The 115343-nt window shown below is 70.7% G+C and carries 104 protein-coding genes (1 of these 104 running past the window's edge); 53 read left to right on the top strand and 51 right to left on the bottom strand.

All coding sequences use genetic code 11. The annotated features are described in order from the left end of the window. Positions 1-172: 172 nt before the first annotated feature. The 5 genes from ABZT06_RS13345 (at position 173) to ABZT06_RS13365 (ending at position 5761) form a co-directional block, all read left to right on the top strand. Positions 173-1024 (top strand): maleylpyruvate isomerase family mycothiol-dependent enzyme, encoded by an 852-nt coding sequence (locus tag ABZT06_RS13345; protein WP_355739359.1) that lies wholly within the window; start codon positions 173-175, stop codon positions 1022-1024. Positions 1025-1673: 649 nt separating this feature from the next. Then, positions 1674-2165 carry a TetR family transcriptional regulator gene (locus ABZT06_RS13350; RefSeq protein WP_355739362.1) on the top strand — a complete coding sequence of 164 codons (492 nt, stop codon included), beginning with the start codon at positions 1674-1676 and terminating at the stop codon, positions 2163-2165. A gap of 41 nt (positions 2166-2206) precedes the next feature. Continuing rightward, positions 2207-3469, top strand: coding sequence for an MFS transporter (locus ABZT06_RS13355; RefSeq protein ID WP_355739365.1), 1263 nt, complete (start codon positions 2207-2209; stop codon positions 3467-3469). Beyond that, positions 3435-4586: an epoxide hydrolase family protein gene (locus ABZT06_RS13360; RefSeq protein WP_355739368.1), complete on the top strand. Its 1152-nt coding sequence runs from the start codon at positions 3435-3437 to the stop codon at positions 4584-4586. The genes ABZT06_RS13355 and ABZT06_RS13360 overlap by 35 nt, the downstream gene beginning before the upstream one ends. Positions 4587-5071: 485 nt before the next feature. Further along, on the top strand, positions 5072-5761 hold the full coding sequence (locus ABZT06_RS13365) for a haloacid dehalogenase type II (protein WP_355739371.1): 690 nt from the start codon (positions 5072-5074) through the stop codon (positions 5759-5761). Between the two features lie 66 nt (positions 5762-5827). Here ABZT06_RS13365 and ABZT06_RS13370 read toward each other — a convergent pair whose 3' ends face one another. Then, on the bottom strand, positions 5828-6430 hold the full coding sequence (locus ABZT06_RS13370) for a hypothetical protein (RefSeq protein ID WP_355739374.1): 603 nt from the start codon (positions 6428-6430) through the stop codon (positions 5828-5830). A gap of 156 nt (positions 6431-6586) precedes the next feature. Between ABZT06_RS13370 and ABZT06_RS13375 the strand changes: the two genes are divergently transcribed. The 4 genes from ABZT06_RS13375 (at position 6587) to ABZT06_RS13390 (ending at position 8400) form a co-directional block, all read left to right on the top strand. Then, positions 6587-7048 carry an SRPBCC domain-containing protein gene (locus ABZT06_RS13375; RefSeq protein ID WP_355739377.1) on the top strand — a complete coding sequence of 154 codons (462 nt, stop codon included), beginning with the start codon at positions 6587-6589 and terminating at the stop codon, positions 7046-7048. After that, the gene (locus ABZT06_RS13380) at positions 7045-7407 is read left to right on the top strand and encodes a winged helix-turn-helix domain-containing protein (protein WP_355739380.1); all 363 of its coding nucleotides are present in this window, start codon (positions 7045-7047) and stop codon (positions 7405-7407) included. The genes ABZT06_RS13375 and ABZT06_RS13380 overlap by 4 nt, the downstream gene beginning before the upstream one ends. Positions 7408-7420: 13 nt before the next feature. Then, the gene (locus ABZT06_RS13385) at positions 7421-7864 is read left to right on the top strand and encodes an SRPBCC domain-containing protein (protein WP_355739383.1); all 444 of its coding nucleotides are present in this window, start codon (positions 7421-7423) and stop codon (positions 7862-7864) included. Between the two features lie 329 nt (positions 7865-8193). Continuing rightward, the gene (locus ABZT06_RS13390; protein ID WP_355739386.1) at positions 8194-8400 is read left to right on the top strand and encodes a hypothetical protein; all 207 of its coding nucleotides are present in this window, start codon (positions 8194-8196) and stop codon (positions 8398-8400) included. Positions 8401-8405: 5 nt separating this feature from the next. Here ABZT06_RS13390 and ABZT06_RS13395 read toward each other — a convergent pair whose 3' ends face one another. Continuing rightward, positions 8406-8819: a VOC family protein gene (locus ABZT06_RS13395; RefSeq protein ID WP_355739388.1), complete on the bottom strand. Its 414-nt coding sequence runs from the start codon at positions 8817-8819 to the stop codon at positions 8406-8408. Further along, positions 8816-9403 carry a dihydrofolate reductase family protein gene (locus tag ABZT06_RS13400; protein ID WP_355739391.1) on the bottom strand — a complete coding sequence of 196 codons (588 nt, stop codon included), beginning with the start codon at positions 9401-9403 and terminating at the stop codon, positions 8816-8818. The genes ABZT06_RS13395 and ABZT06_RS13400 overlap by 4 nt, the downstream gene beginning before the upstream one ends. Positions 9404-10231: 828 nt before the next feature. Between ABZT06_RS13400 and rpmG the strand changes: the two genes are divergently transcribed. Genes rpmG through ykgO form a run of 3 tightly spaced genes read left to right on the top strand, consistent with a single transcriptional unit; the run spans position 10232 to position 10816 of the window. Continuing rightward, positions 10232-10396 carry a 50S ribosomal protein L33 gene (rpmG, locus tag ABZT06_RS13405; RefSeq protein ID WP_355739394.1) on the top strand — a complete coding sequence of 55 codons (165 nt, stop codon included), beginning with the start codon at positions 10232-10234 and terminating at the stop codon, positions 10394-10396. 49 nt (positions 10397-10445) lie between these two features. Further along, on the top strand, positions 10446-10697 hold the full coding sequence (locus ABZT06_RS13410) for a type B 50S ribosomal protein L31 (protein ID WP_355739397.1): 252 nt from the start codon (positions 10446-10448) through the stop codon (positions 10695-10697). Beyond that, positions 10694-10816 (top strand): type B 50S ribosomal protein L36, encoded by a 123-nt coding sequence (ykgO, locus tag ABZT06_RS13415; protein WP_006130958.1) that lies wholly within the window; start codon positions 10694-10696, stop codon positions 10814-10816. The genes ABZT06_RS13410 and ykgO overlap by 4 nt, the downstream gene beginning before the upstream one ends. A gap of 157 nt (positions 10817-10973) precedes the next feature. On the opposite strand, the gene ABZT06_RS13420 is transcribed toward ykgO, so the two are convergent. Next, a complete protein-coding gene (locus ABZT06_RS13420) occupies positions 10974-11576 on the bottom strand; it encodes a hypothetical protein (RefSeq protein ID WP_355739400.1) in 603 nt (200 codons plus the stop codon). 313 nt (positions 11577-11889) lie between these two features. Between ABZT06_RS13420 and ABZT06_RS13425 the strand changes: the two genes are divergently transcribed. The 4 genes from ABZT06_RS13425 (at position 11890) to ABZT06_RS13440 (ending at position 15472) form a co-directional block, all read left to right on the top strand. Beyond that, a complete protein-coding gene (locus ABZT06_RS13425) occupies positions 11890-12174 on the top strand; it encodes a polyprenyl synthetase (protein ID WP_355739403.1) in 285 nt (94 codons plus the stop codon). Then, a complete protein-coding gene (locus ABZT06_RS13430) occupies positions 12164-13219 on the top strand; it encodes a polyprenyl synthetase family protein (RefSeq protein ID WP_355739406.1) in 1056 nt (351 codons plus the stop codon). Before ABZT06_RS13425 ends, ABZT06_RS13430 begins: the two co-directional genes overlap by 11 nt. A gap of 87 nt (positions 13220-13306) precedes the next feature. After that, positions 13307-14464 carry an oxygenase MpaB family protein gene (locus ABZT06_RS13435; protein WP_355739408.1) on the top strand — a complete coding sequence of 386 codons (1158 nt, stop codon included), beginning with the start codon at positions 13307-13309 and terminating at the stop codon, positions 14462-14464. A 216-nt stretch (positions 14465-14680) separates the two neighbouring features. Beyond that, positions 14681-15472, top strand: coding sequence for a DeoR/GlpR family DNA-binding transcription regulator (locus ABZT06_RS13440; protein WP_355739411.1), 792 nt, complete (start codon positions 14681-14683; stop codon positions 15470-15472). Between the two features lie 148 nt (positions 15473-15620). Here ABZT06_RS13440 and ABZT06_RS13445 read toward each other — a convergent pair whose 3' ends face one another. From ABZT06_RS13445 to ABZT06_RS13455, 3 genes are read right to left on the bottom strand one after another with little or no spacing between them, the layout of a single operon-like run. Then, a complete protein-coding gene (locus tag ABZT06_RS13445; protein ID WP_355739414.1) occupies positions 15621-16487 on the bottom strand; it encodes a carbohydrate ABC transporter permease in 867 nt (288 codons plus the stop codon). After that, complete coding sequence (locus tag ABZT06_RS13450; protein ID WP_355739417.1) at positions 16484-17458, bottom strand: sugar ABC transporter permease; 975 nt, start codon at positions 17456-17458, stop codon at positions 16484-16486. Before ABZT06_RS13450 ends, ABZT06_RS13445 begins: the two co-directional genes overlap by 4 nt. A 3-nt stretch (positions 17459-17461) precedes the next feature. Then, complete coding sequence (locus ABZT06_RS13455) at positions 17462-18721, bottom strand: extracellular solute-binding protein (RefSeq protein ID WP_355739420.1); 1260 nt, start codon at positions 18719-18721, stop codon at positions 17462-17464. Positions 18722-19105: 384 nt separating this feature from the next. Here ABZT06_RS13455 and ABZT06_RS13460 point away from each other — a divergent pair, with 384 nt between their 5' ends. From ABZT06_RS13460 to ABZT06_RS13505, 10 genes are all read left to right on the top strand, one after another. Beyond that, positions 19106-19306: a hypothetical protein gene (locus ABZT06_RS13460; protein ID WP_355739423.1), complete on the top strand. Its 201-nt coding sequence runs from the start codon at positions 19106-19108 to the stop codon at positions 19304-19306. 626 nt (positions 19307-19932) lie between these two features. After that, complete coding sequence (locus ABZT06_RS13465; protein ID WP_355740159.1) at positions 19933-22869, top strand: TIM-barrel domain-containing protein; 2937 nt, start codon at positions 19933-19935, stop codon at positions 22867-22869. A gap of 134 nt (positions 22870-23003) precedes the next feature. After that, the gene (locus ABZT06_RS13470; RefSeq protein WP_355739426.1) at positions 23004-24860 is read left to right on the top strand and encodes a glycoside hydrolase domain-containing protein; all 1857 of its coding nucleotides are present in this window, start codon (positions 23004-23006) and stop codon (positions 24858-24860) included. Then, positions 24857-28519: a beta-galactosidase gene (locus ABZT06_RS13475; RefSeq protein ID WP_355739429.1), complete on the top strand. Its 3663-nt coding sequence runs from the start codon at positions 24857-24859 to the stop codon at positions 28517-28519. Before ABZT06_RS13470 ends, ABZT06_RS13475 begins: the two co-directional genes overlap by 4 nt. After that, positions 28519-29757, top strand: coding sequence for an SGNH/GDSL hydrolase family protein (locus tag ABZT06_RS13480; RefSeq protein WP_355739432.1), 1239 nt, complete (start codon positions 28519-28521; stop codon positions 29755-29757). Before ABZT06_RS13475 ends, ABZT06_RS13480 begins: the two co-directional genes overlap by 1 nt. A gap of 11 nt (positions 29758-29768) precedes the next feature. After that, positions 29769-31931, top strand: a complete 2163-nt coding sequence (locus ABZT06_RS13485) for a GDSL-type esterase/lipase family protein (protein WP_355739435.1) — start codon at positions 29769-29771, stop codon at positions 31929-31931. A gap of 11 nt (positions 31932-31942) precedes the next feature. Beyond that, on the top strand, positions 31943-33388 hold the full coding sequence (locus tag ABZT06_RS13490) for an alpha-L-fucosidase (protein WP_355739438.1): 1446 nt from the start codon (positions 31943-31945) through the stop codon (positions 33386-33388). 5 nt (positions 33389-33393) lie between these two features. After that, positions 33394-34335, top strand: coding sequence for a hypothetical protein (locus ABZT06_RS13495; protein ID WP_355740161.1), 942 nt, complete (start codon positions 33394-33396; stop codon positions 34333-34335). Further along, a complete protein-coding gene (locus tag ABZT06_RS13500) occupies positions 34332-35228 on the top strand; it encodes a beta-glucosidase (RefSeq protein WP_355739441.1) in 897 nt (298 codons plus the stop codon). Before ABZT06_RS13495 ends, ABZT06_RS13500 begins: the two co-directional genes overlap by 4 nt. A 67-nt stretch (positions 35229-35295) precedes the next feature. Further along, complete coding sequence (locus ABZT06_RS13505) at positions 35296-38430, top strand: alpha-N-acetylglucosaminidase TIM-barrel domain-containing protein (RefSeq protein WP_355739444.1); 3135 nt, start codon at positions 35296-35298, stop codon at positions 38428-38430. Positions 38431-38500: 70 nt separating this feature from the next. On the opposite strand, the gene ABZT06_RS13510 is transcribed toward ABZT06_RS13505, so the two are convergent. From ABZT06_RS13510 to ABZT06_RS13525, 4 genes are read right to left on the bottom strand one after another with little or no spacing between them, the layout of a single operon-like run. Beyond that, positions 38501-39901 (bottom strand): acyl-CoA reductase, encoded by a 1401-nt coding sequence (locus tag ABZT06_RS13510; protein WP_355739447.1) that lies wholly within the window; start codon positions 39899-39901, stop codon positions 38501-38503. After that, positions 39898-41241, bottom strand: a complete 1344-nt coding sequence (locus ABZT06_RS13515) for a hypothetical protein (protein ID WP_355739450.1) — start codon at positions 41239-41241, stop codon at positions 39898-39900. Before ABZT06_RS13515 ends, ABZT06_RS13510 begins: the two co-directional genes overlap by 4 nt. 10 nt (positions 41242-41251) lie before the next feature. Further along, positions 41252-41962: an ABC transporter ATP-binding protein gene (locus ABZT06_RS13520; RefSeq protein WP_355739453.1), complete on the bottom strand. Its 711-nt coding sequence runs from the start codon at positions 41960-41962 to the stop codon at positions 41252-41254. 16 nt (positions 41963-41978) lie between these two features. Further along, positions 41979-43217, bottom strand: a complete 1239-nt coding sequence (locus ABZT06_RS13525; protein WP_355739455.1) for an ABC transporter substrate-binding protein — start codon at positions 43215-43217, stop codon at positions 41979-41981. A 128-nt stretch (positions 43218-43345) separates the two neighbouring features. Between ABZT06_RS13525 and ABZT06_RS13530 the strand changes: the two genes are divergently transcribed. Beyond that, positions 43346-46051 (top strand): branched-chain amino acid ABC transporter permease/ATP-binding protein, encoded by a 2706-nt coding sequence (locus ABZT06_RS13530; RefSeq protein WP_355739458.1) that lies wholly within the window; start codon positions 43346-43348, stop codon positions 46049-46051. 61 nt (positions 46052-46112) lie between these two features. On the opposite strand, the gene ABZT06_RS13535 is transcribed toward ABZT06_RS13530, so the two are convergent. From ABZT06_RS13535 to fabG, 5 genes are read right to left on the bottom strand one after another with little or no spacing between them, the layout of a single operon-like run. Further along, positions 46113-46907, bottom strand: coding sequence for a glucose 1-dehydrogenase (locus ABZT06_RS13535; RefSeq protein ID WP_355739461.1), 795 nt, complete (start codon positions 46905-46907; stop codon positions 46113-46115). A 16-nt stretch (positions 46908-46923) separates the two neighbouring features. Beyond that, positions 46924-48132, bottom strand: coding sequence for an acetyl-CoA acetyltransferase (locus ABZT06_RS13540; RefSeq protein ID WP_355739464.1), 1209 nt, complete (start codon positions 48130-48132; stop codon positions 46924-46926). Next, complete coding sequence (locus ABZT06_RS13545) at positions 48129-49568, bottom strand: OB-fold domain-containing protein (protein WP_355739467.1); 1440 nt, start codon at positions 49566-49568, stop codon at positions 48129-48131. The genes ABZT06_RS13540 and ABZT06_RS13545 overlap by 4 nt, the downstream gene beginning before the upstream one ends. Before the next feature lies 1 nt (position 49569). Next, on the bottom strand, positions 49570-50799 hold the full coding sequence (locus ABZT06_RS13550; protein ID WP_355739470.1) for an acetyl-CoA C-acetyltransferase: 1230 nt from the start codon (positions 50797-50799) through the stop codon (positions 49570-49572). Between the two features lie 39 nt (positions 50800-50838). Then, positions 50839-51585: a 3-oxoacyl-ACP reductase FabG gene (gene fabG / locus ABZT06_RS13555; protein ID WP_355739473.1), complete on the bottom strand. Its 747-nt coding sequence runs from the start codon at positions 51583-51585 to the stop codon at positions 50839-50841. Positions 51586-51698: 113 nt separating this feature from the next. Here fabG and ABZT06_RS13560 point away from each other — a divergent pair, with 113 nt between their 5' ends. Next, entirely contained in the window at positions 51699-52925 is a 1227-nt protein-coding gene (locus ABZT06_RS13560) for an acyl-CoA dehydrogenase family protein (RefSeq protein ID WP_355739475.1), read from the top strand. Here ABZT06_RS13560 and ABZT06_RS13565 read toward each other — a convergent pair. Next, positions 52912-53484: a DUF2889 domain-containing protein gene (locus tag ABZT06_RS13565; protein ID WP_355739478.1), complete on the bottom strand. Its 573-nt coding sequence runs from the start codon at positions 53482-53484 to the stop codon at positions 52912-52914. The genes ABZT06_RS13560 and ABZT06_RS13565 overlap by 14 nt on opposite strands. Then, entirely contained in the window at positions 53481-54323 is an 843-nt protein-coding gene (locus ABZT06_RS13570; protein ID WP_355739480.1) for an enoyl-CoA hydratase-related protein, read from the bottom strand. Before ABZT06_RS13570 ends, ABZT06_RS13565 begins: the two co-directional genes overlap by 4 nt. A gap of 168 nt (positions 54324-54491) precedes the next feature. On the opposite strand from ABZT06_RS13570, the gene ABZT06_RS13575 reads away from it, so the two are divergent. From ABZT06_RS13575 to ABZT06_RS13585, 3 genes are all read left to right on the top strand, one after another. After that, positions 54492-55295: an FCD domain-containing protein gene (locus ABZT06_RS13575; protein ID WP_355739483.1), complete on the top strand. Its 804-nt coding sequence runs from the start codon at positions 54492-54494 to the stop codon at positions 55293-55295. Between the two features lie 101 nt (positions 55296-55396). Then, complete coding sequence (locus ABZT06_RS13580; RefSeq protein WP_355739486.1) at positions 55397-56578, top strand: amidohydrolase family protein; 1182 nt, start codon at positions 55397-55399, stop codon at positions 56576-56578. A gap of 118 nt (positions 56579-56696) precedes the next feature. Beyond that, positions 56697-57218, top strand: a complete 522-nt coding sequence (locus ABZT06_RS13585; protein ID WP_355739489.1) for a GNAT family N-acetyltransferase — start codon at positions 56697-56699, stop codon at positions 57216-57218. A gap of 1 nt (position 57219) precedes the next feature. On the opposite strand, the gene ABZT06_RS13590 is transcribed toward ABZT06_RS13585, so the two are convergent. The 6 genes from ABZT06_RS13590 to ABZT06_RS13615 all read right to left on the bottom strand — a co-directional run bounded on the left by ABZT06_RS13590 (position 57220) and on the right by ABZT06_RS13615 (position 62456). Then, on the bottom strand, positions 57220-58326 hold the full coding sequence (locus tag ABZT06_RS13590; RefSeq protein WP_355739492.1) for a serine hydrolase domain-containing protein: 1107 nt from the start codon (positions 58324-58326) through the stop codon (positions 57220-57222). After that, complete coding sequence (locus ABZT06_RS13595) at positions 58319-59950, bottom strand: class I adenylate-forming enzyme family protein (RefSeq protein ID WP_355739495.1); 1632 nt, start codon at positions 59948-59950, stop codon at positions 58319-58321. The genes ABZT06_RS13590 and ABZT06_RS13595 overlap by 8 nt, the downstream gene beginning before the upstream one ends. Before the next feature lie 199 nt (positions 59951-60149). Continuing rightward, on the bottom strand, positions 60150-60572 hold the full coding sequence (locus ABZT06_RS13600; protein ID WP_355739498.1) for a MaoC/PaaZ C-terminal domain-containing protein: 423 nt from the start codon (positions 60570-60572) through the stop codon (positions 60150-60152). Further along, on the bottom strand, positions 60569-61033 hold the full coding sequence (locus ABZT06_RS13605; protein WP_355739501.1) for a MaoC family dehydratase N-terminal domain-containing protein: 465 nt from the start codon (positions 61031-61033) through the stop codon (positions 60569-60571). Before ABZT06_RS13605 ends, ABZT06_RS13600 begins: the two co-directional genes overlap by 4 nt. Before the next feature lie 18 nt (positions 61034-61051). Next, entirely contained in the window at positions 61052-61900 is an 849-nt protein-coding gene (locus ABZT06_RS13610) for an enoyl-CoA hydratase-related protein (RefSeq protein ID WP_355739504.1), read from the bottom strand. A gap of 4 nt (positions 61901-61904) precedes the next feature. Further along, positions 61905-62456, bottom strand: a complete 552-nt coding sequence (locus ABZT06_RS13615; protein WP_355739507.1) for a PaaI family thioesterase — start codon at positions 62454-62456, stop codon at positions 61905-61907. A 146-nt stretch (positions 62457-62602) separates the two neighbouring features. On the opposite strand from ABZT06_RS13615, the gene ABZT06_RS13620 reads away from it, so the two are divergent. After that, positions 62603-63799: a CoA transferase gene (locus ABZT06_RS13620; protein WP_355739509.1), complete on the top strand. Its 1197-nt coding sequence runs from the start codon at positions 62603-62605 to the stop codon at positions 63797-63799. Positions 63800-63847: 48 nt separating this feature from the next. On the opposite strand, the gene ABZT06_RS13625 is transcribed toward ABZT06_RS13620, so the two are convergent. From ABZT06_RS13625 to ABZT06_RS13640, 4 genes are read right to left on the bottom strand one after another with little or no spacing between them, the layout of a single operon-like run. Continuing rightward, positions 63848-64603: an SDR family oxidoreductase gene (locus tag ABZT06_RS13625; RefSeq protein ID WP_355739512.1), complete on the bottom strand. Its 756-nt coding sequence runs from the start codon at positions 64601-64603 to the stop codon at positions 63848-63850. After that, complete coding sequence (locus ABZT06_RS13630) at positions 64603-65124, bottom strand: nuclear transport factor 2 family protein (protein ID WP_355739514.1); 522 nt, start codon at positions 65122-65124, stop codon at positions 64603-64605. Before ABZT06_RS13630 ends, ABZT06_RS13625 begins: the two co-directional genes overlap by 1 nt. Continuing rightward, positions 65121-66299: an acyl-CoA dehydrogenase family protein gene (locus ABZT06_RS13635; RefSeq protein ID WP_355739517.1), complete on the bottom strand. Its 1179-nt coding sequence runs from the start codon at positions 66297-66299 to the stop codon at positions 65121-65123. The genes ABZT06_RS13630 and ABZT06_RS13635 overlap by 4 nt, the downstream gene beginning before the upstream one ends. A 60-nt stretch (positions 66300-66359) precedes the next feature. Next, on the bottom strand, positions 66360-67478 hold the full coding sequence (locus ABZT06_RS13640) for an acyl-CoA dehydrogenase family protein (protein ID WP_355739520.1): 1119 nt from the start codon (positions 67476-67478) through the stop codon (positions 66360-66362). Between the two features lie 108 nt (positions 67479-67586). Here ABZT06_RS13640 and ABZT06_RS13645 point away from each other — a divergent pair, with 108 nt between their 5' ends. Next, positions 67587-68408, top strand: coding sequence for an enoyl-CoA hydratase/isomerase family protein (locus ABZT06_RS13645; RefSeq protein WP_355739524.1), 822 nt, complete (start codon positions 67587-67589; stop codon positions 68406-68408). A gap of 23 nt (positions 68409-68431) precedes the next feature. Continuing rightward, positions 68432-68932, top strand: a complete 501-nt coding sequence (locus ABZT06_RS13650; protein ID WP_355739527.1) for a MaoC/PaaZ C-terminal domain-containing protein — start codon at positions 68432-68434, stop codon at positions 68930-68932. On the opposite strand, the gene ABZT06_RS13655 is transcribed toward ABZT06_RS13650, so the two are convergent. Both ABZT06_RS13655 and ABZT06_RS13660 read right to left on the bottom strand, forming a co-directional pair. Continuing rightward, a complete protein-coding gene (locus ABZT06_RS13655) occupies positions 68911-70323 on the bottom strand; it encodes a family 1 glycosylhydrolase (RefSeq protein WP_355739529.1) in 1413 nt (470 codons plus the stop codon). The two genes, ABZT06_RS13650 and ABZT06_RS13655, sit on opposite strands and share 22 nt — an antisense overlap. Positions 70324-70451: 128 nt before the next feature. Further along, positions 70452-71318 carry a crotonase/enoyl-CoA hydratase family protein gene (locus ABZT06_RS13660; RefSeq protein ID WP_355739532.1) on the bottom strand — a complete coding sequence of 289 codons (867 nt, stop codon included), beginning with the start codon at positions 71316-71318 and terminating at the stop codon, positions 70452-70454. A gap of 123 nt (positions 71319-71441) precedes the next feature. Between ABZT06_RS13660 and ABZT06_RS13665 the strand changes: the two genes are divergently transcribed. The 3 genes from ABZT06_RS13665 to ABZT06_RS13675 are packed head-to-tail and all read left to right on the top strand — an operon-like array spanning position 71442 to position 74422. After that, entirely contained in the window at positions 71442-72209 is a 768-nt protein-coding gene (locus ABZT06_RS13665) for an enoyl-CoA hydratase/isomerase family protein (protein WP_355739534.1), read from the top strand. 57 nt (positions 72210-72266) lie between these two features. Continuing rightward, a complete protein-coding gene (locus tag ABZT06_RS13670) occupies positions 72267-73403 on the top strand; it encodes an acyl-CoA dehydrogenase family protein (protein ID WP_355739537.1) in 1137 nt (378 codons plus the stop codon). Beyond that, the gene (locus ABZT06_RS13675) at positions 73400-74422 is read left to right on the top strand and encodes an LLM class F420-dependent oxidoreductase (protein WP_355739540.1); all 1023 of its coding nucleotides are present in this window, start codon (positions 73400-73402) and stop codon (positions 74420-74422) included. The genes ABZT06_RS13670 and ABZT06_RS13675 overlap by 4 nt, the downstream gene beginning before the upstream one ends. A 20-nt stretch (positions 74423-74442) precedes the next feature. On the opposite strand, the gene ABZT06_RS13680 is transcribed toward ABZT06_RS13675, so the two are convergent. From ABZT06_RS13680 to ABZT06_RS13725, 10 genes are all read right to left on the bottom strand, one after another. Then, a complete protein-coding gene (locus ABZT06_RS13680; RefSeq protein WP_355739543.1) occupies positions 74443-75225 on the bottom strand; it encodes an FCD domain-containing protein in 783 nt (260 codons plus the stop codon). A gap of 84 nt (positions 75226-75309) precedes the next feature. Further along, positions 75310-75903, bottom strand: coding sequence for an ATP/GTP-binding protein (locus ABZT06_RS13685; protein ID WP_355739545.1), 594 nt, complete (start codon positions 75901-75903; stop codon positions 75310-75312). Continuing rightward, a complete protein-coding gene (locus tag ABZT06_RS13690; protein WP_355740163.1) occupies positions 75884-76252 on the bottom strand; it encodes a DUF742 domain-containing protein in 369 nt (122 codons plus the stop codon). The genes ABZT06_RS13685 and ABZT06_RS13690 overlap by 20 nt, the downstream gene beginning before the upstream one ends. Before the next feature lie 17 nt (positions 76253-76269). After that, on the bottom strand, positions 76270-76704 hold the full coding sequence (locus tag ABZT06_RS13695) for a roadblock/LC7 domain-containing protein (RefSeq protein ID WP_355739547.1): 435 nt from the start codon (positions 76702-76704) through the stop codon (positions 76270-76272). 2 nt (positions 76705-76706) lie between these two features. Next, positions 76707-79331, bottom strand: a complete 2625-nt coding sequence (locus ABZT06_RS13700; RefSeq protein ID WP_355739549.1) for a nitrate- and nitrite sensing domain-containing protein — start codon at positions 79329-79331, stop codon at positions 76707-76709. A 152-nt stretch (positions 79332-79483) separates the two neighbouring features. Next, on the bottom strand, positions 79484-79879 hold the full coding sequence (locus ABZT06_RS13705; RefSeq protein ID WP_355739552.1) for an OB-fold domain-containing protein: 396 nt from the start codon (positions 79877-79879) through the stop codon (positions 79484-79486). Continuing rightward, entirely contained in the window at positions 79876-81036 is a 1161-nt protein-coding gene (locus tag ABZT06_RS13710; protein WP_355739555.1) for a thiolase family protein, read from the bottom strand. The genes ABZT06_RS13705 and ABZT06_RS13710 overlap by 4 nt, the downstream gene beginning before the upstream one ends. After that, positions 81033-82607, bottom strand: a complete 1575-nt coding sequence (locus ABZT06_RS13715; RefSeq protein ID WP_355739559.1) for an AMP-binding protein — start codon at positions 82605-82607, stop codon at positions 81033-81035. The genes ABZT06_RS13710 and ABZT06_RS13715 overlap by 4 nt, the downstream gene beginning before the upstream one ends. Positions 82608-82632: 25 nt before the next feature. Further along, positions 82633-84123: an aldehyde dehydrogenase family protein gene (locus ABZT06_RS13720; protein ID WP_355739562.1), complete on the bottom strand. Its 1491-nt coding sequence runs from the start codon at positions 84121-84123 to the stop codon at positions 82633-82635. A gap of 104 nt (positions 84124-84227) precedes the next feature. Then, positions 84228-85370 (bottom strand): acyl-CoA dehydrogenase family protein, encoded by a 1143-nt coding sequence (locus tag ABZT06_RS13725; protein WP_355739565.1) that lies wholly within the window; start codon positions 85368-85370, stop codon positions 84228-84230. A gap of 101 nt (positions 85371-85471) precedes the next feature. On the opposite strand from ABZT06_RS13725, the gene ABZT06_RS13730 reads away from it, so the two are divergent. Genes ABZT06_RS13730 through ABZT06_RS13755 form a run of 6 tightly spaced genes read left to right on the top strand, consistent with a single transcriptional unit; the run spans position 85472 to position 90850 of the window. Next, positions 85472-86227, top strand: a complete 756-nt coding sequence (locus tag ABZT06_RS13730; RefSeq protein ID WP_355739569.1) for a 3-oxoacyl-ACP reductase family protein — start codon at positions 85472-85474, stop codon at positions 86225-86227. 1 nt (position 86228) lies between these two features. Then, positions 86229-87008: an enoyl-CoA hydratase/isomerase family protein gene (locus ABZT06_RS13735; RefSeq protein WP_355739571.1), complete on the top strand. Its 780-nt coding sequence runs from the start codon at positions 86229-86231 to the stop codon at positions 87006-87008. A 27-nt stretch (positions 87009-87035) separates the two neighbouring features. Beyond that, positions 87036-88190, top strand: coding sequence for a CoA transferase (locus tag ABZT06_RS13740; RefSeq protein WP_355739574.1), 1155 nt, complete (start codon positions 87036-87038; stop codon positions 88188-88190). A gap of 31 nt (positions 88191-88221) precedes the next feature. Continuing rightward, entirely contained in the window at positions 88222-89133 is a 912-nt protein-coding gene (locus ABZT06_RS13745; protein WP_355739577.1) for an SDR family NAD(P)-dependent oxidoreductase, read from the top strand. After that, positions 89130-89678 (top strand): DoxX family protein, encoded by a 549-nt coding sequence (locus ABZT06_RS13750; RefSeq protein WP_355739580.1) that lies wholly within the window; start codon positions 89130-89132, stop codon positions 89676-89678. The genes ABZT06_RS13745 and ABZT06_RS13750 overlap by 4 nt, the downstream gene beginning before the upstream one ends. A 14-nt stretch (positions 89679-89692) precedes the next feature. Continuing rightward, entirely contained in the window at positions 89693-90850 is a 1158-nt protein-coding gene (locus ABZT06_RS13755; RefSeq protein ID WP_355739583.1) for an acyl-CoA dehydrogenase family protein, read from the top strand. Between the two features lie 23 nt (positions 90851-90873). On the opposite strand, the gene ABZT06_RS13760 is transcribed toward ABZT06_RS13755, so the two are convergent. The 8 genes from ABZT06_RS13760 to ABZT06_RS13795 all read right to left on the bottom strand — a co-directional run bounded on the left by ABZT06_RS13760 (position 90874) and on the right by ABZT06_RS13795 (position 98367). Further along, complete coding sequence (locus tag ABZT06_RS13760) at positions 90874-91311, bottom strand: glutaredoxin domain-containing protein (protein WP_355739585.1); 438 nt, start codon at positions 91309-91311, stop codon at positions 90874-90876. Positions 91312-91421: 110 nt separating this feature from the next. Next, positions 91422-92537, bottom strand: coding sequence for an acyl-CoA dehydrogenase family protein (locus tag ABZT06_RS13765; RefSeq protein WP_355739587.1), 1116 nt, complete (start codon positions 92535-92537; stop codon positions 91422-91424). Next, the gene (locus tag ABZT06_RS13770; protein WP_355739590.1) at positions 92534-93763 is read right to left on the bottom strand and encodes an acyl-CoA dehydrogenase family protein; all 1230 of its coding nucleotides are present in this window, start codon (positions 93761-93763) and stop codon (positions 92534-92536) included. The genes ABZT06_RS13765 and ABZT06_RS13770 overlap by 4 nt, the downstream gene beginning before the upstream one ends. 25 nt (positions 93764-93788) lie before the next feature. After that, entirely contained in the window at positions 93789-94937 is a 1149-nt protein-coding gene (locus ABZT06_RS13775; protein ID WP_355739593.1) for a thiolase family protein, read from the bottom strand. Then, positions 94934-95383, bottom strand: a complete 450-nt coding sequence (locus tag ABZT06_RS13780) for an OB-fold domain-containing protein (protein WP_355739596.1) — start codon at positions 95381-95383, stop codon at positions 94934-94936. Before ABZT06_RS13780 ends, ABZT06_RS13775 begins: the two co-directional genes overlap by 4 nt. 1 nt (position 95384) lies before the next feature. Further along, entirely contained in the window at positions 95385-96296 is a 912-nt protein-coding gene (locus ABZT06_RS13785; protein ID WP_355739598.1) for an SDR family oxidoreductase, read from the bottom strand. Between the two features lie 14 nt (positions 96297-96310). After that, positions 96311-97036: a hypothetical protein gene (locus tag ABZT06_RS13790; protein ID WP_355739601.1), complete on the bottom strand. Its 726-nt coding sequence runs from the start codon at positions 97034-97036 to the stop codon at positions 96311-96313. Next, positions 97036-98367, bottom strand: a complete 1332-nt coding sequence (locus tag ABZT06_RS13795) for a phenylacetate--CoA ligase family protein (RefSeq protein WP_355739603.1) — start codon at positions 98365-98367, stop codon at positions 97036-97038. Before ABZT06_RS13795 ends, ABZT06_RS13790 begins: the two co-directional genes overlap by 1 nt. A 158-nt stretch (positions 98368-98525) precedes the next feature. Between ABZT06_RS13795 and ABZT06_RS13800 the strand changes: the two genes are divergently transcribed. Genes ABZT06_RS13800 through ABZT06_RS13815 form a run of 4 tightly spaced genes read left to right on the top strand, consistent with a single transcriptional unit; the run spans position 98526 to position 103584 of the window. After that, positions 98526-99605, top strand: a complete 1080-nt coding sequence (locus ABZT06_RS13800) for an amidohydrolase family protein (RefSeq protein WP_355739606.1) — start codon at positions 98526-98528, stop codon at positions 99603-99605. 16 nt (positions 99606-99621) lie between these two features. Continuing rightward, positions 99622-102072 carry a GNAT family N-acetyltransferase gene (locus tag ABZT06_RS13805; protein WP_355739608.1) on the top strand — a complete coding sequence of 817 codons (2451 nt, stop codon included), beginning with the start codon at positions 99622-99624 and terminating at the stop codon, positions 102070-102072. Beyond that, a complete protein-coding gene (locus ABZT06_RS13810; RefSeq protein WP_355739611.1) occupies positions 102069-103043 on the top strand; it encodes an LLM class flavin-dependent oxidoreductase in 975 nt (324 codons plus the stop codon). Before ABZT06_RS13805 ends, ABZT06_RS13810 begins: the two co-directional genes overlap by 4 nt. 16 nt (positions 103044-103059) lie before the next feature. Beyond that, on the top strand, positions 103060-103584 hold the full coding sequence (locus ABZT06_RS13815) for a PaaI family thioesterase (RefSeq protein ID WP_355739614.1): 525 nt from the start codon (positions 103060-103062) through the stop codon (positions 103582-103584). On the opposite strand, the gene ABZT06_RS13820 is transcribed toward ABZT06_RS13815, so the two are convergent. Both ABZT06_RS13820 and ABZT06_RS13825 read right to left on the bottom strand, forming a co-directional pair. Beyond that, positions 103578-104729: an acyl-CoA dehydrogenase family protein gene (locus tag ABZT06_RS13820; protein ID WP_355739616.1), complete on the bottom strand. Its 1152-nt coding sequence runs from the start codon at positions 104727-104729 to the stop codon at positions 103578-103580. The two genes, ABZT06_RS13815 and ABZT06_RS13820, sit on opposite strands and share 7 nt — an antisense overlap. Positions 104730-105485: 756 nt before the next feature. Next, positions 105486-106532, bottom strand: coding sequence for a LacI family DNA-binding transcriptional regulator (locus ABZT06_RS13825; protein ID WP_355739619.1), 1047 nt, complete (start codon positions 106530-106532; stop codon positions 105486-105488). A gap of 97 nt (positions 106533-106629) precedes the next feature. Here ABZT06_RS13825 and ABZT06_RS13830 point away from each other — a divergent pair, with 97 nt between their 5' ends. Genes ABZT06_RS13830 through ABZT06_RS13850 form a run of 5 tightly spaced genes read left to right on the top strand, consistent with a single transcriptional unit; the run spans position 106630 to position 114164 of the window. After that, positions 106630-107931 (top strand): extracellular solute-binding protein, encoded by a 1302-nt coding sequence (locus tag ABZT06_RS13830; RefSeq protein WP_355739621.1) that lies wholly within the window; start codon positions 106630-106632, stop codon positions 107929-107931. Beyond that, positions 107928-108881, top strand: a complete 954-nt coding sequence (locus tag ABZT06_RS13835; RefSeq protein ID WP_355739624.1) for a sugar ABC transporter permease — start codon at positions 107928-107930, stop codon at positions 108879-108881. The genes ABZT06_RS13830 and ABZT06_RS13835 overlap by 4 nt, the downstream gene beginning before the upstream one ends. An 8-nt stretch (positions 108882-108889) precedes the next feature. Beyond that, positions 108890-109756, top strand: coding sequence for a carbohydrate ABC transporter permease (locus ABZT06_RS13840; protein WP_355739627.1), 867 nt, complete (start codon positions 108890-108892; stop codon positions 109754-109756). Further along, positions 109756-111516 (top strand): DUF2264 domain-containing protein, encoded by a 1761-nt coding sequence (locus ABZT06_RS13845; protein ID WP_355739630.1) that lies wholly within the window; start codon positions 109756-109758, stop codon positions 111514-111516. The genes ABZT06_RS13840 and ABZT06_RS13845 overlap by 1 nt, the downstream gene beginning before the upstream one ends. After that, on the top strand, positions 111513-114164 hold the full coding sequence (locus tag ABZT06_RS13850; RefSeq protein WP_355739633.1) for a discoidin domain-containing protein: 2652 nt from the start codon (positions 111513-111515) through the stop codon (positions 114162-114164). Before ABZT06_RS13845 ends, ABZT06_RS13850 begins: the two co-directional genes overlap by 4 nt. 366 nt (positions 114165-114530) lie before the next feature. Here ABZT06_RS13850 and ABZT06_RS13855 read toward each other — a convergent pair whose 3' ends face one another. Then, entirely contained in the window at positions 114531-114725 is a 195-nt protein-coding gene (locus tag ABZT06_RS13855; protein WP_355739636.1) for a hypothetical protein, read from the bottom strand. A 300-nt stretch (positions 114726-115025) separates the two neighbouring features. Between ABZT06_RS13855 and ABZT06_RS13860 the strand changes: the two genes are divergently transcribed. Then, positions 115026-115343: the 5' end (the start) of a serine hydrolase domain-containing protein gene (locus tag ABZT06_RS13860; protein WP_355739639.1), read on the top strand. It continues 909 nt past the right edge of the window; the window shows 318 of its 1227 coding nt (coding positions 1-318); it begins with the start codon at positions 115026-115028; its stop codon lies off the right edge, out of view.

Below are 115343 nucleotides of genomic sequence, written 5' to 3' on the forward strand. Positions count from 1 at the left end.
GTACATCGAGAACCAGAAGCGCCCAGCCTGACCGCCACCCCGGAGACGCAGAGATCTCCGGCGCTTCGCGCCTCCGGGCCGAGGATCGCATTCCCACCCGGCCTGAAGGCCGGGATTCCCTGCAAAGAACAAGGGATGGAAGACCCAGCCTCCCCGCTGACAGGCTTTGGCCATGAGCCTCCAGCCCGACGACGTATTCAACTTCTCCTGGCTGGGCAAGCCGATCGACGCTCGCCCGCTGTTCGCGCCAGAGCTTGCGTCGCTCCTGGACGTGCTACGCAGGCTGCGGCGAGATGAGTGGAGCAGGGCTGCGGTCCCAGGCTGGACCGTCCACGATCTGGCCGCCCACATCCTCGGCGACTACCACGGCCGTCTCGGCTGGAGCACAGAGAGCCACCAGCGCATCAAGGCGGCTGGAGAGACACTGGAAGCGTTCATCCATCGGGTCAACCAGGAATGGGTCGACCTCCACGCCGATCGCAGCCCCGCAGAGCTCATCGGGGGCCTGGAACTGGCCGGAACCCGGGTCGCCCGTCAATTCGAGGGCATCGACCTCGACGCAGCGGGCCTGGGAGTGTCCTGGGCAGGGGCCGACCCAGCGCCCAAGTGGCTGGACATCGCCCGGGAGTTCACCGAGTACTGGACCCACCGCCAACAGATCCGGCACGCCACCGGCCAGGACACCGACCCGGAGCCCGACGCTCTGTCCGCGGTCCTGGACACCTTCATGCGAGCCCTTCCCCACACACTGCGTCACACGCACGCACCCGCCGGGACACAACTCCAGGTCATCCTCGAGGGGTCAGCCGCCGGCACCTGGACCGTGACCGCCACCGCGGACCACTGGTCACTGGCCGAACCACCCAGCGGCCGGCCCGCCGCCTCACTGCACCTGGACTCAGAGACCGCCTGGCGACTCTGCACCCGCGGCATTGATCCCGGCACTGCCCTTTCCCGGGCCCGCATCAGTGGAGAGCGCCGGATCGCCGAAGCCGCCTGCCAGATCGTGTCCATCGTCTACTGATGGAGAGGAGCAGCGGCGCCGTCCGCCGCTGCTGCGTGGCACCGTCGAGGAGCAGCGTTCCTTCGAGGTCTGCCTAAACCGCACACAGGCCGGGCCGGTCCTGAACAACTATGCCCAGATCTGCCTGGCCGCCTGGGACGCCCTGCTGAACCAGGCGAAGCCGCACAGCATCACGCGCCGCGACGACCTGAGCGTGCGCACCACCCGCACCACCTGGATTGCCCGCCGCCCCTGAACCGCGTGGGAAACCGCAAGACCTGGCCTGGTCAGGTCAGGTCTTGGCCAGCGGAGCCGTCCGTCGACTCCGGCGCCATCTTCGCGCCGAGATCGCTGCCGGGCTTCCAGGAAGCGTCGACAGCCGGGACCTGGCCGCGGCGATGACCGAGAACATCCGCGCGCGCTACGAGGGTCGGTGGCCGTCGCCGTATACGCGGTTCCGGATCCGTTCACCGAGGACCAGGTGATGGCGGGCCCAGGCTCGGCGCCCGACAGTTGCGTACATCTGTTCTTTACGTAGTGTACGTTTGTTCCTATGAACAGAGTGGAACCTCCCGGGAGGGACGCCTCCGGCGTCCCCGTAGGGCGGCGGTCGCGTCGGCATGATCCGGAGCGCCGGACACGCATTCTCGACGCCGCTCTCGATGTGCTCGTGACGGACGGGTCAGCCGGTATCACGCACCGGAAGGTCGCCGCTCGCGCGGATGTGCCGTTGGGGTCGGTCACCTACCACTTCTCGAGCCTGGTCGAGCTCCAGGCACAGGCGTTCGCCTGGTACGTGGAACAACAGACCGCGCAGTTCGAGGGCCTCTTCGCGGAGGTCACGTCGCGCGAGGACCTGGTCGACGTCCTGGTGGATCTGGTGCAGGGAGGACCGTCCCGGCGCCGCAGCGCGGTCCTCGGCTTCGAGCTGCACCTGGCGGCTCTGCGCGATCCCGCTCTCCGGGCGCTGACACAGCAGTGGACCAGGGACAGTCGGGCCGTGCTGGCCCGTTTCACCGGGCCGGAGACAGCCGGCCGTCTGGATGCCCTGCTGGAAGGGTTGATCATGCATGCGCTCCTCGCGATCGAGCCGGAGCCTCAGGAGGTGACACGGGCGGCGATCCAGCAGGCCCTCGGCCCGCTCACCGGACGGGGAACGTGAACGCGGCCCCTGACCCGCGGCCGCGAGATGTCGCGACCGCGGTGAGGTCGACGCACGTGGTCTTCGCCGGCCTGGGACTCGCGGGGTCGACGTGGGCCTCCCGGCTGCCGCAGATACGGGCGCGGATGGACTTGGACCCAGCGTCACTGGGGCTGCTGTTCCTCGCGATCGCCGTCGGTGGTGTCGTTGTGCTGCCGCCGGCCGGGGGCATCGTCACGCGTGTCGGGCCCCGCCGGGCCATCACCGCTGTGGCCCTGCTGGTCGGTGCCGGTCTCGGTGCCGTAGCGATCGGCTACACGCTCTGGACGCCGCTCGTGGTGGCCGGGCTCGTACTGCTGGGCATGTCGACAGGTCTCTGGGACGTCGCGGTGATCGTGCACGCCGCGGACATCGAACGACGCCTCGGCCGGTCGGTCATGCCCCGATTCTTCGCCGGGTTCAGTCTCGGTACGGTCGCCGGTGCCTGTCTCGGTGCGCTGATGAACGCCTGGCGGGTTCCCGTGATCCTCCACATCGGCGGAATCGCCCTGCTCATCGCCCTCGTGACGCCCGCGGCCGCCCGGCATTTCCTTCCCGGGCCCGCCCCGAGCGGCACCGGGCGGCCGCCGACGACGGTCGCCCGCCCGGACCCGACCCCGCGCCGCGGGCCCACCCTGTGGCGCGCGTCGACCCCGTGGCGCGACCCCCGCACGGTCGCCATCGGCTGCCTCGCGCTGGCCTTCGCGGTGGCGGAAGGGGCGGGCAGCAACTGGATCAGCCTCACCGTCATCGACCGACACCACACCACGGCCACGGTCGGAACCCTGGCCTACGCCGCGTTCCTCACCGCGGTCACGCTGAGCCGCTGGCTCGGGTCGGCGATCGTCGACCGGCTGGGCAGGGTCGCCGCGCTGCGGGCGGCTGCCGCCGCCACCGCCACCGGTGGCGCCTTGTTCGCGCTCGGCCCCGACACATGGACGGTCTTCGCCGGTGTACTGCTGTGGGGAGCAGGCGCGGCGCTCGGCTTCCCCATCACTCTGAGCGCCGGTGCCGATGAACCCGTCCGTGCCGCCGACCGGGTCGGTGTCATCACCTCGATCGGATACTGCGGCTTCGTCGGCGGCCCTCCCCTGATCGGATTCCTCGCCGATCGGACCGGGCTCGCACACGCCCTGCTCGTCATCACGGTCCTCATGGGCGGGGCCGTCGCCCTCTCAGGCGCCGCCCGCCCCGCCCCCACCTCCGCACCCCCGCCGTACCGAGACCCTGAGCACACCAAGGAGACATCCCATGCCGAGCACTCCGCCCCTGATGGCGGTCAGTGACGCCGAACTGGCCGAACTCCGCGCCCGGTTGGAGCGCACGCGGTGGCCCGAACCCTGGCCGGTGGACGGCTGGGAGGCCGGAACCGACACGGCGGAACTCCGGCGCCTCACCGCGTACTGGGCCGACGGTTACGACTGGCGAGCCCACGAGGCCGCCATCAACGCCCTCCCCTCACACTTCGCCGACCTCGACGGAACACCCGTCCACTATCTCCGCTTCGACGGCGAACACCCCGACGCGCTGCCGATCGTCATCACGCACGGCTGGCCCAGCTCCTTCCTCGAACTGACCGCCCTCGCCAACCGGTTGGCCACCCCGTCCCGGTACGGAGGAGCGGCCGAGGACGCCTTCACCGTGATCGTGCCCTCACTGCCCGGATTCGCGTTCTCTCCCCAGCGGCCCGAGCTTTCCGACGCGGAGCAGACCCACCACCTCTGGCACTGGCTGATGCACGACGAACTCGGCTTCGAGCGGTACGCGGCACACGGCGGAGACCTGGGCGCCGGCGTCACCTCGCGGCTGGCCGAGGCCCACCCTGAGGCTCTCGTCGGCATCCACCTGCTGGCGGTGGCCGCCCCGGCCGCATACGACCCTGCCACCGTCACCCCGCAGGAACAGGCCCACCTCGATTCCGTGGCGGCCTGGCAGGCCCAGGAGGGCGCCTACCTGCAACAGCAGAGCACCCGCCCCCTCACCCTGAGCCAGGGCCTGACCGACTCCCCCGTCGGCCTGCTCGCCTGGCTCGTCGAGAAGTACCGTGCGTGGAGCGACTGCGGCGGCGACCTGTCCTCGCGCTTCAGCGACGACTTCCTCCTCACCCAGGCGTCCCTCTACTGGTTCACCGGGACGATCTCCACCTCCTTCCGCCCCTACTACGAGTACGCCCACGGCCTGACCCGACGTGTGGAGCGGGTGCGCGTCCCCACGGCCGTCGCCCTGTTCCCAGCCGACCTGAGCCGGCCGCCACGCAGCTGGGCCGAGCGCACCTACGACATCACCCGCTACACGCACATGCCCCGCGGCGGACACTTCGCCGCCCACGAAGAACCCGCCCTGCTCGCCCACGACATCACCGAGTTCTTCCGCGCGTACCGCTCCCCTCTCATCGGGGGCTGACGGGTCCGCCCGACGGCTGCGTGGGATGAGGAGCGACGGCCGCACCGGGGTGGGTGAGGAGTGCCGACCGCACCGGGGTGGGGTGACGAGCGCCCGCCGCACTGGGCGGCTCCAGCGCGCACAACCGCCCACAGGCACAGGCGCGCCCTTCCCCCATTCGACCCGCTCGTTGAAGTGGCCGCCGCTCGCGGTGGACCGGGAAGCAGCCGGGCCGGGACGGGTCGGCGGGCGAGGCCGAGGAAGAGGGTTTCGGCGTTGCCCCGGTCGACCGCCTCACCTGGCCGGGGCTGTGGTCGGGTCAGGGATTACGCGGAGGTGGTGCGCCGATCGTGCGTTGTGGCTTGGTGGGCGCGGTGGTTGGCGACGTTGATGCGGTGGCCGCACCGGCCGTGCGGTTCGGGAATGAGGGTGGCTTCCCGCTGCGTTCGGTTAACAGCCCTCCTACGCCCCTCCTACGCCCCTGCTTCGACCAGGAGACCTCTCCCATGTCAGAGCTAGAGATCGACGCCGTCGTGTTCGACGTGCTCGGCACGCTCGTCGACGAACCCGCCGGTATCCGCGCCGGCATTCGTGCACTCGACCCGGCGATCGACGATCCCAGGGTCGAGCAGCTTTTGTCGCTGTGGCAGCAGCACATCGACCGCGAGCAACGTCGCATCCTCGACGGCGTCCGGCCCTACGGCACCAGCGACGTCCTCGACCTGGAAGCCGCCCGGCTCGTCGCCGAGGCCGCCGGAGTCGACGACCCGGCCGCCGTAGCGGCGCTGGCCCTGTCAGGTCGCCGGCTCCCGCCGTGGCCTGACACCCTGGCGGGGCTCGCCCGACTCGCCGAACGGTTCCCGCTGATCGGACTCTCCAACGCGAGCCGGACGGCGCTGCTGGGACTCAACGCCCACGCCGGACTGCGCTGGCACCAGGCCCTGTCCGCCGAAGACGCCCGGACCTACAAGCCGGACCCAGCGGTCTACCAGCTGGCCGTCACCGTCTCCGGACGACCGCCGGAGCGGCTCCTGATGGTCGCCGCCCACGCCTGGGACCTGCGCGGAGCACAGGGCCTCGGCCTGCGCACCGCCTACGTCGCTCGCCCCGTCGGCGACCCGCCCACCTCCTCGGACGCGTTCGACGTGCACGCCGACGATCTGGCCGGCCTGGCCGACCAACTCGACCCTGCCTAGGGGCGTGTCCAGCGGGTCATCGGCGGAGCCAGAGTGCGCTCCGGCCGGGTGGGCCCAGGCTGCGGGTCAGCGTCGATAGAGCTGCCACATGGCAAGTTCGTCGTCGTGCGCGCGTAGGCGTTCGACGGCCTTGATCGGGGTGCGGTGTTCGGTGAGTTCGTAGAAGAGGAACAACGGGGCGAAGACGCTGGCGTAACCGAAAGGGGCGCCCCGTGGGGCGATGTAGACGCCGGCACCGGCGTCGAGGAACGCGTCGGCGAGCGCGGGCTCTCCCGTGTCGCAGCCGGTGACGAGGGTGACGCTGCCCGGCAGCCGGAAGTGTTCGCGTACGCGGTCTGGCCCGACGGCCCCGGTGAACGGCTGGAATCTGGCCAGCTCGTCGGCGACGTCTTCCATCAGGATGCGGCCCTCGTCGCCGTGGCAGGACAGGATCACATAGGGTGCGATCGGTCTGGTGCCGTCCAGCGCGGCCACCAGGTGGCGGGGCTGACCGACCCGCAGATAGTTCACCTGGACACCGAAGACTTCCAGCCCGTCACGCAGGGCACGGGTGAACCCGCCCCCGATGTCGATCAGGTCGACCTGGGTCCAGGCCAGGCGACCGGCCTGGACCTCGCGTATGCGCGACGGCCGCTGAGTCGCCAGCCACGCCTCTTCTTCTTCATCCATCACTTGGCCACGATGCCACGGCCACACCCGAGCAGGTTCACACCCAACTCGCCCGTCGCCGAACCGAATCACATCATCACGCAACTAAAGGTTGCGCATCTGTCACCCGGTCGGCTAGATTGATGTGCAACCAAACGTTGCAGGAGGCGGGCGAGCATGGAATTCGGAACGGTCGAGCGGGAGATCCACATCGACGCCTCACCCCAGGTCGTCTACGACGTGGTGAGCAGCCCCGAGCACCTCCGCGAGTGGTGGCCGGACGAGGCGGAGTTTTCGGCCGTTCCCGGGGGCACGGGGCGTATCGGCTTCGGAGACTGCTCGCAGGACGGCACCTGGATGCAGTTCGCCGTCGTCGACGCCGTGCCGCCGCGGCTCTTCTCCTTCCGGTGGACCCACGAAGAGGGAGAACCAGCAGCCCTCGGCAACTCGAATCTGGTCGTCTTCGAGCTCGAGCCCGCCGGGACAGGGACGCTCCTGCGGATGACCGAGAGCGGCTTCCGCGAGCGCGGCTGGGACGAGGCGAAGGTCGCCGCCAAGTACGCCGAGCACGTCACCGGCTGGGACTTCTACCTGCCGCGGCTGCCACCGTACGCCGCGAAGGTCGGAGCCGGGGCATGAGCGTGATGGTGGACGACGACCTCTGGTCGGCGGTCGGCGACCCGACCCGGCGCCGGATGCTCGACCTGTTGCTCAGCGAAGGCAGCGGGACGGCAACCAGCCTGAGCGAACAGCTGCCGGTGACCCGCCAGGCGGTGGCGAAACACCTCCTCGTCCTCGACCGGGTGGGCCTGGTGCACGCCACCACCGCCGGCCGCGAGAAGCAGTTCCGAGTCGACCAGGCCCAGCTCGCGCGCGCCGTCGCCCAACTCGCCGACGTCGGCGCGGCCTGGGACTCCCGTCTCCAGCGCATCAAGCGCATCGCCGAGACGATCCAGCACGGCAAGGACGCGGACGACGAGACCGGCAAGAAGCAGTAGAGAGGAACACGCGATGGCAGACATCCTTCACCGCATCGGCGTCGAGCAATCCTCGCCGCAGCAGGTGTACGACGCGCTCACCACCCTGGACGGCTTGTCCGGCTGGTGGACCGAGAAGACATCCGGAAAGACCGAACTCGGCGGAGTGATCGAGTTCCGGTTCGGGCCGGGCGGGTTCGACATGAAGGTCGCCAAGCTCGATCCGGGCCGACTCGTCCGCTGGGACGTCGTCGACGGACCGCAGGAATGGATCGGCACCAGCGTGCAGTGGGACCTCCGTCAGGACGGTGACTACACGATCGTGCTGTTCAAGCACGAGGGCTGGCGTGAGCCGGTGGAGTTCATGCACCACTGCAGCACCAAATGGGCCATCTTCCTGATGAGCCTCAAGCAGCTCCTCGAGACCGGGGAAGGTGCCCCCGAACCGCGCGACGTGAAGATCAGCGACTGGCACTGACCGGGCGGCGCCCGCGGAGGGTCGCGACGACGCCGATCAGCCGGCCGGTATGTGGCTCTCGGCGTCTGCCCGATCTGGGCCTCGAGCAGGTGCTGGGGCGATGGTCGCGTAGTCGCCCGCGGCCGCGTGGGGTAGGCAGATTTCCACCAGGCGGCAGCAGCCCGCTCCCCGTTCGGGACCGAGGTGGTTCGCGCTACTGACCGGGCCCGCAGAGACTGGGAGCGGTATGACATTCCGGGCACCAGCTCCCACACCCGTTGGCCCGGCAGCGATCCCCACGGACCGCGCCCCGGACATCCGTAAGCGGATCGCCGCGTCCCCCTCTCCAGATGGAGCAGCCGCACACCGCCGGCGCGCTGATCGCCGGCGCGGAACCGAGCCCCGCCCTGTTCGTGGATGCTGCGACCTTCGCCGTGCCCGCGCCGCTGCTCGCGTTCGGAGTGCGGGGCCTGCGTGAGGTGTGGAACCGACGGTGGACGGAGCCGGCGTCGCTGCGTGTCTACCGCGGTGAACTCGCGCAGGCGTTTACACCGTGACTGTCTCAGGAGAAGTCTGCTGCGGTGATTCCGTCCGGATGTCCGGACGGCCATTCCACCAACTCGATCCGGTAGCCGTCCGGGTCCGTGAGCCACGATGTCTTTGGGCCATGCGGGCCGCCTGGATACTGGACGGGCTCCGGCTCCAGACCTGATGCGGCCAGTGTCTCCAGGGCGGTGCCGAGTGTTTCCACCTGGATCGCGAGATGCTGGAAACCGTTGCCCACGTCGATTCGTCCGTCGCCTGGGCGGTCGACCAGTTCGAGTGAGGCCGCCGGTTCGCCGGGGAACTTCAGGAGCGCACGGCGAACACCGTCACCGCCTTCCACCCTGCCGAGCTCGACGTAGCCCAAGGCGGTGTAGAAACCGAGCGAACGGTCCAGATCAGTGACGCGGTAGGCGACGAAGAGCGTCTTCATGCGGCCTTCTCGGGTTGGCGCACCCGGTAGCGCAGGTGCGTGACGTCTCGATCGTCGAGCCGGCGGACGAGATCGAGTTCAATGTGCTCACTACCGAGATGGTCGAACAGGCGCCGGCCGCTGCCGAGAAGGATCTGGACCAGATGAATCTCCATCTCGTCGATCTGCCCGGCTCGGAGAAGGGCTTGGGCCGCTCCCGCTCCGTGCACCATGACCGGCCGGTCACCGGCTGCCACGCGAGCCTGACGGGCACAGTCCGCGACATCGGTGACGAATCGTGCGTGGCCTGGTGGTACGTCCCCGTCATCCACGTGGTGGGTGAGGACGAAGATCGGCACGCCGTCATGGTGGTCGCCCTGCCAGCGCCCGGCGAGTTCGAATGTCCGACGGCCGGAAATCACTGCGCCGGTCGCCAGCGCTTCGCGGTAGACCTGTCCGCTGGGCCCATCGGATTCCCGGTCGTCGAGCCAGTTGAAGAGCCGCCCACCGTTGCGTCCGAGCTCCTGACCCGAGCGATCGTCCGGGCCCGCGATATAGCCGTCGAGGGACATCGACATGTACAGCCGAATCGGATTGTTGACCATCCTGGCCTCCACCTCTCCTCGTCCATGACACCGGGATTCACCGGCTTCCTGCGCCGTCGGCCGGGCGGGATGTCACAAGGCAGACCGCAGTCAACGGGAAAACTCATCGGCCTGGGGGTCAGTCGACGCCGCCCAGGATGCGTGGCGTTCCGGGCGTTCGATGGGGTGGCCGCGTTCGAAGCGGGCTCTGGCGCTGCACGCCGGCGGGGTTGCGCGGACTTGCCGAGATGAAGGCCATGGCCAGGGGCGGCGGCCGCGCCCCGGGTGACCCTTGTACGTAGCCGGGCGGTGGCGAAGGCCGACTCGACAGGTTCGTGGTCCGCAGGTGGATCCAGTGCCCCAGTGCTCCGCGAAGAAGTCGTGGAACGACAGCAACTCGTCCACGTCCACCGATGGAACGCGGTGACGGCCTTCATAGCGTGGGCTCGGTCCTCGGCATTGCAGATCTCCTTGAGGCGCCTTCCTCGCGCCGGGTTCCGCGGATACAGCACGGGCCACTCCCTCGCTGATCTTCGGGGATATGCGGCAGCTGGGCGGGAGGATCATCGAGGAGGACCGATTGCACTCACCCGGACTCCCCTCGACCGCCGGGCCCCGGTCGTGACTTTCCGTGGCTGGTGGTAACCGTTGCGGACCACCAAGCGGTGCCCGCACTCGTCACGCTGGCTGCCGTGTTCTTCGGCAGGCGCCACCAGTGCCTACGCGGCAGATATGGCAGGCGACAGGAGACAGGTGGGAGAAGGGAATGCAGCGCCGGCCTGTGGCGTTGGAACGATCGTCTGACATGACCGAGTCAATGAACTCGGATGTCGGCGGAAGGAGTCCCTCATGGCACGCAGCACCACACGGCCCGTCGTCAAGCTGAAGTCGACGGCCGGCACCGGAGTCATCTACGTGACCCGGAAGAACCGTCTCAACGATCCCGACCGGCTGAACCTGCGGAAGTACGACCCGGTGGCCGGCAAGCACGTCCAGTTCCGCGAAGAACGCTGACACCGTCCTCCGTCGAACGCGACGGAGGGCCCGCAAGGAGGCACCACCCATGAGGTCCGGCATCCACCCCGTCTCCCGCCCTGTCGTCTTCCGCGACCGCGCGGCTGGTTTCCAGTTGCTCACCCGCTCCGTCCTCGACGCCGACAACGTGGTCGAGTGGGAGGACGGCACCACATACCCGGTCGTCGACGTGGAGATCTCGTCGGCGAGCCACCCGTTCTACACCGGCACCTCGCGGGTCGTGGACACGGCGGGCCGGGTGGAGCGCTTCGAGCGGCGTTACGGAGGAGAAACACGATGAAGGTACGCAAGTCACTGCGCTCGCTGAAGGCCAAGCCCGGCGCCCAGGTGGTACGCCGACGGGGCGTGACCTTCGTGATCAACAAGAAGGATCCCCGCTTCAAGGCCCGCCAGGGCTGACTTCGCCACACGGCCTTCGGCCCGGTGCCGCGTTCGCGGCACCGGGCCGTCGTCGTGCCGAGCCGGCGCCGCGGGCTCACTCCCGAGTGTTGGTGTTGCCCAAAGGAGAGCAGTGACGGCGCAAGGTCCTTCACGCCCTGCCGGATGAGCGCGTCGATCAGTCGAACGGCATCCCCGCCAGGCCGAAACCGACGACCAGGTCGGTCGCGCCGTGCTCGATCCCGGTGCGACCGACGCATCCACGCTCTCGACGATGTCCGCCCGGCCGCTGCTCCACCTCCGTGCCGCCGCAGTTCTCGACTACCTCAGCGCGCCCCTGACCGGCCGGAAACAGTTCGCGGCGACGCGTAACGCTGCCCGCCTCACGTAGCACCTTGGCCGCCGTGGCGAGGACGTGTCTGGCCGAGGCGCCCAGCGGGTGTCCGATCGCGATGGCGCCGCCCTTCTGGTTGACGCGACCCGGGTTGACCTTCCGCGCGTCGATGCAGGCGACCGACTGCACAGCGAAGACCTCGTTGAACTCGACCGCGCCCACCTGGTCCCGGCCGACCCCGGCCCGGGCGGGCACACGGTTCACGGCCTCGCCCGGGGCGTAGCCGAAGGCAGGCGGCTCCAGCGCCATCACGCTGCGCCCCGTGATTTGGGCGATCGGGTCGACCCTGATCACGGCCGCGGCCTGATCCCTGCCCAACAGCACCGCGGAGGCACCGTCGTTGAGCGGGCTGGCGCTGCCCTCGGTGATGGTGCCGCCTCGCTCCACCGTACGGAGAACTGGCTTGAGCCCGGTCAGGGACCTCCGGCGTGGATCCCTTCGTCTCCTATGTCTCCGCCAAGGGCGCGCTGAACGGATTCATCTCTGTCCTGTCCGCCCACCTCGCCGCTCATGACATCACCGTCAACGGCGGCGCGACCAGATGGCCGTCGACCTGCACTCCCTCGCCGGATCCGTACGGGAGAGCGGTGGGATCACTCGATCGTGAGTTCTTCCGCGGTCGCATCCTGTCTGACGCGATGCTCGGAAGGGCGGTGTGCGCCCGGGGCTGCCTGGCTGTACGACGGATGAGGGAGACGGCGTGACGCGAGAAGCGGTTCGGCGCGGGGATGTGAACAGCGACAGCCAAGCACTCCTGCTGGCTGCAGGACTGGCCGATCTGGCGGTCAGCACGGTGGGTTCGGCCCTGGGGACGGTGCGCGGGTTGTTGCGCCGGTCGGACGGCACCGAGCTGGCCGCGGAGGCGGAACACGAGCTCGTGGCGCGGGGGCGTCTGGTGCTGGACCGGTACGCGGCCGGGCCCCCCGCCCACTTGGAGATCCTCGCCCAGCGCGCCCTGGCGCGGAAGGCCACCGGTGACGTATGAGCGGTGGGAGCCGGCCGCGTTCAAGGCCCGCGTGGACGAGGTGCTGCGTCGCTTCGTCGCCCGGGAGGCCGACGAGTTCGCGGCGGTCGATCCGATGCTCGGTGCCGTGGCCGAGAGACTGGAGGCGGCGGTCGCGGAGGGCAAGCGGCTGCGGGCGGCGTTCTGCTACTGGGGGTGGCGGGCGGGCGGGCAGCCGGACAGTGACGCACTGGTGCGGGCGGCCGCCTCGATGGAACTGGTGCATGCCGCCGCGGTAGTGCACGACGACCTCATCGACGACAGCCCGCTACGGCACGGCCGGCCCACGACCCACATCGCCCTGCGCGGGGCCGTAGGGCCTCGTCCCGACGCCGATGCCGCCGCGCGGTCGTTGGCGATGCTGGTGGGAGACCTGCTGATGGCGCTGGCGGGGCAATTGTTCGCCGCCAGCGGTCTGCCCGCCGCGTATCTCGTCCGGGCCCGGCCGCTGTGGGCGGTGATGGCCCGTGAGCTGATCGCGGGTGAGTGTCTGGAGATCCTGCGTACCGGCGCCGGCCCGGACACCGAGGCGTCGCTGAAGGTGATCCGGTACAAGACCGCCAAGTACACCGTCGAACAGCCCCTCTTGATCGGGGGTGCGCTGGCCGGCGCGGGCGCGCGGCTGCGCGAGGGCTACTCCGCCTACGGGTTGCCGCTGGGCGAGGCGTTCCAGCTCCGGGACGACCTGCTCGGGCTGTTCGGAGATCCCGAGCTCACCGGCAAGGCCAATGCCGACGACGTGCGCGGCCGACGGCCCACCGCACTGCTGGCAGAGACATGGCGCCTCGCCGGTGACGCGGAGCGGGAGCTGCTGCACAGGCTGCTGGGCCGCGACGACCTGGACGGGAAGGGGCTGGAGACGGTGCGCGAGGTGATGCGACGGCTGAGGGCGCCCGAGCGGATCGAGGACATGATCGGGGCACGGGTCGAGGAGGCTCTCGGCGCCCTCCACGAACTGGGACTACCGGCGCACGCCACTGGCGGCCTGACCACGCTGGCGCATTCCGCGGCGGTACGCCTGTCCTGACCGTTCGCATCCAGTGCGGCCCGGCGCACCCGGCTCCGCCCCTGCCGCCCGTCGTGGACGCTCCAGAGGAAGACGAGGAACCCTGCCATGACCTACACCGACGCATCGCTGGACGCCCTGCGGCGCACCGGGGACGAACTCGCCGACGCCACCGTCGCCGAGCTCTTCGACCGCGGGGAGGTGGGCAAGTTCAACACCCTGATGCGGTACGTCTCCACCGCCGGCGCTCCCCTGCCGGAGGGCCTGCCCGACGTCGCTCGTGAGTACATCGAGGCCACGCGCACTCCGCCGTCCTGGGTGGACTGGGCGGAGATGGAGAAGGCCCGGCTGTTCTTCATCGACAACAACGTGCACATCTCCACCGCTCTGTCCTTCGCCTCCATGCCCGCCTGCTACGTCGTCCCGCACGTGGCGAAGCTGCTGTCGGCCAGTCACGGCCTGGAGTACCCGTCCAAACGAATGGCCGAGACCGGGCAGTTCACCGTCCATCTGATGCAGCCCGACGCCTTCGAGGCCGGCAGCCGCTTCATCCCCGCCGCCCAGAAGGTCCGGCTCCTGCACGCCTCCATCCGCCACCACCTCACCCGCGAGAACCGCTGGGACAAGGCCGCCCACGGGACGCCGATCTGCCAGGAGGACATGATCGGCGGGCAGATGTTCTTCTCCCTGCTCGTCCTGGACAGCCTGCACCGGCTCGGGATCCACATGTCGACCGAGGGCGCGGAAGCGTACTACTACGCCTGGCGCGTCGTCGGCGCCATGCTGGGCGTCGACCAGGACGCCGTACCCCCGACTCTCGACGAGGCCCGCCAGTTTCTCGACCTGTACATGGTCCGGCACATGGGGCCCTCCGAGGAGGGCGCCCGTCTGACCCGGCAGCTGATCGACCTCTACGAGGAGGTGGTGCCCGGCACCTTCTTCGACCCCGTCGTCTCCGCCCTCGTCCGCCACCTCATCGGCGACACCTGCGCCGACTGGCTCCACGTGCCGCGCACTTCGTGGGACACCGTCGTCAAGGCCGTCCCCCATCTCCTCGGCGTACTGGAGACCATCGAGGACCGCTCCCCCCTCGGCGCCTGGGCCCTGGACCGCCTCGGCCACCTCACCACGGTCCTCGAACTGTCCTCCCTCACCCGTGGACGCGTCATGCACTACGCGATCCCCGAAACACTCAAGAAGGACTACGGCATCACCAGCGCGGTACCCCGCACCCGCCGCTGGACTCCACCGACCACCACCGTCTGAGACCGTGTACTCGCCGCCGTCCAGGTCGATGAAGGCACAGCCGCCGACCGCGTCGATGAGCGGCCAGTTCCATCGATGCAGAAAATCCTGAAAGGAGATGCAAGCAATTGTTGATGTATAGGTGATAAAGTACTGAAATATGCAACGGGTGCCACGACGACCGCTCCCGTCCGTGGTTTCATGGGCACCCGTTACCGCCGACAGAGAGCGACGAAGATGGCGACACCGCAGGCCAGGTGGAGCGCGCTGCTGGAGATGCTGACGCGGGACGGGCGTATCGAGGTCGAGGCGGCAGCGGCCGAACTCGCGGTGTCCGCTGCCACGATCCGGCGTGACCTCGACGAGCTGGCTCGCCAGCAGATGGTCACCCGCACCCACGGTGGCGCCGTGATCAACGCGATCGCCTACGACCTCCCGCTGCGTTACAAGGCGGCACGCCATGCTCCCGAGAAGGAGCGGATAGCGCACGCGGCAGCCGGCCTGGTCAAGGCCGGGGCCGTGGTCGGCCTCAACGGCGGCACCACGACCACCGAGGTCGCACGGGCGCTGGCGACCAGGAGTGACCTGGGCTCCGAGGGTGGTGCGGACCCGTCTCTGACGGTGGTCACCAATGCCCTGAACATCGCCAACGAGCTGGTCGTGCGCCGCCATGTGAAGCTCGTTGTCACCGGTGGTGTGGCCCGCCCGGCCTCGTACGAACTGATCGGGCCGCTGGCCACCGAACTGCTCGCGGAGATCACGCTGGATCACGTCTTCATCGGAGTGGACGGCATCGATGCCGTGCACGGCGCGACCGCCCATCACGAGGGTGAGGCCAGCATCAACCGGATGCTGGCGCGCCGCGCCCAGCAGGTTGTCGTGGTCGCCGACTCCTCCAAGTTGGGCAAGCGGGCGTTCGCGCGGATCTGCCCATTGGAGGACGTCCATGTGCTGGTCACGGACAAGGACGCCCCCGCCGGACTCATCGAGCCGTTCGTCGCCGCCGGGGTGGAGATCGTCCGCGCCTGAACCGGCCTGTGCCGCACGGAGGTTGCGGGTCACACAGCCAGCCGCGCGGAAGGGCAGGCGCCGCGCCGGTACGGCGAGGCCGCCGTGCCCTCTCGCACGAAGTCCCGCCCCGCCCTCCGACAGCGCCCGCCCCGGTGGACCCCCTGCCTCACCCCTTGACGCCACCGGCCGTCAGACCGCTGACCAGATGGCGTTCCACGAAGATGAACAGCACCACGACCGGGACGACGGCGATCAGCGAAGCCGCGAAGAGGTACTGCCACTGCTCCTGGTAGGCGGTGACGAACCCGGGGATGGCCTTGGTCAGCGTCGTGCGGTCCTTCGAGGACGTGATGGTGAGGGCGACGACGTACTCGTTCCAGGCGGCGATGAACGTGTACACCGCCGCCGTCACCACACCGGGCATGGCCAGCGGCAGGGTGATCCGGGCCAGCGCCCCCAGCCGGCCGGCCCCGTCCAGGTACGCCGCCTCCTCCAACTCCTTGGGGACACTGGCGAAGTACGCGTTGAGGATCCACACGCAGAACGGCAGATTGAACGCCGCGTTGACCAGGATCAGCGCCTCGCCGGTGTCCGTCAGGTCGAGGCTGACCATTTCCCGGTAGATGCCGACCAGCAGCGCCGTGGGCGCGAACATCTGGGTCACCAGGACCAGCAGCAGGAACGCGCCGCGGCCGCGGAACCGGTGCCGCGCGGTGTAGTACGCGGCGGGCAGTCCGACGAGCAGCGCGAGCAGCGTGGACATGCCGGCGACGTACAGCGAGAAGCCCAGTGAGCCGGTGACCGGCGGGTCGTCGAGCGACCACACGTCGGCGAAGTTCGACCACTGCCAGTGCGACGGCAGATACGTGGGCGGGGACTTCATGAGATCCGGCGTCGGTTTCAGCGCCGTCAGCAGCATCTGGAGGTACGGGGAGAGGAAGAGCAGGGCGACCAGCCAGCCGACCCCGGTGAGCAGCACGGTGCGCACCTTGTGTCCGGCCCGGGGCCCGGCGTGCGCGGTGGGCGTGGTCATCGGATCTCCTCCCGCCATCGCACGACCCGCAGATACGCGAGCACCACGACGAGGATCAGTGCGAAGTTCACGACGGCCATCGCGGCCGATTCGCCGACGGCCTGGTTGTCGAAGGCGAGCTTGTACATGAAGGTCGTCGTCGTGTCGGTGGCGAAGCCGGGGCCGCCGCGGGTCATCGACCAGATGATCGGGAACGAGTTGAACACGTTGATGATGTTGATGATCGCGGCCACCAGCAGCGAGGGACGCAGCAGCGGCAACGTGACGGAGAGGTACGTCCTGAGCGTCCCGGCGCCGTCCATGCGGGCCGCCTCGTAGACGTCCGCCGGGATGGTCTGGAGTCCGGACAGGATGACGAACGCGGTGAACGGCAGGGAGACGAACACCGCCACGGCCATCATCGCCGCGAATCCCAGGACCGGGTCGGCCAGCCAGTTCACCGGTTTGTCCAGGAGGCCCACGTCCATCAGGAGGCGGTTGACGACGCCGTAGAAGTTGTTGAGCATCCAGCGCCAGATGAGCGCGGTCATCAGCACGGACGCCGCCCAGGGCACGATGAGCGCCCAGCGGACCACCCGCTGCCCGGGGAAGCGGGTGTTGAGCAACTGGGCGAGCCCGAGGGACAGCAGGAGGGTGACCGCGACGACGCCGACGACCCAGATCAGCGTGCGCAGCAGTACGCCTGGCAGGTCCTCCTCGGCGAACAGGTCGGTGTAGTTGTCGAGGCCCGCGGAGCCGAGGGACAGGCCGGTCGAGCTGATCCTCGTGAGGGAGGTGCGGACCATTTCGACGACGGGCCAGACCACCATCGCCAGGATGAGGACGACGGCGGGGCCGAGCCAGAGCAACGGTTCCAGGGCCCGCAGTCCGCGCCGCCGCTTTCGGACGGGAGCGGCGGGCGGTGCCGCCGCGTCCGGGGCCGGCTCTCGCCGGTCCCCGGACGCGCGTACGGAGATGTCGTGGACGGCCATGCGTCAGCCGGTCTTCTGCGCGGTCTTCTGGATCTTCTCCAGGACCTTCTTCGGATCGCCGCCTGCCACGGCGGTGCCTATCTGCTGCTTCACGGCGCCGTCCACGGCCGCCCAGCCCGGATTGTCGGCCGGGGCGAACCTGGCGCCGGCCAGCGCGTCGACGAACGGCTTGTAGTAGGCGGTGTCCGAACTGAGCGCGTCACCGGCCGACTTGGTCACCGAGAGGAATCCCTCCGTGGACAGGAACGTGGAGGCGTTCTCCTTCTGGTAGACGAAGTCCAGGAACTTGTTGACGGCCTCCCGGTTCTTGCCGCCGTCCTTCTTGAACGCCACCAAATAGTCCTGTACGCCCAGGGTGTTGTGGGTGGTGCCGTCCTTGCTGGGCAGCGGCGCGACACCGTAGTCGAGGTCCTTGTCGACGGGGTCGATGAAGCCCTTGCGCATGAAGACGGCGCCGTTGATCATGCCGATCCGGCCCTGCGCGAACTGGTTGAAGACGTCCTTGCGGTTGGTGGTCTCCGGGTTGGGCTGGGTCAGCCCTTCCTTGGTCAGCTTCCTGAGGTAGGTCAGGGTCTCCACGTTCGCCGGCTGGTCGACGGCCCACTTCCCGGAGTCGTCGACCCAGCCGCCGCCGTTGTTCATCGACCAGATGCCGAACTCGCCCTGGGCTTCCTCCGGTCCGAGGGGCAGGCCCAGCGGGATGACTCCGCTCTTCTTGGCCTTCTTGATCTTCTTGGCGGCGGCCTCGACCTCGGCCCAGCTCTTCGGCGGCGCCGTGACACCTGCCTGCTTGAAGATCGCCTTGTTGTAGAAGAACAGCCGCGCACTGGAGATGAAGGGCAGGCCGTACTGGACTCCTTGGTACTTGGCCTGGTCGGCGAAGAGGGGCAGGAAGTCGCCGAGCACCTTCGCCGACACCGCCTCGTCCGCCTTGTAGATCAGGTCGTCGCGCGCGAAGTCCGAGAACTTGTTGTAGTTGAGGACGTCCGGCTGCTGCTTGGTCTGGATGTACGTCTTGACCTTGGAGTCCATCTGCTCCCAGTCGACGACTTCCAGGTTGACCTTGTAGCCGGGGGTCCGGGCCTCGAAGTCCTTGATGAGTTTCTCCCAGTAGGGCTGGGTGTCCTCGTCGTACTTCGCGGCCACGAAGGTGATCGTCCGGCCGTCCGAGGCGCCGCTGTCGGAGGAGCCCCCCTTGCCGCATCCAGCGAGCGCCAAGGCCAGAACGAGGCCTGCGGCCGTGCCTGCGAGGTGCTGTTTCACTCAGGTACCACCCTCTCTTCGTACCACTGTGCAGTGACGACGGGTGCGGCTCAATGCTTGTTTATGCTCGAATCATGCTCGAATCAAGCAGTAAACGCCATCATGCTCAACCGATCACGCATAGTGTCAAGGGGCCGCCGGATCACGACTCGGTCAAGCCGAGTGCGGTGCCGTGGGGGTCACCCCCGGTCGGAGAGCGCCCGAGATCGCCGCCCGGCCGGGGTGTGGCACCGCCTCCTCGGGCTCGCGCAGCGGCCGGACTCGGCCCGCGTAGCGACGCTGCCCGGGCCGGCGAGCGCGTGGCCGTCGCCGGCCGCGGCACGACGTAGTTGATGTTCCAGGCGTACGCGATGCTGCGGGAGTTCGCCGGCCAGGACGCGACCGATGCCGTTGCGGTGTCCGACACACCGACCGAGCCGGGCCACCGAGGTGCCGACGGCGCTCGGGCGCCTGCGCGGGGTGGCGGGCGCCGCCGCGGTCACCGCCGATCCGGCGAGCCCCGTCATGGACCTCGCGGACGCCGCCGTCTGCCTGGCGCTCGCCAGGCAGACGTCCGTCGCGCAGAGCTGCTTCGCCCATCGCTGAGCGGGCGTTTCTGTTCGCGCTGCCGGTGCGAGGACCTGAGCACTCTCACGTACTCGGCGGCGACTGGATCCACGGCCTGGCGCAGGAGGCGGCGTTGAGGATGCGCGAGGCTGCAGGCGCCTGAACGAAGGCGGATCCGGCGTGGAAGTACCGGCACGGGTACCGACCGGCGAGTCGCCGAGGTCTGCCACCGGATCGGGTCCGAAGCGCCAATTGGTCGCCGGCGCGGGTCATGGCGCGGCGGCGCGCCGCGGGCCCGGACGTGGACGTGGGCCCCTGGACAACCCACGCCTTCTCGCGCGTTCGGTGCTTATCGCCCGACGCGGTTCACGCAGAATTAACGCTCTCCTGAAGGCGGGCCCGCGGTCCACGGTTGATGCCCGTGAGCAGCGGGCCCGCCCGCTGTCGGCCGCCCCAGGGGCCAGCGCGGCCCCACAGGAATCAAGGAACGCATCGTTGACAGATGAAATTTACTGCAAGATTATGTGCGGAAAACTACAAGATCTTGCATCACTCATCAGAGACTCCCGGCCTCTGCCCGCTGGAGGACAACAGTGCGTGCACAGCCCCGCAGACTCGGCGTCGTACTTGCCGCCGCTCTGACCCTGACTTTCGCCTCGCTCGGCATGGAACCCCCGGCCCTGGCCCAGTCGTCACAGGCCGGTACGGCCCCAGGGCCGAAGGTGACCGAAACCGCGGACGGACTCACCCTGTCCGTACCGGCCACCGGGAAGAGCCCCGGCTACTCCGTCGACGTACCCACCGACGGCGATCTGGCGCTCCGCACCGAACGCGCCGGCCATCCCGTCCTGACCACCGCGGGCGGCGACACGGGCGCCTTAAGGTTCCGTTCCGGCGGTGCGTGGCAGCACGCCACCGGCGTCACCGGCTGGCGCTGGAAGGGCGGCGTGCTGACCCTGACCGCCGGCTCCACGCTCGCCGGGGCCACCGTCCAGGCGCACCTCACCCCGGCCGCCGACCGCTACCAACTCGACTGGAACGTCGAGGGAGTCGATCCGGACCGGCTGGGACTCGCCTACGACCTCAGCTCCGCCGGACACTGGTACGGGCACGGAGAGGCCGAGACCCCGCAGGGCGGCCCCGGCACCGACCAGCCCTGGCCGCTGGACAGCGGCGAGGTCGAGCACCCCGGCTTCTCCCCCGCCTCGTACCACATGATCGATCCGTTCTGGTACACCTCCAGCTCGGCCGGGCTCCGCGTCGACACCGGGCATGTCATGGACGTGGCGATCAACGAGGGCAAGGACGGGCTCGGACGCTTCGACATAGAGTCCGCCGACCCCTACAAGGCCACCGTCTTCGTCGAGTCGACCCCGCTGGAGGTCTACCGCGACTACGTCGGCATCGTCGGGAAACCGGCGAAGAGCGATGCCACGTACGAGCAGTACGCCAAGCCGGTCTGGAACTCCTGGGCGCAGTTCTACACCCACGTCGACCAGGAGAAGGTCCTCGACTACGCCACCGACCTCAAGGACAACGGGCTCGAAGGGCACGCCCTCCAGCTCGACGACAAGTGGGAGTCGAACTACGGCAACCTGACCTTCGACGCCAAGGCCTATCCCGACCCGAAGGCCATGTCGAAGAAGATCCACGACCTCGGCTTCGACTTCGGGCTCTGGACCACCCTGTGGATCAACCTCGACTCCGACACCTACCAGTTCGCTGTCGACAAGGGCTACTTGCTCAAGGACGCCGCCGACACCGCCAAGCCCTGCACGGTGACCTGGTGGAACGGAACGGCGGGCATCATCGACCTCGCCAACCCCGAGGCCAAGGCCTGGTACACCGGCCGCATCAAGACGCTGATGAGCGACTACGACATCGACGGCCTGAAGTTCGACACCCGCTTCTTCGACGACAAGTGCGCCCCGCGCGACGGGTTCAAGCCCACCGACTACCAGCGTCTCGGCACCGAGCTCGCCGACGAGTTCGACCTCCAGGGCGTGGGTATCCGCGTGCACTGGGACTCCACCGCCCACCAGGCCGGGTTCGTCACCCGGCAGGTCGACAAGGGCACCGGCTGGGACTCGGTCCGCGCCTCCGTAAGCCAGAACCTCGCGATCTCCACGATCGGCTACCCCTTCGTCACCACCGACATGATCGGCGGCTCCGGAGGCCAACCCGCCCCCGAGAAGGACGTGTTGATCCGCTCGGCGCAGGTCGCCTCGCTGATGCCGCTGATGTACTCCTCGACCTCGCCCGTCGACACGATCGACGTGACCACCGGCCAGAAGGTCGTCTACGACCAGCAGACCATCGACCTCTACCGGGCGGCGATCAAGCGGCACGAACGTCTCGCGCCGTACATCTGGGACCAGGTGCAGCAGACCCTGAAGACCGGTGACCCGATCGTCCGGCCGCTGTTCTTCGACTATCCGCAGGACAAGGCCGGTTACACCGTCTCCGACGAGTGGATGCTCGGCCCCGCCGTCCTCGCGGCACCACAGGTCGCCGACCGGGCCACCCGGACCGTGCACCTGCCCCCGGGCACCTGGTACGACGTCAACCAGGGCACCGTGATCCGCGGCCCGAAGGACCTCAAGGGCTACGGCGCTCCCCTGGGCGTCACCCCCGCCTTCGTGAACCTCAAGGCGAAGGGCGCCGACAAGGCGCTGCGTGCCCTGCGGAGCGCCAAGGCCCCCGCCGCCTCCGTGCTGCTGGCCCCCGACGCGCCGGAGACCGGCAACGGTGAGGCCTTCGAGATCACCACCACGGTCACCAACTGGGGCTCCCAGCCGCTGAAGCGGGTCACCAGTGCGCTGAAGGCGCCCGACGGCTGGCGCACCGAGGCCACCACGGCCGCGACCACCAGGTCCCTCGCCGCCGGCGCCACGCTCACCACCAAGTGGACCGTCACCCCGCCCGCCGACGCGGCCTGGGGCAGCCACACCCTCACCGGGACGGTGACCTACGACGGCAGCCCGCCGGTCTCCGACCGCGTCCCCGTGAAGGTGAAGCCGCAGCCGGGCGCGGTCTCGGCGCCGTACCGCACCGCCGACACCGCGGGCGACGCCCAATTCGCCCAGGCCGGTGACCAATTCGCCATCTGGGCGGGCGGCCAGGACCTGTCCGGCTGGAAGGACGAGAAGGCCACCGTCTTCGAGAAGTCAGTGGTCGCCGACAAGGCCACCGTGCGGGCACGGCTCGTCTCCCAGGAGTCCGCCAGTCCCGTCGGCAAGGCCGGCCTCGCCGTCGCCAACGACCTGACCGCGCCCGAGAAGGGTGGCTACGCGGTCCTCGTCATGACGGACAAGTACGGCCTGGAGTTCATGACCGACAGCGACGGCGACGGAAAGCTCGACACCTGGGCGGGCGGCGGCCAGACGTACCACCCCGCCTACCTGAAGCTGGTGCGCGACGGCACGACGTACTCCGCGTACGCGAGCAAGGACGGCACCACCTGGTCCACCGTCGGGTCTGCCACGGTCGCCTCGGCCTCCGGCACCGGCGACGCGGGCCTGGTCGCCTCGGGCGCCAACGTCAACTACCCCGGTGAACGGATCCAGGCCGTCTTCGACGGCTTCTCGGTCACCGCGCCCTGAACAGTGACCGCGTCCTGAACAGTTGGCGCGTCCTGAACGGACACCGCGTCAGGGGCGCCTCCGGCCGACGCAGCCCGGAAGCGCCCCGACAGCCCGGCAGTAACCCGACAGCCCTTTCCGACAGGGGTTCACCCATGCCACGGCTCGCCCGTACACCTGCCCTCATCGCGTCCTTCCTCGCCGGCGCTCTCGTCGCGACCACCACCACCGTGATCGCGGCCACCGACGACGACCAGCACAAGCCCACCACCACCTGGCTGACCGTGAAGGTCGCCGACGCCATGGGCACCAGGGACACGGTCACCTGGGTCCCCACCGGCTCCTTCGCCAGCTCCGCCGAGGTCCGCGTCCCGCGCTATCCGATGACCGCCATCGAGGGCAAGGACACCAAGGACCTGTCCCTGGACGCCGTACGCGGCGAACAGGTCTCCGCGCAGCTCGCCATCGCCTCCGGCACCAGCCTCGACGACGTGCACGCGAAGGTCGGCGACCTGACCGGGCCGGGCGGCGCCAAGCTCGACGGCGACAGCGCCCAGGTGCGGTTCGTGAAGTACGTCCCCGTGCAGCGGTCCAAGAGCGAGGTCGACTGGTCGGCCACCATCGACCAGGTCAGCTCCGCCAAGGAGGTCTCCGGCGACCGCAACCCGGACGTCGTCGGTGACCCGCTGGAGGAACGCGACTCGGTCGACGTCCCCGCGTACGCCGCCCAGCCGCTCTGGTTCACCTTCCACATCCCGAAGAACGCCAGGCCCGGCACCTACAAGGGAACGGTCCGCGTCGACGTCGGCGAAGACACGCAGGCCACGTACCCGCTCACCGTGAAGGTCGCCGACACCACCGTGCCGGCCCCCGCCGACTACAAGTTCTTCCTCGACGTCTGGGCGCAGCCGGAGACCATCGCACAGGCCCACAAGGTCAAGCTGTGGTCGAAGGAGCACTGGAAGCTCATCGAGGCGTACAACCGCGATCTGGCCTCGCGCGGACAGAAGGTCATCAACACGACCATCGTCGACAACCCCTGGCACCACCAGTGGTCCCTCGGCACCCGTCAGTCGCAGACCGCGACGCCGTACACCAGCATGGTCGGCTGGACGTGGAACGGCAGCAAGTTCGCCTTCGACTTCGCCCGTTGGGACAAGTACGTCGAGACCGCCAGGAAGGCCGGGCTCGGCCCTGACATCGGCGCCTTCTCGATGCTGGCGTTCCAGGACCAGGAGCACCTCACCTACACCGACACGCGGACCCGTAAGACCGTCTACGAGAACGTCGATCTGGGCGGAACCCGCTGGCGGGAGGCCTGGGGCGCCTATCTGCCCGCGTTCGAGGCCCACTTGAAGAAGAAGGGCTGGCTGAAGGACACCTGGCTGTCCTTCGACGAGCGGCCCATCAGCACGATGACGGTGGTCAAGGACTTCGTCCACGAGGTGGCGCCGGTCTTCGACGACCGGATCTCCGTGGCCGGCTCGATCAGCACCGAGGGCGTCGCGTCGAACCTGTCGGTCGACTGGGGCGGCATCGACGCGATGACGAAGGAGAAGGCGGCGCAGCGGCGCGCGGCCGGCAAGATCACCACGTTCTACGTGTACGGCGCGCCGGCCCACCCCAACACCCTGTCGTACTCCCCCGCCGTGGAGGCACGGATGCTGCCGTGGATCTCCGCCCAGCGCGGTCTCGACGGGTTCCTGCGCTGGTCGTACAACAGCTGGACCAGCGACCCCTTCAAGCAGCCCGTGCACATCTTCACCCAGGGCGACGAGTACCTGGTCTACCCGGGGAAGAACGGGCCGATGTCCAGCATCCGCTGGGAGCAACTCAAAGAAGGCATCGAGGACTTCGAGCTCATCGGGCAGCTGCGCGCGAAGGACGACGGTGACAGCGCCGCCCTCACCGAGGCGCTCAGCACGGCCACCCGGGATCTGGACGGCCGTACGAAGAACGTGACCGACATCGAGACCGCGCGGGCGGCCGTGGTGAAGGGGCTGACGTCATGAGAACGCGCGGGAGATCCCTGCTGGTCACCTCCCTGCTGACCGCCCTGTCGCTGACCGTGCCCACCGCAACGGCGGCGACGGCACCGGCCGAGGCGGAGGCCCAGGTGGTGCCCGCGGCGGGGCAGAAGCACACGGTCACCTACGACCAGTACTCCGTGCGGGTCGACGGCAAGCCCCTCTACATCTGGGGCGCCGAGCTGCACTACTTCCGGCTGCCCAGCCCGGACGCCTGGCGTGACGTGCTCCAGAAGATCAAGGCGGGCGGCTTCAACGCGGTCTCCCTGTACTTCGACTGGGGCTACCACTCCGCCAAGCAGGGCAGTTACGACTTCACCGGCATCCGTGACGTGGAGCGGCTGCTCGACGAGGCCGAGCGGGCCGGCCTGTACGTGATCGCCCGCCCCGGCCCCTACATCAACGCCGAGGTGTCCAGCGGCGGCATGCCCGCCTGGCGCTCCACCCAGGCGGGCGTGAACCGCACCTCCGAGCCGGAGTACCTGAAGGCCGCGCGGGAATGGATGAGCCGGATCAACCCGATCATCGCGCGGCACCAACTCACCCGCGGCACAGGCTCGGTGATCCTCTATCAGGTCGAGAACGAGTACCAGGGCGGGCGTCACGACGCCGACTACATGCAGACGCTCATCGACTGGGCGAAGCAGGACGGCATCGACGTGCCGACCTTCGTCAACGACGGCGGCGCCAATCAGAACTGGGTGAGCGGCAAGGGCGCCCCCGACATCTACGGTTTCGACGCGTACCCGCAGGGCTTCGACTGCAAGGACCCCGACAGCTGGAAGAACCTGCCGGACTATTCGTACGTCAACGACTGGAAGCCCGAGTCGCCGCTGCTCATCCCGGAGGCGCAGGGCGGGGCCTTCGACCCGTGGGGCGGCACCGGCTACCAGGACTGCGCGAAACTCACCGGCACCGACTTCACCCGGGTCTTCGGCAAGATGAACATCGCCGCCGGCGTCACCGGTCAGTCCTTCTACATGACGTACGGCGGCACCAACTGGGGCTGGCTCGCCGACCCGAACGCCGTCTACACGTCGTACGACTACGGGGCCCCGATCAACGAGTCCCGCCAACTCACTGACAAGTACCAGGAGTTCAAGCGTCTCGGGTACTTCGTGAACTCGGTGGGCTCGCTGGCGCGGACCGACAAGGCCACCGCGCCCGTCCCGTCCGACGAGGCGCTGCGCATCGACCGGCGCGTCAACCCCGATGACGGCACCCAGTTCTTCACCGTCCGGCACGCCGACACCCGGGTGAAGGACAAGGACGAGACGACGCTGTCCCTGTCGGGTGCGGACGGCGACTATCCGCGCGTGCCGCAGCAGGGCGCGATCACCGTCGACGGCCGGGACGCCAAACTCCTCGTCGCCGGTTATGACCTGGGTGACCAGCGGCTCGTCTACTCCACCTCGGAGATCATGACGCACGCCGCCATCGCCGACCGCGAGGTGGCCCTGCTGTACGGGCGTGCGGGCGAGGCCGGCGAGACCGTGCTGCGGTACGCCAAGCGGCCCCAGGTGAAGGTGCTCGACGGCGATGCCACCACCACGTGGGACGCCGCACGCGGCGATCTGCGCCTGAACTACACCCACAAGAGCTTGATCCGGGTTCAGGTGAACGGCCTGGAACTGCTGATCGCCGACGTCGCCGAGACCGCCCACTGGTGGCGGCAGGACACCTCCGCCGGGCCGGTTCTGGTACGCGGCCCGTCCTTGATCCGTACGGCCGACGTCGCTGGCGGCACGCTGAAGTTGACCGGCGACTCGGCCAAGGCCGCGAAGATCGAGGTCATCGCGAACGCGAAGAAGGTCACCTGGAACGGCCGCAGGACCGCTGTCACCGAAGCGCCGAGCCCGGTCCGGCTGCCCACGCTGTCGACATGGAAGTACAAGGAGGAAGCCCCGGAATCCGCCCCGGACTTCGACGACTCCTCCTGGACCACGGCCGCCCGCCTCACCGCCAACAATCCTGCCCTGAACGGCTCGTTGCCGGTGCTCGCGATGGACGAGTACGGCTACCACCACGGAGACGTCTGGTACCGGGGCCGCTTCAGGACCACCGGTGCGGCGACCACGCTCGCGCTGAACGCCGACACCGGCCCGACCGGCCAGTACGCGGTCTGGCTCAACGGCCGTTACCTCGGCACCTCCGGCGACGGCGCGCACACCTTCGACATCCCGGCGGACACCCTCAAGGCCGGCGGGGACAACGTGCTCGCCGTGCTGGCCGAGAACGCGGGCCACAACGAGGAATGGGGCCACGACTACTCCAAGGAGCCGCGCGGCCTGCTCGGCGCAGAGGTGATCGGCGGGGCCTCCACCCTCACCTGGAAGATCCAGGGCAGCCGTGGCGGCGAGAACCCGGTCGACACCGCACGCGGCCCGTACAACAACGGTGGGTTGTACGGAGAGCGGGCCGGCTGGTCGCTGCCCGGCTACCCGGACGGCGACTGGAAGCGCACCCCACTCGCCGCCAGGTCCTCGGCGACGGAACCCGGCGTGCGGTGGTACCGCACCAGCGCGAAGCTCGACCTGCCGAAGGGGCAGGACAACGCGATCGCGCTGGACCTGGCGGAGGCCGAGGGCGGCAGCACGGCCTACCGGGCGCAGATCTTCGTCAACGGCTGGCTGATCGGACGCTATCTGCCCGCCACCGGACCCCAGACCCGGTTCGTCATCCCCAAGGGCATCCTGCGCGAGCAGGGCGACAACAGCATCGCCCTGGCGGTGTGGTCCAACGGCAAGGCGGCGGGCCCGGGTTCGGCGAAACTGGTCGACCTCGGCGCGACGGCTGGCGGCATCAAGGTGAACCCGGTGGCCGCGCCCTCGTACGACGCGAAGACGTACGCCATGCCGGACGCCGGGGCCCGGGTCTCCGTGGACGCCGAGCCGTTCCTGAGCACCGGCGTGGCCACCAAGGTCCCCGTCACGCTCACCGTGCCGAAGGACGCCCCCACCGCCCGTGACGTCCATCTGTCGCTGACCGTCCCGGACGGCTGGACCGCGACCGCGGACGGGTCCACCGGCTTCGCTCGGGTCAGGCCCGGCGCGTCGGTGACCGCCGTGTACACCGTGACCCCGCCCGCCGACCCGGTGCACTACGCCGTGCTGTCGGCGACCGCTGCGCTTCAGCAGACGGGCCACCCGTCCACGGTGACCGGCGAGCGGGCCGTGCAGGTGCCGCCGCCGGGGCTCTCCAAGGACGCGTACGTCAGCGATCTGACCCTGGTCAAGGCGGTCAACGGCTGGGGCCCCGTCGAGAAGGACCTGTCCAACGGCGAGGCCGCCGCCGGTGACGGACGCACCCTCGCCATCGCCGGCACCTCCTACGACAAGGGTCTGGGCGTCCACGCGAACAGCCAGGTCCGGGTCTATCTCGGGGGCGGTTGCACCCGGTTCACCGCCGTCGCCGGGGTGGACGACGAGGTCGGTGACGGCGGCAGCGTCTCCTTCCAGGTGGTCGCCGACGGCCGCACCCTCGCCACCACCCCGGTCGTGTCCGGCTCCGACGGCGGCACCGCCGTCGACGTGGACGTGTCCGGCGCACGCTGGCTCGACCTGCTGGTCGACGGGGGCGGCGACGTCTCCAGCGACCACGCCGACTGGGCGAACGCCAGGCTGACGTGTAAGGGCGGTTCTTGATGGCCGTCCAGACACGTGCGATACGCGGCGGGCCCATCGCCCTGCTGCTGGCGCTCATCGCGGTCCTGGCGGGGCCGGGCGCGCCCGCAGAGGCCGGACAGCCGACCGACGGCCACGGCCACGGCTGGACCGGTACATGGGCGACGGCCCCGAGCGAGCACTACGAGGTCTCGGGCATGTCCGAGGTCACGGTGCGGATGCCGGTGCGCACCAGCGTCGGCGGCTTCCGGGTTCGCGTCCGGCTGTCCAACGCGTACGCCACCCAGCCGGTGACGATCGGTCACGCGACCGTGGGGCTGCGCGACGGCGGCTCCGCCGTCAAGCGGCCGTACGAGGTGCGGTTCGGCGGGGAGCGGCAGGTGACGATCCCGGCGGGCGGCACAGCGGTCAGCGACCCGGTGCGGTTCCCGCTGCCCGCCGGTGCCGACCTGGTGGTCAGCCTCTATCTGTCCGGTCAGGTCACGCACATCACCGACCACTGGTGGGCGCAGCAGACCGTGTACTGGACGGACTACCAGGCCGGTGATCATGCCGCGGACACCGGCGGTGACGCCTTCACCTGGACCACCACGAGTTGGCCGTTCCTCTCCGGCGTCGACGTGAGCGCGCCCGGGGCGGGGGCGGTGGTGGCGCTCGGCGACTCGATCACCGACGGGTCCTACTCGACGTCCGACACCAACCGGCGCTGGCCCGACCTGCTGTCCGCGCGGCTCAACGCCTGCCGGCCCGGCGCCGGGGTGCTCAACGCGGGCATCACCAGCAACCGGATCACCGCCGGGACCGAGACCAACCCCTCCGCACTGGACCGCCTCGAACGGGACGTGCTCTCCCAGCCAGGGGCCAGGACCCTGATCCTCTTCGAGGGGATCAACGACCTCGGCGGGGCCAGTGCCGAGCAGATCATCGCCGGGATGAAGACCATCGCGAGCCGGGCCCACCAGCGCGGGATACGGGTCGTCGGCGCCACGATCACCCCGTACAAGGGGTTCACCTGGGGCGGCTGGAGCGAGGAGACGGAAGCCCGGCGCCTGCAGGTCAACGCGTTCGTACGGCACTCGGGCCACGTCTTCGACGACTACGCCGACTTCGACCGGGCGGTGCGCGATCCGGCCGACCCGCAGCGGCTCGGCGAGGCGTACGACTCCGGTGACCATCTGCATCCCAACGACGCCGGCATGAAGGCCTTCGCCGACTCCATCGACCTGACCTCGCTCGGCCTCGGCCGCGGCTGTTCCTGAGGAGGACCGTAGTGCTCCGAGTTCTCGGACACCGAAGAAGACTGGCGGCCCTGGCCGCGGGCACGGCCGCCGTGCTGGCAGGGCTGCTGCTCCCGGCGGCCCCCACGGCACAAGCGGCACCGGTACAGCAGACACGGACGGCAACCCACGGGTGGACCGGGACCTGGGCCACCGCCCAGCACGCCGCCTACGACCCGGGCACCTCCGAGGTGACCGTGCGCATCCCGGTGCGGGTGAGCGCGGGCGGGTCCAGTGTGCGCATCCGGCTCACCAACGACTTCACCACCGAGCCGGTGACGATCGGGCACGCGACCGTCGGACTGCGTGAGGGCGGCAGCGCCGTCACCAAGCCGCGCAAGCTGAGCTTCGGCGGGAAGAGCGAGGTGACGGTCCCGGCGGGCGCGCAGACGGCCAGTGACCAGGTCCGGCTCACCGTGCCCGCCCTGAGCGACGTGGTGGTCAGCCTGTACTTCCCGAGCCAGCTCACCCACATCAGCCAGCACTGGATGGGCCTGCAGACCGTCTACTGGACATCCGACGGCGGCGGCGACCACGCCGGGGACGCCGACGGAGGCGCCTTCACCAGGACCGACTCCACCTTCCCGTTCCTGACCGGGGTCGATGTGCGGGGCGGCAACGCGGCCGGCTCCGTCGTGGCGCTCGGCGACTCCATCACCGACGGGGCGTCCTCCACGACCAACGCCGACCGGCGCTGGCCCGACTACCTGGCCACCCGGCTGTCCGCCTGCACGACCACCGCCGGAGCACTGAACGAGGGCATCAGCGGCAATCGGATCACCGCCGGAACGGACGGCAACCCCTCGGCGCTCGAACGGCTGGAGCGCGATGTCCTGACCCAGCCGAACACCCGCACGGTGGTCCTCTTCGAGGGGGTCAACGACCTCAGCTGGGGCGGCGCCACAGGCGACCAGGTGATCGACGGCATGAAGGAGATCGCCCGGCGCGTGCACGCCCGCGGCATGCGACTGATCGGCGCGACCGTCGTCCCGTACCGGGGCTGGGGCGACTGGTGGACCGAGGCCAAGGAGGCCGACCGGCAGAAGGTCAACGCCTTCGTCCGGGACTCCGGCGGGAACCTCGACGGGTACGCCGACTTCGACCGGGCGGTACGCGACCCGGACGACCCCACCCGCTACGCCGCCGCGTTCGACTCCGGCGACCATCTGCACCCCAACGACTCCGGCATGAAGGCGTTCGCGGACGCCATCGACCTCCCCGGCCTGCGCGTGGCGCGCGACTGCCCCTCGACCCGCGTCCGCCTCACCCCGTACCGGCCGAGTCTGGGGACCGGCGGCCAGGGCACGAAGATCACGGCGACGCTGACCAACGACGGCCCAACGACCGCCACCGGACTCCGCACCCGGCTGGAGCTCCCGGACGGCTGGACCGCCGAACCGACGGGCGGCGCACGCGTGCGTACCCTCGGCCCCGGGCAGAGCGCCACCGTCACCTGGACCGTCACCCCCGGCTCCGACACCACTTGGGGCACCCACCCGTTGGGGGTTCGCACCTCCTACCACCAGAACGGCCGGCCGCGGACCGACGCCGACGAGGTGGACGCCACGGTCACCCCCGTCCCCTCCGGTGTGCAGGCGCCGTACCGGACGACCGCGACCACCGACGACGCCCAATTCGCCCAAAATGGCGACCAGTTCGCCATCTGGGCGGGTGGCCAGGACCTGTCCGGCTGGAAGGACGAGAAGGCCGCCGTCTATCTGCCCCGCGCCGCACCCGCCGCCGGCTCCGTGACGGCCCGCGTCGTCGGGCAGACCGGCAGCGGGCCCTCCGCCAAGGCCGGGATCGCCGTCGCCAACGACCTGACCGCGCCCGAGAAGGGCGGCTACGCCGTGCTGACGATGTCCGCGCAGTTCGGTCTGGAGTTCCTGACCGACAGCGACGGCGACGGCCGCCTGGACACCTGGGCCGGCGGTGGCTCCTCCTACCACCCCGCCTGGCTGAAGCTCGTCCGCGACGGCACCGCGTACACGGCCTACGCCAGTGCAGACGGAACCGCCTGGCAGCAGGTCGCCGCGGCCACCGTGCCGTCCGCGAGCGGCGACGGCGACGCGGGCCTGGTCGCGAGCGCCGTCAACCTCAACTACCCCGGCCAGACCACCACCGCGGTCTTCGACTCCTTCTCCACGACCAAGTGAGAGGCTCCGAAATGGCAGTAGATCGAAGGCAGTTCATCACCACGGCTGCCGCTGTCGGCGGCGCCGTGCTCCTCGCCCCGCCCGGCACCGCCCAGGCCCTCACCGGCACGGCACCGACCGGCAACAGCATCGCCGACTACCAGCCGACCAAGGCGTCGCTCGACACCCACCCGGTGCCGCGCTGGTACAAGGACGCCAAGTTCGGCATCTTCGTCCACTGGGGCATCTACTCGGCGATCGGCGGAGCGACGCCGAGAAGCGCCTCCGAGTGGTACCTGTGGTACCAGAGCTTCAAGGACAGCGCCGAGTGGAAGTACCACCGCGACACCTACGGCGAGAACGTCACCTACGACGATTTCATCCCGCAGTTCACCGCGCAGAACTACGACCCGGACTCCTGGGTGCGGCTGTTCGAGCAGGCGGGCGCCGAGTACTTCGCGCTCACCAGCAAGCACCACGACGGATTCGCCCTGTATCCCAGCAAGGTGACGAACCGTCACTCCGTGGCGTACGGCCCGAAGCGTGACCTCGTCGGCGAGCTGATGACGGCGGCCCGCAAGCGCGGCACCGTACGGCCCGGCCTGTACTACTCGCTCGGCGAGTTCTTCAACCCGTCGATCGGCCGGCCCATGCGCAACTTCTACACCGACGAGGAGATCCCGCTGACCGGCTACAAGCCGGTGACGGACTACGTCGGCGACTACGAGCTCAAGCAGCTGTACGAGATCGTCGACCGCTACGACCCGGAGCTGCTGTGGGCGGACGGACAGTGGTTCCGGCCCACCGGCAACCCGCCGTGGCGCAGCGAGGAAGCCATGGCCCACTACTACAACCGGGCCAAGAACCGTAAGCACCCCAAGGGTGTCGTGATCAACGACCGGTTCGACACCCACTTCGACTTCGCGACGTACGAGCAGCGCACCAACCCCACGATGGACCCGCAGAAGTGGGAGTGCTGCATGACCATCGGCTACTCCTGGGGCTACAACAAGCACGAGCCGGACGAGGACTACAAGACCTCAGAATTCCTCATCCAGCTGCTCGCCGACGTGGTCAGCAAGAACGGCAACCTGCTCCTCAACATCGGCCCCAAGCCGGACGGCACGATCCCCGGCATCATGCAGGAACGCCTGCGGGACATCGGCGCATGGCTGAAGGTCAACGGCCCCGCGATCTACGGATCGGCGCCCTGGGTGCGGGCCGAGGAGGAAGGCAGCCCGCTCGGCATCCGCTACACCGTCTCCCCCGGCAAGTTCAACATCATCGTCCTAGGTGCGCCCAGCGGCACCCTGACCGTGCCCGGCGACATCCCGATCAGCGCCACCTCGCGGATCAAGCTCCTGGGCACGAGCGGCCACCTGAGGTGGACCCGACGGGACGGAAAGATCCACATCACCGTTCCGTCGTCCCTCCCCAGCCGCATCGCCAACGTCTTCAGCGTCGACTGGAACCGGTGAGCCGCATGGGAATCCGCGACGCAACCGAGTTCGACACCCTGGGGCCCACGCTCACCGTCACCACCGAACCGGCAGAGCCCACCGGTGGCGACACGGTGACCGCCACGGCGGTCCTCACCAACGACTGTCCCTTCCCGCTCCGTAACGCCGTGCTCCATCTGATCGGCCCCGGCTCCGTCACCGCGGCGAAGACCGTCCCGCTCGGCGATCTGCGGCGCGGCGCGCGGACCACCCGCCGCTGGGAGACGGCGATGCCGGCCGACGTGGCCGGGGACGTGGCGTTCACCGCGCACGTCGTCTTCGACGTCGACGGCCGCAGCACCGACTGCGCTCGGGCCGCGAAGACGTTCACGGTGCCCTACGAGCCCAACGGAGTGCGGGACCCGTACCGCACGTTCACCACTGCCGACGACACCGAATTCGGCCAGTACGGCAGCCAGTTGGTGATCTGGGCGGGCGGCCGGGACCTGTCCGGCGGGACCGACGAGAAGGGCGTCATCCACCTCCCGGGCTCGGTCACCGAGTCGGGTGTGGTGCAGGTCGAGGCGGTCGGCCTCACCGGGACCGACAACCCGACCGCGAAGTACGGCATCGCCGTCGCCAACGACCTGACCGCGCCCGAGAAGGGCGGTTACGCCGTGTTGACGATGTCGCTGCGGTACGGCCTGGAGTTCATGACCGACAGCGACGGCGACGGGCGGCTCGACACCTGGGCCGGCGGCGGTGGTTCGGCCCACCCGTCCTGGCTGCGGCTGGTCCGCTCCGGCACCACGTACACGGCGTACAGCACCACCAACCTGCTGTCCTGGACCGAGGTCGCGAGGGTCACGGTGCCCTCGGCGAGCGGGGCCATGGACGCCGGCGTGGTCGCCAGCGCGGTCAACACCAACTATCCGGGCACGACCGTCCGCGCGGTCTTCGACCGTTTCACCGTGGAGGAAGCGTGAGCCGCTACCGCCCCGAGGAGGACTTCCTCACGCCGCCCGTGTCCCTCACCCTCGAGCCTGCCGCCCCCGGTCCAGGTGAGGCGGTGACCCTGACGGCCGAACTCACCAACTCCACCCGGATCGCGCTGCGCGGCACAGTGCTGTGCTTCTCCGCCGGCGGCGCCACCAGCCGGACGGTCTCCCTCGGCACGGTGGCGACCGGCCGGTCGGTGACCCGTACCTGGAAGACCCGGCTGTCCGACGACGCCGAGGGCGTGGTCCCGTTCGTCGCCCACGCGGTCTTCGACGTGCACGAGCACGGATCCGACTGCGCCCGCGCGACCTCGCTGCTCCGCCTCCCCTACCGGTCGCTGGCCGGTGCCTTCGACAACGCCGGGATCTCCTCCGACACCGCCACCACCACCGCCGACATCGACGGCTCGCGCTCCAGTCTGTCCGCCGAGGCACTCGCGTCGGTCGGCCTCCGCCCCGGCGCCCAGGTCACCTATGACGGAACCGCCTTCACCTGGCCGGACACCGAGCCGGGCAGCAAGGACAACGTGGTGTCGCTCGGCCAGAGCGTACGGCTGTCCGGCACGGGCCGGCGCCTGGCCTTTCTCGGCACCAGCACCTGGGGCGCGGGGCAGGGCACCGGGAAGGTCGTGTACGCGGACGGCACCGAGCAGGACTTCTCCGTGGACGTCCCCGACTGGTACGGGGCGTACGCCTCCGCGGCGGTCGTGCTGCCGTACCGCAATCTCCCGTCGGGCCGCGACGACAACCCGGTCAGCCTCTTCACCTTCGGTGTCGAGTTGCAGGACAGGGAACTGCACTCCGTCGTGCTGCCGAAGGTCGGCGACGGCGTGGGCAGCGGTGGTCCCGCGCTGCACATCTTCGCGATGACCGTCGCCTGATCCGGGCCGCGGTGCGGCCGAGCCGACCTGAGCTCGAAAGAACCTGAACGTCCTGAAAGGAACCTCCATGACAGGCAATCAAGCCCTCAGCCGCAGAGGTCTGTTGACGGGAGCGGCCGCGTTCGGCGGTGTGGTGCTGCTGTCCCCGCCGCAGGGGGCCCACGCGGCTCCGGGGGCGGTCGGCCAGGCCGCGAAGCCGTTCGACACGACCTCCGCGTCGGTGGCGCTGCGCCGCCTGCTGCCCGACCACCACCGTCAGGTCACGCTCCGCGCGCTGGCCCCCGGTGGCGCCGACCGGTTCCGCGTCACCGGCCGGGCCGGAGCGATCACCGTGCAGGGCACCAGCCCGGCGGTGCTGCTCACCGGCCTCAACACCTATCTCGCACGGGCGGCGAAGGCTGACATCTCCTGGAACGGCGAACAGCTCGACCTGCCCCGGCTGCTGCCCGCCCCCGACGGCGAGATCACCGCGACGGCCAACGTGCCACACCGGTTCGCCCTCAACGACACCAACGACGGCTACACCGGGCCGTACCGCGGCTGGGACGCGTGGGAACGGGAGCTGGACGTCCTCGCCCTGCATGGCATCAACGAGGTCCTCGTCTACACCGGCGCCGACGCCGTCTACTACGACACCTTCCGCCAATTCGGATACTCCGACGCGGAGTTGCGAGCCTGGATCCCGGCGCCGGCCCATCAGCCGTGGTGGCTGCTGCAGAACATGTCGGGGTTCGGCGGCCCGGTGTCCCGGCGCCTCATCGAGAAGCGCGCCGACCTCGCTGGGAAAATCACCGACCGGCTGCGGAACCTTGGCATGACCCCGGTGCTGCCCGGCTACTTCGGGACCGTGCCCGACGGGTTCGTGACGAGGAACGGCGGTGACGCGCGGGTCGTGCCCCAGGGCGACTGGGGCGCCTTCAAGCGGCCCGACTGGCTCGACCCGCGCACGACGGCGTTCACGGAGGTCGCCGCCGCCTTCTACCGCGCCCAGTCGGGGCGCCTCGGCGACAGCTCGATGTACAAGATGGACCTGCTGCACGAAGGCGGAAACCCGGGCGACGTGCCCGTGGGACAGGCCGCGAAGGCCGTGGAGAGGGCGCTCCGCAAGGCCCACCCCGGCGCCGTCTGGGCCATCCTCGGCTGGCAGAACAACCCGAGCAAGGACATCCTCGACGCCGTCGACAAGTCCGGGATGTTCGTCGTCGACGGCCTCTCGGACCGCTACACCACGGTCACCGACCGGGAGAGCGACTGGGGCGGCACCCCCTACGCGTTCGGCAGCATCTGGAACTTCGGCGGCCACACCCCGATGGGCGCCAACGCACCCGACTGGGTGGAGCAGTACCCGAAGTGGCGGGACAAGGACAACAGCGCCCTGGCCGGTATCGCCGCCATGCCGGAGGGCGCCGACAACAACCATGCCGCGCTGGCCCTGCTCACCGACCTGGCCTGGACACCCGGCGCGATCGACCTCGACGACTGGTTCGCCTCGTACGCGGTGTCCCGGTACGGCGCCGAGGATCCGCACGCCCTCGCCGCCTGGCAGACCATCCGCGACACGGCGTACGGCATGACTCGCGCCGACGCCTGGAGCGAGGCACCGGACGGACTGTTCGGGGCCCGCCCGAGCCTGGGTGCGAACAAGGCAGCCGCCTGGGGTCCGGAGGCGGACCGCTACGACACCACCGTCTTCGACCGGGCGCTGACCGAACTGCTGCGGGTGGCACCGGCGTTGCGCGGCAGTTCGGCCTACCGGTACGACCTTGTCGACGTGGCCCGGCAGGTGCTGTCCAACCGGAGCCGGATGCTGCTGCCGCAGATCAAGGCCGCCTACGACACGGGCGACCGCGCGCGCTTCGACGAGCTCACCGGCGTCTGGCTGGACTGGATGAGGCTCATGGACAAGGTGCTGGCCACCAGCGGGCAGCACCTGCTCGGCCGGTGGCTGGCCGACGCCCGCTCCTGGGGCGGCACAAAGGCCGAGAAGGACCAACTGGAGTACGACGCACGGTCGATCATCACCACCTGGGGCGGCCGGCCCAGCAGCGAGGAGGGTCTGCACGACTACGCCAACCGGGAGTGGTCCGGGCTGGTCGGCGGCCTCTATCTGACCCGCTGGAAGACTTACTTCCAGGAACTGTCCCGGGCCCTGAAGGAGAACCGCGCCCCGAAGGCGATCGACTGGTTCGTGCTGGAGGACAACTGGGCGCACCGGCACGACACGTACCCGACGAAGACCTCCGGTGACGTGTACAAACTGGCCCGGCGGGTCCATGACACCCTGGCCGCCGACCCGCACCAGGCCACGCTGACCGCGTCCTCCCCCAAGGGCGCGGTGACGGAGGGCGGTGCGGTCACCGTCACGGTGGCGTTCACCAACCGCAACGGGTTCGCGCCGGCCACCGTGGTGACGCTGTCCGTCCAGGCGCCCAAGGGGATGACCGCCAAGCCGGTCGGGGCGGTGACCTCCGCCTCGGTCGCACCGGGCGAGACGTTCACGGCGGACTTCGAGCTGACGCTCACCGGCACCGTCACCGACCTGGTGACCCGCGTCCCGGCCACGGCCACCTACCGCAGCGGCGCCTCGGCGGGCTCGCCCAAGGGGACGGCCACGGCGTCGGTGCGGCTCATGGCGGCCACGGGAGTGCAGGAGCCGTACCGGACCGTGAGTTTCAACGACGCCGTCTTCGGCCAGTCGGGCACGGCACTGGCCGTCGAGGGCGCGGGCGCCGACCTGTGGGCCGGCACCAACCAGTTCGGTGCTATCCACCGCGCGGCCGCGTTCGGGGCCGCTTCCACCGCCACGGTGAAGGTGGTCTCGCAGGACAGCACCGGGGGCTGGGCCCGCGCCGGACTGATCGTGCGTAACGACCTGTCCGCCGACGGCTCGCCCGGGTACGTCAACCTGGCCGTGACGCCGTCCAACGGATGCGTGCTGTCCTGGGACTCCGGCGACGACGGCAGGTTCGACTCGATCAAGATGGCCGGTTCCTTCACCGCACCGGTGTTCCTGCGCCTGACGCGCGCGGGCTCCGCCTACACGGGTGAGGCCAGCACCGACGGCACGACGTGGACCACCATCGGCACGGCCACACCGGGCGGCGCCGCCGGCACCCAGGACGTGGGGGTCTTCATGACGGCGGCGAACGGCTGGACCAGTACCCGCGGGATCGTGGAGTTCCAGGACTTCACGGTCTCCTGACCGCGGGCCCGCCCCTGGCCCCGGCCCCCGTTGTCCGTCGTCCACGACGGCATCGGGGGCCCGCCGAGGGTCACTCGTCGTTCACCCACCGCATGAGCCGTTGCAGCGGGTAGAAGCCGTCGTGGGAGAGCCCCGGCGGCATACCGCCCGCCCGGCCGAGGGAGACCACGCGCTGCACCCCGGCGCAGGCGAGGGCGTCGCGCAGGTCCGCCTTGCGGGTGTCGGGGTACACGCCGACCGTCTGGGTGGCGACACCGGCGTGCGCGACGGCGTCGGACAGCGCGGCGACCGGGACGACGTTGACGATCTTTCCGTCGGGGTGGAAGTCCACCGGTTCGGGTGAGCGGATGACCAGGCCGCTTCCGTCGTATCCGCCCCACACCCGGTAGTCGGGCGCGAGGGAACGCAGTACGTCGATCTCCTCGCGGAGTTCGCCGGTGACCCGCGGGCCGCCGGCCGAACTGAACTCCCTTGCCACGCCCAGGCGTTCGCACAGCAGGGCGGCATAACGGTCGGCGTCCTCCGGCGAGCCCTCGACGAACTGGAAGCGACTGGCCACGCAGGCTTGCTGGTTGAAGAACGTCGCGTCCGCGGCGCCCGCGTCGGCGGCGTGCGCCAGGGCCTCGTCCGAGGCGAAGGCCTCCCGGCCGATCAGCGAGATGGACGTCTTGGGGTCGAACGAGACCAGCTCGAAGCCCGGGCCGACGTACTTCAACGCGCCGCGGATGGTGGCTTCCCCGCCCCAGGCGACGAGCTTGTCGAAGAACTGCGGGCGGAACAGCACGCTCTCCACCGACTGGTCGCCGCCGCGCCAGTACGCCGCGGAGAACGAGCGCACCACGGGGTGGCCCGGGGCCACGGCGGCCATGGTGCGCAGGATCGCGGTCGCGGTGAACAGGTCGTTGGAGGGCAGCTTGAGGAGGTTGACGCCCTTGGTGAGGGCGCCGCGTACGACGGACATCGCGGCGACGCCTGGGGCGTTGCCGGCGATGATGTGCACGAGGCGTGGTGGGAAGGCACGCGTGGCCGCGATCCGGTTCTCGGGCAGCCGTACCTCGCGCCAGCCGTCGAGCACGTCCGCCCCGCCGAGCTCGTGGTCGATCTGGGCGTACAGATGGGGGCGCTGGAAGCTGCGCCACAGCACGGCGTAGGCGCGTCGGAGCACCTCGGCGGGGAGCGTGCTGACGCGGACCATGCGGTCCAGGGCTTCGGCGAGGAGGCCGTCCCGGTCCGCCTTCAGGGCCTCGCCCGTCTCCACGAGCAGGTCCACGATCTCCGCGGTGGGTACCTGGAAGGCCGGTCCGGGTGCGGTGCGGGGCCACACGAGGCGGTCCAGGTCGAGGGCCGGTGCGGTGAAGGCGGCTCCCGGGCGGCCGTGCTCGGCATGAGGGCCGTCGTCGACCTCGCCGCGCAGGACGTGGACGACCGCCACCCGTTCTGCCGCGGTGCTGTGGTGGGTCGTCGTGCTCATCCGTGGATCATCCCCCGCACATAGGAGTCGAGTGTCGCCGCGCAGGTGATCTTGTCGTCGCCGCCGAGGTCGCCGTAGCGCTGGATGTCCGGCAGGACGGCAGGTCCCGGTCGGCCGCAGCCGCACGCGGAGAAGTCGACGAAGACCCGGTCGCCGCTGATCAGTCCGCCCCAGCGGCCTTCGAGGGAGACGTCGAGGAAGGCGAACCGGCCCTCGACGACGCCGTGTTCGGGGTTGAGCAGGGTCTCGCCCTGCTGGTCGAGGACCAGCGGGATCACCCACGGCGGCACGTGGTAGTTGCCCTTCTCACAGGCGAGGCAGGAGCCCTGGAGCTCCGTCATGCCGTAGCTGCGCACCCGCCGGACACCGTCGTAGAAGGCGGCGAGTTGCTGCTGGTAGTCGTCCGGCAGGGCGCGGCCCTTGTTGCCGCCGCCGCTGAGCACCAGGGTGTCGGGGTGGAGGCTGCCGTCCGGGACGCCGCGGGCCCGCAGCGCCTGGATCAGGGTGAACTGCTGGTTGTTCATCCCGGCGATCAGCAGTGGCTCGTCGCGGTGCTCCCAGATGTCGTCGACGATGCGGGCCACGGCCGCGTCGAGTTCCTGCTCCCGGGCCGCCGAGACGCTCTCGAAGGAGCTGATCTCCTGCGGGGTCGCGGTGCCCTCCGCCATCCGGCGGCGCAGCAGGGCGCTGCTCATCAGCTCGGAGACCCGCAGCGGGTCCTCGGTCAGCAGGCGGGTCTCGCCGGGGAGCGCGAAGACCTCCGCGTGCCGGCGGAAGCCGTCGATGGAGCGCATCGGGCCGCTCGCCGGTGCGAGGAGGTAGCCGTGGCGGGTGGGTTTGGGCGGGAGGGGGTCGGGCCAGCAGGTGAGGTTTTCCAGGATGTCGTGCAGGAAACTCAGGTCGCTCTGGGCGCAGTTGAGGAAGGAGACCTTTCCGGAGGTGCCGCTGGTGATGTACGGGCGGTGACCGGCTGCCGTGATGCGTTCGGTCCACTCGTCGATGTCGCGTACGCCGTCGACGTCGACGTCCGCCGGTTCGAGCGCCGAGACAGTGGTGTACCAGCGCAGCAGCCGGTCCCAGCGGCCGGCGGTGATGAGGGAGACGGGGTAGGACTTGTAGCTGGTGTGGGAGAAGAGGAGGGGTACGAGGTCGGCCAGGGCCGTGACCTCGCGGACGCCGGTCTCCTCGGCCCGGGTCCGCAGCAGGGGGATGCGCTCGCGGTGGGCGGTGAAGGCCTCGCGTGCCGCTTCGAGCTGCAACTCCCTCATGGTGGAGGCGGGTTGCTCGAAGGTGTCGCCGGACAGGGCCAGGGATCGGATCTGCGCGCGTGCGCTTGACACAGCATCTACCTCAATCAGTTGCGTACGTGGTCTTCTCGGCGAGGTACGACGACTCGATCGCGGCCAGGTTTCCGCGCAGTTCCTCCGGGGTGCCGGTCATGGTGACGCGGCCGCGGTGCAGGACGTAGACGCGGTCCGCGATGTCCAGGACCTTGCGCACATGCTGTTCGACCAGCAGGGCGCCCAGGCCGCGGTCGGCCGCCTCGCGCACGGCGCGCAGCAGGCGGTCGACCACCAATGGGGCCAGTCCGAGGGACAGTTCGTCGGCGAGAAGCAGTCTGGGGGCCCGGCACAGGGCGCGTGCCAGCGACAGCATCTGCTGTTCGCCGCCCGAGAGCATGCCCGCGCCGGTCCTCAGGCGTTTTTCCAGTTCGGGGAAGAGTTCCAGGGCCTGCTCGGTCGTGACCCGGCCGACCCGTAGGTTGTCCGCGGTGTCGAGGCGGGTGAGGACCGCCCGCTCGCCGACGTACGCCAGGCCCTGGCGGGCGCGGCGGTGCAGCGGCGTCCGGGCGGTGTCGCCCAGCCAGCGCACCTCGCCGCCCATCGGGGCCATCTCGCCCGACAGCACCCGCAGTGTGGTGGTCTTGCCCGCGCCGTTCGGTCCGAGGAGGGCGACGACCTCGCCGGGGCGGACCTCGATGTCGAGATCGCGCAGAACGGGTTGGCTGCCGTATCCGGCGGACAGGGCGCGGGCTTCGATCAGGGGCTCGGTGTCGTGCACGGACGTTCCCCTCCGGTCAGCCGGCCGGGACGGCCGTGAGGACCTTGCGGACGTCGACGAAGGTCGACCCCGCCTTCGCCCACTCGATCTGGCCGTTGCGGATGGTCAGTTCGGTGGCGGTGGTGTTGTGGATGCGGTTCAGGCCCTTGATGGGCAGGGCGGTGGAGGCCTTCCAGTCGAGGGCGGGGGTCAGGCCGCCGGTGTCGATGCCCGAGGTGGTGTTCAGCTCCTGGACGAGGGTCTTGGCCGAGATCGAGGGCAGCTTGCCGGCCGCCTCGGTGAGGACCTTGAAGGCCACCCAGGTCGTCTCGTTGGCGCCGTTGGAGACGTCGATGTCCTTGTCGCCCTTGGTGGCCGCCAGGAAGTCCTTCCAGGCCGGGTCGGAGGTCGGCGGGAAGTAGCCGGTGATCGCGGCGCCCTCCAGCGGACTGCCGCTTCCGCCGGTGCTCGCGGCCAGTTGCGGCGTGAGGTTTCCGACGACGCTGCCGAGCTTGGTCTTGGCGCCGGACTGGATGTACGACTTCACGAACAGGCCCGAGGCGGTGCCCAGGATGACGCTCACGCAGTCACTGCCCTTGGTGGCGGCGACCTGCGGGGCGAGGTCGGTGGCGGTGAGCGGCACCTTGAGGTCCTTGGGCGGGGCCCCGCCGGCCGAGACCGCGCCGAGGGTGAGGAACTGCGACACGATGGCGGCGGCCGCCAGGTCGTACCGGACGCCGGAGATCTTCTTGCAGCCGTCCTGCACCAGCTGCCGGCCGTGGGCCGCGAACACCACCGGGGTGCCACCGTTGACCGGGAACGACAGCGGGTTGGAGAACTCGGCCGCGGAGACCCCGGTGCCGCCGATGTAGGGGATGCCGGCCTTCTGCAGGATGGGCATGTAGCGGTCGCCCGCGAGGCTGTACGACCCCACCACCGCGACCACCTTCTCGGCCACGGCCTGCTGGGCGCACTTCTCGGCTTCGTCGGGGTCGTTCTTCTCGTTGCAGGTCAGCACCTTCAGCGGGCCGCCCTTGATGCCGCCGTGGGCGTTGATCCACTTCGCGTAGGCCTGGGCGGTGAGCCGGACCCCGGGCTGGGCGCTGCCCTGGGTGTCCTCCGGGTTCCAGACCATCACCTTGACCGGGGCGCCCTTCAGCGAGGAGGTCTCGGCCGCACTGCCGGACGCCTCTCCCCCGCAGCCGGCGGCGAGCAGTGCTCCGGTCACCGCGAGACAGGTCGCTGCGGCGGTTCTGCGTCGGCGTGAGTCGTTCATGGTCCCTCCGAGGGGCTCGTCATCGAGATGGCGAACAGCATGGGGTGCGTTTTCTGGTTAGTGAAGTACTCTCGGCACAATTATTTAAATAAATACGCTGTCTGGCATGTCCCTGGGAGGTTCACCCGATGGACGACATCCTGCGTTTCGCGCTGCTGGGCCTGGGCCTCGGCGCGCTCTACGCCCTCACCGCGCACGGCATCGTGCTGGTCTACCGGGGCTCCGGCGTCCTCAACCTCGCGCACGGCGCGATCGGGATGGCCGGCGCCTACGTGCAGTGGGAACTCGCCGCCAATGACGGCGTGCCGTACTGGCCGGCCGTCGCCTGCGGGGTGCTCACCTCCGCGGCGCTTGGCGTGCTCACCCATCTCCTGGTGATCAGACCCCTGCGCAGGGCGTCCTCACTGGCCCGGCTGGTCGGCACCCTCGCGGTGTTCATCGTGCTCACCGCCGTCGCCGTCAAACGCTACGGCGACAGCCTGCAGTTGCTGCCGGGCAAGCTGCCCACCCGGCTGCTGACGATCGCCGGGGCCACGGTCTCCGAGGACCGTGTCTGGCTGCTCGGCATCGCCCTCGCCGTCACCGCGGTGCTCCATCTCCTCTACCGGCGCACCCTGTTCGGCCTGGGCACCACCGCGGTCGCGGAGAACGAGCATGTGGCCGCCTCGCTGGGCTGGTCCCCCGAACTCGTCGCCACCGGCAACTGGGCCCTGGGCTCGGCGCTCGCCGGCCTGACGGGCATCCTCATCGTGCCGGTCATCGGACTGTCGGTCACCGGCCTGACCACCCTCCTGCTGAGCGCGCTGGCCGCAGCCCTGATCGGCAGGTTCTCCTCGTTCCCCGTCACCCTGGCGGGCGGCCTGGCCATCGGCCTCGTCCAGTCCGAGCTGACCCGCTTCGGCACCGGCGTCACCGGTCTCGCCGCCTCCGTGCCCTTCCTCTTCATCGCCCTGGTGCTGGTCGCGCGCGGCCGGGCGCTGCCGCTGCGCGGCACCTTCCTGGAACGGCTGCCGGCACTGGGCAGCGGTCGGGTGCGCCCCGTACCGCTGGCGTTCGCCGTCGCGGTCGGCCTGCTGCTGGTGAGCCTGTCGACACCGCTGTGGGCCGACGCGATCACCAGCACCCTGGTCCTCGGCCTGATCATCCTGTCGATCATCGTGGTCACCGGGTACGCGGGACAGGTCTCCCTCGCGGCCTACGCCCTGGCCGGCACCGGCGCCTTCATCGCCGGACATGCCGCCGCCGACTGGGGCTGGCCGTTCGAACTCGCCCTCCTGGCAGGCGTATTGGGCACCGTCCCGATCGGCCTGCTGTTCGCGCTCCCGGCCGTCCGCACCCGCGGAGTCAACCTCGCAATCATCACCCTCGGCCTCGGCACCACACTGGAGGCGATGGTCTTCCAGAACACCGACCTGTCCACGACCACCGGCAGCGACGGCATCGCCGTGGGCAAGCAGACCCTCTTCGGCATCAGCATCTCCGGAGTCGACCATCCACAGCGGTACGCCGCCGTGGTGCTCGTGCTGTTCGTCGCCGCCACGCTCGTCGTGGCGAACGTACGGCGCAGCAGAACCGGCCGCCGGCTCATCGCCGTACGCGCCAACGAACGGGCAGCCGCCGCCCTCGGCATCGACGTCCGCGCCGCCAAGCTGTACGCCTTCGGCCTCTCCTCGGCCGTCGCCGCGCTCGCCGGAGTACTCACCGGATTCCGCTCGACCTCGGTGGTCTTCTCCGACTTCGCCAGCTTCGACTCCATCACCGCGCTCGGTCTCGCCGTCATCGGCGGTGCCGGCTTCCTCGTGGGCCCGCTGTTCGGCGCCACATTCGCCGCGGGCACGGTCGGCGCGCGGTTCGGGGACTGGGTGCTGCCGGGTCTGAGCGCGTGGATGCCGCTGATCGGCGGGGTCATCCTGGTGCTGACGCTGGTGGGCAACCAGGACGGCATCGCGAAGGAGGTCGGACGGCAGGCCGCGGGCGTCCAACGCAGGCTCTTCCCGAAAACGCGACAGCGCGCTGCCTTCGCGCCGCCGGAGGAAGAGACCATCGCACCGGACGTCCCCCGCGCCACACCGCTCCCCCTCCATGTCCGGGACCTGACCGTGCGCTACGGCGGTGTCGTCGCCGTCGACGGGCTCTCGCTGGACGTCGAACCGGGCCGGGTCGTGGGCCTCATCGGACCCAACGGCGCCGGCAAGACCTCCGCCATCGACGCCGTCACCGGCTTCACCCGGGCCGCGTCCGGCAGCGTGCGCCTGGACGAGCGGGACGTGACCCGTGCGCCGGTGCACCGGCGGGCCGCGGCCGGGCTGAGCCGCTCCTTCCAGTCGCTGGAGCTGTTCGAGGACATGACGGTGCTGGACAACCTCTACGCGGCCTGCGACCGGCCCGGCAGATGGGCGTGGCTCACGGACCTGGTCCGTCCCGGCAGCCGCCCGCTGCCGTCCCATGTGCTCATCGCGGTGCGGGAGTTCGGTCTCCAGGACAGTCTGGACCGGCCGGTGGGCGATCTGTCGTACGGGGAGCGGCGGCTACTGGCCATCGCCCGGGCGGTGGCGGCCTCGCCGTCCGTGCTGCTCCTCGACGAACCCGCCGCGGGGCTGTCGGACGACGAGACGCGGGAACTGGCCCACCTGGTACGGCGACTGGCCGAGGACTGGGGCATGGGGGTCCTGCTCGTCGAGCACGACGTCGACATGGTCATGAGTGTCTGCGACCAGGTCGTGGTCCTGGACTTCGGACGCCGTATCTGCGCGGGCACGCCGGAGGAGGTGCGCCGCGATCCGGCGGTGCGGGCGGCCTACCTGGGCGACCTGGAGCCGGAGGCGCTGGCCTGAGAACCGGCACGGCCTTGAGCCGGAGGTGCCCCTCGGCGCCTCCGGCTCTCGTCGGTCTCTGTCAGGCGTCCCTCAGGTCCGCGACGTACGGCGCGTGGGACAGCAGTCCGCCGTCCACGCGCAGGGTGTGGCCGGTGATGAAGGCGGACTCGTCGGAGGCGAGGAACACGACCGCCGAGGCGACGTCCTCCGGGCTCCCGAGGCGCGGGGTGAGGTGATGGCGCAGCATCGCCTCCCGGATCGCGCCGTGCGCCGAACCGGAACTGGCCGGCGTGACGATGAAGCCGGGCGCGATGGCGTTGCAGCGCACGCCCTGCTTGCCGTACTGGGTGGCGACGTACTGCGTGAGGTTGATGAGGGCGGCCTTGGACGCGCCGTACGCGGGATTGCGCAGGTCGCCCGCGAGACCGGACCCGGACGAGGTGTTGATGATCGAGCCGCCGCCGCGGGCGACCATGTGCGGGATGGCGGCCTGGATGGCGACCATGGTGCCGCGCAGGTTGATGCGCATCGTGTCGTCCCAGACCGCCGGGTCCGCGTCCACCACGGCGAGGTCCTGGCGGGCTGCCAGGTGGGTGGCCGCCGCGTTGTTGTGCAGCACGTCGAGGCCGCCGTACGTCTCGACCGCCGCGGCCACCATGGCCCGTACGCTCGCCACGTCACCGAGGTCGACCTGGACCGCTGTGGCGGATCCCCCGGCGGCACGGATCTCCTCCGTCACCGCCTGGGCGCCGTCCAGGTTCAGATCGGCGACCACCGTGTGCGCGCCCTCGGCCGCCACCCGACGTGCCGTGGCGGCGCCGATGCCCGACGCCGCCCCGGTCACGACGGCGATCTTGCCGTCGAGTCGTCCCATGCCCCAACCGCCTTCTCTATTGGGTGAGTTCGCTGCCGACGATGGAGACGAAGGACACACATTCGCCCGGCCCGCCGCCCAGGTTGTGGGTGAGGGCGAGCGTGCGCCCCTCGGCCACGGACTTCACGGTCCGCTCGGCGGGCGCCTCGCCCCGCAGCTGCAGCCAGGCCTCGAACATCATGCGCAGGCCCGAGGCGCCGATGGGGTGGCCGAAGGCCTTGAGACCGCCGTCCGGATTGACCGGCAGCGAGCCGTCGAGGTCGAACGACCCGCTCGTCACGTCCTTCCATGCCTGTCCGCGCTCGGCGAAGCCCAGGTCCTCCATCAGGACCAGTTCCGTGGGTGTGAAGCAGTCGTGGACCTCGGCGAGGGCGAGTTCGGCGCGGGGGTCGGTGACGCCGGCCTGTCGGTAGGCCTCCTGGGCGGAGGCGACGACCTCGGGGAAGGTGGTGAAGTCGTACTCCGGGTCGAGGAGCCCGTCGGCCGGGCCCGCGACGAAGGACAGCGCCTTCACGAAGATCGGCTTGTCGGTGTACTTGTAGGCGTCCTCGGCGCGTACGACGATCGCCGCCGCCGAACCGTCCGAGACGCCCGAGCAGTCGAACACGCCGAGCATGCCCGCGACGATCGGGGCCGACCGGATGCGTTCGAGCGGCACCTCCTTGCGGAACTGGGCGCGGGGGTTGCGGGCGCCGTTGACGTGGTTCTTCCAGGCGATGCGGGTGATGACGTCCTTCAACTCCTCTTCCGCCAGGCCGTACTTGGCGGCGTACGCGGGGGCGAGGAGGGAGAAGTTCGCGGGGGCGGTGATCTCGCCGCGGCTGTCGTCGCCCGCGCCCGGGATCGCCGTACCGGACAGGCCGGACATGCCGGAGTCCTTGAGCTTCTCCACGCCGACCGCCATCGCCACGTCATAGGCGCCGGAGGCGACGGCGTAGCAGGCGTTGCGCAGGGCCTCGGAGCCGGTCGCGCACATGTTCTCGACGCGGGTGACCGGCTTGTGGGGCAGGCGCAGCGCCCGGCTCAGGGTCAGTCCGGACACGCCGGAGGCCTGGGTGCCGAACCAGAACGCGTCGATGTCGTCGATCGTGATGCCGGCCGAGGTCACCGCCTCGCCCACCGCGTCCACCAGCAGATCGTCGGCCGAACGGGTCCAGTGCTCGCCGAAGGGCGTGCAGCCCATACCGACGATCGCGACCCGGTCCCGGATTCCGTGCGAGCTCATCCGTGTGTCTCCTCGGTCTCGCCCGTGCGCACCGGCCGGGCCTTCCAGAAGTAGTTGTGGATGCCGGACGCCGTGACCGTGCGCCGGAAGGTCATCTCCACCCGGGCGCCGATGACGGCGTCGGCCTCGGTGGCGTCGGTCAGCTGGCAGCGGAAGCGGCCGCCACCGTCGTAGTCGACGACCACGACGAGCATCGGCGGGCTCGGCGTGTGGGCCAGCCGGTCGACGGTGAACGTGGCGACCGTGCCCCGCAGGTGCTCCATCGGCTCGTCGGTCATCGCGTCGACGCTCCGGCAGGAGGTGCACACCCGGTCCGGCGGCAGATGCCGGGTGCCGCACTTCTCGCAACGAGAGGCGACGAAGCCGTACTTCCAGGCGGTGCGGCGATGCGCGGGCGGGGCGTAGGGCGGCTCGGGGTCCGGACGCCGGGGTGGTTCGCGGTCGAGGAGGCCGCGCCAGGAGAGGTAGGTGGCGTACGGCATCGGGGCGCTGCCCGCGGTGATCTGCGCGGCGACCGGGCGGGTGCTGCGGTGCGCCGGGAGCGCGTCGGTGGTGCGCAGCAGGAGGACTCCGGCGCCGTCGCCGAGGACGATGACAGCGATGACCTCACCGGGCTCTGCGCGGTCGAGGACGTCGGCCAGGAGCAGGCCCGGCTGGGCGGTGCCGGCGTTGCCGATGGCCCCAGTGAGGTCCGGGACCGCCGCCTCGGGGCGGGCACCGGCCGTACGCCGTACCGTCGCGCACGCGCGTGCGTGCAGGCCGGAGACGATGAGGTGGTCGATGGCGCCGCGCTCCAGGCCCGCCTGCTCGAGGGCGGCGGTCAGCGCCTTGTCCGCGAGGGACACGTAGATCTCCTCGGCGAACCGCTCCTCCCAGGCGCGGGAGGCGGGAGCGCCCGGCAGCCGCCAGCGGTCGAGGATCTCGTCGCTGACGGTGTCGTGGGCGAGCAGTTCCGCCAGGACGGGTGCTCCGTTGCGGTGGCCGCCGAAGACGAACGCCGCCGCGCCGTCGCCGCCGGCGACCTCGTCGCTGCCGCCGGGCAGGCCGGTGCGCAGGTCGGAGAGGACGGCGAGGGTCGGGACGGAGGAGCGGGCGGCGGTGACCAGCGCGCCGAGGCCGGAGCGGACCGAGCCGGCCATGTCGACGGCGAGCACGTGCTCGTCGAGGCGGAGCGCGGCGTGGACGGCGGTCGCGTTGGTCTTGTCGAGGTAGGCGGGTGCGGCCGTGGCGAGGAAGAGCTGGCCGACGCGGGGACGCAGGCCGTCGCGGGCCAGGGCCACCCGGGCCGCCTCCACGGCCATGGAGGTGGTGTCCTCGTCGTAGCCCGCGACCGCGCGGGTGCCGCGTCCCGGCGGTGTCCCCAGCGTGGCGGCGACGTCGGCGCGGGCCAGGCGGTGGTACGGCACATGGGCGCCGTATGCGATCAGTCCGGCCATGTCAGCGTCCTCCAGTGGCGTTGCCGGTGCGTTCGAAGATGGCTGCAAGACCCTGGCCGCCGCCCAGGCACATGGTCTCCAGGCCGTAGCGGGCCTGACGGCGGTCGAGTTCGCGCAGCAGGGTGGCGAGGATGCGGCCGCCGGTGGCTCCGACGGGGTGGCCCAGCGAGATGCCGGAGCCGTTGACGTTGAACCGCTCGAAGTCGGTCTCGGTCAGGGCCCATTCACGGGTGCAGGCCAGCACCTGGGCCGCGAAGGCCTCGTTGAGTTCGATGAGGTCGATGTCGGCGAGCTTGAGTCCGGCTCGTTCCAGGGCCCTTGCCGTGGCGGGCACCGGGCCGATGCCCATCGTCTCGGGTGGTACGCCGACGACGGCCCAGGAGACCAGGCGGCCCAGTGGGCGCAGCCCAAGTTCGGCGGCGCGCTCGGGGTGGGTCACGACGCACAGGGCCGCGCCGTCGTTCTGGCCGCTGGCGTTGCCCGCGGTCACCGTCGCCTCCGGGTCCTGGCGGCCGAGCACCGGACGCAGCTTCGCGAGCTTGTCCAACGACGAGTCGGGACGCGGGTGTTCGTCGGTGTCCACGACCGTCTCGCCTTTGCGGGTGCGTACGGTGACGGGGACGATCTCGTCGGAGAAGCGCCCCTCGCGCTGGGCCGCGACCGCCTTCTCGTGCGAGCGCACGGCGAGTCGGTCCTGCTCCTCGCGGGAGATGGCGTACTCGCGGCGCAGGTTCTCGGCGGTCTCCAGCATGCCCCCGGGTACGGGGTGGTTGACGCCGCCGGAGGTGACACGGCCCCTGGCGAGGCGGTCGTGCAGCATGGTGCCCGCACCGCGCACGCCCCAGCGCACGTCGGTCGTGTAGAACTCGGCCTGGCTCATGGACTCGACGCCCCCGGCCAGCACGAGGTCGCTCGCGCCGGTCTGCACCTGCATCGCCGCGGTGATGATCGCCTGCAGTCCGGAGCCGCAGCGGCGGTCGATCTGGAGCCCGGGGACCTCGACGGGCAGTCCGGCGTCCAGGGCGGCCACGCGGCCGATGGCCGGGGCCTCGCCGTTGGGGTAGCACTGGCCGAGGAGCACGTCGTCGACGGCCGTGGGCGGGATGCCGCTGCGGTCCAGGAGGGCCCGTACGACGGTGGCGGCGAGTTCGGCCGCGGTGACGTCCCGGAAGGCTCCCCCGTAGCCCCCGACCGGAGTCCGTATCGGTTCGCAGATCACCGCGTCACGCATCGGTCATGCCTTTCATCAGCGGGTTCGGGGCTTCGGGGCTCACATGTACCGGCCGCCGGTCACCTCGACCACGGCTCCGGTGATGTAGCTCGCCATGTCGGAGGCGAGGAAGAGGACGACCTGGGCGACCTCGGCGGGTTCGCCCGCGCGCCCCAGGGGGATCTCGGCGAGCTTCGCGTCCCAGGCGGCCGGGGGCATCGCCTCGGTCATGGCGGTGCGGATCAGACCGGGCTGGACGGCGTTGACGCGGACGCCCGCCTTCGCGAGCTCCTTGGCGGAGGCCTTGGTGAGTCCCACGAGCGCGGCCTTGGCGGCGCTGTAGTTGGTCTGGCCGAAGTTGCCGACCTTGCCGGCGATGGAGGAGATGTTGACGATGCTGCCGCCCTGTCCGTGCGCCCGCATCGCCTCGGCGGCGTACCGGGTGCCGTTCCAGGCGCCGGTGACGTGGACGTCGAGGACGGCGCGGAAGTCGGTGAGGGGCATCTTGCGCAGGGTGGCGTCCCGGGTGATGCCGGCGTTGTTGACCATGACGCCGACCGGGCCGAAGGTGTCGGTGCAGTGGGCCACGAGGGCGGCGACCTCGTCCTCGTCGGTGACGTCGCAGCGCAGCGAGGTGGCCTTGATGCCGTTCTCGGCGAGGCGCTCGGCGGCTTCGCGTGCCGCGTCCTCGTTGATGTCGCCGAGGACGACGGCCGCGCCCGCGTCGCCGAGGACGCCGGCGATCTCGTAGCCGATGCCCTGCGCGCCGCCGGTGATCACGGCGTTCCGTCCGTCCAGCAATCCCATGTCAGCCCGCCCTGGCTCGACGCTCTTCCCTGTTAAATAGATAACCTATTATGCTGAAACAATCAATACAGCGATCAGCTGTGCGGGCAGGGACGGACGAGGAGCGACCGCAGGTGGACATCAGCTATCCCCCGGAGACCGAGACGTTCCGGGCCGAGGTCAGGGCGTTCCTCGCCGAGTCGCTGCCGCCGGACTGGAAGGGCATCGGCGCCCTGGACGAGGACGCCGCATGGTCCTTCGCCCGGGACTGGCGCCGCCGGCTCGTCGAGCGCGGCTTCCTCTCCCTCACCTGGCCCGAGCGGTACGGCGGCCTGGGCCTGTCCAAGCTCCACCAGGTCGTCCTGATGGAGGAACTCGCCCTGGCCGGTGTCCCGTTCGGGCTGCCGCAGGACACCTTCGGCGTGAAGATGCTGGCGAACACGCTGCTGCGCTGGGGCACGGAGGAGCAGAAAAGCCACTTCCTCCCGCGCATCCTGAGCGGCGAGGACACCTGGTGCCAGGGGTACTCCGAGCCGGACGCGGGGTCCGACCTGGCCTCTTTGAAGACCCGTGCTGTGCGTGACGGCGAAGAGTGGGTGATCGACGGCCAGAAGGTGTGGACCTCCGGCGCCCACCACAGCGACTGGATCTTCGTCCTGGCCCGCTCGAACCGGGACGCGCCCAAGCACCGCGGCATCTCGTTCCTCCTCGTGCCGCTGGACCAGCCCGGCATCGAGGTACGGCCGTTCCGCATGATGAGCGGGCAGCTGCACTTCAACGAGGTCTTCTTCAGCGGCGCCCGGACCCGCGCGGATCTGGTCGTCGGCGGCGTGGACAACGGCTGGGCGGTCGCCCAGAGCCTGCTGGGCGTCGAACGCGGCGAGGAGGCGGCGACCAACCCGATCCTCTTCCGCGCCGAGGTGGAACGCCTCGTCGCACTCGCGCGGCAGTACGGCAAGGACCAGGACCCGGTCATCCGGCAGCGGATCGCCTGGTGCTGGTCCAAGGTCGAGATCATGCGCTGCCTCGGCTACCGGATCCTCACCGGCTGGCTGAAGGGGGCGGAGCCGGGTCCCGAGACGTCGATCGCCAAGCTGTACTGGAGCGAGTACCACACCGAGGTCACCGACCTTGCGATGGACATCATGGGGATGCACGGCCAGGTGCCGGTGGGGCGAGGACCGCTGCGCACCTACCGCACGGACGACCCCGGCGCGGCCAACAGCTCGGGGTCCTGGTCGACGACGTACCTGATCGCCCGCTCCGGAACGATCTACGCGGGGACGTCTCAGGTGCAGCGCAACATCCTCGCGGAGAAGGTGCTGGGCCTTCCGCGCGAGCCGCGGCTCACGACTCCGTAGGCCCCTGGAAGCGGCTGAGTTCCGGGACCGGGCGGGGGCCGGGTCCCGGAACCCAGCCCGCGTCGAGCTTGCGCAGACCCACACCGTCCGGTGCCCAGATGTGGCAGCTGTTCAGCACCCAGGCGGTGGCGCGCGGGTCGTGGGAGCGGGGGCCGGCCGCGCGGCTGCGGGCCGAGATGGCCGACTGGACGACGGCGGGGCCGAGCGCGCGGGTCAGTTCGTACAGGTGCGTGCACCCGGACACCCCGTGGAAACGCTCCTGGACGGCCCGGTTGTAGCCGCCCGCCACGCCGAGCCCCACCAGGCCGTCGAAGGCCGGTGCGATCAGGGGGCACTCGGTGTGCGGGAAGTCCTTCATGCCCGCCTCGGCGGCCACGATCGTCATGTCGGCGAGGCGGACGCGCACCGCCAGCACCATCCGGTGGACGACACCGCCCGGCGGCTCCTCCCAGGGACGCTCGTCGCGCAGTTCCGCCTCGACCGAGATCTCACCTCCGTCCTCCTCGTAGGCGGTGACGGTGATCGTGCGGCGGTGCAGCGGGAGTTCGGTGCGGGTCATGACGAGGCCTCCTCCAGCTCGTTCTTCTCCACCGCCGACGGGCCCTCCCCCAGCGCCGGGAAGGCCGGCGGGCGGCGCTCGATGAAGCTGAGCACACCCTCGCGGTAGTCCGGGGCGCGCTTCGCCGTGGCCAGCAGGGCGGCCGCCTCCTCGCTGCTCTCGGTGAAGGTTCTCGCCTGGTCGTCGGCGAGCTGGCGTTTGATGAGGGACATCGCGTACGGGCTCGCCGAGCGCGCCAGTTCGGTCGCGTAGGCGAGGGCCTGCGGAAGGAGTTCGTCCGGCTCGGCCAGGCGGTTGACGAGGCCCATCGACAGGGCCTCCGTGCCGGTGACTCGGCGGGAGGACAGCAGCAGGTCGGCGGCGTTGCCGTAGCCGACGAGCCGGGGCAGGATCCAGGACACGCCGTCCTCGGCCACCAGTCCGCGCGCGCTGAACGCCGCGGCGAACTTGGCCTGCGGCACGGCGAACCGGACGTCGCACATCAGCGCCTGGTTGAACCCGATGCCGGCGCAGGCGCCGTTGACGGCCGCTATGACGGGCTTCGGGAAGGACATGGGGCGGGTGCGCGGGGGCAGCTCGCCGGTGGGCCACGGGCGGGCGCCGGACGACGCGCCGTCGAGCACGCTCATGTCCATCCCGGGGCAGAAGCTGCGCCCGGCGCCGGTGAGCACCACCGCCCGCACCCGCGCATCCGCCTCCGCCCGGTCGAACAGCTCGTTGTAGAGGAGCTCCATCTCCAGCGTCCAGGCGTTGTGCCGTTCCGGACGGTTCAGGGTGAGGAGCATGACCCCGTCGTCGGTGAGTTCGGTGAGGATCACCGGGGCCGCATTCTCGGTCATCGAGGTCACTCCCACGGGCCTACTTGCTTAATAGATAGATGAATCATCTATATACCAGCCACACCCGCGGCGCCAGATCCATCCCTCCGAGAGAAGATCCAACCATCCCTTGACCTGGTACCCTCGATACACTAAGACGATTCATTTTGCTATATGAGGAGCCCCATCGTGTCCGAGGCAGCCCGCGCAAGTGAAACGGTGGCCGTACCCGCACCTTCCCGCAGCCGCGTCGGACGCCAGGTGCGGGTCCCGAAGACCGCCGAGCTGGTCGCGGGACACCTGCGCCGCCAGATCGTACGGGGTGAGCTGAAGCCGGGCGACGCACTGCCGCCCGAGTCGGGACTGATGGAGCAGTTCGGCATCTCGCGTCCGACCCTGCGCGAGGCCTTCCGCGTCCTGGAGTCGGAGTCCCTGATCACGGTGCGCCGTGGCGCGCACGGCGGCGCCCGGGTGAGCGCGCCCGACGCCGACGTCGCCGCCCGCTTCGCCGGTCTGATCCTGGAGTACCGCGGCGCCACCCTGGGCGACCTCTACCGCGCGGCGGCGCTCATCGAGCCGCCCTGCGCCCGCCAGCTCGCCACCAAGCCCACCGCCGCCGACATCAAGCTTCTGCGCGACGCGGTGGCCGCCGAGAAGGCCGTCCTGGAGGACCCCCTGGCGCTGGTCGAGGCACAGGACGCCTTCCACGCGCTGCTGGTCGAGCTCACCGGCAACCAGACCCTGATCCTGCTGTGCAGCATGGTCCGCAACATCATCGACCGGGCCAACGCCTCCTACACCGCCGCCGCCACCGACGCCGAGACGCAGAAGGCGCAGGCACTCAAGGGGCACCGGGCGCACGTCCGGCTGGTCGGCCTGATCGAGGCCGGCAAGGCGGACGAGGCCGAGAAGCTCTGGCAGCGCCACATCTCCAGCGCCGACGACGTCGTGAACGGCGCCGGAGCCAAGACGGTGCTCGAACTCCTGGACTGACCCCGCCCCGACGCCGGTCGCCACCACCCCTTGCTTCAAAGAAACAGTTAGATAATTATAGGAGGCGTACCGATTAGATCTGGGGTCCGGAGGCGACGGCCATGGCCGAACAGCGCAAGCGAATCTTCGACTGCGACCAGCACATGTACGAGGAACGGGACTCCTTCACCCGCTACCTCCCCAAGGAGTTCCTCGGCTCGGCGGTAGCGCCGGTCACCCTGCCCGACGGGCGGGAGGTCATCCTCGCCGGCGACCGCATCGTCGTATGCCTGGAGCCCGAGTTCGGGCAGGTCTACCGTCCCGGCTCACTGAAGGAGATGCTCAAGGCGATGGCCTCGGGCAATCCGGAGGAGACGTACCAGTTCGAGCCGATGCACGAGTCCTACCAGAACCGCGACGCCCGACTGCGGGTCATGGACGAACAGGGCCTCGACCAGTCGATCATCTACCCGGGCGGCTGGGCTCTGGTCGCCGAGGAGTACGTGAAGGGCGTCGAACCGCTCTACGCCAACTACCACTCGTTCAACCGCTACATGAACGAGGTCTGGGGCTTCAACCACCAGGGCCGCATCTACGCCCCCGCCCTGCTCTCCCTGCGCGACCTGGACCACGCGGTCAAAGAGCTGGAGTACGTCCTGAACCAGGGCGCACGCTTCATCCTCCTGCCCACCGGCCCGGTGTACGGCCGCTCGCCGGGCGACCCGTACTTCGACCCGTTCTGGAAGCTGGTCAACGAGGCCAAGGCGAGCGTCTGTTACCACATCAGCGAGTTCTACTACAACTCGCAGGTGGCGCCCTCCTGGGGCTTCGACCCGAACCCGATCCACTTCCGGATGTCGGCCTGGCAGTGGCAGAACACCTACGGCCAGCGCCCCATCGAGGAGACACTGTCCGCGCTCATCTTCGACAACCTCTTCGGGCGCTTCCCCGACATCAACGTCCTGGTCTCCGAGTTCGGCTCCGAGTGGGTGCCGCACTTCGTCCGCCACATGGACAAGAGCCGGGGCATGGGCCGCAACGGCCCCTGGGGCGGCGGGCAGTTGGCCGAGCGTCCCAGCCAGGTGTTCCGCAAGCACGTGCGCGTGGTGCCCTACCCCGAGGACGACATCGTGGACGTCGTCCGGCGGCTCGGCTACCACGAGTCCATCGTCATGGGCTCCGACTTCCCGCACGCGGAGGGCCTGGCTGCCCCGGCCGACTTCCGCAAGCTCATCGCGGAGCTCGACGAGTCCGCTCAGGACGACATCATGTTCCACAACGCCCAGCAGCTGATCAGCCGCTGAGGTCGGCCACTGCCCTGGGTGCCGGAGCAGGCGGAACTCAGAACGGCTCCCTGAGCGTCGTGCCGGGGAGCCAAGCGGTTGCCTTTTTCGTTGCCTGACCACCTGTTAGCGTGCCCGGATGGAAGATCTGGGATTCGTGACCTGGCCGCCTGAGCCGATCCGCACCGAGCGTCTCGTACTCCGCGAGCCGGAGGCGCGGGACCGTGCGCCGTTCATCGAACTGCTCGCCTCGCCCCAGGTGCACACCTACCTCGGCGGCCCCCGCCCGCGTGACGAGCTGGAGCGTGAGACTCCCGCGGTGCCCGAGCGGTGGCCCGGGAGTTTCGTCGTCGATCTTGACGGGGCCATGATCGGCCAGATCCTGCTCAGGAGAGCGACCGCTCACCGTCGCCCGGCTGCCGCGGGCAAGGCCGACCTGGGCTACCTCTTCCTGCCGAGGGCGTGGGGACTCGGGTACGCCACCGAGGCATGCGCGGCCGCACTCGACTGGTTCGACGGTGTCCTTCCCGGCGAGCCGGTGGTGCTCACCACCCAGACCGCCAACGCCGGCTCGATGCGCCTCGCGGCGAAGCTCGGGTTCACCGAGGTGGAGCGGTTCGAGGCATGGGGCGCCGAGCAGTGGCTGGGAATACGGTCGTAGGTCACGACAGCTCGGCGGCCAAGCCCCCCGCCAGGTCCGCGATGTCCCTGAGCAGGGCCGTGCCGTGCGGGGAGTGGTCGTAGCCGGCGAGCGGGTAGCCGTTGCTCAGGCACGCGAAGGAGAGGCCCGACTCCGGGTCCATGAAGCCGAGTTGATACGCGGCGCCGGCACTGCCGAAGAGGGACGGGGAGCCGGTCGACGGCAGGTTGCTTCCGGCGTCCGGGCCGGCCACCGTCACGAACAGGCCCATGCTCGTACGCCGTTCGTCGCCGCCGCCGTAGATCTGGTCCCCGTAGGGGTGGTCGGTGAGCCGGATCCGGATGCCCTCCGCCACCGCCTCCGGCTTCCACAGACCGGAGTGCTCCAGTGCCTGGAAGTACAGGGCGACGTCCGCGGCGGTGGCGACCAGGGCATGGCTGGGCTCTCCGGCCGCGAGCACTCTCGGGTCGGACAGATACCACGGTCCCCATGGGTCGGGTTCCTGCTCGTCGCTGGTGCGGTCGGTGGCGGTCATCGGGGCGACGGTGCCGGACTGGCGGTCCACCGGCACCCCCAGTTCGATCGAGTCCAGGCCCAGCGGGCGCACGATCCGCTCCCGCAGGTAGTCGGCGACCGCCAGGCCCGTGCGCCGCTCGACGATCTCGGCGATCAGCCAGGCCGCCGAGGTGAGGTGGAACTGGAAGCGGGTGCCCGGCAGGTAGTCCAGCCGCCAGCGTCCGAAGGCGGCGAGCCGCTGCTCGCGGTCGAGCATCTTGGGGTACCCCAGGGGCGCGAAGGGAAAGCCCGCGGTGTGCGTGAGCACCTGCTCGACCGTCACCTCCTCCTTCCCGTTCGGCGCGAACTCCGGGATGATCGCGGCGACTTGCTCTTCCACGTCGAGGAGTCCGTCGCCGATCAGCTTCCACACCACGCCCGCGACGATCGATCGTCCTACGGACTGCAGCACGTACCGGGTACTGGGGCCCGCGTCACCGTACGTCTCGAAGGCCAGCAGACGGCCACCGCGGGCGACGGCGACCTGTGCGGACGGCAGGGGACCGCGTTCGACCTCCCGGCGGATCCGCCGCAGCAGGACGTCGAGTCGCTCCGGGTCGACGAGGTCAGACACCTGTTCCTCCTTCGTACGGCTCCCGCAGGCTGCGGCGTACGACCTTGCCGTTGGCGTTGCGCGGCAGGTCGTCCACGAACCACCAGCGGACGGGGACCTTGAACCCGGACAGCCGGGCGCGGGTATGGGTCCTGAGGGCGGCCGTACCGGGCGGGGCGTGAGGGGTGGCCGGTACGACGAAGGCGACGACGGTCTGGCCCAGGCGCTCGTCGGGTACGCCGATCACCGCGGCGTCCGCCACGCCGGGGTGCTCGGCCAGGACGGTCTCGACCTCCAGCGGGTGGACGTTCTCGCCGCCCCGGATGATCATGTCGGTGCTCCGGCCGAGGAGGTACAGGTAACCGTCCTGCTCGATCCGGCCCAGGTCGCCGCTGTGCAGCCAGCCTTCGGCATCGATACGGAAGAAATGGCCGGCGCGGGCATGAATCTCGCCGATGCCGTCCGGCCCGGCGGCGTCGACCCTGACCTCGACCCCGGGGGCGGGCCGCCCCACCGAGCGGAGCAGTTCGGTGCGTCCCGCGATCGCTTCCCGGTGGTCATCGGGGGTGAGCACGCTGATCGGCGAACCCTCGGTCTGGCCGAACATGTTGAGCATCCGTACGCCCGGCATCGCCTCGTACGTCCGCCGCAGGGTGCCGGGGCGGACGGGCGCGCCCCCGTACTGGAGGGTCCGCAGGGTCTCGTGCCGTGCCTCGCCCGCGGCCAGCAGGGTCTCCAGCATCGCCGGGACCATGCTGGTGTGGGTGGTGCCGAGGTCCCTGAGCAGAGTCCAGCCCTCGACGGTGAAGCGGGGCAGGCCGGTGATCAGGGCGCCGGCGGCGAGGGCGACGGCGAGGTTGCCGAGGCCCGCGATGTGGTGGAAGGGCGCGCTGCCGCCGTAGAAGCTGTCGGGGTCCAGGCCGCAGAGGGTTCCGTTGACGCGGGCGCGGGCGGCCAGTCGCCGCTGGGTCATCGGGACGGGTTTGGGCAGGCCGGTCGTGCCGGACGTGTGCAGGACGGCGGCGAGTTCGTGGGGCAGAGCCGTCAATGTGCGGGTACTGCTGGGCAGTTCGGGCACGGTGGCGACCCATCTGCCGGAGAGTTCGGCGACCTGTTCTGCGAGTCCGCTGAACTCTGGCTGGGTCAGCAGGACTTGGCACGGGAGCTGCCTGACCACGGCGGCGATCTCGTGCGCGGTCATGCGGACACCGAGCGGCGCGAGCGGGTGGCCCGATCCGGCGGCGCCGATCACCAGCGCGAGGGCGTCGGCGGAGGTGGCGACCAGGGCCGGTACCGGGGCGCCGGGCTCCAGTCCGAGCGAGTCCAGCCAGTCGGCGGCGCCGGCCGCGCGGTCCAGGAGTTCTCGTCCGGTCCAGGTCGAGTCGCCGAACCGGACGGCGGGGCGGGGGTGGTCGTAGGCGCGGCTGACCATGGCGGTCCAGGTGGCGCCGACCGTCTGAGCCGTAGGCGCCGAGCCGTCGGCTCCAGCCGCCTCGGTCTCCCGCACGGGCCCGCCGCCCCGGGTAGGCGCACCCTCGTGCTCCGTCACGACCATCCGCGCCGCGATGCCCACTCCCGCCGCGCCTGTCCCCCGCACGGGCCCGACGTCCCGGACGGGCACACCCTCCAGCGCCGCCCCGGCCATCCGCGCCGCCCCACCCTCACCCGCCGCCCCCGTCTCCCGCACAGTCCCGCCGCCCGAGACAGGCACACCCTCCCGCTCAGCCCACGTCTCCCCCACCGGCCCGGCGGCCAACGCCGACCCGACCGTCCGCCTCAAGGCGCACTCCGGGTCCTCCCCAGCCCGCACCGCGCCCCCCGCATCCCGTGCGACGGTCACCGGATCACGGCTCCAGGCGGGCCGCCGCCGTGCCGGTGACCACCTCGACGCCGTTCTGGTTGACCGTGCGCAGGGTGAAGTGGGCGACCGGGGCATCCAGAGTGTCGTCGATCGACTCGACCGTCACCGTGGCGGTGAGGGTGTCGCCCGGCCAGACCTGGGCCTTGAAGCGCACGCCGTAGCGCAGCAGCGACTCCGGGCCGACCCAGTCGGTCAGGACGCGGCCCGTCATGCCCATGGAGAGCATGCCGTGGGCGAAGACGCCGGGGTATCCCGCGGCTTCGACGGCGAACCGCTCGTCGGTGTGCAGCGGGTTGAAGTCGCCGGAGGCGCCCGCGTACTGCACGATCCGGCTGCGCTTGAGGTCCTCGACGAGGACACTCTCGCGGGTCTCGCCGACCTTGATGTCGTTGCTGCTCAGGCTCATCGCGCGTCCTTCGGGGTCGCGGGGCCCTCGGGTACGACGGCCACGGTCACGGCGCTGACGACGGGCTCGCCGTCGGCGTCCCGGTACTCGGTGACGCGCTCGCTGAACAGCAGTCGGCCGCTGCGGCCCTGCTTCTCCCAGCTGCGTCCGGGAACGGTGTGGGCGTAGAGCGTCTCGCCCGCGCGCACCGGGCGGTGGTACTCGAAGTGCTGCTCGGCGTGGAGCCCGCCGCCGCCCTCGGCCATCACACCGGGGCCGGCGCCGGAGCCGAACCACTCCTCGTCCGGCTTGGGACGCAGGTGGTAGTCGGGGTCGTAGTGGGCGCTCGCCATGGTGAAGGTCGGTGGGGCAAGGGCCGACTCGCCCTGATACGCGGGATGTTCGTCGCCGATGGCGCGGGCGAACATCATGATGTGCCCGGCCTCGACGGGGAACGGCTGCGGAAACGGCTGCCCTGTCATCGTCAGGAACCTCCTCGGTCAGTACGGCAGGAACGCGTCACGGGTGGCCTCGTCCGGGTCGAAGTCCGACGGCAGACCCTCGAACTTCGGCTCACGCTTCTCCACGAAGCTCGCGACGCCCTCGCGGAAGTCGGGCGAGCCCGCGAAGAACTCCATGGCGGAGTAGGAGCGGGCGAGCGCGTCGGTGAAGGGGCGGTCGAGATCGCCGTACACCTGGTGGCGTACGACGGCCATGGCGCGCGGTGAGCAGTTGCGGGCGATGTCCCGGGCGTAGGCGCGGGCGGCGTCCAGCAGGTCCTCGGGTTCGACGACGCGGCTGACGAGGCCGAGCTCCTTGGCCTCGTCGGCGTCGAAGACCCGGCCCGACAGCAGCAGGTCCAGGGCGTTCTCCAGGCCGATGACGCGGGGCAGCACGTACGGCAGGTTGTACTCGCCGGCCAGGCCGCGCCGGGTGAAGGCGGTGGTGAAGCGGGCGCCGCGGGCGGCGAAGCGGACGTCGCAGATGAGCGCCTGGACCAGGCCGATACCCGCGCAGGCGCCGTTGACGGCGGCGATCATCGGCTTCGGCAGCAGGCGTCTGCTGTACATGGGGACGCGGGCCTGGAGGTTGAGGGACTGACCCGGCTGGGAGTTCTGTTCCAGGCGCTGGACGTCCATGCCGGGGCAGAACGCCCGGCCCGCGCCCGTGACAATCACTACGCGGACGGCCGGGTCGTGAGCGGCCTCGTCGAGGAGCGCGAAGAAGCGGCGCTCCATGGGGATGCTCCAGGCGTTCTTGCGCTCGGGCCGGTTGAGGGTGACGGTCGCGACGCCGTCCTCGTCGACCTCGTACAGCACCAGGTCGTCCTGGGCGGGCTCCTCGGTCATCGGGTCACTCCTCCGTCAGAGAGTCGATGGGGCCAATGGGAAACATGGGGTTGCCGGGGTCGGCGTCGGCCGGGTCGGCGGGGGCTATCGGCTCGCCGACTCCGGGTCGCTCCCCGGAGATGCTCACCACCACCTGCCCCCGGGCGCAGAGGCGTCCGTCGGTCATCACGTCGACGTCGGCGAAGTGCAGCCTGCGGCCCCGCCGTACGCAGCGCGCGTAGGCGATGGCCTCGCGGCCGCGGGCGGGCGCGAGGAACTGCACCGACATCGACACGGTGCTCAGCCGGCTGCCCTTGGCGAAGTCGTGCCCGGCGATCACGGCGCCCGCGCCCGCGGTGTCGATGAGCGCCGAGATCACCCCGCCGTGGAAGACGTCCTCGTGGGCGGAGAGCGCCTCGGCGTAGGGCAGCACGATCTCCACGGCCTCCGCGTCCCAGCGGGTCACGCGGATGTGGCAGTGCCGGTTGAAGGCGACCCCGCGCTCCCAGCGGGCCCGGAACCAGACCCGGCGTTCACGCTGTTCCTGGTCGCTGAGGGTCCTCGCCGCGACGGTCATCAGCACGCCCTCCGGTCTCGGTCCGTCGACCGATCCATATAGTTACATGAATTGAATAGTTCAAGCAATCAAGCGGGATGCGATCCTGGCGCTAGATGTATTATTTATATAACTCATTGGCCGCTCGTGAACAGAGGGAGACCTCGATGCCGTCGACCGCCCTGGCCGGGATCCGCGTCCTCGATCTGTCCCGCATCCTCGCCGCGCCCCTGGCCACCCAGATGCTGGCGGACCTCGGCGCCGAGGTGATCAAGGTCGAACGGCCGGGGGCGGGCGACGACTCACGGACGTACGGGCCACCGTTCGCGCCCGGCACGGACACCGCCGCCTTCTACCTCTCCTGCAACCGCAACAAGCGGTCGGTCACGGTCAACCACGCCACCGCCGAAGGGCAGGAGGTGATCCGTGCGTTGGCCGCCCGGTCGGACGTGGTGGTCGAGAACTTCCGGACGGGGACGCTGGCGAAGTACGGCCTCGACCACGAGAGGCTGCGGGAGCTCAACCCGCGGCTCGTCTACCTCTCGGTGACGGGCTTCGGGCAGACCGGGCCCTACGCCGAACGCCCCGGCTACGACGGCATCTTCCAGGCCATGTCCGGGATGATGAGCGTCTCCGGCCACCCCGAGGAGCCGATGAAGGTCGGCGTCAGCATGGTCGACATCCTCACCGGCCTGTACGCCTCGACGGCCGTCCTCGCGGCCCTTCGGCACCGTGACGTCACGGGAGAGGGCCAGTTCATCGACCTGTCCCTGCTGGACTGCGGGCTGGCCTCGCTGTCGCACTTCGCGATGAACTACCTGATCTCCGGCCAGGTGCCCGCGCGGCGCGGCAACGGCGGATACGGGGGCATCCCGTCCCAGGCGTTCCAGTGCGCGGACAAGCCGCTCTTCCTCGTCGCGGGCAACGACAAGCAGTTCGCCGCGCTCTGCGCGGCCGCCGACCGCACCGATCTCCTCCAGGACCCACGGTTCGCCACCACCTCGGCCCGGATCGCGCACCGCGAGGAGATCCTGCCGGTGCTGGAGGCGATCCTGCGCACCCGGACCCGGGACGACTGGCTGACGGTTCTCGACGCACACGATGTCCCGGCAGGCCCGTTCCACGAGATGCCCGAGGTCTTCGCCGATCCGCAGATACGGCACCGGGGGATGCTGGTGGAGGTCGAGGACCCGGTGTCGGGACGGCTGCCGTTGCTCGCCAACCCGATCCGGTTCACGGCGACACCGGTCGAGGGGTACGCCCCGCCGCCCGCGTTGGGCGAGCACACCGACGAAGTACTCGGCGAGGTGGCGGGCTTGACGGGGGATCAGATCTCCGGACTGCGCGCGCGGGGCGTCGTCTGAGGGTCCCCGGGCCCTATCGTCGTCTGAGGGTCCCCGAGCCCTGTCCGACTATCCGATCAGTGTCCGGCCGCCCTCCAACATCAGCGTCGCGCCGGTCAGATAGGCCATGTCGTCGCTGACGAGCGCGGCCACCGCCCGGCCGATGTCCGTCTCCGGGTCCCCCATCCTGCCCAGCGGGATGCCGGCCACCACCTTGTCGGCCTGGTCCGGACGGGCGGCGAAGTACGCCTCCGCGGCCGGGCTCAGGGCGGCCGGGCAGACGACGTTCACGCGGATCCCGTACGGCCCCCACTCCCGCGCGGCGACACGCGTGAGTCCCCGGATGGCCTCCTTGGCCATCGCGTAGGCCGCGAAGCCCGCCTCGCCCTGCACCGCGGCCGACGAACCGAGGTTGACGACGCTGCCTCGACCGGCCTTCAGATGAGGCAGGGCGGACCGCATCGCGTGAAAGGCCGCCAACGGGCCACTGCGGTAGGCGAGTTCCACGTCGTCGTACGACGTCTCCTCCAGCCGGCGCTGCACGGAGCTCTGCGCGTTGTTGACCAGCACGTCGAGGCCGTCGAACTCCCGTACCGTCTCCGCCACCATGCGGTCGACGTCGGCCCGCTCGCCCACGTCCCCGACGACCGTGTGCACCCGCCCGCCGCGCTCGGCGATCACTTGCGCGGTGTCCTTGAGTTTGCCCTCGGTACGGCCCGTGATCACCACCGCCGCCCCTTCGGCCGCCAGGGCGAGGGCGATTCCGCGGCCCACGCCCTGCCCGCCGCCGGTGACCAGGGCCGTCTTGCCCGCCAACCGCTGCATCACGTCTCCTTCCAGAAGGGATCCCAGGTGGGGAAGGCGTCCGGCAGTGCCGGTCGTCCGGCGCCCGCCCAGCCCTCGAAACCGACCTGCTGGGGGCGCTCGGTCACGTCCGCCGCATACCAGTGCTGCTCTCGGCGCCGGGAGAAGTACCACTCGCCGTCCACGCGCGCGTACTCGTCGAGGTAGCGGATCGCCATCACGATCCACCGCTCCCCCACTTCGTGCTCGGCACGGCAGTACACGGAGCCGGTGGCCGTGTCCCGGCCGGTGAACTCGATCCGGTGTCCGCAGATCTGGTGGACCGACCGGTGGAAGCCACGGACGAGGGGGTCGATGTAGGCCAGCAGTGCCTCGCGGCCCCGACCGTGGCGGCCCAGGTCCACGTCGGGCCGGAAGCAGCCCACCCAGGCGTCGAGATCGCGGGCGTCCACGGCTAGGGCGTAGCGAACGGGCAGCTGCTGGACGGCGAGGTGCGACTCGATGCGGTCGAGGCGGTCGAGGCGGTCTTCCAACGACGTCATGGCCGGGGCTCCCTGGGGAGGCCGAGGAGTTGCTCGCCGATGATGTTGCGCTGGATCTCGCTGGATCCGCCGTAGATCGTCTCCGCCAGGGAGAGCAGGAAGGAGCGCTGCCGCGTGTCCAGGCCGTAGTCCTCGCCGACGATCTGACCGGCCGGGCCCGCCAACTCCTGGGCCAGGTGGCCGAGTTGCTGGTGGCGGGTGGAGGCGTAGAGCTTGGCCGTGGTGGACTGGGCGCCCGGGGTGCGGCCCGCGGTCAGTTCGGCGAGGGTGCGCAGGTTGGTGGTGCGCATGATGCGTACGGAGATCCAGGCGTCGATGAGGCGTCGGCGCAGCATCGGGTCGTCGAGTGCGCCCCGTTCCCGGGCCAGGTCGATCAGCGCCTCGGCCTCCCGTTCGAAGGTGAGCTGCTGGGGCAGGAGCGTGGTGCCGCGTTCGATGCCGAGCGTGGTCATCGCGGTGCGCCAGCCCTGGCCGACCTCGCCGACGATCATGTCCGCGCCGGTGCGCGCGTCGGAGAGGAAGACCTCGGCGAACTCGTCCTGGCCGGCGAGGTTGCGGATGGGGCGGATCTCCACACCCGGCTGGTCCGTGGGCACGAGCAGCATGGTCAGGCCCTTGTGCCGTACCGAGTCGGGGTCGGTGCGGGCGAGGACGTAGAGCCAGTCGGCGTGGATGCCGAAGGACGTCCACACCTTCTGCCCGCTGACCACCCACTGGTCGCCGTCGTGCTCGGCCCGGGTGCGGACCGAGGCCAGGTCGGAGCCGGCGCCGGGCTCGCTGAAGCCCTGGCCCCACAGTTCCTCGACGGCGAGGATCGGCGGCAGGAAGCGCTTCTTCTGCTCCTCGCCGCCCATCTTCAGGAGCATCGGGCCGAGGAGGTCCAGGGCGTTGCCGGTGGCCCGGTAGGGAGCGTTCGCGCGGGCGTACTCGTACTCGAAGACGATCTCCTCGAGGAGTCCGAGTCCCCGTCCCCCGTACTCCTTCGGCCAGCCCACCCCCAGCCAACCGCCGCTCGAGAGCTCACGGTCCCAGGCCAGCCGGACCTCCCAGGCCTCCCCGTCCGTGGGGCCGCCGACGCCGCGGTGGGCCGCGAACTCACCGACGAGATGGTCCGCCAGCCAGTCCCGCAGCTCGTCGCGGAAGTCGCGTACGGCGGGTCCGAAGTCCATCTCCATGCCGACTTCCTTCCAGAGTTCCAGAGGTCCAGAGGTTCAGAGGTTCAGAGGTTCAGGGGTTCAGATGCCGAGCCGGGTGGCCAGCAACTCGCGGTGGTACGACGGTGTGCCGAGCAGCACCTCGGAGCTCTTGGCCCGCTTGAAGTACAGGTGCGCGGAGTGTTCCCAGGTGAAGCCGATCCCGCCGTGGACCTGGATGTTGTCGCCGGCCACCTTGGTGAACGCCTCCGAGCAGAAGGCCTGCGCCAGGGCCGCCGCGACGGCGATCTCGGATTCGTCGTCCGCGTCCAGCGCCCACAGTCCGGCGTACGCGGCCGAGCGGGCGGACTCGATCTCCACCAGCATGTCGGCGCACTTGTGCTTGATCCCCTGGAAGGAGCCGATGGGGCGTCCGTACTGCACCCGGATCCTGGCGTAGTCCACGGCGGCGTCCAGAGCGGCGGCCGCTCCCCCGACCTGTTCGGCGGCGAGGAGGACGGATGCGGTGGCGAGAGTGCGTTCGAGTGCGGGCCACGCCGTGTCCTCGGTGCCGATCAGGCGTGCGGGGGTGTCGGTGAATTCCAGCCGTGCCTGTTTGCGGGTCTGGTCGAGGGTGGGCAGGGGGGTGCGGACCAGACCCGGTGCGTCGCCGTCGACCGCGAAGAGGCTGATGCCGGCGGGGGTGCGGGCGGCGACCAGGAGCAGGTCGGCGAGGTGTCCGTCGGGGACGTAGGTCTTGGTGCCGGTCAGCCTCGGGCCGTCGGCGGTGTTCCGGGCGGTGAGCCGGATGCCCTGCTCGTCCCAGCGGCCGCTGTCCTCGGTGAGTGCGAGCGTGGCCACCGTCTCGCCGGACGCGATGCCCGGCAGGAGGTCGCGCCGGGCCTGTTCGTCGTCGCAGCGCAGGAGGGCTTCGGCGGCCAGGGCGACGGTGGCGAAGTACGGCCCGCACAGCAGCGCGCGGCCGGCCTCCTCGAAGACGATGCCGAGGTCGACGTAGCCGAAGCCGAAGCCGCCGTACTCCTCCGGTATCGCGAGCCCCTGCAGGCCCAGTTCGCCGGCCATCCGCCGCCAGACGACGGGGTCGTGGCCCCGCGGGTCGGCGGCCAGGCGACGCACGGTCGCCTCGTCGGAGTGCTTGGCCAGGAACGAGCGTACGACCTTGCGCAGTTCGTCCTGTTCCTGGCTGAAGGTGAGATCCATGCCGAGCTTCCCGTCCTCGGTGCGACGCGTCTGCCGATCGCTTGCCGCTCTCCGCTCGATACAGTTAGATAATTATAGTATCCACACTGAATGCACCAGGAGCGCGACGTGACCGATCTCTACGCCCCGTTCACGAGCCTGACCTTCGAGCGGCCCGCGCCCGGCGTGCTGCGCGTCGTGCTCGACGCCCCGCACCTCAACGCGGTCGATCCGCGGATGCACGGCGAGCTGGCCGACATCTGGCCGGTGATCGACCGGGACGAGCAGACCCGGGCGGTGCTGGTCCAGGGGGCAGGCCGGGCGTTCTCGGCGGGCGGGACCTTCGACTCCATCGAGGCCATGACCGAGGAGTACACGGTGCGCGCCCGGGTCATGCGCGAGGCGCGGGACATGGTCTACGGGGTGATCAACTGCTCCAAGCCCGTGGTCTCCGCGATCCACGGTCCCGCGGTCGGTGCGGGGCTGGTCATCGGCATGCTGGCGGACATCTCGATCGCCGCCCGCACCGCGAAGATCGTCGACGGGCACACCCGGCTCGGGGTCGCGGCGGGTGATCACGCGGCCATCTGCTGGCCGTTGCTGTGCGGTATGGCCAAGGCCAAGTACTACCTGCTCACCTGTGAGGCGCTCACCGGCGAGGAGGCCGAGCGGATCGGGCTGGTCTCGAAGTGCGTGGCCGACGAGGAGGTGCACGCGGAGGCGCTGCGCGTGGCGACTCTCCTGGCCGCCGGTCCCACCAGTGCGATCAGCTGGACCAAGCGGTCCCTCAACCACTGGTACCGCACCGCCCAGCCGATCTTCGAGGCCTCGCTCGGGCTGGAGTTCTTTGGGTTCGCGGGCCACGAGGTCGTCGAGGGCCTGGCCGCCCACCGTGACAAGCGCGCCCCGGACTTCGAGGGCGTGGGCGACAAGAACCCGCTGGCCCTCTGACCACCGCACGAGAGGAACCGATCATGACCGCTGAGCAGATCATCACTGAAGTCCCGCCGCTGGTACGGGGGTTGACGTACGAGGAGATGCCGGTCGGGCAGGTCTTCCGCACCGCCCGCCGGACCGTCACCGAGACCGACCTGGTCAACTTCGTCACCTGGGGCGGCTTCACCGAACCGCTCTTCTGGGACGCCACGCACGCGGCGGAGGGCGGGTACACGGGCCGGCTGGTGCCCGGCGGTCTGACGTACTGCCTGGCCGAGGGGCTCGTCCTGCAGACGAACGTGCTGCACGGCACGGGCCTCGCCTTCCTGCACATGGAGCTGACCGTGCGGGGTCCGGTCTACGTCGGCGACACGCTGTACGCCGTCGTGGAGACCACGGGCTGCCGTCCCTCCAGCAAGCCCGGCCGGGGCGTGGTGACCAGCCGGATCACCGTGCGCAACCAGCGGGACGAGGACGTCCTGGTCTACTGCCCGGTGCGGCTGATCCGCGGCCGGGACTACGAGGCGCCGGCGCCGTGAGTGCGGGGGACGAGGGACAGTCCGGGCTTCGGGTCGGAGGCGGAGGCGGAGGCGGATTCGGTGGCGAACGCTCCCCCGTGCACCCAGTCGGACGGCATCGCGGGCCGCGGCGCGAGCTCGTGGTCCGGGATCGCCATCGCGTACAGGCGGGTGTAGCGGAACTTGGCCTCCAGGTTGTCGAGTACCGACCAGTACTCGTATCCACACACGTCGACACCGGCGGAGACGAGCCCTGCCAGCCAGGCGAGCCGGGCGCGCAGCAGGGCCTGGCGCCGGGTGTCGTCGCTGTGTCCCGTCCCGTCCACCAGGTCCAGGTCGCCCATGCCGTTGTCGACGACCGACAGCGGGGGCAGCAGGTCACCGTACTGGTCGCACAGGCCGGCGACGGCGTCGGCGAGCCCCTCGGGGATGATCGGCCAGCCGTAGGCGGTCGTCTCCACGTCGTCGAAGGGGACGATCGCGAAGCCGAGGCCCACGAGCAGGCGGTTGACCTCGTTGAGGGCGCTGCGGCACTTGGTTGCCGGCAGCACGCGGGGCAGGTTCTCCGGCGCGGTGACACGGAACGGCGTGTGCCAGGACAGGCCCAGCAGGTCCTGGGCGGTGGCGATGACCTCCAGGTCGCCGGGGCGTACGCAGCCGGTCGCCGCCACCGGGGCGTCGTCATCCTCGGTCACCATGTGCTCTCCGAGCAGCAGGGGGTCGAGGAAGAGGCGGTTGGTCCAGCTGTCCAGACGCTCCAGGGCGAGCCGGTCGTAGGGGTCGTCGGTGGCCGCGTAGCCGCCGACGAGGGTGACCGTCGTCCCGATCCGGCCGGTTGCGCCGGCGGCCCTGAGGGCCTGGGTGGCGAGCCCGTTGGCGAGCAGGATGTGGTGGACCGCGGGCAGGCCCGCGCGGCCCGCGCCCCGGCCCGGTGAGTACATTCCGGCCACGTGGTCGGCGAGCGTGGGACCGGCGAGGTCGGTGGAGGTGATCCAGCGTTCCACCCGGTCGCCCAAGCGGCGGCCCAGCTCGGCGGCGTACTCGGCGAAGTGCTCGGCGGTGTCGCGAGCGAGCCAGCCTCCGGCGGCGTCCAGCCAGGGCGGCAGGGTGCGGTCGAACAGGGTGAGAGCGGGCCGCCTGCCCTGTGCGAGCAGGGCGTCGAGCGCGCGCTCACAGCGGTCCAGCGCCTGCCGGTCCCAGCGGCCGGGGCCGTCGGGCTGGAGCTGGGGCCACCCGGCGACCATGCGGTGCGTGTCCGGGGTGACTCCGAGCAGGTGCCGGATGTCGTCCGTCCACTGCCGGAAGTGCCCGCCGCGTTCCGGCGCGGGCGGCAGTGGGGCCGCGATGGTGTCCGCGGTGGCGACCCCCCAGTCGACACCGCGCAGGGATTCAAGCAGGAAACCATCGCTCATGGTCACCGTCCAGGCGGTCAATGGTTTAGCGCATTCAACTGAATGTCCGCCGCCCGGACGCTAACACTTCATGCAAACCACGACAATGTTTCGGCCAGATCTCTTTAATGTGTAAACCTCGCGGACGGCTACTCCCCGAAGGGCCGGAAGTCCTCGTCCTGCCACCAGGGGTAGATGTCCGGCATGTCCTTGCTGACCCGGCCGGGGAAGGCGGGCGGCCTCTTGGCCAGGAACGACTCGACTCCCTCGACGGGGTCCGGGCCGCCGCCGATCTGGCTCATGATGCGGGAGTCGAGCCGGTGCGCGGCCATGGGGTGAGGCTCGCCCAGCATCCGCCACATCATCTGCCGGGCCAGGGCGACCGAGATCGCCGAGGTGGTCCCGGCGATCTCCCGGGCGAGTTCGTACGCCGCCGGCAGCAGCTCCTCCGGTGGGTGGACGGAGCGGACCAGACCGGCCTCCAGCGCCTCGTCGGGCCCGAAGACGCGGCCCGTGGCCACCCACTCCATGGCCCGCTGCATGCCGACCGCCCGAGGGAGGAACCAGCTCGCCGCCGACTCCGGCACGATGCCGCGGCGCGCGAAGACGAAGCCGAACTTCGCCTTCGTCGACGCCAGCCGGATATCCATGGGCAGGGTCATGCTCGCCCCGACGCCCGCCGCCGGGCCGTTGATCGCCGCGATGACCGGCTTGGTGCTGGAGAAGATCCGCAGCGCGACCCGGCCGCCGGTGTCCCGGTGCCAGGCACCCGCCCTGCGGTGGTCGAAGGACGTACCACCGGAGCTGACGTCGGCTCCCGCGCAGAAACCGCGTCCGGCGCCCGTCACCACGATCACCCGTACCTCGTCGTCCGCGTCGGCCGCGTCCAGTACGTCGAGCAGGTCCTGCATCATCCGCGGGTTGAAGGCGTTGAGTTTCTCGGGCCGGTCGAGGGTGACGGTGAGGATCCGGTCCGCCGTCTCGGCCCGCACGGTCTCGTACTCCTGCTGCGCCATGCGTGTCCTCCGTCGCTCCACGAGCCCGTTTCCAGAAAGCTTAATTAGTTATAGCATTCAACTCTAACGAAAGATCCCGGACGAGCGATCCCGGACGAGCGATCCTGAACGAGGGCGGTGGACATGACGGATCTGGTGGTGACAGCCGCCGGGCCGGTCCGGCTGATCGAGCTGAACCGGCCCGAGCAGCGGAACGCGATGAGCGACGAACTGCACACCGGACTGGCGTCGGTGTGGGACGAGGTCGCCGCCGACCCGGAGGCACGGGTGATCGTGCTCACCGGGCGCGGCCCGGCCTTCAGCGCCGGCGGCAACCTCGACACCATGACCCGGGTCCAGCGCGACAGCGCGTTCCGGGAGCGGCAGGTCGACGAGGCCCGCAGGATCATCACGGGCCTGGTCCGCTGCCCCCTCCCCGTGATCGCGGCGGTCAACGGCCCGGCCGTCGGCCTCGGTTGCAGCCTCGCCCTGCTGAGCGACCTCGTACTGATCGCCGACGACACCTATCTCGCCGACCCGCACGTCCAGGTCGGTCTCGTCGCGGGCGACGGCGGCGCGTACGTCCTGCCGCTGCTCGTGGGCCTGACCCGCGCGAAGGAACTGCTGTTCCTGGGTGACCGGGTGAGCGCCGAGGACGCCGTGCGGCTGGGCATCGCCAACCGCGCCGTGCCCCGGGACAAGCTCATGGACGAGGCCATGGACCTGGCCGGGCGGCTGGCGGCCCTGCCCGCGCAGGCGCTGCGTGAGACCAAGCGCGCGGTCAACCGGCACCTGGAGCAGGCCCTCGACACCGTGATGGAACCGGCCCTGCTCGCCGAGCGGGACACCATGCACGCGCCGGACCACATCGCCGCGGTCGAGCGGATCATCGCGGCGCGCGGCCGCCGCTGAGCGGAGAGCTGAGCCGCAGTGCTGAGCCGCGGCGCTGAGCCGGAAAGGAGTACTCGGATGGACTTCGCGTTCAGCGAGGAGCAGGAGGAACTCGGGCGCACGGTGCGGGCGTTCCTCGCGGACACCTCGCCCGAGACCGAGGTACGGCGCCTGATGGAGACCCCTGAGGGCTTCGACCGGGCGCTGTGGCGCCGTATGGGCACGGAGCTGGGCCTTCAGGGACTGGCCGTGCCCGAGGAGTACGGCGGCGCCGGGTGCGGGCCGGTCGAGGTGGGCGTGGTCATGGAGGAGGCGGGCCGTGCGCTGCTGTGCGCGCCCTTCCTGTCCTCGGCCGTCCTGGCGACCACCACGCTGCTGCGCTGCGCCGACGAGGAGGCCCGCAAGCGGCTGTTGCCGGGCCTGGCCTCCGGGGAGCTCGTCGGGACACTGGCCCTGACCGAGGACTCCGCACGCTGGGACGCGGCGGGCGTGCGGCTCACCGCCCGTGCGTCCGCCGGGAGTTGGCTGCTCACCGGACACAAGACGTTCGTCCTGGACGGCGCGGCCGCCGACGTCGTCCTCACCGTGGCCCGGGCCGACGACGGGATCGGCGTCTTCCTGGTGGACGGGGACGCACCCGGGCTGACGCGTGAGCCGCTGCCCACGCTGGACCCGACCCGCAGACAGGCGCGCCTCGACTACACCGACGTACCGGCGACCCGGCTGCGGACGCACGGCGACGGCTGGGATCTGGTCGCGCAGGTCCTGGACCGGGCCGCCGTCGCGCTGGCCGCCGAGCAGGTCGGCGTGGCCTCCCGCGCGCTGGACATGGCGGTGGAGTACGCCAAGGTACGCCACCAGTTCGGGCGGCCCATCGGCTCCTTCCAGGCCGTCAAGCACCTCCTGGCCGACGTCCTGCTGGAGGTCGAGTCGGCGCGGGCCGCCGCGCACTACGGGCTGCTCGCGGCCTCGGACGAGGCGCCGGACCTGCCCGCCGTGGCGAGCCTGGCCAAGGCGTTCTGCTCCGACGCCTGTCTGCAGGCGACCGAGGAGAACATCCAGGTCCACGGTGGCATCGGCTTCACCTGGGAACACCCGGCCCACCTCTATCTGAAGCGGGCCAAGACATCGCAGTTGCTGTTCGGCGACCCCGCGTACCATCGCGAACTGCTCGCACAGCGCATCGGCATGGAATCGGTCGGAGGAGCGGCATGAAGGTCGACGGCAAGCTCAATGTGTGGAGCTCCGCGGAGATCGTGGAGGAGGCCAGGCACCACGAGAAGGTCGGGTACGACGGCCTGTGGGCCTCCGAGTCCAAGCACGATCCGTTCCTGCCGCTGATGCTGGCCGCCGAGCACACCGACCGTCTCGAGGTGGGCACCGCCATCGCGGTGGCCTTCGCCCGCTCCCCCATGCAACTCGCGTACACCGCACACGACTTGCAGACGTATGCCGGCGGGCGGTTCTCGCTCGGCCTCGGCAGCCAGATCAAACCGCACATCGAGCGGCGCTTCGCCATGCCGTGGAGCCGGCCCGCGGCCCGTATGCGGGAGTACGTCAGCGCGCTGCACGCCATCTGGGCCGCCTGGAACGAGGGTGAACGGCTCAATTTCCGCGGTGACTTCTACTCGCACACGCTCATGTCGCCGTTCTTCTCACCTCCGCCCGCGACCGGTGGGGCGCCGAAGGTCTTCGTGGCCGCGGTCGGGGCGGCGATGACGCGGGTGGCGGGCGAGGTGGCCGACGGGCTGCTCGCCCACGGCTTCACCACGGAGCGCTATCTGCGCGAGGTCACGCTGCCGACCGTCGAGGCCGGGCTGGCCGCGTCGGGCCGTACGCGCGCAGACTTCTCGGTCTCCCATCTGCTGCTGACCGCGACGGGCCGCACCGAGGAGGAGATGGCCCGGGCGGTGGACGGCACCCGGCAGCAGATCGCCTTCTACGGCAGCACGCCCGCCTACCGGGGCGTGCTGGAACTGCACGGCTGGGGCGAACTCGGCGACGAGCTGCACGCGTTGTCGACGTCCCGGCGCGAGGACAAGTGGGAGGCGATGGCCCGGCTCGTCGACGACGAGGTGCTGAACACCTTCGCCGTGGTCGCGGAGCCGGAGCGGGTGGCGGGCGAGATCCGGCGGCGGTACGGGGCGCTGGTCGACCGGGTGTCCTTCTACACCGCGTACGAGATCGACGCCGAGGTGTGGGAGCCGATCGTGGCCGAACTGCGCGAGAGCTGAGCAGCAGGAGGGCCGGCCGGTCAGCCGAGCAGGTCCAGGACGGTGGTCATGGACCTGCTCCGCAGCAGATAGTCCTCGGCCTCCTGGAGATGGACCCGCCACAGTTCCTCCGCGGCCTCGGCGCTGCGCGCGGCGACCAGGTCGACGAGCGCGCCGTGGGCGCGGAAACCCCGCCGGTTGGCCCGGATGTTCTCGGGACTGCCGGCGTCGAGGTCGACATGGGACCAGTTCGCCTGGTCGATGATGTCCCGGACCATGCCGTTGAGGACGCCGAGCGTCTCGTTGCCCGCCAGTTCGACGACGAGGGCGTGGAACTCCATGTGGGCGCGGATGAAGGCCGACGGGTCGTCCATGAGCCCCTCGGCCTCGGCGACGGCGTCCCGCAGCCGCCGCAGGTCCTCGTCCGTGCGCCGCTCGGCCAGCAGACCGGCGCACGGCGCCTCGATGACCGTACGGGCGTCGTACACGTCCTTCAGGGTCGTCCCCCGGTACTCCAGCACCACGCCCGCGTACCGGGCCGCCACCGTGCCCTCCGGGACCTGCACCCGTGCCCCGCCCCGGGCGCCGCGGCGCACGGTGATCAGCGACTCGGACTCCAGCACCCGGAACGCCTCGCGCAGGGTGGGCCGGGAGACGGCGAACTCCTCCATGAGGGCCGTCTCGGACGGCAGCGCGTCGCCCTCGGCGAGTTCGCCGCGAACGATCATCCGGCGCAGTCGTGCCGCCACCAGCTCGGCCATCTTGGGGACCCGCACCTGGACGCCGCTGAGCCCGCCTCCGCCCCGTCTTCCGGTCTCACTCATCGCGGGACCACCTCCGTCCGACCGGCAGGCGCGCGGCAAGCGCGAACCGGGTGACCCCACTCTACAACTAGATAACTATTTCAACTAGGTTATCGAGTTCCTTCGGATGAGATGGTCGGCCAGGGACAACAGCAGGTCGCGGCCGACCGAGCGTTCGCGCATGTCGCCCATCATCAGCGGGACGTCCGGGTCGAGATCGAGCGCCTCGCGGACCTCGCCCTCGTTCCGGTCCCGGCGCCCGTGGAAGCAGTTGACGCCCACCACGAAGGGAATGCTCCGGCTCTCGAAGAAGTCGATGGAGGCGAAGCTGCTCTCCAGTCTGCGGGTGTCGGCGAGGACCACCGCGCCCAGGGCGCCGTGCACGAGGTCGTTCCACATGAACCAGAAGCGCTCCTGCCCGGGCGTGCCGAAGAGATACACCACCAGCCGGGGGCTGACCATGATGCGGCCGAAGTCCATGGCGACGGTGGTCGTGGTCTTGCGCTCGACACCCTCGACGTCGTCGACGCCGACACTGGCCACGGTGAGGTACTCCTCGGTGCGCAGCGGCGCCACCTCGCTCACCGCGCCGACGAGGGTCGTCTTGCCGACGCCGAAGCCGCCGGCCACAAGGATCTTGACGGCCGCGGGAGCGGCGCCGACGGTGCGTGAGGTGAAGTCAGAGTCTACGGAGACCATCCCTCACCGCCCTGAGTAGGTTCATGTCCACGGTGCTTCCTGCCGCGACTGCGAGCGGCGGACGGGTGGTCGCCCTGCCCAGGGCGACCAGGTCGTCGATGAGTATCTTCGCCACCGAGATCGGCAGATCCAGTCCGGCGGCGATCTCGGCCACCGCCGCCGGCGTACGGCACTGCCGCAGGATGGCGCGGTGCTCGGGTTGCAGACCGCGCGAGGACCGGCCGGCGACCTCCGGTTCGACGGTCGTGACGAGGGTGATCAGGGTGAGGTCGTCACGGCCCGGGGCGGTGCGGCCCTGGGTGATCGTGTAGGGCCGCACGGACTGGGCGTCCGCGTCGTCCGACTCCAGGCCGTCCGTCCAGTGGCTCACTCACGTACACCGCCCTCGAGGGTGGGCAGGACGACGCGTGCCTCCGCGCCGAGGCGCTGGCCGACCTGTTGCATGAGCGTGTGCATGGCGACGGCCATGAGTTCGGCGTCCACCTCCTGGGAGGCCACGACCGCCAGGTGGGTGCCGCGGCCGGCGGCCGAGATGAACAGCCACAGGTCGGCCAGCTCGACGATCACCTGGTGGACCGGCCCCCCGTCGAAGAGCGTGCCGACCCCGCGGGCCAGGCTCTGCTGGCCGGTGGCCACGGCGGCGAGGCGCTCGGCGTCGCCCCGGGCGATGGTGCTGGACTGGCTCACCACCAGGCCGTCGTCGGACAGCACGATGGCGTGCCGGGTGCCCGGGACCTGTTCGACCAGGCCGTCCAGCAGCCAGTCGAGATCCTGATGAGTGGCGGTCGTGCGCAGCGTCATGGTCAGTCTTCCGTCGGGAAACTTCTGCGGGTGGGCGGGGCGTCGGCGGTGCCGCGGTCTGCCGTGGGGGTCGTACGCCGGGCCCGGGACTGCCGTTGGAAGGCGCCGATGGTGGCGCCGGAGCGGGCCGGGGTGGGCCGCGACCCGGCCTCCCGCTCGTCCGAGGGGGTCCGTACGGCCGCGTCCGGGTCACGCAGTTCGTCGGCGAGGCTGGCCTGGCGCACGCGTTTGGGCAGCGGTTGCACGACGTCCGGGGCGGCGGTCCGGGGCGGTGCGCCGAGGGCGGCCGGTGTCGGATGTACCGGCGCGGGGTGGACCGATGCGGGGTGGGCGGACACAGAGTGGGCCGGGTGGACCGGTGCCGTGTGAACCGGTGCCGTGTGAACCGGTGCCGGGCCGAAAGGCTGGGACGGGAGGCGTCGGCGCGGTGTGCCGGCCGGGTCCGTATCGTCACTCGCGACCGGCGCGCCGGGCTGCTGCGGTACGGGACGGGGACGCGGTGGGCCGTTCTGCAGCCTCTCCCGCAAGGCGGCCGCGCCGGGCGTTGCACCGCTCGTGGCAGGGCGTTGGACGCGTGGGTCGGGGCCGTGAGCCGCGACCGGTGCCGCCTCGACGGCCGACGCCGCCGGGTCGGGCGCGGGCGGCCAGGAGCTGACGACCTCGTCGACGGGCCCGGAGTCGTCGATGACGACCAGTTCGTCCGGGATGAGGACGACCACCCGGGTGCCGCCGAAGGCCGAGGGCCGCAGTTCCACCTGGATGCCCAGACCCTGCGCGAGCCGGGCGACGACGTACAGGCCGAGCCTGACGTCGTCGGCCCGCGACATCACGTCCATGCGGGGCGGGTCGGCCATCATCTGGTTGACCGCCTCGTACTGCTCGGCGTCCATGCCCACTCCGCGGTCCTCGATCTCCACGGCGAGACCCCGGCCCACCTGGGCGGCGTACACCTCCACGGGGGTCGGCGGCCGGGAGAAACCCACGGCGTTCTCCATCAGCTCGGCCAGGACGTGGATGACGAGACCGACGGCACGTTCGGAGAGCCAGACGCGGCCCTGCACCTCGATCTGGATCCGCCGGTAGTCCTGCACCTCGCTCTGCGCGGAGCGCAGCACGTCCAGCACCAGCACCGGCTTGCGCCAGCGCCGTTGGGGCTGGCCGCCGCCGAGGATGACCAGGTTCTCCTCGTAGCGGCGCAGCCGCGCGGTGAGGTGGTCGAGGTCGAAGAGGTCTTCCAGGACCTCGGGGTCCTCGTGTTTGCGCTCCAGTTCGCTGAGCTTCTTCATCTGCAGGCCGATGAGCAGCTGGGTGCGGCGGGCGATGCGCTGCAGGAGCTTCTCGAAGCCGTGGAGCTGGCCCACCTGGGCCACCGTGGTGTCGAGGGCGGTGTGGCGGGCGAGGTTGAGGGCCCGGCCCAGCTGTCCGAGTTCGTCGCCGCCGTGCTGGATCGCCGGGAGTTCGGCGTCCGGGTCGACGACCTCGCCCCGGCGCAGGCGGGCCACCACGTCCGGCAGCCGGGTCTGCAGGTCCAGGGCGGCGGTGCGCAGGGCGGAGATCCGGCGGCGCAGCATGCGGGTGAAAAGGACGGTGATCAGGGCGACCACGAGCACGCCGACGGCGTTGGTGACGCTGGTGACGATCAGCCGGGTCTCCATCGTCCGCAACTGCCTGTCGGTGGCGGACGTCAGTGTCTTCGCGTAGGCGGCGTTGCGTTCCTGGAGTTGCGCGGTCACCTGCTGGACGCTGTCGCGCCAGTTCCGCCCGAGCTCCTTGGAGAACCGGTCCGTGTCGCCGCCGGTGGCGGAGCCCGCCAGCACGGCCTGTTCGACGGCGGTCTTCCTCTTCCACGCGCGGCCCGCCATGAGCTTGCGGAACTGCCGCGCCTCGTCGTCCGACAGCAGCGGCACGACCTTGTCGTCGTAGATGAACTGCTGGGAGCCGATCCAGGCGGCGAGCTGTGCCCGCTCGTCACCGGTGAGCTTGCCGCTCGCCGAGGCGCGGGTGAGCAGCGCGTCCTGGCGCGAGATCATCTCGGCGCCCCAGTCCTCGTCGATGACCGGGCGCACGAGGTGGTCGATGCCGGGCAGGCCGACGGTGCTGAGCGTGTTGAACACCTTCAGGTGCCGGGAGATCAGACCCGTGTAGCTGTCGAACGTCTGCTGCGGCGAGGCGGTTCGCCCGTCGACGCCCGCGCGGTAGCCGGCCAGGTTCCGCAGGGCCCTGCCCAGGTCGACGACGTCACCGCGAATGTCGGCCGGTGCGTTCCAGCCGCTGTCGGGCAGCGCCTCGACGGCCTTCACGGCCGCGTCGGTGCGGGCCCGCTGGGCGCTCAGCTGCTTCCGGTACCCGGCGGGGTCGGCCAGGGCCGCCTCACTGAGCCGGCGTTCCTCCTGGAGGCTGAAGAAGGCGCCCAGTACCGGCCGGGCGGCCTGCGTGGACACGTCGTTGCGGTCCTGCTGGCGCCGCCAGTCGGAGTAGAGCTGTGCGGAGTCGACCGCCCACAGCGCCACCAGGGTCACGATGGGCACCAGGGCCAGGACGAGCAGGACGGTACGCAGCGCAGGCTGCCGTCCGGCTCGGGGTTCCCGCCGGCCCTGTCTCTTCGACTCTCGGGCATGCACTGCCACTTCAGGACCTCAGCGATGCTCACAGGGGCGGGCCGCCCCACTGGGGCCCGCACGATGCGGGAGATGCTATCGCTGGAAACCGCTAACTCAATACACTTAGAGTAATCGGTGTTTAAATTATGGTGAGGTGGTGAGCAGCCCGAGGGGGCCGTTCACCCCTCCGGTACGAAGTACGGCAGCGCGATCTCGTCGGTGAGGGCGCGGAAGTCCACGCGGACGCGCAGCCCGATGACAACGTGGTCGGGGTCGCCCGCGTCCACGTGCGACAGCAGGGTGCCCCCGTCGTCCAGGTCGACGACGGCCAGCGCGAAGGGCGCGTCGAAACCGGGGCCGGGTGCCCGGTGCACGACGGTCACCGAGTAGACGGTCCCGCGGCCCGCGCTCGGCGCGTACCGCCACTCCCGCGACAGACAGCCGGGGCAGGCCGGTTCGGGGACGAAGAAGCGCAGGCCGCAGGCCGGGCACTGCGGCACGACGAGCTCCCCGCGCCGGGCGGCCTCCCAGAACGGCCGGGACAGCTCGGTGGGGACGGGGACGGGCCGGTTCATCGCATCCTCCCCAGCACGCTCATCTCGTAGTGCTGTGCTCCCGAGCCGGCGTTGCCCACGACGGCCAGTTCCGCGCCCTCGACCTGGTGCACCGCCGTGCCGCGCAACTGCCGTACGGCTTCGACGACTTTGAGCGTCATCTGCTGGGTGCCGTTCCACGCGTAGGCCAGACAGCCGCCGTCCGGGTTGACGGGATGCTTGCCGCCGACGGTGATGGCACCGCTCGCGGCGAGCGGACCGCCCTCGCCCTCGCCGCACAGTCCGAGGATCTCCAACTGCCGGATGATCTCGAAGGAGTTCGGGTCGTACAGCGAGAACACGTCCACGTCGTGCGGGCTCACACCGGCCATCGCGTACGCGCGGGTCGCGGCGTCGTGGCCGAGCGCGCCCACCTCCCGGTGCAGGGCCGGGTTGGCGTACGCGGCCTGGTGGTACTCCATGCCGCCGCCGAGCACGGCGACGGGCGGGTGCGGCAGGTCGCGGGCCCGCTCGGCGGTGGTCACGACGAGCGCGGCGCCGCCCTCGCCGACGATGCAGCAGTCCAGCAGGTGGAAGGGGGTGGCCACCATGCGGGAGGCGAGTACGTCCTCGGCGGTGTAGGGGCCGCGCCCGTACATCATCGCCTCCGGGTTGGTGGTGCCGTTGTTGCGGATGGTGGCGGCGACCTCCGCGAGCTGGCGCGGGGTGGTTCCGTACTCGTGCATGTGCCGTGCCGCCACCAGCGCGAACTGGGCGACGACATAGCTGCCCCACACATCGGCGAACTCCAGCGCCACCCCGGCCCCGACGGGTCCCGTCCCGCGCGAGACCAGCTTGCAGCCGCCGACGACGACGGTGTCCGCGAATCCGGCCCGGATCGCCGCCGCCGCTTTCAGCAGGCCCCGCGAGCCGGCGTTGTCGAGCATCGAGTCGCTGGTCCAGCGCAGGTCCCGGCCGAGCATGCGCGCCCAGGAGCTGCCCTCGCCCGGCACGCCCCCCGGGCCGGGCCAGTCGACCTGGGCGCCGTCGACGTCGTCGGGTGTCAGCCCGGCGTCCGCGACGGCGCCGCTCACCGCTTCCAGCGCGAGGTCCATGGCGTCCCGGTCAGGGAGGGACAGCGCCTGTTCGGTGGCGTACACGCCGACGACGACCGGGAGGCGGCGGTCCGCGGGGTTCATCGTCCCGCGCCGAGCGTGTCGCCGCCCGGGTAACCGCCCCCGCCGAACCGCTCGTCGAGCACCTCGTAGTCCTTCGCGTAGTCCTTGGTGCGGGGCAGGGCGTCCACGAACTCCACCGTCTTGGGCTTCTTGTACGAGGCGATCCGCGCCCGGCAGTGCTCGATGACGTCCGCCGCCGTGACGTCCCCGGCGTCCTGGTGGAGTACGACGACCGCCTTGACGTCCTGCGCCCAGCGCTCGTTGGGCACGCCGATCACGGCGGCTTCCTTCACCGCGGGGTGCGCCTCGATGCAGTTCTCCACCTCGGCCGGGAAGATGTTCTCGGCCGCAGACTTGAGCATCCGGGTGGTCGTGCCGAGGAAGCTGATCGTGCCGTCGGCCTCGCGCCTGCCGAGGTCGGTGGTGTGCCACCAGCCGAAGCGGAAGCGCTCCTCGTTGATCTCGGGCCGGTTCCAGTAGCCGAGGTGCACGAGGTCGCCGCGGACACAGATCTCACCGGCCACGCCGGTCGCGCACTCCTCGCCGGTGCTGTCGAGGATGCGTACGGCGGTGAAGGGGCCGGGGCGTCCCGCGTTGCCGGTGCCCGTGCCACCGTAGGCCCCGGTCACGGCGAAGCCGGTGACCTCGGTCTGCCCGTAGCCGCGGCCCTCGCCGCCGCCGTTGCGGGTGAAGCGGCTGGTGTCGGTGGGCACGGTGCCCTGCCACAGGGGGGCGGCGACGCTCGCCCGCAAGTGGGAGAGGTTGTGGCCGGCCTCGCGGTTCAGGGCGACGAGTTGCGCGATGGTCGGCGGCATCAGGTAGGCGTGGGTGCACTTCTCCGCCGCCAGGAGCGGGAGCAGTTCCTCGGCGACCACGCGGCGCACTATGACGTTCTTGCCGCCGTGGACGAAGGCCGGGACGCCCCAGAACTGGTAGTTGCCGATGTGGAACATCGGTCCCGCGCCGAGGAAGGCGGCCTCCGCGCCGATGTCCCCCATCCAGGCGGAACTCGCGCCCATGGCCAGCAGGTTGCGGTGCGAGAGCATCGAGCCGGACTGCCGTCCGGAGATCGCCGCGGTGTAGATGACCAGCAGTGGGGAGTCGGGGTCGACGTCCGCGGCCGGGTCCTCGGGTGAGCCGGAGGCCAGGAAGGACTCGTAGGAGTCGGGCCCGTCGGTGTCGTGGCGCAGCCACAACGCCCGGTGGTCGGTGCCCAGTTCGGCCCGTGCCTTGGCGACGGTGTCGCCGATCTCCTCGTCCTGCCAGACGATGACCTTGGGGTCGAAGTCCTCGACGGCGAAGGCCATTTCGGGAGCGGCCCAGCGCCAGTACCCGGGGCAGACCATGGCGCCGGTCTTCGCCGCGGCGCCCAGCAGCTCCCAGATGCGGAAGGAGTTCTGGCCCAGCCAGAGGATGCGGTCGCCGGGGCCGACGCCAGCGTCGGTGAGGGCGTGGGCGAGGCGGTTGGTGCGCTCGTCGAGCTGGGGCCAGGTCAGCCGGGTGTCGCCGTCGACGAGGGCGACGCCGTCCGGGTAGGACCTGCGGTGTTCGCGGATGAGGTCGCCGAACGTCAGGCGGCGGGCGGGATTCACGGTCGATGACTCCTGTGGGATCTCGTCAGACGCGGCCGACGCCGACGCCCTTGACGTGGATGAACTCCTCCAGTCCGGCCCTGCCGCCTTCCCGTCCGAACCCGCTGGTGCCGACGCCCCCGAAGGGTGTGGCAGGTGAGGTGATCGGGTTCGGGCCGGGGTTCACGTAGACCGTCCCGGCCTTCAGGCGCGGCACCAGACGGTTCACGCGGGCTATGTCGCGGGACTGGATGTAGGCGGACAGGCCGTACTCGGTGTCGTTGGCGAGGGCGACGGCCTCCTCCTCCGTGTCGAACGGGGTGAGGGCGAGGACCGGGCCGAAGATCTCCCGCTGGGCGAGGTCGCTCTTGTTGTCGACGTCGGCGAAGACCGTCGGGGAGACGAAGCAGCCGTCGGATTCGATGCGCTCGCCGCCGAGGACGAGGCGTCCCGCGCCGTCCTCGACCGCCTGGTCGATCACGCCCTGGACGCGGTCACGGGCGGCCCGGTTGATCAGCGGCCCGATGTACGTCGACGGGTCGAGCGGGTCGCCCACGGGCAGGTGGGCGACGACCCCGGTGACCCGGGCGACCACCTCGTCGTAGATCGGGCGCTCGACCAGCAGGCGGGTGGGCAGTGCGCAGCCCTGGCCGGTGTTGCTCATGGCGAAGGCCGCGCAGTACGGCACGACGGTGTCCAGGTCGGTGTCGGCGAAGAGCAGGTTGGCGGACTTGCCGCCCAGCTCGAACAGGACGGGCTTGAGGCTCTGGGCCGCGGACGCCATGATGCGGCGCGCGGTGGCGGGACCGCCCGTGAAGGAGATCTTGTCGACACCGGGGTGCGTCACCAGGGCCTCGCCCGCGTCGCCGAGTCCGGTGACGACGTTGATCACGCCGTCGGGGATGCCCGCTTCACGGGCCAGGTCGGCGAAGAGCAGGGCGGAGAACGGCGTGGACTCGGCCGGCTTGATGACCACGGTGTTCCCGGCGGCGAGCGAGGGCGGGACCTTCATCGCCAGGGAGAGTGCGGGCGAGTTCCAGGTGATGATGTGGCCGATGACGCCGTACGGCTCGGCGAGGGTGTACTCGACGTTCTCGTGCGGGCTGTAGGCGGCCCCGACCATGCCCTCGATCTTGTCGGCCCAGCCCGCGTAGTACTCGGTCCACTCGGCGACGTGGGGTCCGACGTTCTCCGCCCAGCCGCCGATGCAGACGCCGTTCTCCAGCGGGCAGATCGCCGCGAAGTCCTGGATGTGCTCGCGCAGGAGCTGCGCGAAGCGGGTGAGCAGGCGGCGGCGCTCGGCGGGCCGCATGGGTCCCCACACCTCGAAGGCCTGCCGGGCGGCGGACACGGCCCGGTCCACCTCGGCGGGCCCGGCGAGCGGGACGAGGGCCTGGACGAGTCCGGTCGCGGGGTTGATGTGCTCGTACAGCCCGCCGCTGGTGTCGTGCAGGTCCTTGCCGCCGATGACGAGCCGGGGGCGCGGCAGGTCCTGCTCGGCCCGTTCCTGGTGCAGTTTCACATCGACCGTGACCACGGTGCCTCCTGGAGCCCGCCGCCCTGACTTGCGTACAGCTTAAATAGATAACCTATTTAGCCGAACCAATCAATGGCCCGGATCGCGAATCACCGTCCCGGCTTTCACAGCCCCAGCGACCGCCCGACGATCTCCTGCATGATTTCCGAGGTGCCGCCGAACACCCGCTGGACGCGGCTGTCGCGCCAGATGCGGGCGATCTCGTACTCGTTGATGTAGCCGTAGCCCCCGAAGAGCTGCATGCAGCGGTCGATGACCTCCCAGCCGGTCTCCGTGGTCCAGTACTTGGCCGCGGCGGCCTCCTCGGCCGTCAATTCGCCCTGGACCAGGGCCATGATGCAGCCGTCCAGGAAGACCCTGGCCACCCCCAGCTTGGCCTTGATGTCGGCGAGGGCGAACCTGTTCGCCTGGAACTGCCCGATGGGCCGGCCGAAGGCGGTGCGGTCCTTGGCGTACTCCAGCGCGAAGCCGAAGGCCCGCTCGGCGGAGGCGAGCGCGGCCACGGCGATGGCGAGCCGCTCGGTGGGCAGGTTGCCCATCATGTGGTAGAAACCGCGCCCTTCCTGCCCGAGGAGGTTCTCGGCGGGGACGCGCACCTCGCGGAAGAAGAGTTCGGCGGTGTCCTGGGCCTTCATCCCGATCTTGTCCAGCTTGCGTCCGCGCTCGAAGCCCTCGGCGCCGCGTTCCACGACGAGCAGGCTGATGCCCTTGTGCCCGGCGTCCGGGTCGGTCTTGCAGGCGACGACGACCAGGTCGGCGAGGATGCCGTTGGTGATGAAGGTCTTGGAGCCGTCGATCACCCACTCGTCGCCGTCGCGGCGGGCGGTGGTGCGGATGCCCTTGAGGTCGGACCCGGCGGCGGGCTCGGACAGCGCGAGCGCGCAGATCGTCTCACCCGCGATCACTCCGGGGAGCCAGCGGGCCTTCTGTTCCGGGGTGGTGAGGTGCATCAGATAGGGCGGGAGGACGTCGTTCTGCAGGCCGAGCCCGATGCCGACCGCGCCCGTGGCGGCCATCTCCTCCGCCATGATCGCGTTGTAGCGGAAGTCCCGGATGCCCTGGCCGCCGTACTCCTCCGGGAACTCCCAGCCGATGAGCCCGGCCTTGCCCGCCGCCGCCCATGCGGCCCGGCCGACCTGCCCGTCACGCTCCCACTCCTCGGTGTGCGGGACGCATTCCCGCAGGTAGTAGGAGCGGGCGGTCTCCCGGAACAGCTCGTGCTCCTCGGTGAAGATCGTACGGCGCATGCTCGGCTCCACTCCTGCATCTCACGTGCTCTGCATCTCGCTTATTTAGCTGAAGTAGTTATACGATAGCGCTGTTTCTGGACCTGGGCGAGGGAGGGCGCGTGAGCGTACGGGACAAGGTGGCGCTCGTCACCGGGGCGGGACGGGGCATCGGCGAGGCGATCGCCGACACACTGGCCGCCCAGGGCGCATCGGTCGCCGTCTGCGACGTGGACACCCAGGCCGCGGGCAAGGTCGCGGCCCGGCTCACGGAGCGGCACGGGGTACCCGCCACGGGAGTCGGCGCCGACATCTCCGACAGCGCGGCCGTGCGTGCGGCGGTGCGGCGGGTGACGGCCGAACTCGGCCCGGTGGACGTGCTGGTGAACAACGCGGCCATCGACGTCATCGGCCGGTTCGTCGACAGCGACGAGGACACCTGGGACCGGATCATCGCCGTCAACCTGCGCGGGACGATCACGATGACCCGGGCGGTGCTCGACTCGATGATCGAGCGCGGCGGCGGCCGGATCGTGCACATCGCCTCGGACGCCGGCCGGGTCGGCTCCTCCGGTGAGGTCGTGTACTCCGCGACGAAGGGCGGCGTCATCGCCTTCGGCAAGGCCCTCGCCCGCGAGGTCGCCCGGCACGCCATCACCGTGAACACCGTCTGCCCCGGACCGACCGACACGGCGCTGCTCGGCCAGGTCGCCGACTTCAGCCAGAAGATGTACGACGCGACCGTACGGGCGATCCCGCTGCGCCGCGTCGCCCGGCCCGCCGAGATCGCCGGCGTGGTGTCCTTCCTCGCGTCCGACGACGCCGCCTACATGACCGGGCAGACGCTCTCGGTCAGCGGCGGCCTGACGATGGTCTGAGGTGAGCACCGTGCTGCGTGTCGAACTCCGGGACCGGATCGCCGTGCTGACCCTCGACCGGCCGGAACGGCTCAACGCCGTCGGCTCCGAGACGGTGGACCTGCTCACCCGGGCACTGGACGACCTGCGCGACAACGACGACGTACGCGCCCTGATCGTGGCCGGAGCGGGCCGGGCCTTCTCGGCCGGTGCCGACCTGGGCGAGATCGAGTCGTTCACCTCCCCCGGGCAGTTCCGGGCCTTCGTGGGGCGGCTGACGCAGGCGTACGCACTGCTGGAGGAGTTTCCCAAGCCCTCCGTCGCGGCGATCCACGGGTTCGCGTTCGGCGGTGGTCTGGAGCTGGCGCTCGCCTGTGACCTGCGGGTCGTGGAGCGTGGCGCCAGGCTGGGCCTGCCCGAGATGAAGCTCGGCGTGCTGCCCGGCGCCGGCGGTACGCAGCGGCTCCCGCGCCTGGTGCCGGCCGCGATCGCCAAGCAGATGATCCTCACCGGCGAACCGATCGACGCGGAGCGCGCCTGGCAGCTCGGCCTTGTCAACGAGCTCGCCGAACCCGGTGGAGCACTCGCCGCCGCCGAGAAGCTGGCCGGCGGGCTGACGGCCGGGGCGCCGCTCGCCCTCGCGGCGGGCAAGCGGCTGGTCGACTACGGGCTCGGCATGGACCTGGAGGCGGCGATCGCGTACGAGCGCGAAACCGTCTCGGTGCTGTTCACCACCGAGGACCGGGCCGAGGGACTCAAGGCCTTCCGCGAGCGCCGCCCGGGCGAGTTCCGCGGCGTGTAGGCGTTTCTACATATCTGGAGGTGGGCCGTGCGGCCACTGGAAGGCATTTCCGTCGTCGAGCTGGGCATGTGGGTGGCCGCTCCGGCCGCGGCCACCATGCTCGCCGACTGGGGAGCGGACGTCGTGAAGGTGGAGGCACCGACCGGCGACCCCAACCGGTACACGCTCAAGCACGTCGGCCAGGACATCGACAGCGCGCCCCCGTTCGAGACCGACAACCGCGGCAAGCGCGGGATCGTCCTCGACCTGCGCTCGCCCGACGGCAAGGACGTCCTGGAGCGGCTGCTGGAACGCGCCGACGTCTTCGTCACCAACCTCCGCCCGGGCGCACTGGAGCGCCTGGGGCTGGATCCGGACGAGCTGCGCGAGCGCCACCCCCGGCTGGTCGTCGGAACGCTGACCGGATACGGCTGGACCGGCGCCGAGCGCGACCGCGCCGGATACGACGTCTCCGCCTTCTGGGCGCGGCCCGGCATCGCCGCCATGCTCAACCCGGCCGGGGACCCGCCGCCCGGTATCCGCCCCGGCCTTGGCGACCGCACCGCCGCCGCCAACCTGGTCGCCGGCGTGCTGGCCGCGCTGCTCCGGCGCGAACGCACCGGTGAGGGCGGCGTCGTCGACGTCTCCCTGTTGCGTTCCGGTACGTACGCCAACGGCAACGACCTCGCCCTGCAGAACTTCTTCGGAAAGCGCGGCCGTACCCGTCACCGCACCGAACACGAGTCCCCGCTCTACAACTGCTACCGGGCCGCGGACAACCGCTGGTTCTGGCTGGTCGGCCTGGAGGGCAACCGGCACTGGCCCGGCGTCGTCAAGGCGCTCGGCCGCGAGGACCTCTCGGACGACGAGCGGTTCGCGACCGGCAAGGCCAGGCGCGGCCACGTACGCGAGCTGATCGCCGTGTTCGACGAGGAGTTCGCGAGCCGGCCGCTGGACGAATGGGCGGCACGGTTCGACGCCGAGGGCGTGTGGTGGGCGCCCGTGCAGACCCTGGCGGAGGTGTCCGCCGATCCACAGGCGGAGGCCGTGGGGGCGTTCGTCGAGCAGCCCGGGATGGGCGACGCGCCGCCGCTGCGGACCGTGGCGACCCCGGTGCGCTTCTGGGGCGTGGACGAGAAGCCGCGCACCGGCGCGCCGACGCTCGGCGAGCACACCGACGACGTACTGCGCGAACTCAACTGACCCGACACATCTGCTGCTTTGGAGGTACGGCGTGGGCATTCTCGACGACAAGGTCGCCATCGTGACCGGCGGTGGCCGGGGGCTGGGCCGGGCGCACTGTCTGGCGCTCGCCGAGGCCGGCGCCACCGTGGTCGTGAACGATCTCGGCTCGGGCGTACACGGTGAGCGCACCGGGGACTCCCCCGCCGACGACGTGGTCGCGGAGATCACCAAACTCGGCGGCCTGGCCGTCGCCAACCACGCGTCGGTCACCGACTGGGCGGCCACCGAGACGATGGTGGCGGACACGGTCGCCGAGTTCGGCCGACTGGACGTCATCGTCAACAACGCGGGCATCGTGCGCGACCGGATGCTGTTCTCGATGAGCGAGGCCGAGTTCGACTCGGTGATCGCGGTCCATCTCAAGGGCACGTTCGCGCTCACCCGGCACGCGTGCGCGTACTGGCGCGAGGCCGCCAAGCGCGGTGAGCGTGTCACCGGCCGCGTCATCAACACGACGTCCGGGACCGGCCTCTTCGGCAACCAGGGCCAGTCCAACTACGGTGCCGCGAAGGCCGGAATCGCCGGGCTCACCGTCCTGACCGCCCTGGAGATGGGCAAGTACGGCGTCACCGCCAACGCCATCTCGCCGATCGCGGCCACCCGGATGACGGACGGGCTGGCCGTCGGCGAATCCCTCCGGGCCACCGGTGACTTCGATCCGCGCGATCCCGCCAACGCCTCGGGAGTCGTCGTCTACCTCGCCTCCGACAACGCGGCCTGGCTGACCGGCCAGGTCCTGCGGATCGAGGGCAACCGGCTGAACCGGCTGCAGGGCTGGACCGTCGCCGCGGTCCACCCGAGCGAGTCAGGACAGGCCCTCACCTACGACGAACTCGTGGACGCCGTACCGCGGTTGTACGGCGTCGCACCGGCGGGCCGGGCCACCGGAGCGGGCCAGTGAAGGGTCATGACGCCGCCGCGCTCGTCCTGCGGGGCACGCTCGGCCCGATGCTGTTCGCCCACGGCTGGAACAAGGTCGCGGGGCCGGGCGGGCTCAAGGGCACGACGGGATGGTTCGAGGCGCTCGGCCTCAGACCGGCCCAGGTGCACGCGCGGATGGCGGCCGGTACCGAGATGGCGGCGGGGATCGGCATCACCCTGGGGGCGGCCAACCCCCTCCCGGCGGCCGCCGCCGTCGGCCTGATGGCCGTGGCCGCGCGCACCGACCACCGGGGCAAGGGCTTCTTCGTCTTCAAGGGCGGCTGGGAGTACGTGGGTGTGGTGGGCGGCGCGGCCGTCGCGCTGGCGGGTCTGGGCCACGGGAGCTACTCCCTCGACGGGCTGCTGCGTCGGCAACGCGCAGGTGTGGGGCCCGCGTTGCTGGCGGCGGGACTCGGTACGGCGAGCGCGGCGGCGCTGCTGGCCGTCTGCTACCGGCCCGAGCGCACGCCGGACGCGACCCCACCGGGCTCGCCCCCACCGGACGAGACACAAGCGGATCACTAGGTAAGGGAGTCGACATGGACGCGGCTGACTTCAGCGACGTGCTGTCCGAGGTCCGGCGTTTCGTCCGGGACCGTGTCGTGCCGCTCGAGGCGGAGATCGACGAGAAGGACGAGATGCCCGCGGACATCCGCGAGGCGGCGAAGAAGATGGGCCTGTTCGGCTTCGCGCTGCCCGAGGAGTACGGCGGGCTGGGGCTCTCGATGTACGAAGAGACTCAGTTGATGTTCGAACTCGGTTACACGACACCGTCGTTGCGCTCGATGTTCGGGACGAACAACGGCATCGCCGGACACGTCCTGATGGTCGGCGGCACGGAGGACCAGAAGGCGGAGTGGCTGCCGAGGATCGCCTCGGGCGAGGTACTGGCGTCGTTCGCGCTCACCGAACCGGACGCGGGCTCCGACCCCTCGACGCTCACCACGAAGGCATATCTCGACGGCGACGAGTGGGTGATCAACGGCGCCAAGCGGTACATCACCAACGCCCCGCTCGCCGACGTCTTCATGGTCTTCGCCCGCACCGACCCCGACGCCCCGCGCACCCGCGGCATCTCGACCTTCCTGGTCCCCGCCGGCACTCCGGGTCTGACCGTGGCCCCCCGGGACCACAAGATGGGCCAGCTGGGCGCGTGGACGGCGGACGTGTACTTCGACGACGTACGGGTGCCGGCCTCCGCGCTGGTCGGCGGCGCGGACGGGCTCAACCGGGGCTTCTCCACGGCGATGGGCTGCATCGCGCACGGGCGGGTGCACATCTCCGCGCTGATGGTCGGGATGGCCGAGCGCCTGGTCGACGAGTCGGTCGCCTACGCAAGCACCCGCAGGCAGTCCGGACAGCTCATCGGCTCCTTCCAGCTCGTCCAGGGCCTCATCGCGGACTCGCAGACCGACTACTACGCGGGCCGGGCCACCGTCCTGGAGGCCGCGCGCGCCTTCGACGCCGGGACCGACACCAAGATCGGCCCGTCGTGTGCGAAGTACTTCGCGAGCGAGATGGTGTGCCGGGTCGCCGACCGCGCGGTCCAGGTCCACGGCGGCGCGGGCTACATGCGCGGGGTCGCGGTCGAGCGCTTCTACCGTGACGCCCGACTGTTCCGCATCTACGAGGGCACCAGCCAGATCCAGCAGGTCATCATCGCCAAGGCCCTGCTGGGCGAGGCGGCGCGCGGCTGAGCTCGTCCGCGTGGGACTCGCGGTCAGGCGGATCGGGAGAGCTGTTCGCGCACCCACGCGGGATCGGGATTGACGTGGGACCGGCCGGCCACGACCACGGTCGGCACGGTCTCGTCGCCGTCGTTGACCGCCCGCACCGCCGCCGCGCCCTCGAGGTCACGCCAGATGTCGACCCAGTGCGCCCGGCGGGCCCGGCGGCCCAACCGCATGCGCAGCCGGAGGCAGTACACACAGCCCGGCCGCCAGAACACGACCGGCCGGCCGTCGGCCGCGCTGCGGCGTCGCGCCTCCGCCGCGTCGATCGACCTGGGGAAGACCAGGGGCGAGTTCACCCCCGCGAGCAGCGTGAACAGCAGCAGGAGTACCACGGCGGTGCCGGGGTCTTCGTCGAGGAGCAGCCCGACCGCGAGGCCTGTGCCGCAGAGCAGGAACAGGATCGGCAGGAGCCAGACACGCGTCATGAGCACGAAGACTAGGCGACGCGCCGGACCATCCGACGGACGGAGTCGTCGAGAGGGCCCCGGGGACGTCCGAAGCCCCGGGACCCTCTCGACGGCTGACAGCTCGGTCGTCAGATGCCGAGCCGGTCCAGGAGGCGTTCGTGGTAGATCGCCGGTCCGCCGAAGAGCAGCTGGGAGGACTTGGCCCGCCGGAAGTACAGGTGCGCCGGGTGCTCCCAGGTGAAGCCGATGCCGCCGTGGATCTGGATGTTCTCCATGGCGGCGAACATGTACGCCTTGGAGCAGCTCGCGTGCGCGACCGCCGAGGCGACCGGGAAGCCGGCGGAGCCCTCGGCGGCCAGCAGCGCGGCCTCCCGTGAGGCGGCCTCGGCGAGTTCGGTCTGGACCAGCATGTCCGCGCACTTGTGCTTGACGGCCTGGAAGGAGCCGATGGGCCGCCCGAACTGATGCCGGGTGCGGGCGTACTCCGCGCTCATCTCCAGGCACCGGCGCGCCCCGCCCGACTGCTCGGCGGCGAGCCCCACGGACGCGATGTCGAGGACGTCGGCCATGATGCGCCCGCCCGCGCCTTCCGCGCCGACAACCGTCGCGGGCACGGCGTCGAACGTCAGCCGGGCCATCGCCCGGCTGGCGTCCAGGGTCTCCATCGCCTCGGCCGTCACTCCGGGGACCGTTCGGTCCACCGCGAAGAAGGTGGGTCCGGCGACGGTGCGGGCGACCACGAGGATCAGGTCGGCCGTGGTGCCGTCGATGACGAAGCTCTTGCGGCCGCTTATTCTCCAGCCGCCGTCCCCGTCCGGGATCGCGCGGGTGGAGATCAGGGCGGGGTCCCAGGACCCGGCTTCCTCGGCGACCGCGAGAGTGGCGGTGGTCCGCCCGGCGGCGATGCCGGGCAGATGGCGTGCGCAGGCCTCGTGGTCTCGCGTCGCCAGCAGTGCCTGGACGGCCAGGACGACGGTGGCGAAGAAGGGGGCGCAGAACAGGGCGCGGCCCATCTCCTCCAGGACGACGCCGAGTTCGACCGGTCCGAAGCCGTCACCGCCGTACTCCTCGGGGATGGCCAGGGCCGGCAGGCGCAGCTGGTCGGCGGCCTGCGCCCACACCTCCGGGTCGAAGCGGGGCTCGCTGTCGAGGAGCTTGCGTACCGCTTCCTCGGACGACTTCGCCTCGAGGAACTCCCGCACGGACGCGCGGAGTTCTTTCAGCCCGCTCTCGTCGACGCTCATGCGCGTGCCTCCTTGGGCAGACCGAGGACCCGCTCCGCAAGTATGTTCTTCATGATCTCCTCGGTGCCGCCGAGGATGCGCAACGCCGGTGTGGCCAGCAGGAGTTCGGACCAGGAGTACATGCCCCAGCGGCCGGTGTCGGCGATGATGCGCGGGCCGAGGCACTCGGACACGAAGTGGGCGGCGCGGGTGAGGTTCTGGCCGTACATCAGCTTGGCGACGGACCTCTCGGGACCGGGGGCGATCCCGGCCCGAAGGGTGCGCTGTGCGCGGTCGTTGAGGTAGCCGGTGGCCATCGCGTCCACGAGGAGTTCGGCGAGGCGTCCGCGCAGGGCGCGGTCGTCCCAGGTCCAGGTGGCGCGCATGAGGGCCGAGAGGTGGTCCGGGGACAGGGCGGCGGCCACCGGGCCCGCGCCCTCGCTGCCGACCGTGTTGCGCTCGTTCATCAGGGTGGTCAGGGCGACCGTCCAGCCGCCGTCGATCTCACCGAGGCGGTGGTCGTCGGGGATGCGGACGTCGGTGAGGAAGACCTCGTTGAAGTCGGCGCCGCCGGTCATCTGACGCAGCGGGCGGACCTCGACGCCGGGGGTGTCCATGGGGACCAGGAAGGCGGTGATGCCGCGGTGCTTGGGCGCGTCGGGGTCGGTGCGGGTCAGCGCGAGGCCGATCTGGCTGTGGTGGGCGACCGACGTCCACACCTTCTGCCCGTTGAGCACCCAGTCGTCGCCCTCGCGGACGGCCCGGGTCGCCACGCTCGCCAGGTCGGATCCGGCGCCGGGTTCGCTGAACAGCTGGCAGGCGATGGCGTCTCCGCGGTACATCGCGGGCAACCATCGCTCGCGCAGGGCGGGTTGGGCGTGGGCGAGGATCGTCGGTCCGATCATGCCGAGGCCGACCACGCCGAGCACTCCGGTGTCCGGGACGTCGTACTCGGACTCGATGCTGTCGTAGAGCAGGTCGTGGACGGGGGTCAGGCCCCGGCCGCCGTACTCGGGCGGCCCGGTGATCCAGCCGAAGCCGTTCTCGTGGCGGGTGCGCTGCCATGCGCGCGCCCGCCGCACCTGCTCCGCCTCCTCCTCGGGCGGGAGGCTGCTGAAGTACGCCATCGAGTCGTCGCCCTCGCCCCAGGTGACGGCGGCGCGGTCGGCGGCCTTCGCCGCGTGGGCGTCGAGGAAGGCGCGCGCCTCGGCGGCGAAGTCCTGCATGTCCTGCGATTCGTGTGCCAAGCCCATTGCGGGGTCCCCTGTGCTTTCAGGTCGAGAGGATCGTCACCGCCGACGCGCCCGGCGCGCCGTACAGGTGGGTGTAGCCGACGCGGGGAGTGCCGGAGATCTGCCGGTCCCCCGCCGTACCGCGGAGCTGGAGGACGATCTCGTGGATCTGCCGGAGGCCGGAGGCGCCGATGGGTTCGCCGTTGCCGAGCAGTCCGCCGTCGGTGTTGACGGGGAGCCGGCCGCCGATCCCGGTGGCGCCCTCGGCGATCAGGCGTTCCTGCTCGCCGTCCTTGCACAGGCCGTTCTCCGCCATGTGGATGATCTCCGACCCGGCGTCGGTGTCCTGGAGCTGGGCGACGTCGACGTCCTCCGGGCCGATGCCCGCGCTTTCGTAGGCCGCCCGGGAGGCGTCCACCGTGGGGCTCTCGACGACCTCGCCGACCGGGAACGAGGGGCTCTGCACCTCGAAGGCGCCGAGTCTGCGGCTGCGCAGGGCGGTGGCACGGACGCGTACCGGCTTCCCGGTGTACTTGTGGGCCTGGTCGGCGCGGCACAGCACGATCGCCGCGGCGCCCTCGTTCGGGCCGCAGTACATGAACTGGCGCAGCGGGTAGTTGAGCACGGGCGAGGCCAGGACCTCCTCCGGGGTGAGGGGGGTCCGGCGCCAGGCCTTCTCGTTGGCGGCCGCGTTGCCGAAGTTCTTGGAGGCCACCCGGGCGAGCGTCTCGTGCGAGATGCCGTGCTCGTGCATGTAGCGGTTGATCTTCATGCCGAAGAAGTGGGTGGTGAGGAACAGACCGGTCTGCCCGTACCAGGAGGGGATGCCGGCCACGGACGGGTCGGCCGCGAAGGCGCCGCGCGGGTGTTTGTCCAGGCCGATCGCGATGGTCAGGTCGTGCTCGCCGGTCTCGATGGCGCGGGCGGCCAGCGCGATCGCCGTGCCGGCGGTGGCGCAGCCGTTGAACACTCCGCGCAGCGGAATGCCGGTCAGACCGAGGCGTCCCACGATGGCGTCCGGGTTGGCGACCTCGTAGCTGCCGATGTAACCGCCCTGGATCTGCGGCCAGTTGACGCCCGCGTCGGCCAGCGCGAGGCGTACCGCGTCCGCGCCCATGTCCAGCGCCGGCTTCCCGGGGAAGCGCCCGAAGGGGTGGAGGCCCACTCCGATGATGACGGCCTCGGTCACGATGTCTCCTCCTCAGCCGGGGTGAACGCGAACGTGACGACCTCGGTGCCGTCGTCCCGGACGGTGTAGGGCACGAGCGTCAGCCGCATGGGCTGACCGATGCGCAGCTTGTCCGGGTCGGGTTCGGTGAGCCGGGCCTCGACCAGCAGTTCGCCGGGGAGTTCGACGTACCCGACCGCGTAGGACTCGAAGGCCGCGGGTCCGTCGTACGGCGGGGACGGCGGGCGGAAGTCCTGGGTGGTGAACGTCCACAGGGTGCCGCGGTCGGCGAGCAGCCGCTGCTTGGACTCCGTGCTCGCACACCGCACGCAGGCGGAGGCGGCCGGGAAGCTCACCAGGCCACAATCGGCGCATTCGGAGCCGATGAGCCGCAACGGGTTCTCGTCCCCGGGAGGCCAGGTGAACAGGTCCTCGGCGACCGGCAGTTGTTCCGTATGAGTGCTCATCTCAGGCCCCGTTCCGGTTGCCGAGGGCGTCGGCGTTGGGTGCCGCCTTGGCCACCAGGTTCGGAACGACCGAGGACAGCTCCTCGGGGGTCCACCGGTTCTCCGAACCCACGCCGGGGCCGTTGACCCAGCCCTCCAGCACGGTGATCCGGTTGCCGACGACGCCGAAGACCCGGCCGGTGACCTCGCGCGAGGCGGCCGAACCGAGCCACACCACGAGCGGCGAGATCGCCTCCGGGGTGAGGTCCTGGCGCTGTGCGGCCTGCCGCATCATCTCGATGTCCTCGGTCAGCCGGGTGAGCGCGGTGGGCGCGATGGCGTTCACCGTCACGCCGTAGCGGGCGAGTTCGGCGGCGGCGATGATCGTGAGGCTCGCGAGGCCGGCCTTGGCCGAGCCGTAGTTGGACTGCCCGGGGTTGCCGAAGATGCCGGACGGGGAGGTCGTGTTGATCACCCGGGCGTCGTTGGCGTGACCGGACTTGGCGCGCTCACGCCAGTAGGCGGCCGCGTGGTGCAGGGTCGCGAAGCTGCCCTTGAGGTGGACGGCGAGCACGCTGTCCCAGTCCTGCTCGGTCATCGACACGATCATCCGGTCGCGCAGGATGCCGGCGTTGTTGACCAGCACGTCCAGGCCGCCGTAGGTGTCCACGGCCTGCCGGACAAGGCGGCCTGCGCCGTCCCAGGTGGAGATGTCGTCCGTGTTGGCCACGGCCTCGCCGCCGGCCGCGACGATCTCGTCCACCACGGTCTGCGCGGGTCCGGCCGAGGCGCCCCCGCCGTCGCGTGCGCCGCCCAGGTCGTTGACCACGACCTTCGCTCCGTGCGCGGCGAAGGCCAGGGCGTGGGCCCGGCCGATGCCGTTGCCGGCTCCGGTGACGACCACGACACGGCCGTCGACCACTCCTTCGGACATCCTCGACTCCTCGTTCACAGTGGCTGGTCGGCTCGGGCTTCGGCGAACAGCACGCGCGGATCCTCGCTGCCGCAGGCGCACCGCCCGGCGACGACCCGGCCCGCGATGCCGAGCGGGGTCTCGGGCAGGGCTGACGTGCGCTGCCCCCCGGCGGCCAGGAACAGGTGCCCGTCACGCTCGCCGACGCGCCATTCGGCGGGGTTGACGTGGGCGCCGCTCCGCTCGGGGCACTCCAGGGCGAGGGCCGGTCCGAGTGCCGAGAACAGACAGGCGGCCACGCCCACCGCACGCAGCATCGGCACGGCGGCGGGGCGCGCCAGGACGACCGAGGTCGGCCGGAACATCTCTCCGATGTCGGCGGTCCCGGCGAGTCCCTCCAGGGTCTCGGCGGACAGGCCGATCACCGCGTGCGGTCGCAGCTCGCGGTGGAAGACGGAGGTACGGCGGTGGTCCCAGCCCATCGCCTCGGCGATGCCGTACGTCACCTTCAGCGCGCGGAGCGCGCCGATGACCGCGTGTCCCCAGAACCCCTCGAAGCCCGAGGCGGTCAGCAGGGCCCGCTGTCCGGCGGCGAGGCCGTGCTCCCGCAGCCGGGCGGTGGCCCAGTCGGTGTCCCGGGCGAGCTCGGCCCAGGTCAGTTCCGTCTCCCGGATGCCGTCGGCGGTGGGGAAGCGTACGAGGTAGGCGAGTTCGGGGCGCTCCAGCAGCCCGGCCCGCGACAGGGTGTCGGCTCGGGTCATCAGCTCTTCACCACCCGGGGGAACTTGGCGACGCTCGTCATGGTCTTCAACAGGTCCTCCTCGGTGCGCAGATCGAGCACAGGCTTGACTCCGGTGCGGGTCCGCACGGCCTCGGTCAGCCGGCCTGCCAGGGCGTCGACGTCCCCGGTGAGTGCGGGGTCGTAGCCGACGCGCAGCCGCAGTTCGTCGACCTCGCGGCGGTCCCGGACGATCTGGAAGACTCCGGCGACCGTCTCCGGCTGGTCCTCCACGGCCTGCCAGATGTCGCGCAGCACCACGGAGCGCCCCTGGACCAGCGTCTCGTCGCCGCTCCGTCCGGCCACCCACATCCGGGCGTGGGTACGGCCGCACCCGCAGGTGTCGCGGGACAGGCGGACCAGGTCCTCGCTGCGGTAACGGATCAGCGGTGCCGCCCGGTTGTCCAGGTCGGTGGCGACCAGTTCGCCCAGGTCGCCCTCGGGGACGTCACGCCAGCCGCCCTCCCTGCCCTCTCCGACCTCCACGCACTCGGCGAAGACGGTGTCCTCCCACAGGTGGAAACCGTCGTGCTCGCGGCACTCCCAGGCGGTGCCGGTGTCGGCGGCGCTGGTGTACTCGTAGACGTCGATGCCCCAGTCGTCCCGGATCCGCTCGCGCATCTTCCGGCTCAGCGGCTGGCCGGCGCAGGAGGCGCCCTTGAGGGAGGAGAACGCCTCCCGCAGGTCGGTCTTCTCCGCCAGGTGTTCCAGCTCCACCATCTGCGGATACATCATCTGGAGATAGGCCGGCCGGTAGGTGCGCAGGGCCTCGACGACCTCGTGCATCTTGCCCATCCAGGTGTCGACCTCGATCACCACGGCGCCCAGCGCCTGGTAGCCGGGGTCCATGAGGTTGCGGAAGGTGCCGGGCGGGCTGAGCACCCGGTCGCCGGGCCGCAGGCCCAGTTCCCACAGGTCGCGCACCTGCGCGGTGACCAGGGGCGGGGCGTCCTGCCAGATCTCGGCGAAGAACTCCGGATCGCCGGTGGTGCCCGAGCTGGAGGAGACCGAGGTCAGTTCCTCGACGGGGACGCAGAGCAGACCGCCGAAGGGGTCGCCGGTGCGGGCCCGGTAGGCGCGCACCATGTCCTTGGTGATGAACGGGATCCGTGCCCGGAAGTCGTCCAGCGTGCGGATGTCGCGCGGGTGCGCCCCGTGCTCGTCCCACAGCTCCCGGTAGAAGGCGGAGTTGGCGTAGGCGTACTCGACCAGCTCGACGACCTGTTCCTCCTGCCGCGCGCGCAGTTCCTCGCGGGGCATGGTCTCCACCTGGGGCTCGAAGTACCTGTCTCCGGGGTCCCTGTCACCCACCATGACGCCTCCTCGCGGCTCGGTGCCCAGATCTTGCAACTAACAGCGCAATCAGTCAACTATTTGGACGGATTCAAGGCGAGGGTCGGCATCTCCTTCCCTTCGGCGCCCCATACAACTAAAATCGCTAACTGATTACATCCATTGCCCTGAGGAGCGTCATGACGAAGATCTGGGTCAACTCCGGGGACTCCCACGTGATGGAACCCGCCGACGTGTGGACCGAGCGGCTGCCCGCCCGGCTCGCCGCCCGGGCACCGCGCAGCGAGCGTGGCGAGAAGTACGAGATGCTCTACATCGACGGCGAGCGCATCGACCGCCAGCTCGGCGACTTCATGGACGCCATGCGCCCGCCGGGTGCCTGGGACCTGCAAGTACGGCTCAAGGACCTCGACCAGGAGGGCGTCTGGTCCCAACTGGCCTTTCCCTCCATGGGGTTCTGGCTCGTGTCGATCACCGACCGGGAGCTCGCCCGGGAGACCGTACGGGCGTGGAACGACTGGGCGTACGACGAGATCCTCAGCAAGAACAAGCGCGTGATCACCACCGCCTGCGTCTCGACCGCCGACATCGACGACGCGGTCGCCGAGCTGGAGCGGGCGGCCGAGATGGGCTTCAAGGCGGTCTTCCTGCCGTGCTCGACCCGGGAGGGCGAGGAGTACGCCCTCGAGCGCTGGGAGCCGCTGTGGACCGCGGCCGAGCGGGCGGGCGTGGTGCTGGGCTTCCACATCGGCACGGGCGGCCAGAATGTCGTCTTCCGCGGGCCCGGCGGCGCGGTCGTCAACTACATGGAGACCACCTACCCGGGCATGCGCGTGGTGTCCCACCTGGTCGCCGGCGGTGCCCTCGACCGGCACCCGGATCTCAGGATCCTGATCGCGGAGGGTGGCGCGGGATGGGTGCCGGCCATCGGTGACCGGATGGACGAGGCCTACCGCCAGCACGGCATGTTCGTGCGGCCGAAGCTGAGCCGGCTGCCCAGCGAGATCATCCGGCAGCAGGTGTACGCGTCCTTCCAGCACGACAAGAGCTCGGTGGAGATCGTCGAGTCGACCGGCTACCGCAACGTGATGTGGGGCGACGACTACCCCCACCTGGAGGGCACCTACGGCCACACCCAGTCCACGCTGCACGACCTGTTCGACGGCGTGTCGGACGACATCCGCGACCGGGTCACGCGCGGCACGTTCAACGAGCTGTTCAAGCTGCCCGAGCAGACTCCCCAGGAGGCGGCCGTCTGACCGGCGGCACACCACCGTGACCACTCCCCCGCACCCCTCACATCCCGCGTCCCGCTCGTATCCCGAGGATCTGGAACGGCCGGGGCTCGTCAGGACCGGCCGGTCGACGTTCGTCCGGCCGATCCGGCCCGAGGACGCCGACCGCCTGGTCGCCTTCGTCGGCAGCCTGTCCCGGGCCACCCTGGCCTACCGCTCGCTCGGGCCGGTGGTCAGGGCGCGCGACGACGTCATCCGGCGCGGCGCCCACGTGGACTACCTGAACGAGCTGGCGCTCGTGGCCCTGGCAGGCGACGACATAGCCGGCCTGGTCCGCTACACCCGCGACCCCGAGGAACCGGAGCACGCCGAGGTCACGTTCACCATCCGCGACGACCACCAGAGCGAGGGGTTCGGCAGGCTGCTCCTGGAGCACATCGCGGCTGCCGCCCGGACCCGGGGCATCCGGGTGCTGGAGGCCGACGTCCTCGCCGACAACACCCGGATGATCAACGTCTTCCTCGGCTCCGGCTACCGGGTGGAGGCCGGGCCGCCCGGCGAGATCATCCACTTCGAGATCGCCGCCGACCCACAGGCCCAAGCCGTGGCCCGGGCCGAGCGCCGCGAGCACACAGCCGTACGGCGATCCCTCAGACCCCTGCTCGAACCGCGCTCGGTCGCCGTGATCGGCGCCAACCGCAGCCCGCTCACGATCGGCCACGAGATCGTGGCCAACCTGCTGCGGGGCGGCTTCGGCGGCAGCGTCTTCCCGGTCAACCCGCGGGCCGAGCACATCGCCGGGCTGCCGGCCTACCCCGGCGTCCGGGACCTTCCCGAACCGCCGGACCTGGCGCTGGTGGCCGTACGGGCCGCGGCCGTCCCCGCGGCCGTGCGCGATTGCGCGGAGGCCGGCGTCAAAGCGGTGGTCGTCGTCTCGACGGGCTTCGGGGAGGCCGGCGCCGAGGGACGGTCGGCCGAGCTGGAACTGGCCCGCTTCGCACGGGCCTCCGGGATGCGGCTGGTGGGCCCGAACTGCATGGGCGTGCTCAACACGACACCCGCCGCGCGGCTGGCCGCGACCTTCTCGCCCGCCCTGCCCACGCCCGGCCGGGTGGCCATGTCCAGCCAGTCCGGGCCGCTGGGGCTCGCGGTCCTCGACTTCGCCAAGCGGCTGCGGCTCGGCTTCTCGGGCTTCGTGTCGGTGGGTCACGCCGTGGACGTGTCCACCGACGAGCTGCTCCAGTGGTGGGAGGAGGACCCGGCGACCTCGGTGATCCTGCTGCACGTGGAGACCTTCGGCGATCCGCGCCGCTTCGCCCGCGTCGCCCGCCGCATCGCGCCGCGCAAGCCGATCGTCGCGGTCCACCCCGGGCCCGCGGACACGGCGGTCAGTTCGCTGTTCGCCCAGTCCGGGGTGATCCGCACCCGCAGCCTCCAGGAGCTGTTCGACGTCGCCCTGCTGCTCGCCCACCAGCCTCCACCGCCCGGCAACCGGGTCGCCGTGATCACCAACGCGGGCGGCCCCGCGGCACTGACCGTGGGGGCCTGCGCGGCGAGCGGGTTGTGCGTGCCCGCACTAGGTGAAGCCACCCGGCAACGGCTCGCCGACGCCCTCGCGCCACGCGCGGACCTCGCCAACCCGATCGACCTGACCCCCATGGCCACTGCCGAGCACTACCGGCAGGCGCTGGACGCGGTACTGGCCGACGACGGCATCGACGCGGCCGTCGTCCTGTTCATGCCGCCGCTGGCGGACAAGCCCGACGAGGTGGCGTCGGCGATTCTCGACGCGGCCGCGGCCCGGCCCGACAAGCCGGTGGTGACGAGCTTCCTGGGCGGCGCGGGCGTCGCCGATCTGCTGCACCGGGACGCACTCGTCGTACCGACCTACACGTTCCCCGAAGCGGCGGCCGCCTCACTCGGTCACGCGGCCGCCTACCAGGCCTGGCGCAGCACCCCCGCGGGCGTCATACCGGACCTCGCGGACATCGACGCCGAGCACGCACGGTCGCTGCTCGCCGGGTGCGCCCCGGGTCCGGTCCCAGCAGCGGTCGCCGCCGAGTTGCTGGCCTCGTACGGGATCGCCGTACGGGACACCGGGCCGGGCCCCGGCCCGGACGCGTTCCTCTCCGTCGGCGCGGACCCGGTCTTCGGGCCGGTGGTCTCCTTCGGGCTCACCGGCGACTACGCCGACCTCATGGCGGACGTCGCGCACCGCGTCACCCCGCTCAGCGACCGCGACGCCCGCGAGATGATCCGCTCCCTGCGGGCGGCCCCGCTCCTTGACGGCCGGGCGGGCGGGCGCGAGGTGGATCTCGCGGCGCTGGAGGAGACCGTCCTGCGGATCTCCGCGATGGTCGAGGACCTCCCCGAGATCGAGGCGCTGGAACTGCGCCCGGTACGGCTGCTGCCACCCGGAGAAGGCGTCGCCGTCGCGCACGCGACGATCCGGCTGACCGACGACACGACAACAGGAGGCGGTCCGGCGTGAAGGTGGGCATCTACTTCGACCTGCGCAACCCGCCCCCGTGGCGGCAGAGTTGGTCGCGGGTGTACGGGTTCGCCCTGGAGATGTGCGAGGAGGCGGACCGGCTCGGCATCGACTCCGTCTGGTTCTCCGAGCACCACGGCTTCGAGGACGGCTACCTCCCCCAGCCGCTCACCATGGCGGCAGCCGCCGCGGCCCGCACCCGGCGGGTGCGGCTGGGCACCGCCGTCATCCCGGCCCCGCTGCACGCGGCCCCCGAACTCGCCGAACAGGCGGCGATCGTCGACATCATCAGCGACGGCCGCCTCGACCTCGGACTCGGCACCGGCTACCGGGTGCCCGAGTACCGCCTGTTCGACGCCGACCTCACCCGGCGCTACACGACGACCGACCAGCGCGTACGGGAGATCCGCGCGCTGTGGGCCGAGTCCCTGGTCACCCCCGGCCCCGTCCAGGACCCCCTGCCGATCTGGCTCGGCTACCAGGGCCCGCAGGGCGCCCGCAGGGCCGGCCGGCTCGGCACGGGTCTGCTGTCTTTGAATCCCGCACTGCTCACGCCGTACCGGGACGGGCTCGCGGAGAGCGGCCACGACCCGTCGACGGCCCGCATGCAGGGCTCGTTCACCACGTTCGTCACCGAGGACCCCGAAGGCGACTGGCCGGTGGTGCGCAGGCACCTGGCGTACCAGTGGGACAGCTACCGCCGGTACATGGTGGAGGGAACGGACCAGCCGGTCCCCCGCCCCATCGACCCCGAGAAATGGCGCGCGACGGGGCTGAGCGCGACCGGCGTCGGACAGTTCCTCTACGGCACCCCGCAGGACGTCGCCGAGGCCATCACGACGTACGTGGCAGGGTTGCCGGTGGAAGGGGTGTTCCTGTGGGCCTCGCTGGCCGGGATGCCCGAGGAGATGGTGGCCCGCCAGGTCCAGCTCATCGCCGGGAAGCTGCGCCCGCTGCTTGCCGATGCCTGACACGAGGAGTACGAGCATGTCGAAGACGGTCCCCGGCACCGGTCACTGGGCGGGGGCGGACTTCCAGGAACCGCCCCGCACCCCCGGCGGAGTGGCGCTGTGCGGTGCGTGCCGCGGCGCCGGTGCCTGCCGGCTGGGTGTGGAGCACGAACGGCTCGACGAGGACGGCGTGGCGTGGTTCGAGCTCGCCTGCCCGCGGGACCAGGAGGGCGGGCCCAATGTGGCGCACGGCGGCTGGACGGCGGCCGTGCTGGACGACTGCCTGGGCCATCTCCCTTTGCTGCACCGGACGTTGAGCGTGACGGCGGAGCTGACCGTGAGCTTCGTCAAGCCGGTGCCGGTGGAACGTCCGCTTCAGGTCCGGGCGTGGGTCGAGCGACGGGAGGGCTCACGCTGGTACATCGCGGGCGAGATGGTGCTGCTGCCTGCTCGGGCCGTGCTGGCCCGGGCCTCCGGGATCTGGGTGACCCGGGACCGGGGCCACTTCGCACGGCACGAGGAGTGGCTGGCGGGACAGGGCGACGGTGCCGAGGGTCAGTAGGACCGCAGGCCCATGCTGCGGGCGATCCCGTTGCGCTGGATCTGGCTCGTCCCCCCGGAGATCGTGGCCACGATCGACTCCCGGTAGCGGAAGCTCATCACGCTCTCCGTCGAGAAGCCGTGCCCCGCGCAGACCTGCATCCCGAGCCGGGCCGCCGCCACGTAGGTCTCCGAGCCCTTGAGCTTGGCCATCGACCCTTCTCGCGTGCACGGCTTGCCCTGCGCGAGCAGCCAGGCGGCGCGGTAGGCGAGCAGCCGGGCGGAGTCGATCTCGGTCTGCAGGTCGGCCATGGCGTGGGCGAGGGCCTGGAAGTTACCGACCGGGCGGCCGAAGGCGTGCCGGGTACGGGCGTACTCCAGCATCTCGTCCAGGGTGGCCTGGGCCGCGCCCAGATAGCCGCCGGTGATGATCACCTTCTCCAGCTCGATGTTGGAGAGCATCACCTTCCAGCCCTCGTCGCGCGGGCCGACGAGGTTCTCCTTCGGGACCTTGACGTCGTTGAGGAAGACCTCGTTCGTGCCCAGGATGTGCCGGGCGAGGGTCGGGGTCCGGCGCACCTCCACGCCCGCCGTCGCCGGGTCGACGAGCAGCAGGCTGATGCCGCTGTGCTTGGGCTCCCGGGGCCCTGTGCGCACGTAGGTCGCGATGGTCGTGTCGGGCAGTCCGGCGCCCGTGCACCACGCCTTCTGGCCCCGTACGACGAAGTGGTCCCCGTGCTCTTCGGCGGAGGTGCGCAGCGCAGCCGCGTCCGATCCGCTGTCCGGCTCGCTCAGGCCTACGGCGAGCCGGTGGCGTCCCGTCATGACCTGCCCGCGGATGAAGTCACGCTGCGCCTCGCTGCCCCACCGGAACACCGTGATCCCGGGAATGAGGACGCCGATGTAGCACATGGCGACGTCGAAGCTGGCCCGCCCGAGCTCCTCGGCGATCAGGATCAGCTCAAGGGGGCCGCCGCCGTCACCGCCCTCGTCCTCGCTGAACGGCAGCGAGAACCACCCCAGGTCCGCCATCCCCCGGAACAGCTCGGGCGGCACCGCGCCCTCCTCGTCCCACTGCTTGGCCTTCTCGGCCGGGCACACGTCGGCGACGAACTGCCGTGCCGTCGCGCGCAACATGTCCTGCTCGTCGGTCAGTCCGAAGTCCACGGCCACTCCTCGCCACCACTCGCCTATTCATCTACCTAATTATTCTATGTTAGCGGATAGGAGCCTGCGATGGACCGGCCTCTGCGCTCTTTCGGCGACCCGGCGTTCGATCGGTACGCGGCGACCGGGCCGTGGCGCGGAAGGTGCTGAGCGATCAGCCGTCGGCCACCGGGCCAGGTCCGCCGAACGCGCGGGGAATCTTCTTCCGGGAGGCGAGGCGAGGCCGAGTGTGCGGTACACCGTGGTCCACAGGGAGCTCGACAGCCGAGGTGGTGGCGCAGCCACTCGCCGGCCGACACTCGGGTCCGGGCCCGCACCAGAGCCGTCCGAACCTGGCCCACAGTTCGACCGACTCCTGGTAGAGCTGCTCGGCCGCGTCACCCTCGACGGTCAGGGCACCGAGAGCCAGGGCGCCTGGTGCCCGGTGCCCAAGGAGAGCCGCCGAACGGGCCGTGATCCTCCGGACCGTGCAGACACCGGCCTCGCCGTGGAGGGAATCGGCGATGACGACGAACGCATGCGGCCCGGGGCACGGATCTTCGACACGGGTCAGAGCGGAACGGCCGTGGAACTCCTTGCGTTCGAGGCGACACCGGTCTGTCGGTATGGGACCCGGCCGAGGGGAAGCTCCTGGGGGTCGTTCCCGGTTTCTTCCCCACCCACCACCACCCAGGCGCCCGGCAGTTCGTGCAGCTCGCTGACGGCGTGGTCCGTCCATGGCATGCGTGAGCGGTTTCCTGAGGGAGAAGTGCGAAGTCACCGGCTGCGGCGCCCGCTGCTCTCCCTCACCACCAGTTCCGTCGCCACCTCCACCCGCGTCGTCTCCGGCTGTTCCCCGGACAGCAGCCGCAGCACCATCCGGGCCGCGAGCGCGGTCATGTCGGCCAGGGGGGTGCGGATCGTCGTCAGACGCGGGGTGACCCAGTCCGCGAAGGGCAGGTCGTCGAAGCCGACCACGCTGACGTCGGCCGGGATGCGCAGACCCAGTTCGGCGGCGGCCCGGTAGGTGCCCAGCGCCTGGTGGTCGCTGCCGGCGAAGATCGCCGTAGGGCGGTCGGGCAACGCCAGGAGTTCCAGGGCGTGTTGGTGGGCGAGGCCGTGGGTGAAGTCGCCGTAGCGCACCAGCTCGGGGTCGTAGGGCAGTCCCGCCTCTGCCAGGGCCGAGCGGTAGCCGTCGACCCGTGCCCGGGAGGTGAGCCGACGCTCCGGGCCGCTGATGATCGCGATGCGTTCGTGGCCGAGGTCGATGAGGTGCCGGGTCGCCGCCAGTCCGCCGGGCCAGTTGGTCGCGCCGACCCACGGTGTGCCCGGCGCGGGTTCGTCGATCGGCATCACCAGTGCGTAGGGGATGCCGAGCCTGCTCAGCTCCTCGTGCTGCCCGGGTGTCAGTTCGGGCACCACGAGGATCGCCCCGCGGGTGGAACGGGTGGCGAGCGAGTCCAGCCACTGACGGGCGCGCCGGGTCCGGCCGTGGGTGGAGGAGACCACCAGGCCCATGCCCGCGTCGTGCAGGACGTCTTCCGCGCCCCGGATGAGTTCGACCGCCCAGGGGCTGTCCAGTTCGTTGATGACGAAGTCGATCAGTCCTCCGGGCGGGGCCGCGGTGGCTGCCGGGTGGTGTTTCGCCAAGTAGCCGTGCTGCTCGAGGAGCCGCTGCACCTTGGCCCGCGTCTCCGCCGATACATCGGATCTGTCGTGGAGCACCTTGGAGACCGTGGACACCGATACGCCTGCCCGATCGGCGATTTGTGCCAGCGTGCGTCTCCTTCCGTCGCCGGATCCCGTCCGAACCGTTGACGTCATCGGATGAATCTCCTACGTTGCCGGGCGATCGAGTTTTGCGAAAGGTATCGCAATTCTTGTTTCCGGAGTACGGCTCCCCGGCGAATTGGTGGTCTACATGAAGAGATGGCGCGTGGCTCCCCTGGTCGCAGCCGTGGCTCTGGTGCTGTCCGGGTGCGGAGGTACCGGAGGCGGTGACGGCGCCGGTTCGGGCGGCGGGAAGGGCGAGTTACTGGTCTGGGTGGACAACACCCGTATGCCCGCGGCCCAGCAGTACAAGAAGGCCCACCCGGACGTGAGGATGCGCATCGTCACCATCCCGCCCGACGCCGGCTACGTGCCCACCAAGGTCTCGCTCGCCAACCGCACCAAGAGCGGGTGGCCCGACGTCGTCTTCCTGGCCAATCCGGCCGAGGCGGCGACGCTCGCGAGCGAGAAGTTCGGTTACGCCGCCCCGCTCGACGACCTGGTCCCCAAGACCGTCCGCGACGGCTTCGCCCCCGGCTCCCTCGACACCTGCACCTTCGGCGGCAAGACGTACTGCCTGCGCAACGACATCGCCCCCACCGTCCTGTGGTACGACGCCAAACTGATGGCGCGCTACGGCTACCAGGTCCCCAAGACCTGGGCCGAGTACCAGCGGACCGGCCTGAAGGCAGCCGCCGAACACCCCGGCACGATCGTCGGAGCCGTCAACGGCAAGTACGGCGCCGGTATCTACTTCGGCAGCAGCGGCTGCCCCACCCGCGACACCCTCAGCCTGACCGAAGTCCACATCGACCTCGGCCGGCCGGAGTGCACCCGGGTCGCCGATCTGCTCCAGCCGCTCGCCCGCAAGAAGGCCGTCACCACCGTCGTGCCCATCGACCCGGGCTTCGCGAAGTTCGGCAAGGGCGACAAGATCCTGATGCTGCCCGCCCCGGCCTGGTTCGGCGACTTCATGTTCGCGCCCGCGTTCAAGGTGCCGGAGGGGCGCATCGCCGCCGCCCCGATGCCGACCTGGCCCGGCGAGAGCAAGCCGTATGCCGGGCAGGTCGGCGGAGGCGCCTTCCTCGTCTCCTCGCACGCCGGCGGCCGTACGAAGCAGGCCGCGGACCTGGTGCGCTGGATGACCACCGATGTGAACCTCCAGGCGAAGCAGCCCACTTACCCCGCCTTCTCGGAAGCCGCGAAGAAGTGGGGCGAGGCCAAGTCGAAGGACCCGTACTACGCCTCGGACCCGATGCCCGCCCTCACCGCGGCGGCGAACGCGCTGCGCCCCGGCTTCGGCGCGGTCCGCTTCGAGGCCGACTGGCAGAGCAGCTTCAACGACACGTTCACCAAGGCGGTCGACTCGGGCGGCAACCTCCGTGGTTCCCTCGGCAGTTGGCAGGACAAACTGGAGGCGGCGGCCAAGACCAGCGGGTACACGCTCGGATGAAGACGCTCACGACGACATCCCGCCCGCCCGCGCTCGCCACGCCGGCGCCGGTGTCATCCCGTCGCCGCCGCCGGCGCCGTCCCGTTCGTACCGCCGCCGTCTGGATCCTCGTCGGCCCCTACACGGTGTTCCTCGTGCTCTTCGGGCTCGCGCCCGCCGGATACGCCCTGTGGACCTCATTCGTCGACAACGGCTCCTTCTCCGGTGGACGCGACTGGGCGGCCGTCTTCCACGACTACCGGCTCGGCGACGCGGCCGCCCACGTGACGACGTATCTGCTGCTCTGGCTGCCGATCCTGCTGCTGATGGTGCTGTCCCTCGCCTTCACCCTGCACGCCCGCCCCGGCCGCACGACGAGCATGCTCCAGCTCGTCTACTACCTGCCCGGCGCGGTCACCGGCTCGGCCGCCGCCCTGCTGTGGCTGTTCATGGTCAGCCCGGACAGCAGCCCGTTCTCCCCACTGCTCAAACTGATGGACATCGAGAGCGCCACGGACGCGCTGTCCGGCGGCAACCTCCTCGCTGTCCTCACCGTGATGGGCGTCGCGGTGCACGCGGGCGGCTGGATCGTGGTCCTGTACGGGGCGCTCAACGCCCTCCCCAGGGACGTCCTGGAGGCCGCGCAGGTCGACGGCGCCTCCGCCTGGCGGACCATGTGGCACGTCAAGCTGCCGATGGTGCGTACGTACGTCGCCTTCGTGCTGATCTCCAGTTTCGCCTCCGGCAGTCAGGTGTTCGTCGAGCCCACCGTGCTGTCCACCAGCGCCCCCGGCCAGATCAGCCCGACCTGGTCCGTCAACCAGCTCGCCTACGTCTACGCCACCCAGGACGGCGACTTCGGCAAGGCCGCCGCGCTGTCGCTGGCCATGCTCGCCGTCGGAGTGCTGGCCGCGTGGATCGTGATCACCCGTACACGCATGTACGCCACCCACTCCCCCGATTCCCGGTGAATGAGGCGATGACCGCACTGTCACGAGGCGCCCGCGCCCTGTTCCTGCTCGGCGCGGCCGTCTTCTTCGGACTGCCCCTGCTGTGGCTGCTGTTGGCCCCCACCCGCACCGCCGACGACCTGACCACCGGTTCACCGCTCGGCTTCGGCTCACTGGGCAACGTCGGCGACGCCTGGTCACACCTGACGTCCTACAACGACGGTGAGATCACCCTGTGGATCGGCAACTCGATCGCCTACGCGGCGGCCAGCGTGGCCCTCGCCCTGCTGCTGTGCGTGCCCGCGGGCTACGCGCTCGCCAAACACGACTTCGCCGGCCGCCGGACACTGCTCACCCTGTCGATCGTGACGATGATCCTCCCCCCGGCCGCGCTGGTGCTCCCGCTCTACCTGGAGATGTCGGCGATCAACCTCACCGGCACGGTCTGGTCCGTGATCCTGCCGCTGTCCTTCTACCCCTTCGGCGTCTACCTCGCCTTCCTGCACTTCCAGGCGAACCTGCCCGACAGCCTGCTCGACGCCGGACGCGTCGACGGGGCTAGCGAACTGCGGCTGTTCTGGTCGGTCGCCCTGCCGCTGGCCCGTCCCGCCGTCGCGCTGATCGCCTTCTTCGGCTTCGTCCGCTGCTGGACCGACTTCTTCCTGCCCTTCGTGATGCTCTCGGACGACCGCACCTTCACCCTCCAACTCGGCCTGATGTCCCTGCTGCAGTCCACCGGCGCCGTCAACAACTCCAGCGGCTTCGCCGACCTCGACATCCACCAGCCGGAGGCGGCCCTGGCCGGGCTCGTGGCCTGCGCGCCGCTGCTGATCGGATTCGTCCTCGCCCAGCGCTTCCTGCGCACCGGGCTGCTGGCCGGAGCGGAGAAGGGCTGATGGACAGAGAAGCTCCGCCGGACGACGCGCGTGCCGAACTCACCTGTGCCGTACAGACGTTGATCGAGCCCGTCACGTCCCGCTTCAGCGAGGGACGGGCGCGTGTGCGGCTCGGCGTGAACACCGCGATTCACGACGACACGGCGGCCGAACTGGAGGCGTTCGCCCGGCCGTTGTGGGGGCTCGCGCCCCTGGCGGCGGGCGGACAGGCTGTTCCACACGCCGAGTTGTGGGTCGAAGGGCTCGCGCACGGCAGCGATCCCGCGCACCCCGAGTACTGGGGCGAGCCGGTCGACCGCGATCAGCGCATCGTCGAGATGGCCGCCATCGGCTTCGCGCTGGCCCTCGCCCCCGAGCAGTGGTGGGACCCGCTGAGCGGCCCCGAACGCGACCGGCTCGCACGCTGGCTGCTCAGCGCGCTGCCCCGGGAGACCTCCGACAACAACTGGCTCTTCTTCCCGGTGCTGGTCGGCCTCGGTCTCGACCGGGTCGCCGTGCCCTACGACCGCTCCCTGATCACCTCGCGTCTCGACCGTCTGGAGACCTTCTGGCTCGGCGACGGCTGGTACGCGGACGGCCCCACCGAACGACGCGACTACTACGTCCCGTGGGCCATGCACTTCTACGGACTGCTCCACGACACGCTCACCGGCGGCGACCGCTTCAAGGAACGGGCGGCCCGGTTCGCCGGCGACTTCCGGCACTGGTTCGCCGATGACGGGGCCGCCGTCCCGTACGGCCGCAGCCTCACCTACCGCTGGGCGCAGGCTGCCTTCTGGGGCGCGCTGCCGTTCGCGGGCGTCGACGTACTGCCGTGGGGCGAGGTCAAGGGGTATCTGCTGCGACATCTGCGCTGGTGGCAGGGGCGACCGGTGACCGGGCCCGACGGGCTGCTGTCCATCGGGTACGGCTATCCGCAGCCCGCGCTGGCCGAGCAGTACAACGCGCCCGGCTCCCCCTACTGGTCACTCAAGGCGTACCTGCCGCTCGCACTGCCGGCACAGCACGCCTTCTGGACCGCGAAGGAAGAACCGGCTCCCGCACTGCCCGCAGTCAGCGCCCAGCAGCACGCCGGGGCGGTCCTCATGCGTGCGTCCGGAGACGTCACCCTGCTCGCCGGACGCCAGCACCACCCATGGGTGCGCCACGGAGCCGAGAAATACGCCAAGTTCGCGTACTCGACCCGCTTCGGCTTCAGCCTGCCGAGCGGCACGGTCGGGCTCGAACAGGGCGCGTACGACTCGATGCTGGCGCTGAGCGACGACGGCGGGACGCACTACCGGGTCCGCGATAAACCGGCCGCGCACTACGTCACCGCCGACACGGTCCTCAGCACCTGGCACCCCTGGCCCGACGTGGAGATCACCACTTGGCTGACGGCCGCCGCGCCCTGGCACACGCGCACGCACCGCATCCGCAGCGCCCGCGCCCTGCACACCGCCGAGGGCGGCTTCGCGGTCGACCGGGACGCGGGCACGGACCGCGAGACGGGACCGGCGTACGCGAGGGTGTCGGCCCCGGCGGGACTGACCGCACTGCACGACCTCGACGGCCGTCGCGAGGGTGAGGTCATCGACTGCCTGCCCGGCACGAACGTCCTGGCACGACGCACCGCCCTGCCCATGCTCGTCGGCCAACTCCCGCCCGGCGAGCACTGGTTGCGATGTGCCGTACTCGGTGCTCCCGACGGAAGCGAAGCCGAGGCGGCATGGCGAGAACCCCCGACCACCGCACATCCGACGACTGGAGACAGGACATGAGACTCAGACACCTGTCCGTGCTGGGCGCCGTGACCGCGCTGCTGACCTTCCCGGTCCAGGCGCAGGCGGCACCCTCCGGCCACACCTACCACGTGGCCCCCCAAGGCAGCGACCAGGCACGCGGCTCGCAGACAAGCCCGCTGCGCACCATCGGCGCATGCCTCGAACGCGTCCGCCCCGGCGACACCTGCCTGATCCACCACGGCACCTACCGCGAACAACTCACCCCGCCCTCGGGCACCGACAGCGCCCCCCTCACGATCGCCGCCTACGGTGACGGGCCGGTGACCGTCGACGGCACCGACCGCGTCACCGGCTGGAAGGACGCCGGCGACGGACTGATCGCCGCCGACACCGACCTGCCGCCCGACCCGGACTTCAACGCGGTGTTTCTCGACAACGCCCGTGCGGCGGAGGGACGTTGGCCCAACTCCGGAGCCGATCCCCTGAACGCCACCTGGGCCGAGGCCGACAGCACCTCCACCGACCAGCACATCGATGACAGCGACCTGCCCGACGCGGACTGGACAGGTGCGACCGTACATCTGTGGGCGGGCTCCAATCCCTGGGCCCAGCAGACCGGTAAGGTCACCGCGACCACGCCCGGCGCGCTGGACTTCAAGGGCGGCAACTACCGGTGCCCGCCCCTGTGCATGGGCAACCAGACCTACCGCAACTACTACCTCGTCGGTTCGAAGGCCGCCCTCGACCAGCCCGGCGAGTGGTACTACGACAAGGCCGCGCACCGCCTCTTCATGGTCCCACCGAAGGACGGCATCGCCGGACACACCGTGTCGGCAAAGCACCGGTTGTGGGGCGTGGACCTCAGCCGCAGCTCGTACGTCACCGTGCGGGGCCTGGACCTGTGGGGAACCTCCCTGCGAACGGGCAAGGCGAGTACGGGAGTTGTGGTCGACGGACTGCACGCCAGGTACATTTCCGAGTTCTCCACGCTGCCCATGCCACCGGACAGCGATCTCGCGGTCGACCCGTTCGAGGGCAACATCGTCGCCTCCCGCATCCTCGACTCGGGCGTGCAGATCCTCGGCACCGGCAACACCCTCAAGAACAGCGAGATCGCGCAGTCGGCCGGTGACGGCGTCCTGGTCCGCGGCACCGGCAACACCGTCACCGGCAACTACATCCACGACGTCGGCTGGATGGGCAGCTACACCCCCGGCATCGAGATCAACGGCAACGGCCACACCGTCACCCACAACACGGTCCGCCGCACCGGACGAGCGGCCATCGACACCGCCTGGCAGCTCAACGGCACCGAGTTCCACGACAACCGCATCGCCTACAACGACATCTCCGAGGCGATGCGCACCTCCCGCGACGGCTCCCCCTTCTACGTCTGCTGCAGCCTCAACGGCTCCGGCACCTCCATCGACCACAACACCGCCCACGACGCCGACGGCCAGAACGGCTACTACGTCGACAACTACTCCGGCCACTTCCGCCTGCACCACAACGTCGCCTGGAACACCGGCAGTCGGGGTGTCTACTTCAACGGCCACACCGGCCCCAGCATCGCCAACGAGGACCACAACTCCAGCTACGGCGTGGGCATCAACGTCGCCTCGACCGCCCTCGGCGGCGCCACCGACGCGTCCGGCTCCTACTTCAGCAACATCATCGGGCCCAAGCCGGTCACCGCGACGAAGGCCGGAGATCCGCTGCCCGTCGTCCGCTCCAACCTCATCAGCGCCACGCCCGGCTACACCGACGCCGTCAACGGTGAACTGTGGCTGACACCGGGTTCGCCCGCCATCGACGCGGGCGAAGTGGTCGACGGCGTCACCACCGACGTCCTGGGCGCGGCTCCCGACCAGGGCGCCTACGAGTACGGCGCACCTCTGTGGTCGACCGGCTGCAGCCTGCCCGGCTGCCAGCAGCGGGTGCGGCACGGCAGTTGGACCGCCACCTCGAGCGACGGCACCGACGCCGCCACCACCGTCGACGGCGACATCAACACCCGCTGGACGGGCAGCGCCCCGCAGGCGGCCGGCCAGTCCCTGACCGTCGACCTCGGCGAGAGCAAGACCTTCGACCGGCTCACCCTCGACGCGGGCCGCGACACCAGTGGCCAGCCGTACGGCATCACCGTCTCCGTCAGCCGTGACGGCACGCACTGGGGCGCACCACTCGCCCGGGTCCACGGCCGCTCCTTCACCCAGGACGCGATCCTCCCCCACCAGACCACCGCCCGCTACCTGCGCATCACGCTCACCGCGAGCGGGCCCAGTCCCTGGGTCGTCAACGACATCCGGCTGTACGGCGACGGGCCCGACGCCGCCTCGACACTCCAGGCCGAACAGGCCACGGAGGCGCGCGGAACGGACCGCGGCACCGCGGCGGTCTCCCTCGGAGACGGGGACCGGGTGGGCTTCCGCGCGGCGAACGTCAACGGCAGGAATCTCACCGTGCGCGTCGGCCCGGCCTGCGCACGCGGCTGCTCACTCCAGCTGCGCCTGAACAAGCCGGACGGTCGCGTGGCGGCCACGATTCCCCTGAACGGGACCGGCGCCTGGCAGGAGCGCTCCGTGAACCTCAAGCACACGGTCACCGGATCGCACGACCTCTATCTCGTGGCGGCAGGCAAGGGCCGCGTGACCGACCTGGACTGGCTGACCATCAGGCCGTGACCTTCGAGGACCCACGAGGAGACGTGCGCGGTGACACAGGGGCGGTGTGACGCCTCGGAGGGGCCGGGCCGGGGCGGCCGACTTGAATCCCGTCATGGGTCGGGCGGGCGGGACGGCGCGGTGCCGGGCCCCGCCCGCGGCCGGCGGCCCGGCTTGCCGACGACGTCCATGCTCGTCGCGCACGACGTCGGGGCTGAGCCCTGCTTCTTCCATCGCCTCTCGCATGGTGCGGCCGGTGGCGCCGCCGCCCTGCGCGTCAGTGGTCTCTTCTTCGGACGCCTCGACGACGAAGTCGGTAGACGACGTCTTGGGGCGGTGCTCCTCGGGTACGGTCACGCCTTCTCCTCGTTCGTCCGTGCTGCCGGCTCAGGCCGGGTGGTCCGGCTGCTGCTCGGGAGGCGTGCCGCCACCCTTCCCTCCGCCCTTGTCGCCGCGGTCGGTGCCATGGGCCTGGCCGCCGGTTCCGTGGGCCGGCTGTGCCGCCTTGCGGGCCTGGCTGTCCTGCGGAGTGCCCGCTCCCTTGTCACTGCGCCGCAGTTCGGGCTGTTGCGGGTTCGACATCGGCTCTCCTCCTTGCCTCACCTGTGCGCCGAAACGCTTGCCGCTACACGGGTGGCTCACGGGCCCCGTCCGAAACGTCCAACGGAGACACTCACTCCCACCCCGCTCAGCGCCGAGGACCCGGGCGGACAGTCCACGGGCCGGCGATCCAGCCTGCCGCCATCGCCCTAGTGCGTCAGAGCGACTCGCGACGCGCTGAACGGGTGGACTCCGGCGGAGCCGATCGCACCAAGAACTCGCGGCATCGGCGCAGATGGTGACCTGGCTGCCTCGCCCCGAACCTGGAAGAGGCACGCAGACGTGAGACGTCGTATCCCCGCCCGCCGTGTTTTCGCCGCAGCACTGCTCACGGCGTCCGTATTGGCTCCGTCGGCAGCAATTACCCCGGCCACCGCCGCCCAGCCCCTCACGGCCCACCGGTCCATCGATGACGACTGTCCCCCGCGTGAACTCGACCGCTCGCTTGCCACGCGGCTGGACAAGGCCATCGAGACGGTACGTCGGCAGACCGGCGTACCCGGTGTCGTCACCGGCCTGTGGATGCCCGGCAAGGGCAGCTACGTCCGCGCGACCGGCATCGCCGACAAAGCCACCGGTGAGCCCATGAACACCGATGTC

Origin of the sequence: Streptomyces sp. NPDC005483 (assembly GCF_040606035.1) — a bacterium.
Taxonomy (GTDB): domain Bacteria; phylum Actinomycetota; class Actinomycetes; order Streptomycetales; family Streptomycetaceae; genus Streptomyces.

Coding starts and splice junctions, on each gene's coding strand:
- ABZT06_RS13345 (WP_355739359.1), top strand. CDS start 173: ATGAGCCTCCAGCCCGACGACGTATTCAACTTCTCCTGGCTGGGCAAG.
- ABZT06_RS13360 (WP_355739368.1), top strand. CDS start 3,435: ATGCCGAGCACTCCGCCCCTGATGGCGGTCAGTGACGCCGAACTGGCC.
- ABZT06_RS13365 (WP_355739371.1), top strand. CDS start 5,072: ATGTCAGAGCTAGAGATCGACGCCGTCGTGTTCGACGTGCTCGGCACG.
- ABZT06_RS13370 (WP_355739374.1), bottom strand. CDS start 6,430: ATGGATGAAGAAGAAGAGGCGTGGCTGGCGACTCAGCGGCCGTCGCGC.
- ABZT06_RS13375 (WP_355739377.1), top strand. CDS start 6,587: ATGGAATTCGGAACGGTCGAGCGGGAGATCCACATCGACGCCTCACCC.
- ABZT06_RS13380 (WP_355739380.1), top strand. CDS start 7,045: ATGAGCGTGATGGTGGACGACGACCTCTGGTCGGCGGTCGGCGACCCG.
- ABZT06_RS13385 (WP_355739383.1), top strand. CDS start 7,421: ATGGCAGACATCCTTCACCGCATCGGCGTCGAGCAATCCTCGCCGCAG.
- ABZT06_RS13390 (WP_355739386.1), top strand. CDS start 8,194: ATGGAGCAGCCGCACACCGCCGGCGCGCTGATCGCCGGCGCGGAACCG.
- ABZT06_RS13395 (WP_355739388.1), bottom strand. CDS start 8,819: ATGAAGACGCTCTTCGTCGCCTACCGCGTCACTGATCTGGACCGTTCG.
- ABZT06_RS13400 (WP_355739391.1), bottom strand. CDS start 9,403: ATGGTCAACAATCCGATTCGGCTGTACATGTCGATGTCCCTCGACGGC.
- rpmG (WP_355739394.1), top strand. CDS start 10,232: ATGGCACGCAGCACCACACGGCCCGTCGTCAAGCTGAAGTCGACGGCC.
- ABZT06_RS13410 (WP_355739397.1), top strand. CDS start 10,446: ATGAGGTCCGGCATCCACCCCGTCTCCCGCCCTGTCGTCTTCCGCGAC.
- ykgO (WP_006130958.1), top strand. CDS start 10,694: ATGAAGGTACGCAAGTCACTGCGCTCGCTGAAGGCCAAGCCCGGCGCC.
- ABZT06_RS13435 (WP_355739408.1), top strand. CDS start 13,307: ATGACCTACACCGACGCATCGCTGGACGCCCTGCGGCGCACCGGGGAC.
- ABZT06_RS13440 (WP_355739411.1), top strand. CDS start 14,681: ATGGCGACACCGCAGGCCAGGTGGAGCGCGCTGCTGGAGATGCTGACG.
- ABZT06_RS13445 (WP_355739414.1), bottom strand. CDS start 16,487: ATGACCACGCCCACCGCGCACGCCGGGCCCCGGGCCGGACACAAGGTG.
- ABZT06_RS13450 (WP_355739417.1), bottom strand. CDS start 17,458: ATGGCCGTCCACGACATCTCCGTACGCGCGTCCGGGGACCGGCGAGAG.
- ABZT06_RS13460 (WP_355739423.1), top strand. CDS start 19,106: ATGCCGTTGCGGTGTCCGACACACCGACCGAGCCGGGCCACCGAGGTG.
- ABZT06_RS13465 (WP_355740159.1), top strand. CDS start 19,933: ATGGAACCCCCGGCCCTGGCCCAGTCGTCACAGGCCGGTACGGCCCCA.
- ABZT06_RS13470 (WP_355739426.1), top strand. CDS start 23,004: ATGCCACGGCTCGCCCGTACACCTGCCCTCATCGCGTCCTTCCTCGCC.
- ABZT06_RS13475 (WP_355739429.1), top strand. CDS start 24,857: ATGAGAACGCGCGGGAGATCCCTGCTGGTCACCTCCCTGCTGACCGCC.
- ABZT06_RS13480 (WP_355739432.1), top strand. CDS start 28,519: ATGGCCGTCCAGACACGTGCGATACGCGGCGGGCCCATCGCCCTGCTG.
- ABZT06_RS13490 (WP_355739438.1), top strand. CDS start 31,943: ATGGCAGTAGATCGAAGGCAGTTCATCACCACGGCTGCCGCTGTCGGC.
- ABZT06_RS13495 (WP_355740161.1), top strand. CDS start 33,394: ATGGGAATCCGCGACGCAACCGAGTTCGACACCCTGGGGCCCACGCTC.
- ABZT06_RS13505 (WP_355739444.1), top strand. CDS start 35,296: ATGACAGGCAATCAAGCCCTCAGCCGCAGAGGTCTGTTGACGGGAGCG.
- ABZT06_RS13510 (WP_355739447.1), bottom strand. CDS start 39,901: ATGAGCACGACGACCCACCACAGCACCGCGGCAGAACGGGTGGCGGTC.
- ABZT06_RS13525 (WP_355739455.1), bottom strand. CDS start 43,217: ATGAACGACTCACGCCGACGCAGAACCGCCGCAGCGACCTGTCTCGCG.
- ABZT06_RS13530 (WP_355739458.1), top strand. CDS start 43,346: ATGGACGACATCCTGCGTTTCGCGCTGCTGGGCCTGGGCCTCGGCGCG.
- ABZT06_RS13535 (WP_355739461.1), bottom strand. CDS start 46,907: ATGGGACGACTCGACGGCAAGATCGCCGTCGTGACCGGGGCGGCGTCG.
- ABZT06_RS13540 (WP_355739464.1), bottom strand. CDS start 48,132: ATGAGCTCGCACGGAATCCGGGACCGGGTCGCGATCGTCGGTATGGGC.
- ABZT06_RS13545 (WP_355739467.1), bottom strand. CDS start 49,568: ATGGCCGGACTGATCGCATACGGCGCCCATGTGCCGTACCACCGCCTG.
- ABZT06_RS13550 (WP_355739470.1), bottom strand. CDS start 50,799: ATGCGTGACGCGGTGATCTGCGAACCGATACGGACTCCGGTCGGGGGC.
- fabG (WP_355739473.1), bottom strand. CDS start 51,585: ATGGGATTGCTGGACGGACGGAACGCCGTGATCACCGGCGGCGCGCAG.
- ABZT06_RS13565 (WP_355739478.1), bottom strand. CDS start 53,484: ATGACCCGCACCGAACTCCCGCTGCACCGCCGCACGATCACCGTCACC.
- ABZT06_RS13570 (WP_355739480.1), bottom strand. CDS start 54,323: ATGACCGAGAATGCGGCCCCGGTGATCCTCACCGAACTCACCGACGAC.
- ABZT06_RS13580 (WP_355739486.1), top strand. CDS start 55,397: ATGGCCGAACAGCGCAAGCGAATCTTCGACTGCGACCAGCACATGTAC.
- ABZT06_RS13585 (WP_355739489.1), top strand. CDS start 56,697: ATGGAAGATCTGGGATTCGTGACCTGGCCGCCTGAGCCGATCCGCACC.
- ABZT06_RS13595 (WP_355739495.1), bottom strand. CDS start 59,950: ATGGCCGGGGCGGCGCTGGAGGGTGTGCCCGTCCGGGACGTCGGGCCC.
- ABZT06_RS13600 (WP_355739498.1), bottom strand. CDS start 60,572: ATGAGCCTGAGCAGCAACGACATCAAGGTCGGCGAGACCCGCGAGAGT.
- ABZT06_RS13605 (WP_355739501.1), bottom strand. CDS start 61,033: ATGACAGGGCAGCCGTTTCCGCAGCCGTTCCCCGTCGAGGCCGGGCAC.
- ABZT06_RS13610 (WP_355739504.1), bottom strand. CDS start 61,900: ATGACCGAGGAGCCCGCCCAGGACGACCTGGTGCTGTACGAGGTCGAC.
- ABZT06_RS13615 (WP_355739507.1), bottom strand. CDS start 62,456: ATGACCGTCGCGGCGAGGACCCTCAGCGACCAGGAACAGCGTGAACGC.
- ABZT06_RS13620 (WP_355739509.1), top strand. CDS start 62,603: ATGCCGTCGACCGCCCTGGCCGGGATCCGCGTCCTCGATCTGTCCCGC.
- ABZT06_RS13625 (WP_355739512.1), bottom strand. CDS start 64,603: ATGCAGCGGTTGGCGGGCAAGACGGCCCTGGTCACCGGCGGCGGGCAG.
- ABZT06_RS13630 (WP_355739514.1), bottom strand. CDS start 65,124: ATGACGTCGTTGGAAGACCGCCTCGACCGCCTCGACCGCATCGAGTCG.
- ABZT06_RS13635 (WP_355739517.1), bottom strand. CDS start 66,299: ATGGAGATGGACTTCGGACCCGCCGTACGCGACTTCCGCGACGAGCTG.
- ABZT06_RS13640 (WP_355739520.1), bottom strand. CDS start 67,478: ATGGATCTCACCTTCAGCCAGGAACAGGACGAACTGCGCAAGGTCGTA.
- ABZT06_RS13650 (WP_355739527.1), top strand. CDS start 68,432: ATGACCGCTGAGCAGATCATCACTGAAGTCCCGCCGCTGGTACGGGGG.
- ABZT06_RS13655 (WP_355739529.1), bottom strand. CDS start 70,323: ATGAGCGATGGTTTCCTGCTTGAATCCCTGCGCGGTGTCGACTGGGGG.
- ABZT06_RS13660 (WP_355739532.1), bottom strand. CDS start 71,318: ATGGCGCAGCAGGAGTACGAGACCGTGCGGGCCGAGACGGCGGACCGG.
- ABZT06_RS13665 (WP_355739534.1), top strand. CDS start 71,442: ATGACGGATCTGGTGGTGACAGCCGCCGGGCCGGTCCGGCTGATCGAG.
- ABZT06_RS13670 (WP_355739537.1), top strand. CDS start 72,267: ATGGACTTCGCGTTCAGCGAGGAGCAGGAGGAACTCGGGCGCACGGTG.
- ABZT06_RS13675 (WP_355739540.1), top strand. CDS start 73,400: ATGAAGGTCGACGGCAAGCTCAATGTGTGGAGCTCCGCGGAGATCGTG.
- ABZT06_RS13680 (WP_355739543.1), bottom strand. CDS start 75,225: ATGAGTGAGACCGGAAGACGGGGCGGAGGCGGGCTCAGCGGCGTCCAG.
- ABZT06_RS13685 (WP_355739545.1), bottom strand. CDS start 75,903: ATGGTCTCCGTAGACTCTGACTTCACCTCACGCACCGTCGGCGCCGCT.
- ABZT06_RS13695 (WP_355739547.1), bottom strand. CDS start 76,704: ATGACGCTGCGCACGACCGCCACTCATCAGGATCTCGACTGGCTGCTG.
- ABZT06_RS13705 (WP_355739552.1), bottom strand. CDS start 79,879: ATGAACCGGCCCGTCCCCGTCCCCACCGAGCTGTCCCGGCCGTTCTGG.
- ABZT06_RS13710 (WP_355739555.1), bottom strand. CDS start 81,036: ATGAACCCCGCGGACCGCCGCCTCCCGGTCGTCGTCGGCGTGTACGCC.
- ABZT06_RS13725 (WP_355739565.1), bottom strand. CDS start 85,370: ATGCGCCGTACGATCTTCACCGAGGAGCACGAGCTGTTCCGGGAGACC.
- ABZT06_RS13755 (WP_355739583.1), top strand. CDS start 89,693: ATGGACGCGGCTGACTTCAGCGACGTGCTGTCCGAGGTCCGGCGTTTC.
- ABZT06_RS13760 (WP_355739585.1), bottom strand. CDS start 91,311: ATGACGCGTGTCTGGCTCCTGCCGATCCTGTTCCTGCTCTGCGGCACA.
- ABZT06_RS13765 (WP_355739587.1), bottom strand. CDS start 92,537: ATGAGCGTCGACGAGAGCGGGCTGAAAGAACTCCGCGCGTCCGTGCGG.
- ABZT06_RS13780 (WP_355739596.1), bottom strand. CDS start 95,383: ATGAGCACTCATACGGAACAACTGCCGGTCGCCGAGGACCTGTTCACC.
- ABZT06_RS13785 (WP_355739598.1), bottom strand. CDS start 96,296: ATGTCCGAAGGAGTGGTCGACGGCCGTGTCGTGGTCGTCACCGGAGCC.
- ABZT06_RS13790 (WP_355739601.1), bottom strand. CDS start 97,036: ATGACCCGAGCCGACACCCTGTCGCGGGCCGGGCTGCTGGAGCGCCCC.
- ABZT06_RS13795 (WP_355739603.1), bottom strand. CDS start 98,367: ATGGTGGGTGACAGGGACCCCGGAGACAGGTACTTCGAGCCCCAGGTG.
- ABZT06_RS13800 (WP_355739606.1), top strand. CDS start 98,526: ATGACGAAGATCTGGGTCAACTCCGGGGACTCCCACGTGATGGAACCC.
- ABZT06_RS13815 (WP_355739614.1), top strand. CDS start 103,060: ATGTCGAAGACGGTCCCCGGCACCGGTCACTGGGCGGGGGCGGACTTC.
- ABZT06_RS13825 (WP_355739619.1), bottom strand. CDS start 106,532: ATGACGTCAACGGTTCGGACGGGATCCGGCGACGGAAGGAGACGCACG.
- ABZT06_RS13830 (WP_355739621.1), top strand. CDS start 106,630: ATGAAGAGATGGCGCGTGGCTCCCCTGGTCGCAGCCGTGGCTCTGGTG.
- ABZT06_RS13835 (WP_355739624.1), top strand. CDS start 107,928: ATGAAGACGCTCACGACGACATCCCGCCCGCCCGCGCTCGCCACGCCG.
- ABZT06_RS13840 (WP_355739627.1), top strand. CDS start 108,890: ATGACCGCACTGTCACGAGGCGCCCGCGCCCTGTTCCTGCTCGGCGCG.
- ABZT06_RS13845 (WP_355739630.1), top strand. CDS start 109,756: ATGGACAGAGAAGCTCCGCCGGACGACGCGCGTGCCGAACTCACCTGT.
- ABZT06_RS13850 (WP_355739633.1), top strand. CDS start 111,513: ATGAGACTCAGACACCTGTCCGTGCTGGGCGCCGTGACCGCGCTGCTG.
- ABZT06_RS13855 (WP_355739636.1), bottom strand. CDS start 114,725: ATGTCGAACCCGCAACAGCCCGAACTGCGGCGCAGTGACAAGGGAGCG.